93 protein-coding genes (2 of these 93 running past the window's edge) are annotated in these 115,343 nt (G+C 63.3%); 26 read left to right on the plus strand and 67 right to left on the minus strand.

The window, feature by feature from the left end:
* Window positions 1–31, minus strand: partial view of an MFS transporter gene (locus O0882_RS01405; protein WP_071076292.1) — the 5' end (the start) only. 1,298 nt of this gene lie to the left of the window's left edge; only the first 31 of its 1,329 coding nucleotides appear in the window; its start codon is at window positions 29–31; its stop codon lies beyond the left edge, outside the window.
* A 158-nt stretch (window positions 32–189) separates the two neighbouring features.
* On the opposite strand from O0882_RS01405, the gene O0882_RS01410 reads away from it, so the two are divergent.
* The gene (locus tag O0882_RS01410) at window positions 190–1,032 is read left to right on the plus strand and encodes a FadR/GntR family transcriptional regulator (protein WP_289944741.1); all 843 of its coding nucleotides are present in this window, start codon (window positions 190–192) and stop codon (window positions 1,030–1,032) included.
* A gap of 11 nt (window positions 1,033–1,043) precedes the next feature.
* Here the strand turns inward: O0882_RS01410 and O0882_RS01415 are convergent, their stop codons facing one another.
* Window positions 1,044–1,670 carry a flavin reductase family protein gene (locus tag O0882_RS01415; RefSeq protein WP_289944744.1) on the minus strand — a complete coding sequence of 209 codons (627 nt, stop codon included), beginning with the start codon at window positions 1,668–1,670 and terminating at the stop codon, window positions 1,044–1,046.
* Between the two features lie 208 nt (window positions 1,671–1,878).
* On the opposite strand from O0882_RS01415, the gene O0882_RS01420 reads away from it, so the two are divergent.
* Both O0882_RS01420 and O0882_RS01425 read left to right on the plus strand, forming a co-directional pair.
* Window positions 1,879–2,940, plus strand: a complete 1,062-nt coding sequence (locus tag O0882_RS01420) for an AI-2E family transporter (RefSeq protein WP_289944746.1) — start codon at window positions 1,879–1,881, stop codon at window positions 2,938–2,940.
* A 107-nt stretch (window positions 2,941–3,047) separates the two neighbouring features.
* Window positions 3,048–3,707: a glutathione S-transferase family protein gene (locus O0882_RS01425; protein WP_289944748.1), complete on the plus strand. Its 660-nt coding sequence runs from the start codon at window positions 3,048–3,050 to the stop codon at window positions 3,705–3,707.
* A 19-nt stretch (window positions 3,708–3,726) separates the two neighbouring features.
* Here the strand turns inward: O0882_RS01425 and O0882_RS01430 are convergent, their stop codons facing one another.
* From O0882_RS01430 to ndk, 19 genes are all read right to left on the minus strand, one after another.
* Complete coding sequence (locus O0882_RS01430; RefSeq protein ID WP_289944749.1) at window positions 3,727–4,032, minus strand: NIPSNAP family protein; 306 nt, start codon at window positions 4,030–4,032, stop codon at window positions 3,727–3,729.
* Complete coding sequence (locus O0882_RS01435) at window positions 4,029–4,955, minus strand: hypothetical protein (RefSeq protein ID WP_289944752.1); 927 nt, start codon at window positions 4,953–4,955, stop codon at window positions 4,029–4,031. Before O0882_RS01435 ends, O0882_RS01430 begins: the two co-directional genes overlap by 4 nt.
* The gene (locus O0882_RS01440) at window positions 4,952–5,461 is read right to left on the minus strand and encodes a GNAT family N-acetyltransferase (protein ID WP_289944754.1); all 510 of its coding nucleotides are present in this window, start codon (window positions 5,459–5,461) and stop codon (window positions 4,952–4,954) included. The genes O0882_RS01435 and O0882_RS01440 overlap by 4 nt, the downstream gene beginning before the upstream one ends.
* A gap of 65 nt (window positions 5,462–5,526) precedes the next feature.
* Window positions 5,527–6,072: a phosphoribosyltransferase family protein gene (locus O0882_RS01445; protein ID WP_034752020.1), complete on the minus strand. Its 546-nt coding sequence runs from the start codon at window positions 6,070–6,072 to the stop codon at window positions 5,527–5,529.
* A 66-nt stretch (window positions 6,073–6,138) separates the two neighbouring features.
* Window positions 6,139–7,452, minus strand: a complete 1,314-nt coding sequence (locus tag O0882_RS01450; RefSeq protein ID WP_034752021.1) for an adenylosuccinate synthase — start codon at window positions 7,450–7,452, stop codon at window positions 6,139–6,141.
* Between the two features lie 3 nt (window positions 7,453–7,455).
* Window positions 7,456–8,628 carry an ATP phosphoribosyltransferase regulatory subunit gene (locus O0882_RS01455; RefSeq protein ID WP_289944758.1) on the minus strand — a complete coding sequence of 391 codons (1,173 nt, stop codon included), beginning with the start codon at window positions 8,626–8,628 and terminating at the stop codon, window positions 7,456–7,458.
* Between the two features lie 271 nt (window positions 8,629–8,899).
* Entirely contained in the window at window positions 8,900–9,787 is an 888-nt protein-coding gene (hflC, locus tag O0882_RS01460) for a protease modulator HflC (protein WP_058051202.1), read from the minus strand.
* Window positions 9,787–11,079, minus strand: coding sequence for an FtsH protease activity modulator HflK (gene hflK / locus O0882_RS01465; RefSeq protein ID WP_289944764.1), 1,293 nt, complete (start codon window positions 11,077–11,079; stop codon window positions 9,787–9,789). Before hflK ends, hflC begins: the two co-directional genes overlap by 1 nt.
* Before the next feature lie 2 nt (window positions 11,080–11,081).
* Complete coding sequence (hflX, locus tag O0882_RS01470) at window positions 11,082–12,305, minus strand: GTPase HflX (protein WP_289944766.1); 1,224 nt, start codon at window positions 12,303–12,305, stop codon at window positions 11,082–11,084.
* 114 nt (window positions 12,306–12,419) lie between these two features.
* Window positions 12,420–12,656 carry an RNA chaperone Hfq gene (gene hfq / locus O0882_RS01475; protein ID WP_008450615.1) on the minus strand — a complete coding sequence of 79 codons (237 nt, stop codon included), beginning with the start codon at window positions 12,654–12,656 and terminating at the stop codon, window positions 12,420–12,422.
* A 240-nt stretch (window positions 12,657–12,896) separates the two neighbouring features.
* Window positions 12,897–14,243 carry a ribosome biogenesis GTPase Der gene (gene der / locus O0882_RS01480; RefSeq protein WP_034752028.1) on the minus strand — a complete coding sequence of 449 codons (1,347 nt, stop codon included), beginning with the start codon at window positions 14,241–14,243 and terminating at the stop codon, window positions 12,897–12,899.
* Between the two features lie 4 nt (window positions 14,244–14,247).
* Window positions 14,248–15,393 (minus strand): outer membrane protein assembly factor BamB, encoded by a 1,146-nt coding sequence (gene bamB / locus O0882_RS01485; RefSeq protein WP_289944769.1) that lies wholly within the window; start codon window positions 15,391–15,393, stop codon window positions 14,248–14,250.
* Between the two features lie 85 nt (window positions 15,394–15,478).
* The gene (locus tag O0882_RS01490) at window positions 15,479–16,147 is read right to left on the minus strand and encodes a tetratricopeptide repeat protein (protein WP_100873866.1); all 669 of its coding nucleotides are present in this window, start codon (window positions 16,145–16,147) and stop codon (window positions 15,479–15,481) included.
* A 54-nt stretch (window positions 16,148–16,201) separates the two neighbouring features.
* Window positions 16,202–17,563, minus strand: coding sequence for a histidine--tRNA ligase (gene hisS / locus O0882_RS01495; protein ID WP_071076279.1), 1,362 nt, complete (start codon window positions 17,561–17,563; stop codon window positions 16,202–16,204).
* 33 nt (window positions 17,564–17,596) lie between these two features.
* Window positions 17,597–18,865, minus strand: a complete 1,269-nt coding sequence (ispG, locus tag O0882_RS01500) for a flavodoxin-dependent (E)-4-hydroxy-3-methylbut-2-enyl-diphosphate synthase (protein WP_289944776.1) — start codon at window positions 18,863–18,865, stop codon at window positions 17,597–17,599.
* Window positions 18,866–18,903: 38 nt separating this feature from the next.
* The gene (locus O0882_RS01505) at window positions 18,904–19,824 is read right to left on the minus strand and encodes a helix-turn-helix domain-containing protein (RefSeq protein WP_354670237.1); all 921 of its coding nucleotides are present in this window, start codon (window positions 19,822–19,824) and stop codon (window positions 18,904–18,906) included.
* An 82-nt stretch (window positions 19,825–19,906) separates the two neighbouring features.
* Complete coding sequence (gene pilW / locus O0882_RS01510) at window positions 19,907–20,695, minus strand: type IV pilus biogenesis/stability protein PilW (RefSeq protein WP_354670238.1); 789 nt, start codon at window positions 20,693–20,695, stop codon at window positions 19,907–19,909.
* Window positions 20,695–21,870, minus strand: a complete 1,176-nt coding sequence (gene rlmN / locus O0882_RS01515) for a 23S rRNA (adenine(2503)-C(2))-methyltransferase RlmN (protein WP_071076956.1) — start codon at window positions 21,868–21,870, stop codon at window positions 20,695–20,697. Before rlmN ends, pilW begins: the two co-directional genes overlap by 1 nt.
* A gap of 125 nt (window positions 21,871–21,995) precedes the next feature.
* Window positions 21,996–22,412, minus strand: coding sequence for a nucleoside-diphosphate kinase (gene ndk, locus O0882_RS01520; RefSeq protein ID WP_070223377.1), 417 nt, complete (start codon window positions 22,410–22,412; stop codon window positions 21,996–21,998).
* Between the two features lie 221 nt (window positions 22,413–22,633).
* Between ndk and O0882_RS01525 the strand changes: the two genes are divergently transcribed.
* Window positions 22,634–23,320 (plus strand): Bax inhibitor-1/YccA family protein, encoded by a 687-nt coding sequence (locus O0882_RS01525; RefSeq protein WP_034752039.1) that lies wholly within the window; start codon window positions 22,634–22,636, stop codon window positions 23,318–23,320.
* Between the two features lie 165 nt (window positions 23,321–23,485).
* Here O0882_RS01525 and O0882_RS01530 read toward each other — a convergent pair whose 3' ends face one another.
* The 20 genes from O0882_RS01530 to O0882_RS01625 form a co-directional block, all read right to left on the minus strand.
* Window positions 23,486–24,331, minus strand: coding sequence for a LysR family transcriptional regulator (locus O0882_RS01530; protein ID WP_289944783.1), 846 nt, complete (start codon window positions 24,329–24,331; stop codon window positions 23,486–23,488).
* Window positions 24,332–24,359: 28 nt separating this feature from the next.
* On the minus strand, window positions 24,360–25,535 hold the full coding sequence (gene cfa / locus O0882_RS01535) for a cyclopropane fatty acyl phospholipid synthase (protein WP_289944785.1): 1,176 nt from the start codon (window positions 25,533–25,535) through the stop codon (window positions 24,360–24,362).
* A gap of 257 nt (window positions 25,536–25,792) precedes the next feature.
* Window positions 25,793–26,839: a cupin-like domain-containing protein gene (locus O0882_RS01540; protein WP_289944788.1), complete on the minus strand. Its 1,047-nt coding sequence runs from the start codon at window positions 26,837–26,839 to the stop codon at window positions 25,793–25,795.
* Between the two features lie 75 nt (window positions 26,840–26,914).
* The gene (locus tag O0882_RS01545) at window positions 26,915–28,855 is read right to left on the minus strand and encodes a glycosyl hydrolase family 18 protein (RefSeq protein WP_289944790.1); all 1,941 of its coding nucleotides are present in this window, start codon (window positions 28,853–28,855) and stop codon (window positions 26,915–26,917) included.
* Window positions 28,856–29,252: 397 nt separating this feature from the next.
* Entirely contained in the window at window positions 29,253–30,596 is a 1,344-nt protein-coding gene (rlmD, locus tag O0882_RS01550; RefSeq protein ID WP_289944792.1) for a 23S rRNA (uracil(1939)-C(5))-methyltransferase RlmD, read from the minus strand.
* A gap of 132 nt (window positions 30,597–30,728) precedes the next feature.
* Window positions 30,729–31,760, minus strand: coding sequence for an RNA polymerase sigma factor RpoS (gene rpoS / locus O0882_RS01555; protein WP_289944794.1), 1,032 nt, complete (start codon window positions 31,758–31,760; stop codon window positions 30,729–30,731).
* Window positions 31,761–31,768: 8 nt separating this feature from the next.
* On the minus strand, window positions 31,769–32,686 hold the full coding sequence (locus tag O0882_RS01560; protein ID WP_289944797.1) for a peptidoglycan DD-metalloendopeptidase family protein: 918 nt from the start codon (window positions 32,684–32,686) through the stop codon (window positions 31,769–31,771).
* Window positions 32,687–32,744: 58 nt separating this feature from the next.
* Window positions 32,745–33,635 (minus strand): protein-L-isoaspartate(D-aspartate) O-methyltransferase, encoded by an 891-nt coding sequence (locus tag O0882_RS01565; RefSeq protein ID WP_289944799.1) that lies wholly within the window; start codon window positions 33,633–33,635, stop codon window positions 32,745–32,747.
* Window positions 33,636–33,644: 9 nt separating this feature from the next.
* Window positions 33,645–34,382, minus strand: a complete 738-nt coding sequence (gene surE, locus O0882_RS01570) for a 5'/3'-nucleotidase SurE (RefSeq protein WP_099762953.1) — start codon at window positions 34,380–34,382, stop codon at window positions 33,645–33,647.
* 94 nt (window positions 34,383–34,476) lie between these two features.
* Entirely contained in the window at window positions 34,477–36,945 is a 2,469-nt protein-coding gene (locus tag O0882_RS01575) for a tetratricopeptide repeat protein (RefSeq protein WP_289944802.1), read from the minus strand.
* Between the two features lie 19 nt (window positions 36,946–36,964).
* The gene (locus O0882_RS01580; protein ID WP_100873878.1) at window positions 36,965–37,570 is read right to left on the minus strand and encodes a toll/interleukin-1 receptor domain-containing protein; all 606 of its coding nucleotides are present in this window, start codon (window positions 37,568–37,570) and stop codon (window positions 36,965–36,967) included.
* 271 nt (window positions 37,571–37,841) lie between these two features.
* A complete protein-coding gene (locus tag O0882_RS01585) occupies window positions 37,842–39,845 on the minus strand; it encodes an ATP-dependent DNA helicase (RefSeq protein ID WP_289946775.1) in 2,004 nt (667 codons plus the stop codon).
* Window positions 39,846–39,939: 94 nt separating this feature from the next.
* Window positions 39,940–40,140: a DUF465 domain-containing protein gene (locus tag O0882_RS01590; protein ID WP_010399897.1), complete on the minus strand. Its 201-nt coding sequence runs from the start codon at window positions 40,138–40,140 to the stop codon at window positions 39,940–39,942.
* A gap of 145 nt (window positions 40,141–40,285) precedes the next feature.
* Window positions 40,286–41,005, minus strand: coding sequence for a hypothetical protein (locus O0882_RS01595; protein ID WP_289944805.1), 720 nt, complete (start codon window positions 41,003–41,005; stop codon window positions 40,286–40,288).
* A 19-nt stretch (window positions 41,006–41,024) separates the two neighbouring features.
* On the minus strand, window positions 41,025–42,122 hold the full coding sequence (gene zapE, locus O0882_RS01600; protein WP_071076265.1) for a cell division protein ZapE: 1,098 nt from the start codon (window positions 42,120–42,122) through the stop codon (window positions 41,025–41,027).
* 92 nt (window positions 42,123–42,214) lie between these two features.
* Window positions 42,215–43,645, minus strand: coding sequence for a dihydrolipoyl dehydrogenase (lpdA, locus tag O0882_RS01605; RefSeq protein WP_289944808.1), 1,431 nt, complete (start codon window positions 43,643–43,645; stop codon window positions 42,215–42,217).
* The gene (locus tag O0882_RS01610; RefSeq protein ID WP_289944813.1) at window positions 43,635–44,006 is read right to left on the minus strand and encodes a PspC domain-containing protein; all 372 of its coding nucleotides are present in this window, start codon (window positions 44,004–44,006) and stop codon (window positions 43,635–43,637) included. The genes lpdA and O0882_RS01610 overlap by 11 nt, the downstream gene beginning before the upstream one ends.
* 94 nt (window positions 44,007–44,100) lie before the next feature.
* The gene (gene odhB / locus O0882_RS01615; RefSeq protein ID WP_289944815.1) at window positions 44,101–45,357 is read right to left on the minus strand and encodes a 2-oxoglutarate dehydrogenase complex dihydrolipoyllysine-residue succinyltransferase; all 1,257 of its coding nucleotides are present in this window, start codon (window positions 45,355–45,357) and stop codon (window positions 44,101–44,103) included.
* A gap of 117 nt (window positions 45,358–45,474) precedes the next feature.
* Complete coding sequence (locus tag O0882_RS01620; RefSeq protein ID WP_289944817.1) at window positions 45,475–48,327, minus strand: 2-oxoglutarate dehydrogenase E1 component; 2,853 nt, start codon at window positions 48,325–48,327, stop codon at window positions 45,475–45,477.
* A 257-nt stretch (window positions 48,328–48,584) separates the two neighbouring features.
* A complete protein-coding gene (locus tag O0882_RS01625; protein ID WP_289944819.1) occupies window positions 48,585–49,559 on the minus strand; it encodes a LysR family transcriptional regulator in 975 nt (324 codons plus the stop codon).
* 117 nt (window positions 49,560–49,676) lie between these two features.
* Here O0882_RS01625 and O0882_RS01630 point away from each other — a divergent pair, with 117 nt between their 5' ends.
* Window positions 49,677–50,132 carry a hypothetical protein gene (locus O0882_RS01630; protein WP_289944821.1) on the plus strand — a complete coding sequence of 152 codons (456 nt, stop codon included), beginning with the start codon at window positions 49,677–49,679 and terminating at the stop codon, window positions 50,130–50,132.
* An 11-nt stretch (window positions 50,133–50,143) separates the two neighbouring features.
* On the opposite strand, the gene O0882_RS01635 is transcribed toward O0882_RS01630, so the two are convergent.
* The 9 genes from O0882_RS01635 to O0882_RS01675 all read right to left on the minus strand — a co-directional run bounded on the left by O0882_RS01635 (window position 50,144) and on the right by O0882_RS01675 (window position 57,713).
* Complete coding sequence (locus O0882_RS01635; protein ID WP_289944822.1) at window positions 50,144–50,686, minus strand: NAD(P)H-dependent oxidoreductase; 543 nt, start codon at window positions 50,684–50,686, stop codon at window positions 50,144–50,146.
* A 216-nt stretch (window positions 50,687–50,902) separates the two neighbouring features.
* Entirely contained in the window at window positions 50,903–51,244 is a 342-nt protein-coding gene (locus O0882_RS01640) for a helix-turn-helix domain-containing protein (protein ID WP_289944823.1), read from the minus strand.
* A gap of 152 nt (window positions 51,245–51,396) precedes the next feature.
* Window positions 51,397–52,701, minus strand: coding sequence for a citrate synthase (gltA, locus tag O0882_RS01645; protein WP_101482189.1), 1,305 nt, complete (start codon window positions 52,699–52,701; stop codon window positions 51,397–51,399).
* A gap of 121 nt (window positions 52,702–52,822) precedes the next feature.
* Window positions 52,823–53,104: a succinate dehydrogenase assembly factor 2 gene (locus O0882_RS01650; protein WP_034752073.1), complete on the minus strand. Its 282-nt coding sequence runs from the start codon at window positions 53,102–53,104 to the stop codon at window positions 52,823–52,825.
* A 117-nt stretch (window positions 53,105–53,221) separates the two neighbouring features.
* The gene (locus tag O0882_RS01655) at window positions 53,222–53,932 is read right to left on the minus strand and encodes a succinate dehydrogenase iron-sulfur subunit (protein ID WP_034752075.1); all 711 of its coding nucleotides are present in this window, start codon (window positions 53,930–53,932) and stop codon (window positions 53,222–53,224) included.
* Between the two features lie 9 nt (window positions 53,933–53,941).
* A complete protein-coding gene (gene sdhA, locus O0882_RS01660; protein ID WP_096236929.1) occupies window positions 53,942–55,723 on the minus strand; it encodes a succinate dehydrogenase flavoprotein subunit in 1,782 nt (593 codons plus the stop codon).
* A gap of 2 nt (window positions 55,724–55,725) precedes the next feature.
* Entirely contained in the window at window positions 55,726–56,091 is a 366-nt protein-coding gene (gene sdhD / locus O0882_RS01665; RefSeq protein WP_034752078.1) for a succinate dehydrogenase, hydrophobic membrane anchor protein, read from the minus strand.
* On the minus strand, window positions 56,091–56,513 hold the full coding sequence (gene sdhC / locus O0882_RS01670) for a succinate dehydrogenase, cytochrome b556 subunit (RefSeq protein WP_289944834.1): 423 nt from the start codon (window positions 56,511–56,513) through the stop codon (window positions 56,091–56,093). Before sdhC ends, sdhD begins: the two co-directional genes overlap by 1 nt.
* A 306-nt stretch (window positions 56,514–56,819) precedes the next feature.
* On the minus strand, window positions 56,820–57,713 hold the full coding sequence (locus O0882_RS01675; protein WP_289944836.1) for a GntR family transcriptional regulator: 894 nt from the start codon (window positions 57,711–57,713) through the stop codon (window positions 56,820–56,822).
* Window positions 57,714–58,017: 304 nt separating this feature from the next.
* Between O0882_RS01675 and O0882_RS01680 the strand changes: the two genes are divergently transcribed.
* The 5 genes from O0882_RS01680 (at window position 58,018) to O0882_RS01700 (ending at window position 64,953) form a co-directional block, all read left to right on the plus strand.
* Window positions 58,018–59,007: a malate dehydrogenase gene (locus O0882_RS01680; RefSeq protein WP_034789110.1), complete on the plus strand. Its 990-nt coding sequence runs from the start codon at window positions 58,018–58,020 to the stop codon at window positions 59,005–59,007.
* A gap of 111 nt (window positions 59,008–59,118) precedes the next feature.
* Window positions 59,119–60,117: an aldolase/citrate lyase family protein gene (locus O0882_RS01685; RefSeq protein ID WP_289944837.1), complete on the plus strand. Its 999-nt coding sequence runs from the start codon at window positions 59,119–59,121 to the stop codon at window positions 60,115–60,117.
* Between the two features lie 13 nt (window positions 60,118–60,130).
* Window positions 60,131–60,676 carry a hypothetical protein gene (locus O0882_RS01690; protein WP_289944838.1) on the plus strand — a complete coding sequence of 182 codons (546 nt, stop codon included), beginning with the start codon at window positions 60,131–60,133 and terminating at the stop codon, window positions 60,674–60,676.
* A gap of 88 nt (window positions 60,677–60,764) precedes the next feature.
* On the plus strand, window positions 60,765–63,485 hold the full coding sequence (acnA, locus tag O0882_RS01695; RefSeq protein WP_289944839.1) for an aconitate hydratase AcnA: 2,721 nt from the start codon (window positions 60,765–60,767) through the stop codon (window positions 63,483–63,485).
* A 214-nt stretch (window positions 63,486–63,699) separates the two neighbouring features.
* The gene (locus O0882_RS01700; RefSeq protein WP_289944840.1) at window positions 63,700–64,953 is read left to right on the plus strand and encodes a DUF2863 family protein; all 1,254 of its coding nucleotides are present in this window, start codon (window positions 63,700–63,702) and stop codon (window positions 64,951–64,953) included.
* A gap of 71 nt (window positions 64,954–65,024) precedes the next feature.
* Here O0882_RS01700 and O0882_RS01705 read toward each other — a convergent pair whose 3' ends face one another.
* Together O0882_RS01705 and O0882_RS01710 are read right to left on the minus strand one after the other, a co-directional pair.
* Window positions 65,025–65,489 (minus strand): CYTH domain-containing protein, encoded by a 465-nt coding sequence (locus tag O0882_RS01705; RefSeq protein WP_289944843.1) that lies wholly within the window; start codon window positions 65,487–65,489, stop codon window positions 65,025–65,027.
* Between the two features lie 12 nt (window positions 65,490–65,501).
* Window positions 65,502–66,623, minus strand: coding sequence for a M14-type cytosolic carboxypeptidase (locus O0882_RS01710; protein ID WP_096236951.1), 1,122 nt, complete (start codon window positions 66,621–66,623; stop codon window positions 65,502–65,504).
* Window positions 66,624–66,924: 301 nt separating this feature from the next.
* Here O0882_RS01710 and O0882_RS01715 point away from each other — a divergent pair, with 301 nt between their 5' ends.
* Window positions 66,925–67,587: a TetR/AcrR family transcriptional regulator gene (locus O0882_RS01715; protein WP_289944844.1), complete on the plus strand. Its 663-nt coding sequence runs from the start codon at window positions 66,925–66,927 to the stop codon at window positions 67,585–67,587.
* A 96-nt stretch (window positions 67,588–67,683) separates the two neighbouring features.
* Window positions 67,684–68,055: a hypothetical protein gene (locus tag O0882_RS01720; protein WP_289944846.1), complete on the plus strand. Its 372-nt coding sequence runs from the start codon at window positions 67,684–67,686 to the stop codon at window positions 68,053–68,055.
* A 61-nt stretch (window positions 68,056–68,116) separates the two neighbouring features.
* On the opposite strand, the gene O0882_RS01725 is transcribed toward O0882_RS01720, so the two are convergent.
* Window positions 68,117–69,610: an acetyl-CoA hydrolase/transferase family protein gene (locus tag O0882_RS01725; RefSeq protein WP_289944848.1), complete on the minus strand. Its 1,494-nt coding sequence runs from the start codon at window positions 69,608–69,610 to the stop codon at window positions 68,117–68,119.
* Between the two features lie 159 nt (window positions 69,611–69,769).
* Between O0882_RS01725 and O0882_RS01730 the strand changes: the two genes are divergently transcribed.
* Window positions 69,770–70,663, plus strand: a complete 894-nt coding sequence (locus tag O0882_RS01730; RefSeq protein WP_289944850.1) for a LysR substrate-binding domain-containing protein — start codon at window positions 69,770–69,772, stop codon at window positions 70,661–70,663.
* Window positions 70,664–70,722: 59 nt separating this feature from the next.
* On the opposite strand, the gene fucP is transcribed toward O0882_RS01730, so the two are convergent.
* Window positions 70,723–72,024 carry an L-fucose:H+ symporter permease gene (gene fucP / locus O0882_RS01735; protein ID WP_071076243.1) on the minus strand — a complete coding sequence of 434 codons (1,302 nt, stop codon included), beginning with the start codon at window positions 72,022–72,024 and terminating at the stop codon, window positions 70,723–70,725.
* Window positions 72,025–72,328: 304 nt separating this feature from the next.
* Here fucP and O0882_RS01740 point away from each other — a divergent pair, with 304 nt between their 5' ends.
* Complete coding sequence (locus O0882_RS01740; RefSeq protein ID WP_080698581.1) at window positions 72,329–72,562, plus strand: DUF3563 family protein; 234 nt, start codon at window positions 72,329–72,331, stop codon at window positions 72,560–72,562.
* A 98-nt stretch (window positions 72,563–72,660) separates the two neighbouring features.
* Window positions 72,661–73,188 (plus strand): NADPH-dependent FMN reductase, encoded by a 528-nt coding sequence (locus tag O0882_RS01745; protein WP_289944852.1) that lies wholly within the window; start codon window positions 72,661–72,663, stop codon window positions 73,186–73,188.
* A gap of 58 nt (window positions 73,189–73,246) precedes the next feature.
* Here O0882_RS01745 and O0882_RS01750 read toward each other — a convergent pair whose 3' ends face one another.
* The 4 genes from O0882_RS01750 to O0882_RS01765 form a co-directional block, all read right to left on the minus strand.
* On the minus strand, window positions 73,247–74,953 hold the full coding sequence (locus tag O0882_RS01750) for a lactate permease LctP family transporter (RefSeq protein WP_289944854.1): 1,707 nt from the start codon (window positions 74,951–74,953) through the stop codon (window positions 73,247–73,249).
* Window positions 74,954–75,054: 101 nt separating this feature from the next.
* On the minus strand, window positions 75,055–76,500 hold the full coding sequence (locus O0882_RS01755) for a LutB/LldF family L-lactate oxidation iron-sulfur protein (RefSeq protein ID WP_289944855.1): 1,446 nt from the start codon (window positions 76,498–76,500) through the stop codon (window positions 75,055–75,057).
* A complete protein-coding gene (locus tag O0882_RS01760) occupies window positions 76,497–77,213 on the minus strand; it encodes an LUD domain-containing protein (protein WP_289944856.1) in 717 nt (238 codons plus the stop codon). The genes O0882_RS01755 and O0882_RS01760 overlap by 4 nt, the downstream gene beginning before the upstream one ends.
* A complete protein-coding gene (locus tag O0882_RS01765; protein WP_289944857.1) occupies window positions 77,210–78,001 on the minus strand; it encodes a (Fe-S)-binding protein in 792 nt (263 codons plus the stop codon). The genes O0882_RS01760 and O0882_RS01765 overlap by 4 nt, the downstream gene beginning before the upstream one ends.
* A gap of 154 nt (window positions 78,002–78,155) precedes the next feature.
* Here O0882_RS01765 and O0882_RS01770 point away from each other — a divergent pair, with 154 nt between their 5' ends.
* The 8 genes from O0882_RS01770 (at window position 78,156) to O0882_RS01805 (ending at window position 86,682) form a co-directional block, all read left to right on the plus strand.
* Window positions 78,156–78,854 carry an FCD domain-containing protein gene (locus tag O0882_RS01770; protein WP_289944858.1) on the plus strand — a complete coding sequence of 233 codons (699 nt, stop codon included), beginning with the start codon at window positions 78,156–78,158 and terminating at the stop codon, window positions 78,852–78,854.
* Between the two features lie 113 nt (window positions 78,855–78,967).
* Window positions 78,968–79,987, plus strand: a complete 1,020-nt coding sequence (locus tag O0882_RS01775) for a GGDEF domain-containing protein (protein WP_289944859.1) — start codon at window positions 78,968–78,970, stop codon at window positions 79,985–79,987.
* An 81-nt stretch (window positions 79,988–80,068) separates the two neighbouring features.
* Entirely contained in the window at window positions 80,069–81,088 is a 1,020-nt protein-coding gene (locus O0882_RS01780; RefSeq protein ID WP_289944860.1) for a WYL domain-containing protein, read from the plus strand.
* A gap of 63 nt (window positions 81,089–81,151) precedes the next feature.
* Window positions 81,152–81,574 carry a hypothetical protein gene (locus O0882_RS01785; protein ID WP_289944861.1) on the plus strand — a complete coding sequence of 141 codons (423 nt, stop codon included), beginning with the start codon at window positions 81,152–81,154 and terminating at the stop codon, window positions 81,572–81,574.
* Window positions 81,575–81,813: 239 nt separating this feature from the next.
* Window positions 81,814–82,605, plus strand: a complete 792-nt coding sequence (locus tag O0882_RS01790) for a TorF family putative porin (protein WP_289944862.1) — start codon at window positions 81,814–81,816, stop codon at window positions 82,603–82,605.
* A 57-nt stretch (window positions 82,606–82,662) separates the two neighbouring features.
* Window positions 82,663–84,747 (plus strand): methyl-accepting chemotaxis protein, encoded by a 2,085-nt coding sequence (locus O0882_RS01795; RefSeq protein ID WP_289944863.1) that lies wholly within the window; start codon window positions 82,663–82,665, stop codon window positions 84,745–84,747.
* A gap of 52 nt (window positions 84,748–84,799) precedes the next feature.
* Entirely contained in the window at window positions 84,800–85,492 is a 693-nt protein-coding gene (locus tag O0882_RS01800; protein WP_289944864.1) for a hypothetical protein, read from the plus strand.
* A gap of 161 nt (window positions 85,493–85,653) precedes the next feature.
* Window positions 85,654–86,682: an acyl-CoA dehydrogenase family protein gene (locus tag O0882_RS01805; protein WP_289944865.1), complete on the plus strand. Its 1,029-nt coding sequence runs from the start codon at window positions 85,654–85,656 to the stop codon at window positions 86,680–86,682.
* A 66-nt stretch (window positions 86,683–86,748) separates the two neighbouring features.
* Here O0882_RS01805 and O0882_RS01810 read toward each other — a convergent pair whose 3' ends face one another.
* Window positions 86,749–93,738: a putative Ig domain-containing protein gene (locus O0882_RS01810; protein WP_289944866.1), complete on the minus strand. Its 6,990-nt coding sequence runs from the start codon at window positions 93,736–93,738 to the stop codon at window positions 86,749–86,751.
* Window positions 93,739–94,428: 690 nt separating this feature from the next.
* Between O0882_RS01810 and O0882_RS01815 the strand changes: the two genes are divergently transcribed.
* From O0882_RS01815 to O0882_RS01825, 3 genes are read left to right on the plus strand one after another with little or no spacing between them, the layout of a single operon-like run.
* Window positions 94,429–94,932, plus strand: coding sequence for a tail fiber protein (locus tag O0882_RS01815; protein ID WP_289946777.1), 504 nt, complete (start codon window positions 94,429–94,431; stop codon window positions 94,930–94,932).
* A gap of 32 nt (window positions 94,933–94,964) precedes the next feature.
* Window positions 94,965–95,498, plus strand: a complete 534-nt coding sequence (locus O0882_RS01820; protein WP_289944868.1) for a tail fiber protein — start codon at window positions 94,965–94,967, stop codon at window positions 95,496–95,498.
* 36 nt (window positions 95,499–95,534) lie between these two features.
* Window positions 95,535–96,068 (plus strand): tail fiber protein, encoded by a 534-nt coding sequence (locus O0882_RS01825; protein WP_289944869.1) that lies wholly within the window; start codon window positions 95,535–95,537, stop codon window positions 96,066–96,068.
* Between the two features lie 78 nt (window positions 96,069–96,146).
* Here O0882_RS01825 and O0882_RS01830 read toward each other — a convergent pair whose 3' ends face one another.
* The 8 genes from O0882_RS01830 to O0882_RS01865 form a co-directional block, all read right to left on the minus strand.
* Window positions 96,147–96,437 carry a hypothetical protein gene (locus tag O0882_RS01830; RefSeq protein ID WP_289944871.1) on the minus strand — a complete coding sequence of 97 codons (291 nt, stop codon included), beginning with the start codon at window positions 96,435–96,437 and terminating at the stop codon, window positions 96,147–96,149.
* 118 nt (window positions 96,438–96,555) lie between these two features.
* Window positions 96,556–98,568, minus strand: a complete 2,013-nt coding sequence (locus tag O0882_RS01835) for a S9 family peptidase (protein ID WP_289944872.1) — start codon at window positions 98,566–98,568, stop codon at window positions 96,556–96,558.
* Window positions 98,569–98,754: 186 nt separating this feature from the next.
* Window positions 98,755–99,135, minus strand: a complete 381-nt coding sequence (locus O0882_RS01840; RefSeq protein WP_289944874.1) for a hypothetical protein — start codon at window positions 99,133–99,135, stop codon at window positions 98,755–98,757.
* Window positions 99,132–99,560, minus strand: coding sequence for a penicillin-insensitive murein endopeptidase (locus O0882_RS01845; protein WP_289944876.1), 429 nt, complete (start codon window positions 99,558–99,560; stop codon window positions 99,132–99,134). The genes O0882_RS01840 and O0882_RS01845 overlap by 4 nt, the downstream gene beginning before the upstream one ends.
* A gap of 436 nt (window positions 99,561–99,996) precedes the next feature.
* Window positions 99,997–100,680: an RNA polymerase sigma factor gene (locus tag O0882_RS01850; protein WP_289944877.1), complete on the minus strand. Its 684-nt coding sequence runs from the start codon at window positions 100,678–100,680 to the stop codon at window positions 99,997–99,999.
* Between the two features lie 150 nt (window positions 100,681–100,830).
* Window positions 100,831–113,613 carry a filamentous haemagglutinin family protein gene (locus O0882_RS01855; protein WP_289944878.1) on the minus strand — a complete coding sequence of 4,261 codons (12,783 nt, stop codon included), beginning with the start codon at window positions 113,611–113,613 and terminating at the stop codon, window positions 100,831–100,833.
* 245 nt (window positions 113,614–113,858) lie between these two features.
* Entirely contained in the window at window positions 113,859–114,857 is a 999-nt protein-coding gene (locus O0882_RS01860) for a DUF4880 domain-containing protein (protein ID WP_289944879.1), read from the minus strand.
* A gap of 123 nt (window positions 114,858–114,980) precedes the next feature.
* Window positions 114,981–115,343, minus strand: partial view of an RNA polymerase sigma factor gene (locus tag O0882_RS01865; RefSeq protein WP_289944881.1) — the 3' portion only. It continues 153 nt past the right edge of the window; 363 of the gene's 516 nt are visible here — the last part of the coding sequence; its start codon lies off the right edge, out of view; the stop codon is at window positions 114,981–114,983.

Below are 115,343 nucleotides of genomic sequence, written 5' to 3' on the forward strand. Positions count from 1 at the left end.
GCTGCCCGGGCAATGCTTGTGATACTTCCATGCTTGTCTCCTGATCGCTGGGGGATCGACCGTGCCGGGTTTTTATGGTCCACCGGAGGTGGCTGGCAACTTGTCTAAAATTTGTATGGATGTATATTATGTGTGTGTTTTGTGTGTGTCAAGCTGTATATTCCATATAATGGCAAGCAGGCAAGCCCCATGAGAACCGTTAGCGCAAGGATGCACCCGATGGACCGCACGTTCAGCTTTACCCTTCCCGCGCCGGAGCCCGCCGCAGGCAGTTTCACCACCGGCACCCTGGGTGCGCGCGTGGCGGCCCGGCTGCGCCAGCAGATCCACCACGATGGCCTGGCCGGCGGCACGCGTTTGCCATCGGAGCAAGCCATGGCCAGCCACTTCGGCGTGAGCCGCACGGTGCTGCGCGAAGCCATCGCCCTGCTGCAGGCGGACGGCATCGTCGTTACGCGCAAGGGCAGCGGCACCTTCGTGTGCGCGCAGGATGGCGCGAAGACGGGCGAACGGGGCGACGCGCTGACGGAGCAATCCGTGCAATCGCTGCTGAACCTGATCGAGGTGCGGCAAGGCCTGGAGGCTGAAATCGCCGCGCTGGCGGCCGTGCGGCGCACGCCGGGCCAGCTGGCCGATATCGAACACGCGCTGCGGCGCATCGAGGAAGCCGTGGCGGCCGGTGTCGACGGCGTGGAAGAAGACGTGCGCCTGCACCTGTGCATCGCCGAGGCGACGGGCAACCCCTATTGGCCGAAATTCGTCGCCATGTTCGCCGACCCGATCCGCTCTGCCGTCAAGGTGACGCGCGCGAATGAAGCGCGGCGCACGGACTTTTCCATCGAAGTGCGGCGCGAACACGAAAAAATCGTGCAGGCGATCGCCGCCGGCGACCCGCAGCGGGCGCGCCAGGCGGCCATGGAACACATGCAGCATGCGGCCGAACGCGTGCGCCTGGCCGACCGCGAATTCTGGCGCGGCGACGGCGGCGCATTGGCGCGTACCCTGGGGCGCGATCCCATCATGCAGAAATAGCCTGCTCCCGTTCAGGGGTAGCTTGGCCGGCGCATCTGGAACAAGCTGTCCGGACCGATTTCAAAATAATCGGCCGCTCCGCCGCCGCGCAGGATGGGGGCGGCGGCGGCCGTATCGTACACGCCGTCCTTGAGCAGATGGCGCGCGATATGCACGCCCACCACTTCCCCCAGCACCAGCCAGCTGCCGACACCGTCCCCATTCAATCCTTGCAGCTCGATGATCTGCGTGCGCCGGCATTCGAAGGATACGGGACTTTCGGCCACGCGCGGCACCTTGACGATGCGCGGGGCGGCCGGCGTCATGCCGGCCAGCGCGAATTCGTCGACCTCGGGCGGCGCCGGCGCGCAGCTGGTGTTCATCGATTCGGCCAGCGGACGCGTCGCCAGGTTCCACACGAATTCACCCGTCTGCTCGATATTGCGCAAGGTATCCTTGCGGCCGACGCTGGAAAAACCGATCAGCGGCGGCGTGTAATTGAACGCATTGAAAAAACTGTAGGGCGCCAGATTGAGCACGCCTGCGCTGCTGCGCGTGGCGATCCAGCCGATCGGACGCGGCCCCACAATGGCGTTGAAGGGATCGTGCGGCAGGCCGTGGCCCTGCGCAGGTTCATAAAAGTGAATGGGGTCAAGCACGCGCGTTCCTGAAGTCAAAAGAAATCAAAGGCAGCCGGGGATGGAATGCCTGGAACGACAGCTTACTTGAATTGCCACCACCGCGTTGCCGGTCCGCCGGCGCCAGGTGGGCTCGCCCACAGACTACCAAAGCGACAATTGTATGGCACGCGGCATGCGGCCTCGCTTATGATGAGACAACTCAACTCTTATCATTGCGCTACCGCCCATGCATACGCTCACGCTGCACCAGAAAGTATTCTTGCTCCTTCTGAGCATCGTCACCATCGGCTTCGGCACGATACTGGCGCCGTATGCGGGCGCCATCTTCTGGGGCGTCGTCCTGGCGATCCTGTTCGCGCCCGTGTACCGCTGGCTGCTGCGGAAAACCAAGGGCCGTGCCGGCCTGGCGTCGCTGCTGACCTTGCTGCTCATCATCGTCATCGTGATCCTGCCGCTGTCGCTCATTTCCGTGTCGCTGGTGAACCAGGCGGCCAGCGTCGTGGAGATGGTACGGTCGGGCGAAATCACGGTCGCCATGTTCTTCAATAAAATCATGGCGGTGCTGCCGCAATGGCTGATCAATTTACTCGACCGCTTCAACCTGACCAGCCTGGCCAGCCTGCAGGACAAGCTGGCCGAGGGCGCCACGCAGGTGAGCCAGGTGGTGGCGCTGAAAGCCATCAATGTGGGCCTGTACACCTTCGAATTCCTCACCAGCCTGTGCATCATGCTGTACCTGCTGTTTTTCCTCATGCGCGATGGCTCCTCCCTGTCGACCCGCATCAAGGACGCCGTGCCGCTGAGCCGCAAGTACAAGCAGCGCCTGTTCACCAATTTCACCACGGTGATCCGCGCCACCGTGAAGGGCAACATCCTCGTGGCGATCGCCCAGGGCGCCCTCGGCGGCCTGGCGTTCTGGTTCCTCGACGTGCCCGCCCCCCTGCTGTGGGCCGTACTGATGGCTTTCCTGTCGCTGCTGCCGGCCGTCGGCGCCGCCCTCGTCTGGGCACCCGTGGCCGTCTACTTCCTGGCCACGGGCGCCATCTGGCAAGGCGCAGGCCTGGCCGCCTTCGGCGTCTTCGTCATCGGCCTGGTCGACAACGTGCTGCGTCCCATCCTGGTCGGCAAGGACACCAAGATGCCCGACTACGTGGTGCTGCTGTCGACCGTGGGTGGCATGGCCCTGTTTGGCCTGAACGGCTTCGTCATCGGCCCCGTGGTGGCGGCCCTGTTCATCGCTTCGTGGGATCTGTTCGTCTCGGCCAGCGAGTTCCAGGCCAAAGATTGAGGCGTGGCGGCAGGCGTACGAACGGTCCGGATCGCTTGCATTGATCCTGTCATTGCACTATCGTTACAGTACGCGCGTATTGCCAGCCTTGCACAGGAGATCCCATCGTGTCGCTGATCCTCTATGGCCATCCCTTTTCATCGTACACGCAAAAGGTGCTCATCGCCCTGTACGAGAATGCCATACCTTTCGACTTCCGCTGTCTGGCGCCGGACATGCCGCAACACTTGCAGCAGTGGCTGGAGCGCTGGCCGCTGCGCAAATTTCCGCTGCTGGTGGACGGAGAACGCAACGTCGCCGAGACCAGCATCATCATCGAGTACCTGCAACTGGCCCATCCCGGCCCGCTGCGCCTGCTGCCGGACGACCCGATGCAGGCGCTGGAAGCGCGTTTTCTCGACCGCTATTTCGACCTGCACGTCATGGCGCCCATACAGCATGCCGTCGGCGCGGCCCTGAGCGGCGACGCGGCAAAGGCCCGGGAAGGCCGCGCGTTTGCCGCCGAAAAGCTGGACCTCGCCTACGCCTGGCTGGAAACCCGCCTGGCGGGCAAGACGTGGGCCGCCGGCGTAGGCTTTACCCTGGCCGACTGCGCCGCCGCCCCGTCGCTGTTCTATGCGGATTGGACGCAGCCGATTCCCGCAACGCTGCCCCTGCTGCGCGCCTACCGCGCGCGCCTGCTGGCCCGTCCATCGTTCGCCCGCGCGGTGGAAGAAGCACGCCCATACCGCCACCTCTTTCCGCTGGGCGCACCGCAGCGCGATTGACCGTGTCCAGTAACCATGTTCAGCCAAACACGGGGCGGAAAAAACTGCGCTCGTAGCTGACGATGCAGCGCGTCTCTTCGGCGTAGCGGAAGGCGGCCTGGCACTCGGAGTCCTGCATCGAGTCGCCGCGGTACTGCTCGTACAGGGCCAGGCTGGGAAACGAAAACATGGCCAGCGCGACGTTGCTGGCGCCTTCGGACGGCAAAAAATAGCCGTGATGCTGGCCGCCGAATCGTTCGACCAGCGGTATCCACAACTTGCCGTAGGCTTCGAATTCCCGCAATTTATACGGGTCGATGATGTAACGCAAATAACAGGTGATCATGCGGTTTCCTTGTGAAGGTTCAACTCCATCAGCATGCCAGATTCCCAGGAGCCGATGGCGGCCAGTGGCGAGCCAGGCAAAAAGTCCAGCGCGCAGGGATATATAAAATCTTCTTGTGCCAGGACGTTGAGCCCTGGCCAGCCGTAGAACAGCAGCTTGCCCTTGCCGATGCGTCCCAGCGCGCTGCCGTCTGGCAGCCAGCGCAAGGCGTTGCCCGTGCCGCCGCCCGCCTCCACGGGCACCTTGGCCAGACAACTGCCGTCGGCCAGCGCGTACACGGACAGATAGTGCGTGCCGCCCGCGTGGTGCAGCACGGCCAGAGACTCCCCGTCCGGTGACGGCGCGCACGACATCATGCCTGGCAGCGACAGCACCACCCTCCCGCCGCCGTCTTGCAAGGGCCAGTCCCACACACTGCAGTAATCGGGCGGCTGTACCTGCCCCTCGTCCACCGATTTGACGCCATGCTGGAGCAGCAAACGCCGCCCGCCATCGATGGCATAGACTCCCCGCAGCATCTCGCCCGGATGCTCCTGCGTGAAGAGCGTCTCGCCCGTTTGCGCCGCGCGCATCCGCAGACGACCATCCCAGCCGCCGTCGGCCAGATACTGCCCGCACGGCGACCATGCGGGACCGCAGCCTTCGCCATCCTTCTTGTTCTGTAAGTTCAGCAGCAACTGGCCCGCCTGCGCATCCACCACGGCCATCTGGCCCGTCGTGCTCTTGATGGCCAGCCGGCTGCCATCGGGCGAGAAGGCCATGCCCGACATGTGCGCGATGAATTTGCCGCGCCACAGCTTCTGCCTTCCCGCCACGTCCCACAGGACCAGGTCGCGGCCCAGCACAGCCAGGCGCGTGCCATCGGGTGAAAAGCGCACGCCGTAGCTGCAGCCCAGCTTCAGGGGCTTCTGCGTTGCCGTCATGGACGCGGCAAGCGGTACACCACGCTGTCGAGGTCGTAATGGCGTTCCATGCCCACGTATTGCATGCCCAGGCGCGTCATGACCTTGATCGAGGCGGCATTGTCCGGGTGCGCCACGGCCACCACTTCGGGCGCGCCGACGACGTCGAAGGCATGCGCGACGATGGCGGCGGCCACCTCGCTGGCATAGCCCTGCCCCCAGCCCGTGCGCGCCAGGCGCCAGCCGATTTCATGCGGTTTATTTTTGTCGCCATCGAGGTGCTGCAGGCAGGCCATACCCACCATCTCGCCGTCATCGAGGCGGATCAGCGCCCACCAGGAGTAACCCCACTCGGCCCAGCGCCCCACCAGCCGCGCAACGGCGGCGCGCGTGTCCTCTTCCGCTTCGGGCTGTCCCGCGTTCAGATACGTCATCACCTCGGGATCGGTGTTGAGCGTACGCATGCGCTCGTAGTGGTTTTCGGTAATCGGTTCCAGGCGCAGGCGCGCCGTCGTCAGTATGGTCATCGCATTTCCTTGGACGAAAAAAAAGACGATACATGATCGTCTTTTTTTTGCAAGAGTGCACGCAATTACTTGCCTGCTTCGCCCTTCTTGATCCACGCCGCCAGCTGGTGCGGACGCAGGCCGTCGTAGTCTTCGAACGGCTGATGGATCCAAGGGTTGTGCGGCAGTTCGTCGAGGAAGTAGTCAGGACGCACGACGGAGCAGCCTTTCAGCCAGATCACAGCCGATTTGACTTCGGTCACGTCAGGGAAGTTTTCCTTCAGGTGACGCGTAACCTTGTCCAGCGTGACGCCGGAATCGGCCAGGTCGTCGACCAGCAGGATGCGGCCGGCCAGCGGACCCTTGGTCATGGTCATGTACTTGGCGATATCGAGGTCGCCGCGCACGGTGCCCGCGTCTTCGCGGTAGGAACTGGTCGACAGGATGGCCAGCGGCAAATCAAAAATGCGCGAGAATACGTCGCCGGGACGCACGCCGCCGCGCGCCAGGCACAGTACCTGGTCAAATTTCCAGCCCGATTCGTAGACCTTGAGCGCCAGGCGCTCGATCAGGCGGTGATACTCTTCCCAGTTGACCCAGAGATGTTGATCGTTCGATTGTGGGGTAGTCATGATAGTGAAATCTTATTATTAGCGTGATTAAAAAAATCCGCCTTGCGGCGGATTGTGTCCAGCAGCTTACTCGAATGGGTGGCGCAGCACGATCGTTTCTTCACGATCGGGACCGGTCGAAACCATGTCCACCGGTACGCCGACCAGTTCTTCGATGCGCTTGATGTAAGCGCGCGCCGTCGCCGGCAAGGCCGCCAGCGATTTCGCGCCGACCGTGCTTTCCGTCCAGCCTGGCATTTCTTCGTACACCGGTACGCAACGTGCGGCTTCTTCAGCGCCCGATGGGAAGATGTCCGTCGCCACGCCGTCGATGGTGTAGCCGGTGCACAGTTTCAGCGTTTCGATACCGTCCAGTACGTCCAGCTTGGTCAGGCACATGCCCGTCACACCGTTGATCTGCACGGAGCGGCGCAGCAAGGCGGCGTCGAACCAGCCGCAGCGGCGGGCACGGCCCGTCACGGTGCCGAATTCATGGCCGACTTGCGCCAGGTGGTGGCCGACGCCCGCATCCGTTGGCAGTTCCGAAGGGAACGGACCGGAACCGACGCGCGTCGTGTAAGCCTTGGTGATGCCCATGATGTAGTGCAGCATGCCAGGACCGACACCCGAACCGGCGGCGGCATTGCCGGCCACGCAATTCGACGAGGTGACGAACGGATAGGTGCCGTGGTCGACGTCAAGCAGGGAACCCTGCGCGCCTTCGAACAGCAGGTTCGCGCCGGCCTTGTGCGCCTTGTACAACGCGCTCGACACGTCGGTGACCATCGGACGCAGACGCGGCACATAGGCCAGCGCGTCGTCGAGGGTCTTCTGATAGTCGACTTTCGGCGCCTTCAGATAGTTTTCCAGCACGAAGTTGTGGTAATCGAGGTTTTCCGCCAGCTTTTCAGCGAAGCGCTTCTCGTTCAGCAGGTCGGCGATACGGATCGCGCGGCGTGCCACTTTGTCTTCATAGGCCGGGCCGATGCCCTTGCCGGTGGTACCGATCTTCGCATCGCCACGCTTGGCTTCACGCGCCAGGTCGATCGCGGTGTGGTACGGCAGGATCACGGGCGCCGCGTCCGACACTTTCAGGCGCGAGGCGACTTCGACGCCCACAGCTTCGAGCTTGTCGATTTCGCGCAGCACGTCCGGCACGGAAACGACCACGCCGTTACCGATGTAGCAGGCGACGCCTGGACGCATGATGCCCGACGGGATCAGTTGCAGCGCGGTCTTGACGCCGCCGATGACCAGCGTGTGGCCTGCATTGTGGCCGCCCTGGAAGCGCACCACACCCTGGGCGTGATCGGTCAACCAATCGACGATCTTGCCTTTACCCTCATCGCCCCATTGGGTGCCGATGACAACGACGTTCTTTGCCATAATTTTCTTTGACATCACTCAACCTAAGTTTTTAAGAATCCAGCTACTACCATTATCGGCAAGTACCAGCACGCGATCGCACTCGAACTCGTCTTGTTCATTACTGTGACCCGGCATACTTTGGATCACGACCTCGCCCGCCTTGCGCAACTCGGCGATTTTTTCCTTCAATTCTGGCGCGCTGCCCCACGGCGCGCGGATCGAATGCTTCCGTTCCGCGGTCGGCAACAGGCGCGCCAGTTCGCGCAAATCGAGCGAGAAGCCGGTCGCGGGACGTGCCCGGCCGAACGCTTCGCCGACGTGGTCATAACGGCCGCCGCGCGCAACCGCGTTCGGCAAGCCAGGTACATACAGCGCAAACATCGCGCCGCTTTCATATTGGTAGCCGCGCAGGTCGGCCAGATCGATCGCCACTTCGGCGCGGCCCAGCGCCTTAGTTTCCACAGTCGCGGCCAGCGCGGCCAGCTCGGCCAGCGCCTTCAGCACGCCAGGCAGCGGCGGCAGCACTGCGCGCGCACGCGCCAGCACGTCGATGTCGCCGTACAAGTTCGGCAAGGCCAGCAGAGCATCGCGGGTGACGGCATCGTAGGATGCGGTCAGGGCGCGCAGGCCCGGCGCATCTTTCGCGCGCAGCAAGGTGTACAGCGCAGCCTCGTCGCGCACGGCAGCGGCGTCTTGCGCAATGATAGCGCGCAACAGGCCGACGTGCGACAAATCCAGGCGGACAGAGTCGAAACCGGCCAGTGCCAGCGAAGCGAGCGCCAGTTCCTGGATTTCGGCATCCGCTTCCAGGCCGGCGTGGCCATAAATTTCGGCGCCGATCTGCAGCGGTTCGCGGGTGGCGTGCAGACCCGACGGACGGGTATGCAGCACGCTGCCGGCATAGCACAGGCGGGTCACGGTGGCACGGTTCAGCAGGTGCGCGTCGATGCGCGCCACCTGCGTCGTCATGTCGGCACGCAGGCCGAGCATGCGGCCCGACAGCTGGTCGACCAGTTTAAAGGTGCGCAGGTCGGTATCCTTGCCAGCGCCGGTCATCAGCGATTCCAGATACTCGAGCAGCGGCGGCATCACCAGTTCATATCCGTACAAACGGAAATTATCCAGCATGAGGCGGCGCAGCTCTTCGATCTTGCGCGCTTCCGACGGCAGAACATCGGCAATATTTTCGGGCAAAAGCCAATTCGGCATGAGGGAGCGAGATACGGAAGAAAGTTGAAAAAATGCATCATGCGAGGCAGCGGCGAGCGCGCCAGGCAAGAGGCCGAACCTGATATTTTACGCGAAAACACGGGCCTTTAGGGACAAGTTCTCCGAATAGCTGCCACACAGCCCTAAAAACACCGCATTTTACGCCTTCCCGCAACAGCTTGGCGGGCACAAAAAAACGGGGCCGGCGTCAATGCCGGCCCCGCTGCTGCTGCCACCCGTCCTTGCGGCCAGGTGCAGTGTTGATGCTGCCTTACTTCCTGGACGGAGCGGCCGTGCCGTTACCCTTGAAGTACTTGAAGAATTCCGAACTCGGATCGACCACCATCACGTCGCCCTTGTCCTTGAACGTGGCGCGGTAGGCTTCCAGGCTACGGTAAAACTTGTAGAACTCCGGATTCCGGCCAAACGCTTCCGCATACACCTGCGATGCCTTGGCATCGCCCTCGCCGCGGATCTTCTCGGCTTCGCGATAAGCTTCGGCCAGGATCACCGTGCGCTGCTTGTCGGCGTCGGCGCGGATTTTCTCGGAGTCGGCCGAACCGGTCGAACGCAGCTCGTTGGCCACGCGCACGCGCTCGGACTTCATGCGCTCATACACCGAGTTGTTGATCTGCTCGACGTAATCGACGCGTTTCAGGCGCACGTCGACGATGCCCACGCCGATGGCTTCGGCCTCGGCCGCCACCTTGGCCTTGATCGCCTGCATCACCTTGCCGCGCTCGCCAGAGATCACTTCGCGCACCGTGCGCTTGGTGATTTCATCGTTCAGGGCGGCCTTGACGATTTGCGACATGCGGTTGCGGGCGCGGCTTTCATCGCCGCCGAAGCTGCGGAAATAGGTCTTCGGATTGACGATGCGCCACTTCACATACGCGTCAACGAGGATGTTCTTCTTCTCGGCCGTGATGAAGCGCTCCGGCTCCGGCGTATCGAGCGTCAGGATCCGCTTGTCCAGGTAGATGACGTTCTGGAACGGCGGCGGCAGCTTGAAGTACAAGCCTGGCTTGCTGATCTCGTCCTTGACTTCACCGAGGGCGAAGACGATGGCGTATTTACGCTGATCGACGACAAACACCGTCGAGGACAAGAGCATGATCGCGATAAAGCCCGCGATCAGGGCGGCAACGATACGGTTCATTAGCGGCTCTCCCGTTCACGCGAAGAGCGGCTGTCGCGACGCTGGTTGACTTCTACTGTCTGCATGGCTTCCTGTGGCATTACGGTATTGGCGGCGGGTGCGGCCGCTGCGGCGCGCGCTGCCGCGGCCGAGGCGTCCGACGCCGCCTGCTGGGCGATCAACTTGTCGAGCGGCAGATACAGCAGATTGCTGCCCGTCTTGGCGTCAACCATGACCTTGCTGGCACTGCTGAACACTTGCTGCATCGTTTCCAGGTACATGCGGTCGCGCGTGACGGCCGGCGCCTTCTGGTACTCGACCAGCACCTGCTTGAAGCGCGACGCATTACCTTCGGAGTTCTCGGTCACCATGGCACGGTAGGCCTCGGCTTCCTGCACCAGGCGGAATGCTGCGCCGCGTGCTTTCGGAATGACGTCATTGGCGTAGGCCTGACCTTCATTCTTCTGGCGCTCACGGTCCTGGCCTGCCTTGACGGCATCGTCGAAGGCGGCTTGCACCTGCTCCGGCGGCTGCACCGCCTGCATCGTCACGTTGTTGATCAACACGCCAGCCTTGTAATCTTCAAGAATCTGCTGCATCAATTTTTGCGTGTCGAAGGCCACTTTTTCACGGCCCTCATACAGCACGAAGTCCATCTTGCTGCGGCCGACCACTTCGCGGATCGCCGTCTCGGCGACCTGGCGCAAGGTGTCTTCCTGGTCACGCAGGCTGAACAGCCATTCCACCGGATCTTTCAAGGTGTACTGCACCGCGAACTGGATGTCGATGATGTTTTCATCGTCCGTCAGCATCAGCGACTCGCTGGCCTGCTTGTTGCGCAGCGACGTGCGATAACCCACTTCCACCGTGCGCACCTGCGACACGTTGACGGTTTCATCGGTCTGGAACGGATACGGCCAGCGCCAGTTGAGACCGGCCGGCGCCGTGCGCGTGTATTGGCCAAACGTCAGCACCACGCCGCTCTGGCCCTCTTGCACGATGAAGGCGCCGCTGGCGAGCCAGATGAAGACGGCGATCACGCCGACCACGCCGGCGGTGATGCCGGCGCCCTTCATGTCAGGACGCGGGCCGCTGCCGCCACCGTTGTTGCCGCCGTTGTCGGGACGGTTCTTCTGTCCGAAAAAGGCGTTCAGGCGCTGATTGAAATCGCGCCACAACTGATCGAGGTCCGGCGGACCTTCGCCGGGCTTTTTGCCTTCTTGGGCTTTCTTGCCGTCGTCCTTGCGATTGCCCCAGCGGGGATCGTTCAGGGACAACTTCAAGCCTGTTTTTTTGAGTAGGGAGACAAGCATAACTATCGTGTTCCGACTTGGGAGTGGGTGGAAATCGTATCGTCCTCGCCAGGCTCTTCGTCCTGGTCCGGGGCGGCGCCATCGTGCTGGTCGTACTGACCGTCCAACTGATCTTCCTGCGGTGCTGCGTCGTTCTGATACAGGTGTGCCGAACCAGGCGCCTTCCTGGCCATTTCGACTATCGCATCGCGCAGCAGGTCAAGCCCGCTGCCCTTCTGCGCACTGACGAAGACGCGACTGATCGTAGCATATTCGTCGCGCTCCACCGAAGGCTCCAGCCCGGCCGCGTCGATCTTGTTCCACACGAGGATTTGCGGAATGTGATCGGCGCCAATCTCTTTCAAGACCAGATTGACCTGTTCGATCTGCTCCATGCGTACCGGCGACGCGGCGTCGACGACGTGCAACAGCAAATCGGCATGGATGGTTTCTTCGAGCGTGGCGCGGAAAGCGGCCACCAGTTGATGCGGCAATTCGCGCACGAAGCCGACCGTGTCGGAGATCACCACATTGCCCACTTCCTGGCCCAGGTAAACCCGGCGCGAGGTGGTGTCGAGGGTGGCGAACAACTGGTCAGCGACATACACGCCGGCCTTGGTCACAGCATTGAACAGGGTCGACTTGCCGGCATTGGTATAGCCGACCAGGGACACCGAGAATGTGTGATTGCGGCCGCGCGCGCGGCGCTGCGTTTCGCGTTGCTTGTGCAGCTTTTCCAGGCGCGCGCGCAAGGCCTTGACACGGTCGCCGATCAGCCGGCGGTCGGTCTCGAGCTGCGTCTCGCCGGGACCGCGCAAGCCGATACCGCCCTTTTGCCGCTCAAGGTGGGTCCAGCCGCGGATCAGGCGCGTGGCCAGATGCTGCAACTGGGCCAGCTCGACTTGCAGCTTGCCCTCGTGGCTCTTGGCGCGCTGCGCGAAGATGTCGAGGATCAGGCTGGTACGGTCGAGCACCCGCACATTCAGGCGCTTTTCCAGATTGCGCTGCTGTGCCGGCGAAAGGGCATGGTTGAAGATGACGATTTCCAGGCCATCGTTGACGACGATGTCGCCAATTTCATCGGCCTTGCCGCTACCGACGAAATACGCCGAATCGGGACTGGAACGCTTGGCCGTGATGGTGGAAATCGGGTCCGCGCCAGCCGAACGCGACAACAGCATGAGTTCTTCCATGCTGGCGGCGAAGTCGCTGTGACCGAAGTCAACCCCGACTAGTACGGCGCGCATGATGGCATCAGACAAGTTGCGGCGGACGCCGACGCCGATGCAAACGCATCAGCGCCGCTGGCGCGGACGGGGGCGATGGAGGGTGAAAGGCGCTGGGCCTTCAAGCTCAACGCTTTACTCCGCTTCAGATTCAATATTGAGATTGACGGCACGGGCCGGCACCACTGTCGAGATGGCATGCTTGTACACCATCTGTGTCACCGTATTGCGCAGCAATACGACATATTGATCGAACGATTCGATATGGCCTTGCAATTTAATGCCATTGACCAGGTAGATCGAGACAGGAACATGCTCTTTGCGTAATGCATTGAGGAATGGGTCTTGTAACAGTTGCCCTTTGTTGCTCATAACAGCTCCGTTGTTTATGTTGTTGTGTAAGAATTGGAGGCGACTCGCTTGATTTCAAGTGCTCTCACACCTTTCAAAGAAAGAAAGATGCGTCATAGCTACTGTAACCTGTTTTCGCGATCGCTGTCGCGCATGGCGCATTAACACTTTATTATTTCCGTGCAAACAGCCATGAATGGTTGTCGGCGCCGCATTATCTCCGCGGCGCCTTAATATGCACTTAATCCAGCGCTGAACTCATTACTTGCTCGGCGTGCGTGCAAACGGGTTTTTACCCGTGCGCAATTCGATGCGCAGCGGCGTGCCGACCAAGGCAAACGTATCGCGGAAATGTTTTTCCAGATAGCGCTTGTACGGATCGCCGACGGCGTCGAGCGCATTGCCGTGAATCACGATCACCGGCGGGTTCATGCCGCCCTGGTGGGCGTAGCGCAGCTTCGGACGGATCGAGCCCTTGCGGCGCGGCTCCTGCTTCTCCACGGCCTCGATCAGGGCGCGCGTCAGCTTCGGCGTCGACAGGTCGCACATGGCGGCTGCATACGCGGCGTTGAGCGACTTCATCAATGGACCGATGTTGGTGCCCTTCAGCGCCGAAATGAAATGCATCTGCGCGAACGACAGGAAATCGAGCTTGCGGTCGATATCGATCTTGATCTCGTCGCGTTCGTGCGATTGCAAGCCATCCCATTTGTTCACGGCCACCACCAGCGCGCGGCCCGATTCCAGGATGAAGCCGGCGATATGCGCGTCTTGCTCGGAAATATCCTGCTGCGCGTCGAGCATCAGCACCACCACGTTGGCTTCGGAAATCGACTGCAGGGTTTTCACCACCGAGAATTTCTCGATCGCTTCAAATACCTTGCCGCGGCGGCGGATACCGGCCGTGTCGATCAGCGTGTATTGCTGGCCATCGCGCTCGAACGGAATTTCGATCGAATCGCGCGTCGTGCCCGGCATGTCGAAGGCGATCACGCGCTCTTCACCCAGCAGCGTGTTGATCAAGGTCGACTTGCCCACGTTCGGACGACCGACGAGGGCGATCTTGATGCCGCGGTCGGTCTTTTCCAGCTCTTCAGGCTCATCCGGACGCTGCGCGAACGCCAGGTCCAGCATCACTTCGACGAGGTCGTTGACGCCGTCACCGTGCGCCGACGAAATCGCATACGGATCGCCCATGCCCAATTCATAGAATTCGGACACGACGGCCGTGTAGCGCATACCTTCGCTTTTGTTGACAACCAACAAGACCGGGCGACCGCTCTTGCGCAGGAAGTCGACGATGGTCTTGTCATGCGGGGTCAGGCCTTGACGGCCGTCCACGATGAACACCACCACATCGGCCTCGGCCACGGCCTGCTTGGTCTGCAGTGCCATCTGGTGCATGATGCCTTCCTTGGCGACGGGCTCGAAACCACCCGTATCGATGACCAGGAAGGGACGTTCGCCGACACGGCCTTCGCCATAGTGACGATCGCGCGTCAACCCAGGCAAATCCGCCACCAGCGCATCGCGCGAGCGGGTCAGACGATTGAATAAAGTCGATTTCCCAACATTGGGTCGACCTACTAGTGCAATTACCGGCTTCATTGTATTACTCGACCGCGAGAGCGGTCACTGTCCCTGATTGGGTTTGAAAAATCAAATTCGAACCGGCAACAACGGGAGCCGAAACAATCGGGCTACCATCGGTGCTGACACGACCTATTAATGCGCCATCTTCCCGTGACAGGAAGTGGATATAACCTTGATAGTCACCGACGGCGACGCTGCGGCCGAAAGAGGCCGGCGTCGACAGGCGGCGGCGCGCCAGCGCCTCATTCTTCCAGGCGCTCTGGCCGCCTTCGCGGCTGAACGCCACCACGGCGCCCTGGCCGTCGGCGGCAAAGACGAAACGCTGGTCGACGGCCACGCCCACATCGGACGAGAACGGCTTGGTCCAGCGCGGCACGCCCGTGGCGGCATCGAAGCAGCCTGCCTTGCCCTGGTACGTGACGGCGCATACTTCACCCTCGAACACCACCGGCGTGCCGGCGATGTCGGAGACGCGCTCCAGTTCGGTGGCGCCGCGCGGTTCGCTGACGACGATCTCCCAGCGTACCACACCGGTGGCCGCCGTCAGTGCCAGCAGCTTGCCGCCCGGCTGGGCTACATAGACATTCGCGCCGCCCAGCACCATGCCCGGCGCATTGCGCAGGGTCAGTGCCGGCGTGGCGCGCTGCACCGTCCACTTGCGCTCGCCCGTCTTGGCATCGAAGCCGACGATGCGGTTGTCCACGCTGCGCACCACGACCACGCCCTGCCCCACGACGGGCGCCGTCAATACTTCGCTGGACGCCTGTGCCTTCCACAGCTGCTTGCCATCGGCGTCAAACGCCAGCACGACGCCCTTGGCGGCGCCCACGGCCACCACGCTGCCATCGCTGCCGGCGCTCGACGTGATGTCGCTGCCGGCCTTGACGCGCCAGGTTTCACGGCCGCTGGCCGCATCCAGGCGGGCCAGCGCGCCATCGGCATTGACCACGTACAGGCTGTTGCCGGCCAGCGCAGGCGTAAACGCGTACACGCCGGCCTTGCCGATCGAATACTTCCAGGCGTCGCGCACGGCGATGCTCGATTTTAACTCGACCAGCTTGGCCGGTTCGACTTTCGGGTCTTTCGAGGCGAACGGGTTCCAGGACGAGCAACCGGCCATCAGGGCCAACAGACTTGCAGCTACCAGCTTTTCAGTGACACGCATAAGTGTTATCCAACCTTTTTCTTGTACTTGTAAGGGCAAGGCAGGCGGCGCACAACGCCGCGCGGCCGCACCATCAGTGTTCCTGTCAGGCGGCGGCCTTGTCAGCCTTGGCCTTGTCTTCCGGCACCGTACCGCCGATCGCTTCCAGTTTGACCTGGATCAGTTGACGGCCTGGATTGTTCTTGTCCGTCGCGGCTATCGCGGCCAGGTAGGCCGTGCGCGCATCGGCCAGCTTGTTTTGCGCCACCAGGATGTCGCCCTTGCGGTCCGCCACGGCGCCGGCAAATTGCGCCACGGAAGCCGTCGCCAGCACTTTCAACGCTTCATCGTAGGCTTTTTCGTCCAGCAGGACACCGGCCAGACGCAGCTTGGCGATGGCCTTGTACTCTTCAGTGCCGTGCTCGGCTACCCATTGCAGCTGGGTCTTGGCCGTTTTCAGGTCATTCGCGTCGAACGCCACCTTGGCCGCGGCCAGGGCGCTCATCTGCGCATACGCCGTGCCGCCGAAACGCGACTGCATGTCGCCGGCCGCGCGCATCACCTTGGCCGTGTCTTTGGCGGCGATGGCGTTTTGCAATTCGTCGTACAGCTGGCCCGCTTGCGCAGCCTGCGTGCGCTGGTAGTACTGCCAGCCAGCCCAGCCGCTATAGCCTGCCAGCGCCACGATCAGGACCCAGGAGGTCAGATTGCCATTGCGCTGCCACCAGGCCTTCAGGGTTGCCAGTTGTTCTTGTTCTTCGTGATCGTATGCCATGGGTCGTCAGTTTTAATGAGTAGTTGATCGAGGGTAGTACGGTCTTACTTCAAATCAATGGTGGTGATGCACATGGCCGCCAGGACCGTGGTCGTGGCCGCAATCGTGGTCGCCGATGATCTGGTCCACCACGTAATCGACGACATCGTCGAACGGCACCGTGCTCTGCTGCGCGCCGGCATCGGCTTCGCGCATGGCTTTCACCGTGGCGACGTTATTGGCGATTTCATCGTCGCCCATGATCACGGCAAACGCCGCGCCGCTGGCATCGGCCTTTTTCATTTGCGTCTTGAAGCTGCCGCCACCGTTGCTCGCTGCGCAATGTAGCACAACGTCGAGGCCCGCATCACGAATCCGCTCGGCCAGCACGAAGGCTTGCAAGCCCGCCTGCTCGCCCTGGTGCACCAGATACACGTCGCACTGGGCCGGGGCTTCCGGCTCGGCCGCATCCTTCATCAGCAGCACCAGGCGTTCGACGCCCATGCCGAAACCGACGGCCGGCGTTGATTTGCCACCGAACATTTCCACCATGCCGTCATAGCGGCCACCGGCGCACACCGTGCCTTGCGCGCCCAGCTTGTCGCTGACCCACTCGAACACCGTGCGGTTGTAGTAATCGAGGCCGCGCACCAGGCGTGGATTGATGGTGAACGGGATATTGTTGTGGTTCAAGATCTTCTGCACGCCGTGGAAATGGGCCAGCGATTCCTCGCCCAGGTAATCGAGCAGCTTCGGCGCGCCATTGACCAGGTCCTGCATGGCAGGATTCTTGGTGTCGAGGATGCGCAGCGGATTGCTGTGCAGGCGGCGCTTGGCTTCTTCGTCGAGCAGCTCGCTGTGGCTTTCCAGGTAGGCGATCAGGTCGGCGCGGTGGCGCAGGCGCTCGTCCGCGTCGCCGATCGAGTTCAGTTCCAGGCGGATGCCTTCCAGGCCCAGGTCATCCCACAGGCGGCGCGACAGCATGATGATCTCGGCGTCGATATCCGGGCCCGTGAAGCCGATGGCTTCCACGCCGAACTGGTGGAACTGGCGGTAGCGGCCCTTTTGCGGGCGCTCGTGGCGGAACATCTGGCCCTTGTACCACAGGCGTTTCGGGCCTTCGTAGACGAGGTTGTGTTCGACCACGGCGCGCACCACGCCGGCCGTGCCTTCAGGACGCAGGGTCAGGTTGTCGCCGTTCATCGAATCGGTGAACGAGTACATTTCCTTTTCCACGATATCGGTCACGGCGCCGATGGCGCGCGCGAACAATTTCGTTTCTTCCACGATCGGCGTGCGGATCTGCTGGAAGCCATAGCTTTGCAGCACGGATTGCGCCGTATTTTCAAACAACTCCCACAGCGGGGCGTCGGCGGGCAGCACGTCATTCATGCCTTTCACGCCTGTAATTTTTTCTGCTTTTTTATTTTCGGACATAGTGTTCTTCTTTACTTTTTTATCGGATCAGGCTCAGACGGCAACCGTGTTTCCATAGTGACTCTGTACATACTTCAAGACGATGTCCTGGAATTCCTCGACGATGCGTTCGCCGCGCAGGGTGATGACTTTTTCGCCGTCCACAAACACGGGCGCGGCCGGCGACTCGCCCGTGCCGGGCAGGCTGATGCCGATGTTGGCATGCTTCGATTCGCCGGGACCGTTGACGATGCAGCCCATGACGGCCACGTTCATCGCTTCCACGCCCGGATACGATTTCTTCCACTCCGGCATCTGCTCGCGCAAATACGTCTGGATGTTGTCGGCCAGTTCCTGGAAGGTGGTCGACGTCGTGCGCCCGCAGCCCGGGCAGGCGATCACCATGGGCGCGAACTTGCGCAAGCCCATGGTTTGCAAAATTTCCTGGCCGACGATCACTTCGCGCGTGCGGTCGCCGCCCGGTTCGGGCGTGAGCGAAATGCGGATGGTGTCGCCGATGCCCTCTTGCAGCAGCACGGCCAGGGCCGCAGTGGACGCCACGATGCCCTTGCTGCCCATGCCCGCTTCCGTCAAGCCCAGGTGCAGCGGATAGTCGCAGCGCTGCGCCAGTTCGCGGTACACGGCGATCAGGTCTTGCACGCCAGAAACCTTGCACGACAAGATGATCTTGTCGCGCCCCAGGCCCAGCTCTTCGGCGCGCACGGCGTTTTCAATCGCCGACGTCACCAGCGCTTCATACATGACGGCTTGCGCCGGCCATGGGTCGGCGCGGCCCGCGTTTTCATCCATGATGCGCGCAAGTAAGGCTTGATCCAGGCTGCCCCAGTTCACACCGATGCGCACTGGCTTGTCGTACTTGCAAGCCGCTTCGATCATTTGCGCAAATTGCGTGTCGCGCTTGGCGCCCTTGCCCACGTTGCCCGGATTGATGCGGTACTTCGACAGCGCGCGCGCGCAATCGGGGTAATCGTTGAGCAGGGTATGGCCGTTATAGTGAAAATCGCCCACCAGCGGCACGTCGATGTCCATCTTGTCGAGCTGCTCGCGGATATACGGCACGGCGGCGGCCGCTTCCGGACGGTCCACCGTCAGGCGCACCAGTTCCGAACCGGCACGCGCCAGCTCCTTGATCTGGATCGCCGTGCCGATGGCGTCGGCCGTATCCGTGTTCGTCATCGACTGCACCACCACGGGGGCGTCGCCGCCCACCCAGATCTGGCGCTGGCCGTGCGCGATCAGCACCTTGCGGCTGTCGCGGCGGCCGGAAGGACCGGAGCCGATCGCTGTTTTCGAGGTAGCCATAATATTATCTTCTGAGTTTGCTTGAACGATTACTGCAATTATTTGATGCTGACACGGGAAATCGTGCCACCGGCAACGGTCGGCAACTCCAGCTTGGCACCGCGCAAGGTTGCCTGCACGGCACCCGGCTTGCCCACCACCAGGGTGGCCGGTCCCGCGATATCGAACGTTTCCGTGCTGCCTGCCTTGACCATGCGCGAAATCAGCGGCGTGCTGCCTGGACGGCGGATTTCCACCCAGGAATCTTGCTCCACCTTCAACACCAGCGTATTCGCGCCCACGGCAGCGGCGGCAGCGGGCGGCGTAACGGCGGCCGTGGCCGCTGGCGTTACTGCTGGCGTCGTTGCCGGAGCCACTGCTGGCGGCACGGCGGCGACCGGCGTCGACGCGGCGTTGGCGGCAGGCGCGCCCGTCTGCGTATCGTTGCCTGGCGGCGGCGGCACGGAAATCAGCGGCACGGACGGCGACTGCACGGGCGTCAAGTCCTGGCCCGGCTTGATCAGCGTCGTTTCCACGGGGCCCACGTCCGCATGCGCGGTTTCTTTCTCCGCGTGCGAAGACAGCAGGCTGGCCGGCACATAGCCGAGCTTATACGCGCCAAAGGCGGCGGCCACGACGACGGCCACGGCGCCGGCGATCCAGAGGGGAGTCTGGTTCGACGAGCGCTGCGTCATCGACGGGAAGCGCGATTCGGAAAACGTGGCGGAAATTTCACGCCGCACGGGCGCGACAGCCGGGTCTTGCGCCGGCGCCGGATGCACTTCGATCATGGCTACCAGCGGCGCCGCGTCGAGCTTGACCACCTTGGCGTAGGCGCGCACGAAACCGCGCACCACGGCCAGGTTCGGCAAGGCCGCCATGTCGCCCTCTTCCAGCGCGATCACCTGGCGCGTCGCCAGCTTGAGCTGGTCGGCCACCTGCTCCACCGGCCAGCCCAGCGCTTCGCGCTGTGCCTTCAACTGTGCGCCTGCCAACGCAAGATTGCCCTGGGGCTGCTGCTGAGGCGTTTCTGCCCACTCTGAATTCATTGGTATCCCTGTCTCACTCATCAAACGCCCCATTTTGATAAGCAGCATATTCGGGGGAGCCGGAATGGTGGTTGCGCAAATGCGCCCCCAGGCCAGCTTCCGCACCCGCATCCCCGAGCTTATGCTGCACCTTGATCCCGAGCCACAGCACATCGGCCGCCTGGCTCTCCATTGTCGCTACTTTACCGAGCCGCTCAAGGTAATGAGCCGCTTGCCGGTAGTCTTGCTGTTGGTAATACACGCGCACCAGACCGGCATACGTGATTGCCGCGCCAGGTGCGATGCGCTCCGCCTTGAGCCAGTAGCTGGCGGCGCGCGGGTAATCTTGCATGATCAGGCTGCACGCCGCCGCATTATGCAGCGCCAGTTCAGGCGTGCCATAGGCGACATCTTGCAATGCAGCATCAAAATACGTCAACGACTGCGCCGCTCGCCCGGTCTGGCACAGAAACAGGCCATAATTATTGCTCAACTCGGGATTGTGGGGCGCCAGGCGCAATGCGTAAAGAAAATCTTTTTCAGCAGCCACAGGTTGGCGCAGGGCAGCATAAATCAGGGCGCGCATGCCGCGTACCTGGGCGTTGTCCGGCAGCAGCTGCACCGCCTGCTCTGCCTCGGCCAACGCCACCACAAACTGGTCTTGCATATAATAGGCGCTGGCCAGCTGCAAGCGCAAGGCGGCGCGCTGCTCGACCGATGCGGCTTGCTGCTTGTCCGCGGTGGAAGCACAGCCGGCCAGCAGCACGCCCAGGCTGACAACAGCCGCGGCAAGTGCGCCAGGATAAGCCATGCTTCCCCGCATCAGGAGCGGATCTCCACGATCTTGCCGAAATTGGCACCGAATTTCTGTTGATACTCGGTCATCTTTTCCATGCGTTCCTGCACCCGCGTGCGATCCTTGACTTCGCCGGCCAGCTGGCCGCAGGCCGCATCGATATCGTCGCCGCGCGTCTTGCGCACGGTGGTGATGATGCCGCCATCCATCAGCACCTGGGCAAACGCCTTGATGCGCGGGTTTTTCGAGCGGAACAGGCCCGACTCGGGAAACGGATTGAACGGGATCAGGTTGAACTTGCAGTTCACGCCGAACTCACGGTCTTGCACCAGCGCCAGCAGTTCGTGCGCGTGCTCGTCGCTGTCGTTGACGCCATCGAGCATGCAGTATTCGAAGGTAATGAAATCGCGTGGGGCGAATTCCAGGTAGCGCTTGCAGGCCGCCATCAATTCCTTCAGCGGGTATTTCTTGTTCAGTGGAATCAAACCATCGCGCAAGGCATCGTTCGAGGCGTGCAGCGAGACGGCCAGGGCCACCGGCACTTCCTGCGACAGCTTGTCCATCATCGGTACGACGCCCGAGGTCGACAAGGTCACGCGGCGGCGCGACAAGCCGTAGGCATTATCGTCGAGCATCAATTTCAGGGCCGTGACGGTCGGTTCAAAATTCAGCAGGGGCTCGCCCATGCCCATCATCACCACGTTGGTGATCTGGCGCTCGCCTTTCGGGCCAGGCTCAATGCCCTTGGTGCGGCGCAATTCAAATTCCGCCATCCACAGCTGGCCGATGATTTCGCCAACGCTGAGGTTGCGGTTGAAGCCCTGCTTGCCCGTCGAGCAGAAGCGGCAGTTCACGGCGCAGCCGGCCTGGGTCGAGATGCACAGGGTGCCGCGGTTTTCTTCCGGAATGAACACGGTTTCCACGGCATTGCCATTGCCCACGTCGACCAGCCACTTGCGCGTGCCGTCCGTCGACGTGTGGTCGCTGATGATGGCCGGGGCGCGCACTTCGGCGCGCGTGGCCAGCTTGTCACGCAGCGACTTGGCCAGGTCCGTCATGGCGTCGAAATCGGAAGCGCCGAACTGGTGTATCCAACGTTGCAATTGTTTCGCACGAAACGGTTTCTCTCCCAACTCGGCGCAATAGGCGATGAGTTGCGCGGGATCGAGGTCCAGCAAGTTGGTGAGGGTCGTCGTATTCATGATCATGTCTATTCTAAAAATCCGTCCCCGCGCGCATCCGGAGCGAAAACTCCACAGCGCAGCGGGAACAGGGGGTGATAAGTTATTTCACAGATAACGCCAGGAAATAACGTTATCTAAGGCAATTAAGCCTTCAGTTCTGGGAAGAAGTAAGCGATTTCCACTTTAGCAGCTTCGACAGCGTCGGAACCGTGTACGGCGTTGGCGTCGATCGAATCGGCGAAATCGGCGCGGATCGTGCCTTTTTCTGCTTTCTTCGGATCGGTCGCGCCCATCAGGTCACGGTGGGCCAGAACGGCGTTTTCGCCTTCCAGGGCTTGGATCATGACGGGACCGGAAACCATGAAGTCGACCAGATCTTTGAAGAAGCCGCGTTCTTTGTGCGCTGCGTAGAAGCCTTCAGCTTGTTCGCGCGACAGTTGGGTCATGCGTGCTGCAACGATTTTCAGGCCAGCGTTTTCAAAACGGGTGTAGATTTGACCGATTACGTTTTTTGCAACTGCGTCTGGTTTGATGATCGACAGGGTGCGTTCGATTGCCATGTGTGAAAACTCCAATAAAAAGTAAGGTTTAAAACGGTAAATTGATAACTCAATCAACCTTTGATTTTACCATACTCCACCCCACATCACCCAGACAGACAGGGGGCATGCTTCCCTGCCGCTTGAGTTTAATGAAATCTTAAGCTGCTTTTTTGGCAAATTCCGGCCCTCATGCTATCCTTGGGTAAAGCAGTAATTTGAATTGACAACACGGAGGCACTATGAATCAGAACATGCAACGCACCTTTGACCTGTCGGGGGGCATGCAGCAAGTCCGCCATCAGGTCTTGCGCAACACTTACTGGCTGCTGGCACTGTCCATGATACCGACCGTGCTGGGCGCCTTCATCGGCGTGCAAATGCACTTGCCGATGCTGACCGGCGGCATGGGTTTCATCATCTTCATGGCCGTCGCATTCGGCTTCATGTACGCGATTGAGAAAACCAAGAACTCGGGCCTGGGCGTTGCCGTCCTGCTGGGCTTTACCTTCTTCATGGGCCTGATGCTCACGCCTATTCTGACGCGCACGCTCGGCTACTCGAACGGCGGCATGCTGATCATGACAGCGTTCGGCGGCACGGCCACCATCCTGGCCGTGATGGCGACGATCGCCACGGTGTCGAAGCGCGACTTCTCGGCCATGGGCAAATGGCTGTTCGCCGGCGTGATCGTGCTGATCCTGGCATCGGTGGCGAACATCTTCCTGGGCCTGTCGGCACTGTCGATCGTGATCTCCATGGTCGCCATCGCCATCTTCTCGGCCTACATCCTGTATGACGTGCAGCAAATCATCAACGGCGGCGAGACCAACTACATCTCGGCCACCCTGCGCATCTACCTGGACGTGTACAACATCTTCACCAGCCTGTTGTCGCTCTTAGGTTTCGCTGGCGGCAGCCGCGACTAAGCGCTAGCGAAAAAACGCCCAGGGCGGCGTTGCAGTGCCTCGCCGTACTAGTCGTACTGTCTTCGGCACCGCGCCTTGCCCTGAACGTTTTGTGCGCTGCGCTTATGCGCTAGGATATGAAAATAAAAGCCGACCCTCGGGTCGGCTTTTTTACGTCTGCCGTATCTACTTGCTCTTCTCCGCCACCTCGCGCAGGCAGGCGCGGGCGCGGTCCAGGGTCGGGTTGTCGCGCTGGGCCGCATACACGGCGTAGGCCGAATGCGAGAATTCGGGCACGTCGCGCACGCGGTGCAAGAGGCCCGCATCGAGGTAAGGTTGCGCGCTGCCGATGCGAAAGTAACTGGCGCCACCCACTTCCAGCAGGTACACGAGGGCCAGCGGCCCCAGCGAAATCGAGATGGGCGGGCTGCTCAGCTCCGGATACGTCGCCTGGTGGTTGGCCGCGAAGCTGGGCCCCCAGTCCACATACACATACGTATCGGCATGCATCTGCCCGTCGGCGCGCGTGGTCACCATCACCAGCTTTTCCTCGGCCAGCAATTCGCTGGCCAGGCCCGGGCGCTGCGGCGGGTTGTACAGCACGGCCAGGTCGAGCGAGCCGTCATGCACGGCGTCGAGCAGGCGCGCAGGACTGTCGACTTCCGCGCGCAAGGCGATCTCGGGGCAATCGCGGCTCATGCGTATCAGCCAGTCGCCAAGCAGCGGCTGCCACAGGCTCAGTTCGCAGCCAATGCTGACGGCGTCGTCGCGCCCCGGCGGCAAGGCCACCTGGTGGCGCGCCCGCTCCCATACCTGCACCAGCGTGGCCGCATGGCGCATGAAGCGCTCGCCGGCCGAGGTCAGGCGGGCGCCCGCCTTGTTGCGCACGAAAAGCTGGCGTCCCAACTGCTGTTCCAGCGTGCGGATGCGGGCGCTGACGGCAGTTTGCGTCACGTGCATGCGTTCGGCCGCCATAATGAAGCTGCCGCAGGAAGCCACTTCGAGGAAGGTACGCGCTTGATTGATATCCATCAATCCATGATATCAGCTGCCGCACGTCTCAACTGACACGCTCGTAGCCGCCCAGCACGCCCTGCTTCGACAAGACCCATTGCCACAGCTGCAAGTCGCGCGCGCGGAAGGCACCGGCGCAGGACAGCAAATAGTATGACCACATGCGGTGGAAGCGCTCGCCCAGCTGGGCGGAAAAACGCGGCCAGGCCTGCTCGAAATTGGCGTGCCAGGCCATCAGGGTCTTGTCGTAATCGGCGCCGAAGTTATGCAAGTCTTCAGCGACAAACAGATCGTCCATGGCGTCGCCGATCTGGCCGATCGACGGCAAGTCGCCATTCGGGAAGATGTATTTGTCGATCCACGGGTCGCACGCGGATTGCCGCTTGTTCTTGCCGATCGTGTGCAGCAGGAACAGGCCGTCGTCTTCCAGGCAGCGGTGCGCCACTTCCATGAAGGTACGGTGATTTTTATGCCCCACGTGCTCGAACATGCCGATGCTGACGATGCGGTCGAACTTTTCATCGGTGTCGCGGTAATCCTGCAGGCGGAAGTCCAGCTTGCCTCCGCCCGGCATGCCGCGCGCATACGCGACCTGCTCTTGCGAGATGGTCACGCCCACGCACTGCACCTGGTATTTTTCCGCCGCATAGCGCATGAAACTGCCCCAGCCGCAGCCGATGTCGAGCACGCGCATGCCCGGCTCCAGCCTGAGCTTGCGGCAGATCAGATCGAGCTTGGCTTCCTGCGCCTCGGCCAGGTTGGCCGCATCCTTCCAGTAGCCGCAGGTATAGGTCATGCGCGGATCGAGCATGGCCGCATAGAAGGCGTTGCCCAGGTCATAGTGTTCCTTGCCCACCATCCACGCGCGGCGTTCCGTCTGCAAGTTGAACAGGCGCGCAGTCAGCGCGTGGAAGAGCAGGCGCATCGGGCGCACGTCGTCGGCCACCCTGGCGCGCAACAGATGGCAAAAGAATTCGTCGAGCTGGCTCGCATCCCAGTCGCCATCCATGTACGCTTCGCCCAGGCCCAGGTTGCCGCTGGCGAAGGCCCGTTCCGGCACGCCCGGTTTGCGCAACTGCATGTCCCAGGCGGCGCGGCCATTCAGGTGGATGTCGGCCCTGGCCAGCAATTCGGCCGCTTCGCGGGTCAGCCGCGTGTCGAGCTGGAGTTCAGTACTACCTGCTGGTGCTTGCTGTAATTGTGTCATTTGCTGCGTGTTCATGCCCTGCCGCCTCCAGATGGTTGTCGGTGCTGGCGCGCCGGCACGTCCACTCAGAGGCCCGGCGGCGCACCAGCAATAAAATTATCTACCCCTCATCCGCATCTGGATAATGAAACATCATGGCCATTCATATCAAAATAATTGCTGCAAAATGATTTCAATAAATTATTTTATGGAAATATCTTATACAATATACCTACCGTAGAATGAAAAAAGCCGCCCGTAAGGCGGCTGTTCGCGGCAAGTAAGACCCACAATCAAAAGTCGTGATTCGGCGGATACTTGCTGTAAAAATCGTTATCCCATTTGAAGTTGGTAAACGCCACCGTCATCGATATGTCCAGCGCTTCGACAAAATGCCAGCAGCCGACGGGCAAAAACAGGATTTCGCCCGGAGCCAGCACGCATTCGCGCACCTGCACGTCGGCCATCAGCGGATAGCGCCGCAGGTCGATATCGCGCCCGTCGACGGGGGTAAAACAGTGGCGCTGGTTGTACACGCGCGCCACTTCGCAGGCGGCCATGATCCGCAGCCGCTTGCGCCCTTTTACCTGCGCCATGAAGTTGTTCGTCAAGTCGTGGTGGAACGGCGTCACGGTGCCGGCCGGACCAAACCATAAGAATCCCGTGGGGCCATCATCCTGCTTCAGGTATTCGGGCAGCTGGCCGATATCGCCCCACAGCTCGCGCAGCGCCTGCCGGTTTTGCGAATTGTTGTTCGCCGTCATATAGAAATCGTTGGTCGTGCCGCTGCTCTCGACCAGGCTGGCGTATTCGCCAAAGGCCATCTTGCGCTTGTGCGCCACGCTGTTCATTTCGTACTGGGCATCCGCTTCGCGGCCGAACTGTACTTCCACTTCGCGCTGCGCGTAGTGTTCACGAAAATAGGCCGAACTCCATTTTCGGATCGCCGGCCAGTCATCCAGCATGCCCGTGATGATCACGGGCTGATTGGTGGAATAGTATTCTTCCAGAAACGCTTGCGCCGTCAATTTGTCGCGGCGCGGTATCTCGGGCGAACGCATCTGGTTCAGCTTGCGCTGGATGTCGATCACCCAGTCGCGCTTGGCCAGCCGGTTCGACAGGCGCACGGCGCCGGCAAGATACGGGCTATGCAACGCCAGTTCGATTTCTCGGCGCGCCAGCGGCTCCGCGATGCCGGCCTGTTGCAGCACCGGCATCAGCGCCGACGGATGGCTGCCCAGCATGAGGTTTTCCGCGATCCAGCTGCGCCACTCGCGGCTCAGCTCCGGGTCTTGCTTCTGCTCCAGCTGTTTTGCTCCCAATGTCGATACGGCCGCCATTATCTGTCTCCTTTTTATATGCATCAGCGGCCGGACAGCATGCACCGTCCGGCCGCACCCTACCCTAACGACGCATTACCGTACTTTCCACACCTCCGTCGCCAGCACGCCATTCGCGTCGCCATCGAGTTCCCACGAGAACGCGCCGCGCAAGCCCTGGTCCTTCACGTACTTCACCTTGGTGCCGATGACGGTCGGGTCGTCATAGCTCCACCACTGGCCACCCGCGCCCGTGTACAGGTACAGCTGCCTGGTCACGGGATGGTAATAGCGCGTGCCGGTCTTGGCGACGAGGATTTTATAGTCCTCGATGCCCGACTCGTAGGTGCCTGGCGCCGTGCCCGTGGCCACCTGGTACAGGCCATCGCCGTTCGGTCCTGGCGCCACGCCCGTCCAGCCGCGGCCATAGAACGGGATGCCCAGCAACAGCTTGTCGCGCGGCACGCCGGCGGCAATCATGTACTGCACCGCCTTGTCACCCACGTATTCGCGCGCCATGCCCGTCGATGGATCGGCAGGGTCGGCAAACAACTGGGCATTGAAGTTGGTGCTGTTTTCCCATCCGCCGTGGAAGTCGTAGGTCATCAGGTTGATCCAATCCATATACTGCGAGTACAGGGCCGGTTCCGTGTTGTCGATCTTGTCCTTGCCGGCACCGACGGCCGCCGTCAACAGGTAGCGCTTGCCATTGGCGGCACCGAGCGCATCGAGCTGGCTGCGGAATTCCGCCATCAACAAGGTGAAGTTGCGCTTGTCGTTGGGGCTGACCGTGTTGTATGGCTGGCCGCCGCCGACCGGGTATTCCCAGTCGATGTCGATGCCATCAAAGATGTTGGCCGCCGCGCCCGCGCCACCGCGCCCGCCCTGCACCGGCAAGTTGCCCTTGATGTAGATATCGATGCAGGAACGCACCATCTGCTTGCGCAGCGCGTCCGTGGCCGAGCCGACGGAGAAATTCTTCGACCAGCTCCAGCCGCCCAGCGAGATGAACAACTTGAGGTTCGGGTGCGCCGCCTTCAGCTTTTTCAGCTGCAGGAAGTTGCCCGACAATGGAGCGTCCCACGGGATGGCCTGGCCATCGACGGTGCGCTTCGGCGTGCGGATGTAGTCGGCCTCGGCATCGCCGCCCGTACCCGCGTCCGGCGAATTCGGATTCGTCGCGCCCGGTTCCGTCTTGGTGATCATGGCGCATTCGTAGCCGCCATTTTTCGGATAGATGTTGCCGAAAGCGTAGTTGATGAAGGTCAGCTTGTCGGCCACGCCGCTGGAATGCACGTTCGCCACCTCATAGTCGCGGCCATACACGCCCCACTGTGCGAAGTACGACCCCACTTCGCGGCCCGTTGGGGTCGGCGTTGGCGTCGGGGTCGGCGTCGGGGTCGGTGTCGGTGTCGGTGTCGGTGTCGGTGTCGGCGTCGGGGTCGGTGTCGGCGTTGGCGTGGTGCTGCAGATCTCCAGGCTGGTCCATGGCTTGCCCGTGCCGGCGCCGCCGCTGCTGGTCGACGGGTTGTCGCCCTGCGTCCAGTAGTTGGCGCGGTAATTCGTGCCGCCGTAGCTGACGGTGGCGCCCGCGCTGTAAGCCGTGCCGGCCACCCATGCCAGCGCGCAGGTGCCGCCGGCAGGCGTTGGTGTCGGCGTCGGCGTGGGTGTCGGGGTTGGATTCGGTGTCGGTGTCGGTGTCGGTGTCGGTGTCGGCGTCGGGGTTGGCGTGGGAGTCGGTGTCGGTGTCGGGGTCGGCGTGGTGCCGCCGTCGCACGTGCCGCCCGCGCTCCACAGGCTAGGCGTGGAAACGGGGTTCCAGCCCGAGCCCACGTGGTCGGTCTGCGTCACCAGGGCCGTGTAATTGGCTCCCAGGTATGTGACCACCGTGCCCGCGTTATAGGTGCCACCCTCTTGCCATGGCACGCAGGCGACCACCGTGCTGGCCGCCAGCAATTGCGAGCCGCCCGGTGCGCTGGCGTCGCCACCGCCACCGCATGCCGCCAGCACGCCACCACTGGCCAGACATACCATCATGTTCCTGATTGTTTTTTTGAGTATTAAATTTTCCACGCTGTCTCCTGTTCAGGTTTGCGGAAATACCACTCTGTTTCAATAAAAAGCTACCCTGTGATTTTGTTTTTTGCAGTTGCAAGAACAGCATGCTGCTGAAAAAATAGGCGGTCAAGTGGTTTTGAAGTGGCCTCAAAGTGTGCAATACCACTTCGCGCAAAAAACGCGGCGGCCCAGGCGAACGGCGTGTTGTCCTACTGGACAATGAAAAAACGGCAGAGGGAGGATGCAAAAAGACGCTGGATCGGGAAAAGACAGACCAGTTTTATAACACGCTGCAACTGGTATTGGGGAAGCTTGCTGTGCCATTCAATACAGCGGCGGCGGGTGCCTGCCTGGCCACCCGCCGCGCTATGCAAACTTATTGAGGCAAATCAAACACTGCCATGGATTCCACGTGCGAAGTATGCGGGAACATGTTCACCACGCCCGCCTTGCTCAGCACATAGCCCGCTTCCAGCGCCAGGATGCCGGCGTCGCGCGCCAGGGTCGACGGGCTGCACGAGACGTACACTATGCGTTTCGGCAACAGGTCGGGACGCACTTGCGACAGGCCGACCAATGCCTGGCACAGGGCCATGGCGCCATCGCGCGGCGGGTCGACGAGGATGCGATCAAAACGGCCCAAGGCGATCAGGTCGTCCGTCGTGACTTCGAACAGGTTGCGCGTCGAGAACGAGGTTTTTTCCGCCAGGCCATTGGCCAGCGCGTTTTCCAGCGCCCGCTCCGTCAGGGTGGTGCTGCCTTCGATGCCCACCACTGCGCTGCCTTGCGTGGCCAGCGGCAAGGTGAAATTGCCCAGGCCACAGAACAGGTCGGCCACGCGGTCGGTCGGCTGCACTTCCAGCAAACGCAGGGCTTTCGACACCAGCACGCGGTTGATGTGGTGGTTCACCTGGGTAAAATCGACAGGCTTGAACGGCATCTTGACGCCGAATTCCGGCAGCAGGTAGTGCAACTGCTTGTCCAGCGGATAGAACGGCACGGCCGTTTCCGGCCCTTTCACCTGCAGCCACCATTGCACGCCGTACTCGTCGGCAAAGGCTTTCAATTTCGTTTCATCGTCCGCCGTCAACGGCGCCATGATGCGCAAGACCATGGCGGTGACGTCTTCACCGACTGCCAGCTCGATCTGCGGCATCTGCTCGAAGATCGACAGCGAAGCAATCAATCCACGCAGCGGCAGCAGCATGGCGGATATGTGCGGTGGCAAGATTTCGCAGCTATCCATGTCGGCAACGAAGGCCGATTTCTTTTCATGGAAGCCCACCAGCACGGCATCCTTCTTCTTGACGTGGCGCACGGACAGGCGCGCGCGGTAGCGGTAGCCCCAGGTCGGGCCATACATGGGACGCATGATGCTTTGCGGACGCACCTTGCCGATATGCCACAAGTTATCTTCCAGCACGCGCTGCTTGATCGCCACCTGCGCCGACGGCTCCAGATGCTGCATCGAGCAGCCGCCGCAGTTATCGAAATGCTTGCACTTGGGTGTCACGCGCATGGACGATTCGCGGTGCAGCACCGTCATGCGGGCCATTTCCCAGTTCTTCTTTTTCTTGTACGTCACAAAGCTGACGCGCTCGCCCGGCAATGCGCCTTCGACAAACACGACCTTGCCCGGCGAGCCGTCTTCGTTCTCAATATGGCCAACGCCACGGGCGTCCATGTCGAGCGATTTGATTTCGATGATATTTTCTTGCATAGCGATCAATAGGTAAGAGTGGGCCAGGACGCAGGGCCGCGCTGGAACTTGAAAGAATGGGGGAAAGGTCAGGCGCCGCGAGCGGGGCGTATGATAGCAGATGCGGCCCCGGAATTACCGGGAGCGGGCGTCTTACAATAACGAGTCGCGCACCACGCCGCGTGCCGCCATGGCACGTTTGAGTTTAATCAGGGCTTCCTGCTGGATCTGGCGCACGCGTTCGCGCGTCACGCCCATTTCTTCAGCCAGGGTTTCCAGCGTGGCCGGATCGTCGTTGTCCAGGCCGAAACGGCGCATGATGACCACGCGCTGCTTGTCGGGCAGCTTGGTCAGCCAGTCGCGCACCAGCACCGTCATTTCATGGTGTTCCGCGCGCGCGTCGGGGCTGTCTTCGCTGGCGCCGGGCAGCATGTCCATCAGCGACGATTGCGGATCGTTGTCGAGCGGCGCGTCGAGCGAAGTGGCGTGCTCGGACAGGGCCAGGATATCCTGCACCTCTTCCACGGGACGGCCCACCAGGTGGGCGATGTCTTCCGCGGTGGCATCCTTGCCATCGTGGTGCTGGGCTTCCAGGTGGTATTTGCCGCGCAGGATCTGGTTCAGTTCGCGCACCATGTGCACGGGCAGGCGCACCGTGCGCGCCTGGTTCATGATGGCGCGCTCGATGCTCTGGCGTATCCACCAGGTGGCATAGGTGGAAAAACGGAACCCGCGTTCAGGCTCGAACTTGTCGATGGCCCGCATCAGGCCGATATTGCCCTCCTCGATCATGTCGAGCAAGACCACGCCGCGGTTGATGTAATGCTTGGCGATCGACACGACCAGGCGCAGATTGTGCTCGATCATGGTTTGCCGGGCCTCGAAATTGCCCTGCTTGGCCAGGGTGGCGTAATGCACCTCTTGCACCGCCGTCAGCAATGGCCGCGTGCCGATCTGGTTCAGGTAGTGCTGCGTGGTATCGGTCGACAGCTCGGCCGCCAGCACCTTTTTCAGTTCATCGACACTTTCGACCAGCACGCTGACGCTGGCCACCTCGCCGCCCTCGCCCGCGTCGACGGCATCAACACCGTCGAGTTCGCCGGCATCGTCCGTCACGACTTCGTCTGCCCCGTCTTCCGGCAGTTCCGGCTCATCGTCCAGCTGATCGTGCGGCGCGTGTGTCATTGCTTTACCTAACGGTTAGGCAGGAATTTCGAAGGGTCGACAGGCTTGCCCTGCTGGCGGATTTCAAAGTGCAGCTTCACGCGGTCGGCATCGGAATCGCCCATTTCGGCGATGGCCTGGCCTTTGTTGACGTTCTGCCCTTCCTTCACCAGGATGCTGCGGTTATGCGCATAAGCCGACAACAGACTATTACTGTGCTTCACGATGACAAGATTACCATAACCACGGATTCCGCTCCCGGCATACATGACTTTTCCCGCGCCGGCCGCCACCACCTGCTGGCCCGCCTTGCCCGCGATATCGACGCCCTTGTTCTTGCCTTCGTCGAAAGTGCCGATGACCTTGCCTTCGGACGGCCACATCCAGCTGATCTTCTCGTCGCCAGGCGCCGATGCGGCAGGGGCTGCCGCGGCGGCGGCCGGTGCGGCGGCGACAGCTGCTGCCGGCGCTGGCGCAGGCTTGGCGTCGGCACTGCCGCCATCGGCGCGCAATTCGGCCAGAGTGGCGTCGGAATACGCGCGCTTCTCGCCGCGCGGGCCGGTTTTCTTCGGCACGACGGGTGCGGCCGGCTTGGTTTCCGTCACCGGCGGCATGACGATGGCCGATGTTTGCGCACCGCCCGTGTCGCCATTCGGCGGCAGCACGCGCAATACCTGGTCGACCTTGATGTCGTTCGGGTTGCTCAAGTCATTCCAGGCCACCAGGTCGCGGTAATTCTGACCGTGTTCCAGAGCGATGCGCAACAGGGTGTCACCGCGCTTGACCGTGTAATAGGCCGGGTCGCGGTCGCGCGGATCGCTGGCGGCGGCGCTGCTGCCCGATGGATGGCGCTCCACGACGGGTGCCTGGACACCCGTGGTGCCGCAACCGCTCAACAGGGCGGCCAGCGCAAGACTGCAGAGGAGTACATTGTTTTTCTTAATCATTCGTTTTCTTAATCATTCGCATGTATATTCAGGTCCTGCCTTCCAGCTGATCCGGGGATCATATGGTGCCCGGGCGCAAAGGCACGAAATGGCAGTCTTCCAGGGTCTGGCTGGTCCATTCCATTTTCCCCACCCGGGTAATGAGTTGCAAGTGTTGCAATTTAGCCCCCACCGGCGCAACCAGACGCCCGCCGGGCGCCAGCTGTTCCAGCAAGGCTTGCGGGACTTCCAGGCCGGCTGCGGCAAGGATGATCCCGTCGAAGGGCGCCGCCTGCGGCAGGCCAAGCATACCATCTCCGTACTGCAAGCGCAGATTTGACACGCGCAGCGGACGCAGATTGGCCTTCGCCAGCTCGTGCAGGGGCCGGATGCGCTCGATCGAATACACCTCTTTCGCCACCAGCGACAGCACCGTCGCCTGGTAACCGCAGCCCGTGCCGATCTCCAGCACGCGCTGCAAGTTGCCGCCCTGGCGCATCACTTCGATCATGCGCGCCACGATGTACGGCTGCGAAATGGTCTGGTGATGGCCGATGGGCAAGGAGGCGTCGATATACGCCTGCGACGCCAGCGCCTCGTCCATGAACAAATGGCGCGGCACGGCTTGCATGGCATCGAGCACCACCTGGTCCTTGACGCCCTGTTTCGCGATGCGCGCCACCATGGCCCGGCGTACGGCCTCCGACACCAGCGGATTTTGCCGCGGCGGCGACAGCACCGCTGGCTGCGCCCGCTCATTGGCGATGGCCTGGGCCCGCGACGGTGCGATGGGCGGCGTGGCAGCGTGGTACGGCGCGCCTCCCCTGGCCGCATTTTGCGCCGCATTTTGCGTCGCCGTCTGCGGCGTGGCAATGCGCGACTGCGCCAGCGACTGCCCCCCGCCCTGCCTGGCGGGCTTGCCGGCCAGCGAATCGAGGGTAAGGGGGAAGGTGCGCGGCTTGTCAGTCATAGTGAGCGGTCATGCCAGGCCTTTTGCCAGTGCATCGAGTTGGGTGGTATGGGTCAGGTCGATCTGCAGCGGCGTGATCGAGACTTGTCCATGTTCAACGGCGTAAAAGTCCGTGCCCGGCCCGCCTTCCTTGGCGGCGCCGGCGGGGCCGATCCAGAAGATTTCACGGCCACGGGGATCGAGCGCGCGGATCACGGGCTCGGCCGAATGGCGCTTGCCCAGGCGCGTGGCCGCCATGCCTTGCAATTGTTCGTATGGAATGGCGGGGATGTTCACATTCAGCAAATATGGTTTCTGCAGGGCGTCAAACTGGCGCTCGACGATTTCCCGCGCCACGCGGGCGGCCGCGTCCAGGTTGGCCCAGCCGAATTGCGACTGGGAAAAGGCAATGGCGGGAATGCCGAACAAGTAGCCCTCCGTGGCGGCCGCCACGGTGCCCGAATACAGGGTGTCGTCGCCCATGTTGGGGCCGTTGTTGATACCGGAGACCACCAGGTCGGGGCGCTCGATGAGCATGCCCGTCAGCGCCACGTGCACGCAGTCGGTGGGCGTTCCGTTGACAAAATAAAAGCCGTTGGCAGCCTTGTGCACGGACAGGGGCCGGTCCAGGGACAGCGAATTGGACGCGCCCGAACGATTGCTGTCGGGCGCCACCACGACGATTTCCGCAATGGGCGCGAGCGCGTCGGCCAGCGCCGCCAAGCCTGGCGCCAGGTAACCGTCGTCGTTACTGATAAGAATTCTCATAACGAGATTTTACCTGAAGCAATGCCAACACTGCGCGTGCCACGCGCCGAATGGCAGCATTATTTATGTCGCCGCGCTGACATGGCGCAAGGCGTCAGCGCTGCTCGATGCGCGCTTCCGATAACGCCCCTTCCAGCGCCTGCACTTCATCCTCCTGCAAGGCCAGCAAGGCATTCAGGTCGCCTTGCAATTTATACATTCTTTTCAGCTGCGCCATGCCGCGCCTGCGCAGCTTGCCCGGCACGCCCGGGCGCAGCAGACCGGACTTCAAATGTTCGGCCAGTTCGCCCGCCTGCGCATACTGTTCGCGCTCGATCATGCCTTGCAACATCGAGATCATGCTGGCCAGGGTGTCCGGCTCGGCCACGTCCTGCCCGCTGGCGCGGCCGGCCAGGATGGTTTCCTGCAAATGCCGGGCGCCGTCCAGCACGCTGTCCGCATGCCCCGTGACGGGCGCATTCAGCAACCGGTCGCTGCCGCTGAGCACCGCGTCTTCCAGCAGGCGCGCCGCCTCGCTGTCGCCCTGCTGCTGCAGGGTACCGGCCAATTGCTTCTTGCTGTGCAAGGTATCAAGGTGGTCTTCGCCCAGCAGGCGTGCATGCACTTCCAGCACCTGCTCCTGCACGCTGCGCGCCGCATCGAGTTCGCCTCGCCGCAGCAGCGCCTCGGCCAGCTTGCGCTGGCTCATCAGAGTTTCAGGATGGTCGAGCCCGTGCGTGCGCTCGCGCGCCGCCACCTGGTCTTCGTGCAGCTGGCGCGCGCCAGCCCAGTCGCCCTGCCCGGCCACGATATCGGCCAGCAAGTCGCGCGTGGCCAAGGTGGCCGCATGGTCGCTGCCCAGGCGCCGCTCCTGCACCTGCAGCACGGCAGCGAACAGGCGCCGCGCGCCTTCCAGGTCGCCTGCGCGCCCCAGCGCCTGCGCCAGGGCCAGCTTGCTGCGCAAGGTATCGCCATGCTCGGCGCCAAACAGGCGCTCGCGCGCCGCCACCACCGTGCCCAGCACTTGCTGCGCCTGCGCCAGCCGCCCCATGCGCAGCAAGGTGGCGGCGCGGCCATCCATCGCTTCCAGGGTCAGCGGATGCTCGCTGCCCAGCTGGCGCGCGTAACTTGCCAGCACAGTATCGCGCAACAGCAGCGCCGCCGCCATTTCCCCCTGCAGCAACAACGTTTGCGCCAGGCAGGCCCGGGCGGCCAGGGTGTCGGGATGCTCGCTGCCCAGCACGCGCTCGCGCACGTCGAGCACGTCTTCTTCCAGGAAGCGCGCTTCATCGAGCTTGCCCAGCTGGCGCAGCAGGCGCGCCATGCCGCTCTTGCACGCCAGGCTGTCGGGATGCTCCTCGCCCAGCAGGCGTACGCGGATCTCGACGCTCTGGCGAAATGCATCGAGCGCCTGCGCGCTGCGCCCGTCCTTGCGGTACAGCTCGCCCAGGCGGGCCAGGTCGCGCGCCAGCGGCAGGGCCACGGCGCGGCCCGGTTCCAGCAGCAAGGCCTGGCGCGCTTCGCTGATGGCGCCCAGCAAGGCGATTTCACGGCTCGATTGCCAGGGAAAGTAGCCACCCGTCATCCAGTGCAAGAAGGCTTCGAAGGTGCGCGTGAGGGAAAAACGGTCGCCACCCTGGTCGATGCGCACGGCCAGCTGTTCGCCATAGGCAAAGGTCTTCGTCTGCTGCAGCTGGACTTCGTCGAAATAGCTGTCGAGGGCAACCTGCGGCAAACCGTAGGAAGTGCGCAGCAGGCGCTCGAACATGGGCTGGAAGCCGGCGATGCCCTTGTGCGCGTCGCCGCGCCGCCACTCGGCCCGCTGTGCACCATCGCCCATTTCTATGCGCGAGGGCAAGGGGTAGACGAGCAGCGGACGCTGTTCGTCTTCATGGCTGCGGCGGTACTCGATGGCCCGGGTGACGAGCGCATCGACGCCTTCCAGGCTTTGCCGGTTCGGCGTGAAGACCACCACCAGCTTTTTCGGCAGCAAGGTGGTGCAGATGCCGGCGCTGTCCGTGCGGCCCGTGCGCGAATCGACCAGCACGTAGCGGAAATGCTGGGCCAGGGTATCGGCAAAGCAGCGGAACAGGGCCGGGCAAGTGTCGAACAGCTGATCCCAGCGCATCTGCGCCAGGCGTTCGCTGTAGCTGGCATCGAAACGCCCCGCGCGCATCAGGTACAGCGGGCTGCCTTGGTCGACGCGCACCACGTATTGCTGCCAGTCGATGGCGTCGAGCACGCGTTGCGCCAGCGCCGCATCGTCGCAGCCGGCATCTTCGCGCCCCCGGGCCTGCCCGCCGCCATTTTCCAGGCTGATGCGCTCGAGCTGCTGGCGGCACGCCTCGAAGAACTCGAGCACGCCCGGCCGTTCCTCGTGCTGCTCGAAATAATGGTGCAGGCCCGGCGCTTCCATGTCCCAGTCCAGCATCAGCACGGGCACGCTGGCGTTTTCACGGCGCGCCAGCAGGACGGCGATGTTCGACAGGGCCATGGTACGGCCGGTACCGCCCTTGTAGGAATAGAAGGTGACGACTTCGCCAGGGGCGCTCAAAGGTGGCAGGGAGAGGCGTTGGCATTCCATGACAGGACCTTTTACGTGATTAACGCGGAAAGTGGGGAGGCGGAATGGCGCGCCATTCCGGTGGAATATCGGGCAACACGAAACGGCTGCAATCGTGGCCGGGCGGGGTTGACCGCTTGAGCAAGTGGTAATGCGTGGCGATGCGCTGCACGATGCGGTCGATGTCGGGCAGGTATTGCGGATTCGACTTCAGGTCGCCGCTGGCCAGCGTATAGCCGGAGAAATCGACGTACAGCCCCGACTCCGTGATTTGTGGCGGCAAGCCGTCCGGATGGCGCGTCATGATGATGGGGATGATCAGGTGGCTGGGCAGCTCATACCAGGCGCGCCGCTCCTGTTCGATTAGTTGCATGGCAGCAAATTCACGCCGCGTATAGCCATGCGCTTCATATTTGGGCGTGTACAGCACGATCATGCAGACGCTCTGGCACATGGCGCGCGCCACGCGCAGGTCGATATCGTCGCCACCGCCCAGTTGCTCGCTGTCGATGAACAGCACTTCTTCACGGTCGAGGTGCGGTTCCAGATAGCAAGCCAGCGCCTCGATGAGATCATTCTTGAACTTGTTCATGAACGCATATTGGCCGTGTGCATAGCTCAAGAAACAGCCGTAGCGGATCTCCATGGCATCCCCCCTGTTCCCCGTGCGGCCCTGCCAATGCCGCGCCTTCATCCTGCAAGGCATGCGCTCACTGTAGACCGCCCGGTAACAGCTCAGTTTGCGCTGGCGCAAAGATTTGTCTGGCGTCCTGGACATGCGAAAAAAAGCCAGAAACTGGCGCGATCACGCCCATTGTTGGCATGACTGGCGCGCAGGAAAACACGGCGCAAAAACGCCATGATCTTGATAACAAAGGGAAATATGCCGGCGCGCAACTGGCGCCGGCAACGAAGACTTAAGCGCCCTTGGCGGGCAGGTTGCGGAAGAACTCCACCACTTCGTTTGTATCGCGCGTGCGCTTGAACGGTGGCAGGCTTTGCCAGATGCGCTTGCCATACGGCTTGGAAATGAGGCGCGGATCGCAGATCATCAGCACGCCGCGGTCGCCCTCGTCACGGATCAGGCGGCCTGCGCCCTGCTTCAGATTGATGATGGCTTCCGGCAACGAATGGTGCATGAAACCGTTCTTGCCCTGCTTTTCCATCACTTCGATGCGCGCGGCCAGCACGGGATCGTCGGGCGGCGCGAACGGCAGCTTGTCGATGATCACCAGAGAGAGAGCGTCGCCGCGCACGTCGACGCCTTCCCAGAAGCTCTGGCTGCCGATCAGCACGCCATTCCCGGCGGCGCGGAACTGATCGAGTAATTCCGTGCGGCCCTTGTCACCCTGCACGAACAGGGGGTAGTTCAAGCCCCGCTGCTTGAATTCGTCGGCCAGGCGCTCGGCCGCGCGCTTGACGGCGCGCAAGGTGGTGCACAGGAAGAAGGTGCGCCCACCCGCCGCCTCGATGATGGGCAAGGCGCAGTCGATGACGGCATCCGTGTAGCCCAGCGAGTTCGGTTGCGGCAGGTTTTGCGGCACGAACAGCAAGCCCTGCTGGCCATAGTCGAAGGGGCTCGGCCAGGTGTGCGACGGTTCGCCCGTCAAGCCCATCTGTCCCGAAAAATGCTTGAAATCGTTCTTCACGGCCAGGGTGGCGGACGTGAAAATCCAGCTGCGCGGCGTGCCTTCGCGCTGGTTGTTGAAGATCGGCGCGATCGACAATGGTGTCTTATGCAACTGCAAGGAGCTGGAAAACGCCTCCACCCAGAACACGGCTTCTTCGCCGGCCGCTACCTTGGCCTTCGGATCGAACTTCCAGCCGCTCAGCTGCTGCGCCAGCTCGACGCCGCGCACGCGGCACTGTTCCAGCGTTTCCGCCCGTTCCGCCTGGGTTTCCAGCACGGCCACCATGCCGTCGAGTTCATCCTTGAGGGTGTCCAGCGCCGGAAAGAAATCACTCGACGGGGCGATTTGCGGCAGGGACAGGCGCACGATATCCTGCGGGAAGGTCAAACGCAGGTCGCGCGCCGCCTTTTCCACCACCGTCACCGTCTTGGCCCAGTCGATGCCGCGCGCGTGCGCCAGGCCCTCGGCCAGCACGTCGCGGCACAGTTCCAGGATTTGCGAGGTCGACACCGTGTTACCAAAGAACAAAGTGGCCGTATCGGGCAACTGGTGCGCCTCATCGAAGATGATGGTATTGGCCGAAGGCAGTAATTCCGCCACGCCCGTGTCCTTCAGGGCCACGTCGGCAAAGAACAGATGGTGGTTGACCACCACCACATCGGCCTGCTGGGCTTCCTTGCGGGCCTTCATGACGAAGCAATCCTGGTAATATTGGCACTCGGCGCCCATGCAAGTGTCGCGCGTGGACGTCACCAGATTCCAGATCATGGCGTTTTCCGGCACCTTGGCCAGTTCCGCCTTGTCGCCCGAACTGGTCATCTTGATGAAGCGCGAGATTTCGCGCAAATGCCCCACGTCGTCGCGCGAGGTCATGCGCCCGTTCTGCAAGGTGCGTTCCAGGTGATAGTGGCAGACGTAGTTCGAGCGGCCCTTCAGCAGGGCGACGGAGACGGGTGCCTGCAACGCGGCGCGCACGGAGGGGATATCGCGCAGGAACAATTGGTCCTGCAAGTTCTTCGTGCCGGTAGATACGATGGTCTTGCCGCCCCACATCAGGGCCGGCACCAGGTAGGCGAAGGTTTTACCGGTGCCCGTGCCCGCCTCGGCGATCAGGGTGGTCTGGCTGTCGATGGCGTGGGCGATGGCCTTGGCCATTTCCGTTTGCGAACGGCGCGGCTTGTAGCTGCCTACGGCGGGACCGAGCGGACCACCCGCGCCGAACAGGCGCTCGATGTCGGCATCGTGCTTGCCAGGGGCCGCCTGGGGTTCGGCTGGCAGACTGGCTGGCAGATCGGCAGGCTGGCCTTCTGGGTTTACTGGCAATAAATTGTGATCGGTCAAAATATACTTAAGTGAAGGCTGGACTGGACGCTACTGGCGCCCCTCAGGCGGGAACGTCGGGCACCAACTGCATTTTCAGCAAGGTGATGTGATCCTTCAATTGCAATTTGCGCTTTTTCAGGCGGCGCAGCTGCAGCTCGTCATGGTGACCATCGAGTATCAGCAACTCGATGACGGCATCGAGGTCACGGTGCTCCACGTTGAGTTCAATCAGGCGCCGCTCTATATGCTGTGCATCGCTCATGTGTTGCGTTCCAGGCAGTGTTGGTAACAGGCGCGCGCAACGTACGCAGGCAGCCATTGACGCCGGCATCACCGGCAAGTGCATAGTTTAACCCGCCGCGCGCGTTAGGGCACGCCATTTCCGGCATGCCCCACGCACGCAGGTCTTATTTGGCAGGCGGCACAGGCCCGGCAGCTGCTGGCGTGCTGGCAGCATCCGCAGCCGCCTTGGCAGCCTTGGCCTGCGCTTCGGCCTGGCGCTCGGCCAGGCGCTGCGCCACTCTTTTCTGGCGCGCCACGGCGTCAGCCTGCTTGCGCGCATAGTCTGCCTCGCGGGCTGCGCGGCGCGGCGCTTCGGCGGCGGCGGCAGCGGCCTGCTTCGCCACCTTCGCCGCTTGCGCAGCCTCGCGCTCGGCAACGCTCTTGCCTTCCGGCTTGGGCGGCGCCGGCTCGGGCATGACCACTTTCACGGGCTTGGGCATGGCCGCAGCCCGCTGCTCGGCGTCGAGGCGCGCACTTTCCTGCGTCCTGGCCAGGTCGATATCGCGCAGGCGCACGGACTCGGCCCGCTTGAAGTAATTCGCTTCCGCGTCGACGGCGCGCAGGCGCACGAGGATCAGGCGGCGCTTTTCCTTGGCCTTGTCGAGGCAGTTATTCACGAAAAACTTGTTGTAGCACTCCAGTTCCCGCGCGGCAAACTCATTTTCCGCCGCCTCGCGCTCGCTGGCTGACTGCTTCAGCTTGGCGTCCGCTTCTTCCACCGACAAGGTGGCGGGCACCTGCGGTGCACCGACCTCATCCAACGCCGCGGCACCCTGGTGCGCGCAGCCGGACAATGCCAGGACCAGGCCCAGCGCCGCGCCCAGCTTGTATAGTGTATTTGCCATCATATGCCTTATCCCTGCCTCAAACGATCGCGTCGGCCGCGCCGCGCTGTTCTTTTTCCATGTATTCGCGCGATTGCATCTCGATGATACGCGAAACGGTACGGTGAAACTCGTTGGCCAGCATGCCGTTCGTGTACAGCTGCTCGGGCGCCACTTCGGCCGACATGATCAACTTGACCTTTTGATCATAAAACACGTCGATCAGCCAGGTAAAGCGGCGCGCTTCGGACGACTGCGCCGCCGACATGGCCGGTATGCCGGACAATATCACCGTATGGAAGCGGCTGGCGATTTCCAGGTAATCATTTTGTGAGCGGGGACCGCCGCACAGGGTGGCGAAATCGAACCAGATGATGCCGCCGGCGCGGCGCAGGCAATGGATTTCGCGGCTCTCGATGCGGATGCGCGCGTCTTCATCGGCCGTCTCGGCGATGCGCGTGTAGGCGTCGCGCAGGGCCTTGTCGGTGGCGGCGCCCAGCGGCGTGTAGTAACTTTCCACCTGTTCCAGCGCGCGGCCACGGTAATCGACGCCCGCATCGACGTTCATCACGTCGAGCTTGTCCTTCAGCAGCGCGATGGTCGGCAGCATGCGGTCGCGGTGCAAGCCGTCCGGATACAGCAGGTCCGGGTCGTAATTCGAGGTCATGATGAAGGACACGCCATTGGCGAACAGGGCCGACAGCAGGTTGTACAGGATCATCGCGTCGGCGATGTCGGAGACGTGGAATTCATCAAAACAGATCAGGCGGTATTTCTTGGCGATACGCTTGGCGACCTCGTCGAGCGGGTCGGCCACGCCTTTCAATTCATCGAGCTGCTGGTGCACGCCGCGCATGAATTCATGAAAGTGCAATCGCGTCTTGCGCACCAGGGGCACGACCGAGTAAAAACTATCCATCAGGAACGATTTGCCGCGCCCTACCCCGCCCCACATGTACACGCCTTTCGGTACGGCAGGACGGTTCAGCAGGCGCTTGAAGGTACTCGAGCGCTGCCCCTTGTAAGCCACCCACTCGTCATAGCACAGCTGCAGGCGGTCGACCGCGCGCCGCTGGGCGGCATCGGCCTTGAAATCACGCTTCTGCAACGCGTGCTGGTAAAACTCTTCAACGTTCATGGGATTCGATTCAACAGGGATTCTTGACATAGCGCAAACGGGCCGGCAAGGCAGAAACTGCTTTGCCGGCCCGCTGCGAAGTACCGTAGCGCTTAGAAGTTCAGCGTACGCTTATCGACGGCCAGTGCCGCTTCCTTGGTCGCTTCCGACAAGGATGGGTGCGCGTGGCAGATGCGCGCGATGTCTTCGGCCGAGGCCTTGAATTCCATCGCCACGACGGCTTCGGAAATCAGTTCGGACGCCATCGGGCCGACGATGTGCACGCCGAGGATTTCATCGGTGGTCGCATCGGCCAGGAATTTCACCATGCCCGAAGTGTCGCCCAGCGCGCGCGCACGGCCATTGGCCATGAACGGGAAGGTGCCGGCCTTGTAGGCGATGCCTTCGGCCTTCAGGGTTTGCTCGGTCTTGCCGACCCACGCGATTTCCGGCGAGGTGTAGATTACCCAGGGAATCGTGTTGAAGTTGGTGTGACCGTGCTGGCCGGCGATACGCTCGGCCACGGCAACGCCTTCTTCTTCCGCCTTGTGCGCCAGCATCGGGCCGCGCACCACGTCGCCCACCGCCCACACGTTCGGCAAGTTGGTCTTGCAGTCGCCGTCGACGGCGATGAAGCCGCGTTCGTCCAGCTGCAGGCCGACCTTGTCGGCACCCAGGCCATTCGTGTTCGGCGTACGGCCGATCGAGATGATCAGTTTGTCGAACACGGCTTTTTGCGCTTCGCCCTTGGCGTCCACGAATTCCACGGTGACGTCTTTCTTGCCTGGCGTGATGGCGCCGATCTTGCAACCGAGGTTGATCTTCAAGCCTTGCTTGATGAACAGCTTCGACGCTTCCTTAGCGATCTGCTCGTCGACGGCGCCCAGGAAGACCGGCAGGCCTTCCAGCACGGTGACGTCGGAACCCAGGCGGCGCCAGACACTGCCCATTTCCAGGCCGATCACGCCGGCACCGATGACGCCCAGCTTGGCTGGTACGGCGTCGATGGCCAGTGCGCCCGTGTTCGACAGGATCAGTTTCTCGTCGAATGGTGCGCCAGGCAATTCGCGTGCGTTCGAACCCGTGGCGATAACCACATGCTTGGCCGTCAGGGTTTCGTTGGCTGCGCCCGTCACGCTGATCTCATACGTGCCAGCGGCGGCGGCAGCGAAAGCGGCGCGGCCGTGGAAGAAGGCGATCTTGTTCTTCTTGAACAGGTACAGGATGCCGTCGTTGTTTTGCTTGACGACGGTGTCTTTGCGCTTGAGCATCTGGCCCAGGTTCAGCTTCAGGCCGGCGACGTCGATGCCGTGCTCGGCGAAGCTGTGGCCCGCGTGTTCGAAATGCTCGGACGATTGCAGCAGCGCTTTCGAGGGGATGCAGCCGACGTTGGTGCAGGTACCGCCAGGCGCGGCGCCGCCCTTGGCGTTCGACCACTCGTCGACGCAAGCGACGGAAAAGCCCAGCTGGGCTGCGCGGATGGCGGCGATGTAGCCGCCAGGGCCCGCACCGATGACAACTACGTCAAATTGTTTAGTACTCATGTTTTGTTATTCCAATCTCTTCGTCTGGTACGAAAATCCACAATAGAAGGTAAATCACCACGCCGAAGCCGAAGGTCAATGTAAACAGGACGAAGACCAGGCGCCAGATCCACGCTTCCATGCCGGAAGCGCGGCCCAGGCCGCCGCAGACACCACCGAGCCAGCGGTCGTTGCGCGAACGGCGCAGGCGGTTGAATTCCTGCACCAGGTCGTTCGACGGGCCGGAGGCGGAGGGGCTGTCCGATTTATCCAGGTTGATATTGCTCAGGAGCTTGGCTTTCGCTTGCGCGAATTCCGCGTCGCTCAGGGCGCCCGCCAGGTGCAACTCGTGCAGACGCTTGATTTCTTCAGAGACGTTCATGGGAATCCTCTTTTATTGAGATCAGCCAGCTGCGTCTTCTGGCAAGGGGTATCAACTACATTGCCCCGGCGGCAACGCCGGGGGACTACGGTGCTTACAGGTCCAGCAACAGGCGTGCAGGATCTTCCAGCGCTTCTTTCATCGCCACCAGGCCCAGGACGGCTTCGCGGCCGTCGATGATGCGGTGGTCGTAGGACATGGCCAGGTAGTTCATCGGACGTACCACGATCTGGCCGTTTTCGACCACGGCGCGGTCCTTGGTCGCATGCACGCCCAGGATGGCCGATTGCGGCGGGTTGATGATCGGGGTCGACAGCATGGAACCGAAGGTGCCGCCGTTCGAGATCGAGAACGTGCCGCCCGTCAGGTCGTCCAGGGTCAGCTTGCCTTCCTTGGCTTTCGCACCGAATTCACCGATTTTTTTCTCGATGTCGGCGATCGACAGCTGGTCCGCATTGCGGATGATAGGCACCACCAGGCCGCGTGGCGAACCGACAGCGATGCCGATGTCGAAGTAGCCGTGGTACAGGATGTCATTGCCATCAACGGAGGCATTGATGATCGGGTATTTTTTCAGGGCGGCGACGGCGGCCTTGACGAAGAAAGACATGAAGCCCAGCTTGACGCCGTGCTCTTTCTCGAACTTGTCCTTGTACTTGTTGCGCAGGTCGATGACCGGCTGCATGTTCACTTCATTGAACGTGGTCAGGATGGCGTTCGTCGATTGCGATTGCAGCAGGCGCTCGGCGATACGTGCGCGCAGGCGGCTCATCGGCACGCGCTCTTCCGGACGGTCGCCCAGGCTGGCGATGCTCGGCGTGGCGACTTGCTGCAGCGCTGGCTTGGCGGCGGCTGGCGCCAGTGGCGCGACAGCTGGCTTGGCGGAAGCGGCCAGGGCGTCGCCCTTGGTCACGCGGCCATCTTTGCCGGAACCGGCGACGTCGCCAGCGGACAGGCCTTTTTCGGACAGGATCTTGGCAGCGGCAGGCATGGCGACATCGCCTTTGGTCGCAGCGGCAGGTGCCGAAGCGGTCGATGCGTCTTGTGCGGCGGCAGCCAGGGCTGGTGCAGGCACGGTCGACACTTCCATCGGGCTGACCTTGGCCGAGCCGTCGGTGTCGATGATGGCGATGACTTCGCCGGCGACGACGGTGGCGCCGTCAGCCTTGATGATTTGAACGATCACGCCAGCGGCTGGCGCCGGCAGTTCCAGCACGACTTTATCGGTTTCGATATCGATCATGTTTTCGTCGCGCGCGACTGGTTCGCCGACTTTCTTGTGCCATGCCAGCAGGGTCGCTTCTGCAACCGATTCCGACAACTGGGGAACTTTAACTTCGATTTGTGCCATGTAAAACTCCGTTTATTTTGTTATTGCGGCGCCGCCCCTGCGTAGCAAGGGCGGCGCTCCGTCATGATGTATGCGAACAGGCGCCATGCGTAGACATGGCGCCCGTTATCCTGCCACTTACTTGGTCAGGATAAAACCCTTCAGCTTCGAGAATGCCGTTTCCAGCAGATCTTTTTGCTGGGCGTAGTGCTTGTCATAGTAACCGACAGCAGGCGACGCCGAAGCAGGACGGCCGGCGTAAGCCAGACGCTGACCCGATTCCAGGCCTTCGAAGATGTTGTGCTGGATCTGGAACCAGGCGCCCTGGTTTTGCGGCTCGTCCTGGGCCCATACGACTTCGACCAGGTTCGGGAACTTCTTCAGTTCAGCAGCGAACGACTTGTGCGGGAACGGATACAGCTGTTCCAGGCGCACGATGGCCGTGTCGGTCTGGCCGCGGGTCTTGCGTGCGTTGACCAGGTCGTAGTAGACCTTGCCCGAGCAGGCGACGACGCGCTTGACTTTCTTGGCATCGATTTTGTCGTCGACTTCGCCGATGACGGTCTGGAAACCACCCTTGGCCAGGTCGGTCAGCGGCGAACCGGCATCCTTGTTGCGCAACAGCGACTTCGGCGTCAGGATGACCAGCGGCTTGCGGAACTGGCGCACCATCTGGCGGCGCAGCAAATGGAAGATCTGCGCAGCCGTCGTCGGCTGCACCACTTGCATGTTGTTGTCTGCGCACAGTTGCAGGAAACGCTCAGGACGCGCGGACGAGTGCTCAGGACCCTGGCCTTCGTAACCGTGCGGCAGCATCATGACCAGGCCCGAAGCGCGGCCCCACTTCACTTCGCCGGAGCTGATGAATTGGTCGATTACCACTTGCGCGCCGTTGGCGAAGTCGCCGAACTGGGCTTCCCAGATCGTCAGCGTGTTCGGTTCAGCGGTCGAGTAGCCGTATTCGAAAGCCAGTACGGCTTCTTCGGACAGCACCGAGTCGATGACAGTGAACGGCGCCTGGTTGTCCGAGACGTTTTGCAGTGGAATGTAGGTACCGGCATCCCAGCGCTCGCGGTTCTGATCATGCAGGACGGCGTGGCGGTGCACGAAGGTGCCGCGGCCGGCATCCTGGCCCGTCAGGCGGATGGCGTAGCCGGACGAAACCAGCGATGCGTAGGCCAGGTGTTCGCCCATGCCCCAGTCCAGGTTCATTTCGCCACGACCCATGGTGCCACGGTCGCCCAGTACTTTTTCAACCAGCGAGTGGACCTTGAAGTCTTCCGGCACGGTGGTGATGCGGGTGGCCAGGCGTTTCAGTTCCGTCATCGGCACGGCGGTGTCGGCCGAGTCGGTCCATTTCTTGTTCAGGAACGGCAGCCAGTCGACAGCGTACTTGTTCTTGAAGTTCGAGATGACCGGATCGACGGTGTGCTTGCCGGCGTCCATGGCGTCGCGGAAAGCGGCCACCATCTTGTCGCCGCCATCGGCAGGGATCACGCCTTGCGCTACCAGCTTGTCCGCGTACAGCTTGCGGGTGCCTGGATGCTGGCCGATCTTCTTGTACATCAGTGGCTGCGTCAGTGCCGGCGTATCTTGCTCGTTGTGGCCAAGCTTGCGGTAGCAGATGATGTCGAGGACGATGTCCTTCTTGAATTCCATGCGGTAGTCGAGCGCGATTTGCGTCGCCAATACCACGGCTTCAGGATCATCGGCATTGATGTGCAGGACCGGTGCTTCGATCATCTTGACGACGTCCGAGCAGTACAGGGTCGAGCGTGCATCGCGCGGGTCCGAGGTGGTGAAACCGATCTGGTTGTTGATCACGATATGCACCGTGCCGCCCGTATGGTAGCCGCGGGTTTGCGCCAGATTCAGCGTTTCCATGACCACGCCCTGGCCGGCGAAAGCGGCATCGCCGTGCACCAGGATAGGCAGCACTTGCGCGCCCTGCGCATCGCCGCGGCGATCCATGCGGGCCTTGACGGAACCTTCGACCACAGGGTTGACGATTTCCAGGTGCGACGGGTTGAACGCCAGCGACAGGTGGACCGGGCCGCCTGCGGTGGAGATGTCCGACGAGAAGCCTTGATGGTACTTCACGTCGCCGGCAGGCAGGTCGTCGCCATGCTTGCCTTCGAATTCTTCGAACAGTTCCTGTGGCGCCTTGCCCAGGGTGTTCACGAGTACGTTCAGGCGGCCGCGGTGGGCCATGCCGATGACGATTTCCTGCACGCCTTTTTCGCCGGCGCGCTGGATGGTTTCATCCATCGAGGCGATGAAGGTTTCGCCGCCTTCCAGGGAGAAGCGCTTCTGGCCCACGTAACGGGTGTGCAGATAGCGTTCCAGGCCTTCAGCCGCGGTCAGGCGGTCGAGGATGTGGATTTTTTTCTCTGGGGTGAAATTCGGGGTGGAGCGGATCGATTCCAGTTTCTCTTGCAACCAGCGCTTTTCGGCCGGATCGGAGATGTACATGAATTCGGCACCGATCGAACGCGTGTAGGTGTCGCGCAGATAGTTCAGCAGATCGCGCAGGGTGGCGGTCTCGGGGCCAAAATAGGTATTGCTGATGTTGAACACGGTGTCCATGTCCGCGTCGGTGAAACCGTAGAAGCTCGGCTCGAGCTCAGGGATCATCGGACGTTCCTGGCGTTGCAGCGGATCCAGATTGGCCCAGTGCGAACCGAGGTAGCGGTAAGCGGCGATCAGTTGCGTAGCAGCAACACGTTTGCGGCCCATTTCAGCATCGAAGGAAGCGGTCACGGTGCGGATCGGACCTGCTTTTGCGCGCTCGGCGAACGAGGCGACGACGGAGGCATGCGCCACGTCAGGCTTGTTGCTGCCATCGACGGCAGGCACGTGCTGCATCGCGTCGAAGTAGGAGCGCCAGTTATCGGGTACCGAGCCTGGATTGTTCAGATACGCTTCGTACAGGTCTTCCACGTACGGAGCATTCCCACCAAACAGGTAGGAGTTGGTCGTTAATTGCTGCATATATTGCTCACCTTTCTTCGCGTTTCGCGAGGAATTAGCGGGTTAATCTAACCTTCCGCGACACGGCCTGACCGGTTAGCGGATTGCACATCAAGTTGTGGGGAAGGGCTTTTTTATTGCACCAGCATTCTGCATACCGTCATTTAGAATAGCACGCGGTATTGTAACGCAACAACGACAAGTTGAATTTTATTTGGCAAGCAAATGTAAGCTGGGTCCTTGATTTTCCCGGGCTTGCCAGCCTGTCACTGTTATGCTTACAACACATCGGCGGCCCTGCCGGCGTGCCGCTTGCGCCCGACTGGTCTGCCCGGCAACGGCGCCGCCGCGATGGCCGCCAGCCAATCGGCATCGCCGGCAAACCACTCGACCAGGAAGTCGAGCATGGTGCGCAGCAGCGGCGACATGTGCTGGCGCGAGGTGTAGATACCGTAGATGCCCATGTCCTGCGGCACGTAAGCGGGCAGCAGCTCCACCAGTTGCCCGCTGGCGATCAGCGGCGCGGCCGAATAGCGCGGCTGCATGGCGATGCCCGCCCCCGCCACCGTCGCCACCAGCAGCACCAGCGATTCATTCGCCGACAGGCGGCCGCTGACGGGGACAGTGAGCGCTTCCCCGTCGTGCGTGAACTGCCACAGGCTCTTGCCGAAATACGTATAGGTCAGGCAGTTATGCAGGGCCAGGTCTTGCGCGCGACGCGGCGTGCCGTGCGCCGCCAGATACGATGGTGCAGCGCACACCACCGAGGCGCAACTGGCCAGTTGGCGGGCGATCAGGTTCGGTTCGAGCGCGTTCGTGATGCGCAGCGCCAGGTCGATGCGCTGCTCCACCAGGTTGACGGCGCGGTTCTCCATCTGCAGGTCGACGGCGGCGCGCGGGTAGCGCCGCAGGTAAGCGGTCACTGCGCCAGCGAGCGCCGTCTGCGCCAGAGATTGCGAGCAGCTAATGCGCAGCAAACCGTGCGGCGTGTCGATCTCCCCGGGCGAGGCAACGGCCATGGCGCCGGCCACTTCCAGCATCTGTCGGCAGCGCGCCAGGGTCGCCTCGCCCGCATCCGTGAGGCTCAAACGACGCGTGGTGCGATGCAGCAGGCGCGCCCCCGCCCACTGCTCCATCTCGGCCAGGTAGCGCGTCACCATGGCACGCGACATGTCGAGCGCCTCGCTGGCGGCCACCATGCTGCCGCGCTCGGCGATGGCGACAAATACTTGTGCGGCGGTGATGCGGTCCATGCGGATACTCCCTTGATTCATCCGATCCATGCAACTAAGTATTGCAATCTACCCTATTTGTCGCATTTGGTCGAAAGGATAATATGCAGCAAGAGTATCGAATAGCGAAAGAATCCTATGCTGGCACGCGCCGCCCGCCCCTCCGGCACCCTTGACGCCTTCCGCCTGGACGTGCTGGGCTGCGCGCCGTCCACCTCGCTGTTGCTGAGCGGCATGGCGGATGCCATCCTGATCAACACCCAGTTCCTGCGCCACGATGCGGCGCAGTTAGCGCACACCATCACCGCCAGCGGCAAGCGCCTGACCACCATTTATATCAGCGCCGCCGAACCGCAAGCCTATTTCGGCCTGGGCGTATTGCAGCAAGCCTTTCCGCAAGCCCACATCCTCGCCAGCGGCGCCACCGTCGAGGCGATCCGCCGCCAGGCCGGTGCCAGGGTCGCCCACTGGGGCGGCATCCTCAAGCACAATGCGCCGCGCTGCATCGTCATGCCCCAGCCCTATGAGGGCGACAGTCTGCAACTGGAGGGCCGGCACATTGCGCTGCGCCAGCTGGAAGCGGCATTCAACTGACACAGCCCGCCTTATAGGGCCAGCAGGAAGCGCTCATACTCTTGCGCGCTGCGCGCCAGCCGCCCGGCATAACCCACCTCCTTCGGCCCGTCTTCCGCGCCATAGAAGGCAAAGAAGCGGCGGTTGTCGGCGCCGATATACGCCAGAGTGACATCGAACGGCGCCAGCAACTGCGCCAGGGTGACGTTCCACTTGCCTTGCGGCGTGAAGTCCTCCTCGCGGATCCCTGCCGTCACGGCCAGCGCCACCTTGCGGCCCTGGAAGGCGTCGCCGCCCGTGCCGTAGGCCCATCCATACGCCAGCACCTCATCGAGCCACTGCTTCATCAAGGGTGGACAGTTGAACCAGTACACGGGGAACTGCAAGACCACATTGGCGTGCGCCTCCACCAGCGCCTGTTCGCGCGCCACGTCGATCTTTCCATCCGGATAAGCCTGATGCACATCATGGATGGTGTAGCGCTCGGGATACCGCGCCAGTTCCTGCAGCCAGCGCTTGTTGGCCACCGAGGTGGCGACGGAGGGATGGAAGACGATTACGAGGGTTTTCATCATGCTGCTTTCCTGAAGTGAAATGGACGCACCGGCCCCACACTCTCAGGAAAGCAGGCAAGCCGGTACCCTGCCCCGTGGCGCGCGGTCGCGCCCCCCGGGGACAGAAACAGCATAGCCATCGCGAGTACTTTTCACAAGTACGCACATTTACTACCCATACAGTAAGAAAAGTAAGTAATATAACTGCAAGAAAGTAGCCCGCCATGCGCCTCCGGATCACACTGGCTGATGCCGTTCGCCCCACTCGCACAAGGTATGCAGCACCGGGATCAGCGATATCCCCTTGCTGGAGAGCGAATACTCTACCTTGGGTGGCACTTGCGGGTATTCCTTGCGCACGATCAGTGCATCGGCTTCCAGTTCCTTCAGGACGACGCTGAGGGTCTTGAAGGCGATGCCATCGAGATGCCGCTTGAGTTCGTTATGCCGCAGCACGGTGTTTTCCGCGAGCGCGTACAGGATCAGCATCTTGTATTTGCCGCCGATCAGCGACAAGGTGTAGCCAAATGCCGTATCGGCCAGGGCCACGCCGCTGGGGGCGCATGTTTCTTCGTTCATCGCGTTCTACTTCTTGGTTGCCAGGGCTGAGCCTCATAGCCTAGCAGCTTTGCGTTGCGTCAGCCATGCCAGGCGCACATAAAAAAAGCGAGCCATCAGGCTCGCTTTTTTGCGCCAGGCAGCAAGGCCCGGCAGGAACAATACGCCGTAACTTAGGCGCGCTTGTCCAGTGGCAGTACTTCGCGCGTGGTCGAACCGACGAACAGCTGGCGCGGACGGCCGATTTTTTGCTCTGGGTCGGCGATCATTTCGTTCCACTGGGCGATCCAGCCGATCGTACGGGCCATAGCGAAGATACCGGTGAACAGCGACACAGGGATGCCCAGCGCCGATTGCACGATGCCCGAGTAGAAGTCGACGTTCGGGTAGAGTTTGCGCGACACGAAGTAGTCGTCGTTCAGTGCAATCTTTTCCAGTTCCATCGCCAGCTTGAACAGCGGGTCATCTTGCAGACCCAGTTCTTGCAGCACTTCGTAGCAGGTTTCACGCATCAGCTTGGCGCGTGGATCGAAGTTCTTGTACACGCGGTGGCCAAAGCCCATCAGCTTGACGCCGGAGTTCTTGTCCTTGACTTGCTCGATGAAGGCAGGGATGTTCTCGACGGTGCCGATTTCTTTCAGCATGTTGAGTGCCGCTTCGTTGGCGCCGCCGTGGGCAGGGCCCCACAGGCAGGCGATACCGGCAGCGATACAGGCGAACGGGTTGGCGCCCGACGAACCGGCCAGACGGACGGTCGAGGTCGATGCGTTTTGCTCGTGGTCCGCGTGCAGGATCAGGATGCGGTCCAGGGCGCGCACCAGCACGTCGTTGACCTTGTACTCTTCGCACGGATTAGCGAACATCATGTGCATGAAGTTGGCGCTGTACGACAGGTCGTTGCGTGGGTACACGAACGGCTGGCCGACCGAGTACTTGTAGGTCATGGCGACCAGGGTTGGCATCTTGGCGATCAGGCGGATGGCCGACACTTCGCGGTGACGCGGGTCGTTGATGTCGAGCGAATCATGGTAGAACGATGCCAGCGCGCCGACGGTGCCCACCAGGACCGACATCGGATGCGCGTCGCGGCGGAAACCACGGAAGAAGAATTGCATCTGTTCGTGCACCATCGTGTGCTTGGTGACGGTGTCGACGAACTTGGCTTTCTGCGCCGCGTTCGGCAGTTCGCCGTTCAGCAACAGGTAGCACGATTCCATGAAGTCGGCGTTGACGGCCAACTGTTCGATCGGGTAACCACGGTACAGCAGCTCGCCCTTGTCGCCGTCGATGTAGGTGATCGACGAGTTGCAGGCGGCCGTCGACATAAAGCCTGGGTCGTAGGTGAACTTGCCGCTACCGGCGTACAGTTTGCGGATGTCGATGACGTCCGGGCCAACCGTGCCTTTGTAGATTGGAAATTCAAGCGATGGGCTGCCATCGGAGAACGACAGGGTAGCTTTTGTGTCAGAGATATTCATGGGCTCTTCCTTCTCGGGAGTGAGTCGAAATTAAAATCAAAAATTCTGGCTGCAATTCGCACCGCACTCGGCAGTGCTACAGCGCGCCACTCGCACCGTTTGCAATATATCGCCCAGGCGTCTAGGCAATGCGCAGTCGTTGCAGCAGTGCGCGCACATGCGGCAGATCGACTTCGCCTTCCGGCTCTTTACGGGCCAGTACCAGATCCATTAACGCATTGTCCGATAAATCCAGCAAACGCGTCAGCGCGTCAACTTCTTCATCGGTCAATTCGGTTTCATACGCATCGAGAAAACGGGTCAGGATAATGTCGTTTTCCAGCAGGCCACGGCGTGAACGCCAGCGCAGGCGGGCGCGGTTGGCCGGGTCGGCCTGATGCGAGGACAAAATTGATTCTGTCATTTGGTTTACCACCTTACGGGTGCCTTGCGGCACGGTACTGCTTTGCAGGCGCCGCCTGCAGGCAAGAGAGGATACCCTCTTCCCGCAAACGGCGCCCGGCGGACGCGATCAGACGAATCAGATCGCGCGGCGGACCATCAATTCCTTGATCTTGCCGATCGCCTTGTTCGGGTTCAAGCCTTTAGGGCAGACGTCGACGCAGTTCATGATCGAATGGCAGCGGAACAGGCGGTACGGGTCTTCCAGGTTGTCCAGACGCGCGCCGGTGGCTTCGTCGCGCGAATCGGCGATGAAGCGGTAGGCTTGCAGCAGGCCGGCCGGGCCGACGAATTTGTCCGGATTCCACCAGAACGACGGGCACGACGTGGAGCAGCATGCGCACAGGATGCACTCGTACAGGCCATCGAGTTCTTCACGCTGTTCCGGCGACTGCAGGCGCTCTTTTTCAGGCGGGATCGAATCGTTGATCAGGAAAGGCTTGATCGAATCGTACTGCTTGAAAAATTGCGTCATGTCGACGATCAGGTCGCGGATGACCGGCAAACCTGGCAACGGACGCAGCACGATAGGCTCCGACAGTTCGTTCAGGTTGGTGGTGCATGCCAGGCCGTTCTTGCCGTTGATGTTCATCGCGTCCGAACCGCACACGCCTTCGCGGCACGAGCGGCGCAGGGCCAGCGAGTCATCGACGTCCGCCTTGATGCGCTGCAGTGCGTCGAGCAGCATCTTGTCGGTGTCTTTCAGTTCGACCGTCAGGTCTTGCATGTACGGCTTGGCATCCTGGTCAGGATCGTAGCGGTAGATTTTGAATTTGAGAGTGCGTGCCATGGTATAGCCTTAGAAAGTACGTGGTTTCGGTTTGAAGGTATCAACCGTCAGCGGCTTGGTCACGACTGGCTTGTATGCCAGTCGGTTGCCTTCCGAATACCACAGAGTGTGCTTCATCCAGTTGTCGTCGTCACGTTGCGGATAGTCGTCCTGGGCGTGGGCGCCGCGCGATTCCTTGCGGGCTGCTGCCGAAACGATGGTCGCTTTCGCCGTTTCGATCAGGTTGTCCAGTTCCAGCGCTTCCACACGGGCTGTGTTGAAGACCATCGATTTATCCTTGAAGGAGACGTGCTTGCGGCGCTCGTCGAGCTTCATGATTTCTTCGACGCCCTTGTTCAGCATCTCGTCGGTACGGAACACGCCACAGTACTTCTGCATCGTTGCGCGGATGTCGTTCGCCACGCCCTGCACGGTTTCCGTGCCGGTCGAGTTTTCCAGGCGCGCCAGGCGGCCCATGGCAAATTCGGCGGCATCGGCTGGCAAAGGCTTGTTTTCCTTGGCTTTCAGGCCGCTGTTGACGATGTGGTTGCCGGCCGCGCGGCCGAAGACCACCAGGTCGAGCAGCGAGTTCGTGCCCAGGCGGTTGGCGCCGTGCACCGAAACGCAGGCGCATTCGCCGATCGCGTACAGGCCGTTGACGACTTGCGCCGAATTATCCGGACCGGTCGGGGTGACGACCTGGCCGTGGATGTTCGTTGGAATGCCGCCCATCTGGTAGTGAATCGTCGGCACGACAGGAATCGGTTCCTTGGTGGCGTCGACGTTGGCGAACTTGTGGCCGATTTCCAGAATCGACGGCAGGCGCTTGGCGATGGTGTCGGCGCCGATATGGCGCAGGTCCAGCATCACGTGGTCCTTGTTCGGACCGCAGCCGCGGCCTTCCTTGATTTCCTGGTCCATCGAACGCGAGACGAAATCGCGCGGCGCCAGATCCTTCAGGGTCGGCGCATAGCGCTCCATGAAGCGTTCGCCTTCGCTATTGATCAGGATGCCGCCTTCGCCGCGCACGCCTTCGGTGATCAAGACGCCCGCGCCGGCCACGCCGGTCGGGTGGAATTGCCAGAATTCCATGTCTTGCAGCGGCAGGCCGGCGCGTGCCGCCATGCCCATGCCGTCGCCCGTGTTGATGAAGGCATTCGTCGAGGCGGCGAAGATGCGGCCTGCGCCGCCCGTAGCCATGACCGTCGTCTTTGCTTCCAGGATCATGCATTCGCCGGTTTCCATTTCCAGCGCCACAACACCAATCACGTCGCCTTCGGCGTCACGGATCAGGTCGATTGCCATCCATTCGACGAAGAAGTGCGTACGCGCACGCACGTTGCGCTGGTACAGCGTGTGCAACAGGGCGTGACCGGTACGGTCGGCTGCCGCGCAAGCGCGCTGCACCGGCTTCTCGCCGAAGTGGGCCGTGTGGCCGCCGAAGGGACGCTGATAGATGGTGCCGTCGGGGTTGCGGTCGAATGGCATGCCGAAGTGTTCCAGTTCGTACACGACTTTCGGTGCTTCACGGCACATGAATTCGATGGCATCCTGGTCGCCCAGATAGTCGCCACCCTTGACGGTGTCGAACATGTGCCAGAACCAGTTGTCTTCGGCCATGTTGCCGAGCGACGCGCCGATACCGCCCTGCGCTGCCACGGTGTGCGAGCGGGTCGGGAACACTTTCGACAGGACTGCGACGTTCAGACCGGCTTCAGCCAGTTGCAACGACGCGCGCATGCCGGAACCGCCGGCGCCAACGATGACCGCATCAAAGCGGCGGGTAGGGATTGCAGATTTATATGCTGCCACGATTACACACTCCAGAGTATCTGTACCGTCCAGCCGGCACAAGCGATCAACCACAGCATGGTGGCAATTTGCAGGGTCAGACGGAGGCCAGCGCTTTTCACGTAGTCCATCCAGATGTCGCGTACGCCGACCCATGCGTGGTAGAACAGGGCGACGAAAGTCACCAAGCTGAACAATTTAAACCACTGCTGTGCGAACAAACCAGCCCAGCCTTCATAGCTGAAGTTGCTGCCAGTCAAGAAAGAAATCAGCAGGATGGCGACATAAGCCACCATGACGATGGCGGTGACGCGTTGCGCCAGCCAATCGCGCAAGCCGTAATGGGCACCGACGACGAGGCGTTTCGGTCCGATGTTATTGTCTGCCATTAAAATACTCCAAACAGTTTCAAAGCGACCAATGCCGTCAACACCACGCTCACGATCAGCACGGACGTCGCGGTCTTGCGTGCCGAATCTTTTTCGATGGCAACGTGCACATCCATGAACAGGTGGCGGATGCCGGCGCAGAAGTGGTGCAGGAAGGCCCAGACCAGAGCCAGGGTGATCAGCTTGACGAACCAGTGCGAGGCGATGCCCTGGAAGTAAGCGTAGGACATTTCGGAACGCAAGCTCTGTTCCAGCATGTACAGGATGCAGGGCAGCAGGGCGAACATGATGAAACCGCTGATGCGATGCAGGATCGAGACGATGGCGCCGACAGCCATGCGGTAGTTCGACAATTCGGTAACATGAATGTTACGGAATTCCGGCCGTTCTTTTTTTGGTACTTCTCTTACGGCTTCAGACATAACAAAAACCTCCCCTTGATAACTAAATATTGAAGCGAAGCCGCGATTTTCGCCGATTTTCGCAACCCACACCAATATCTATTGTTGCATATAACCAAAATGGTTTTTTACTACAAAATATCGCGCTACTTTCCGTAGTTCACGTAATTTAATTACAGAATCGCCGGCAAAGCACGGCCCGCCGGAGCGGGCCATGCTTTAGCTGCGCTTTCTGTTGTCTCCGCTGCCCGCCTTGCGGCAGGCATCTTGCAAGCGATGCACTTCAGCCTTGCTGCTTGTCCGGGCACCCGCAGGCACCCCGCCGCTTCAGCTGAGTTCATTCTGATAATGATGACGACTGGTCAGATACAAGCCGCGGCGCAGTTCGACCGGCTTGTCGCCGTAGGTAAACGACACGCGCTCGGAACTGAGCAAGGGCGTGCCGAGGTCGATATTTAACAATTGCGCGGCGCCCGCGTCGGCGCACACGGCGCGGATCTGCTCGGACGCACGGATCATGCGCGTGCCGAATTCCGTTTCGAACAGGCCGTACATGGGTCCCTTGTATTCCACCAGGCGCTCGGCCGTCAGACCCTTGAAGATCAGGCCGGGCAGCCACAGCTCCTCGACGATGGTCGGCACGCCGTCGAAATACTGCACTCGCTTGATGAAGATGACGGCGTCGCCGGACTTCAGATCCATCAGGCGCGCCACGTCGGCCGGCGCGCGCACGCGCTTGACTTCGATAAATTTACTTTCGGGATAATGCGGCACGCCTTCGTCCGGCACCAGGCGCAGGAAGCGGAAATGCGCGCGCGCCTCATGGTGGGTGGAAACGAAGGTGCCCTTGCCCTGGCGGCGCATGACGAGGTTCTCGGCCGCCAGTTCGTCGATGGCCTTGCGCACCGTGCCCTGACTGACCTTGAAGCGCCCTGCCAGCTCGACTTCACTGGGAATGAGCTCGCCCGGCTTCCACTCGCCCGATTGCAGGCTCTGCGTGATGAGCGCCTTGATCTGCTGGTACAGGGGACTGAAGGTGGGCGAAGCGCTGGCGACGAGCATTGCCGCCGTAGTGGTCGTAGTGGTATTGGTGCTGGCCACCACGGTGACGGGCGTGCTGGCCGCTGCGGCGACGGGCGTGGCCGGGGTGCCCGCGGTCGGACTGACCGCCCCGCTTGCAGCAGTGGCATTATTGGTCAGATTGGACGAGGCGGAATTCATAGTCCGACATTTCAACACAAATCACTGCCCGCGTCCAGTAAAACACTCGTAGTTATCTGTCTTATATAAGACATAAGATATGATTGACAGATACAGATCGGGAGCCTAAACTGCCTTCGATAAAACTTGTGAGCCAGCGTTTTATGTTGTCGGCCAGCCACTCTGGCCTCGTGCAGCACGAGCGTGACGGCAGCGTACACCAGCAATTCGGTGGCGCGTGCCGGTTTTGGTATCATTATAGTTTTTCCGGATAAGCGTAAGCCCAGCTTCAAGCCCGTTTTCTTTCCCACTTTGGAGATTCATCATGGCTAAAACCCCAATGCGTGTTGCAGTGACCGGCGCCGCCGGCCAGATCGGCTACGCCCTGTTGTTCCGCATCGCCAATGGCGACATGCTCGGCAAAGACCAGCCTGTCATCTTGCAACTGCTTGAAATCCCGGACGAAAAAGCCCAGAAGGCGCTCAAGGGCGTGATGATGGAAATCGACGACTGCGCCTTTCCGCTGCTGACGGAAATGACCGCCCACTCCGATCCGCTGACCGCATTCAAGGATGTCGATGTGGCCGTACTGGTTGGCGCGCGTCCACGCGGCCCAGGCATGGAACGCAAGGACCTGCTGGAAGCGAACGCCCAGATCTTCACGGTACAAGGCAAGGCGCTCGACGCCGTCGCTTCGCGCAATGTCAAAGTCCTGGTGGTCGGCAACCCTGCCAATACCAACGCTTATATCGCCATGAAATCGGCACCGTCGCTGCCGGCGAAAAACTTCACCGCCATGCTGCGCCTGGACCACAACCGCGCGCTGTCGCAAGTCGCTGCCAAGACCGGCACCGCCGTCAAGGATATCGAGAAGCTGACCGTCTGGGGCAACCACTCGCCAACCATGTACGCCGATTACCGTTTCGCCACCGTCAACGGCAAGGCCGTCAAGGACCTGATCAACGACCAGGAATGGAATGCCAACACCTTCCTGCCGACCGTCGGCAAGCGCGGCGCGGCCATCATCGAAGCGCGCGGCCTGTCGTCGGCAGCGTCGGCAGCGAACGCCGCCATCGACCACATCCATGACTGGATGCTGGGCACGGCTGGCAAGTGGACCACCATGGGCGTACCTTCCGATGGCTCGTATGGCATCCCTGAAGGCACCGTGTTCGGCTTCCCGGTCACCACCGACAACGGTGAGTACACCATCGTTCAAGGTCTGGAAATCGATGCATTCTCGCAAGAGCGCATCAACCTGACCCTGAAAGAACTGACCGAAGAGCGCGAAGGCGTGAAACACCTGCTGGCATAAATCCAGTATTGGCGGCGCGGCCTGAGCGCCGCCCGCCAAGAAGGCCGCCCCGCGAGATTCGCGGCGCGGCTGTTTTATCAAGTAGTTTTTACCTGCAGAAATGCCTTAAGCATGCACCCTTCCGAGGTTTTATTCCAAGGCAAACGCCAGCCGCTGTTGCTCGCCGCCTGCGACCACTACGCCGGCTCTGAAAAGCTGATGCGTAAATCGATTGCTTTGCAACAAGAGCTTGGGCCCCTGTTCGACATCACGTTCGACTGCGAAGACGGCGCCAGCGCCGGCAATGAAGAGTCCCACGCCCACATGATCGCCGGCCTGCTGGCCAGCGACGAGAACCAGTTCAACCGCATCGGCGTGCGCGTGCACGACGTCGACAGCCCGTTTTTCGCGCGCGACGTGGAAATCATCTGCGCCGCCGCGGCCCGCCTGGCCTACATCGCCGTGCCCAAGGTGGGCGGCGTGCAGGACGCCATGCTGGCCATCGACCTGATCAACCTGCACGCGCGCCGCGCCGGCCGCGACAACCTGCCCGTGCACGTCCTGATCGAGACGCATGGCGCACTGCGCGACGCCTACGCCATCGCCGCCCTGCCCCAGGTCGAATGCCTGTCCTTCGGCATCATGGATTTCGTTTCGGCCCATTACGGCGCCATTCCCGCCGCCGCCATGCGCACGCCGGGCCAGTTTACGCACCCGCTGGTGGTGCGCGCCAAGCTCGAAGTGGCGGCCGCCTGCCACGCGCACGGCAAGGTGCCGTCGCATAATGTGACGACGGACGTGCGCGATTCGGCCGTGGTGGCGAATGACGCCCAGCGCGCAACGGCCGAGTTCGGCTACACGCGCATGTGGAGCATCCACCCGGACCAGATCAAGCCCATCATCAAGGCCTTTACGCCGCGCCTGTCCGAAGTCAACGAGGCCAGCAACATCCTCAATGAAGCGCTGCGCGCCAACTGGGGACCGATTGCGCAAAATGGCCGCTTGCATGACCGCGCCAGCTACCGATATTATTGGACCGTTTTACAACGCGCCAAACTGGCGGGCCTGGGCCTGCCCGAGGCGGCCGCTGCATTACTCAACGCCCCCTCTTCCAGCACCACTGAAAACTGACAGGAATTACACGATGTCCCTCTCCAAATTAGCCATTGCCTGCAGCGTCGCGCTGGGCGCCATGACCCTCACGCTGGCGCCAGCCAGCTTCGCCGCCACGGCAGAGGCAAATCCCAAGGCAGTCAAGGCCAAGCCAAAGGCCAAGACCACCAAGGCCAAGGCGGCAGCCAAGGAAGCCCATCCGCTCGCCATGTCGGTCGCCGACAAGGAAGAAGCCGATGAACCGAGCACCACAGGCTCGGCCTCCACCGATTTCAATTGTGAACTTGGTAATAAAATTACCATCTACACCAATGCTACTGACGACAAACACATCGCCCTGCGCTGGAAGAAGCGCCTGCACCGTCTGAGCCGCGTTGGCACCACCACCGGCGCCAACCGCTTCGAGAACCGCTTGTACGGCCTGGTCTGGATCGGCATCCCGGCCAAAGGCATGCTGCTCGATTCCAAGCAAGGCCGCCAGTTGGCCAATGAATGCAAGGATGCGGAGCAAGCCAAGCCGGCGGCGGTGCTGGAAGCGGCGCCTTCGCTGGGCGTCTTGCCAGTCACCGGCGGCTGATGTGCGTAGCAAGGGCCTCTTCGGGGGCTCAGTCATGTTTTGTAATTTGAATCATCAATAAATAGACGATACCCAACAAGGAGAGGTCATGTCCCGCAACACTCTGAACACGCTCAAGGACTTTAATATTTCGGATAGCAAGAAGGGCAAGCTGTATTCCCTGCCGGCACTGGAAAAAAGCCTGGGCATCAATGTCTCCCGCCTGCCAGTGTCGATTCGCATCGTGCTCGAATCGGTATTGCGCAACTGCGACGGCAAAAAAGTCACCGAAGAACACGTCAAGCAATTGGCGAGCTGGGGCCCGACCGCCGAGCGCACCGACGAGATCCCGTTCGTAGTGGCGCGCGTCGTGCTGCAAGACTTCACCGGCGTGCCCCTGCTGGCCGACCTGGCTGCGATGCGCAACGTGGCCGCCAAGATGGGTATCAACGCCAAGAAGATCGAACCGCTGGTGCCGGTCGACCTGGTGGTCGACCACTCGGTGACCATCGATCACTACCGCGAAAAGAAAGCGCTGGACCTGAACATGAAACTGGAATTCTCGCGTAACAACGAGCGTTACCAGTTCATGAAATGGGGCATGCAGGCATTCGACACCTTCGGCGTCGTGCCACCAGGCTTCGGCATCGTCCACCAGGTCAACCTGGAATACCTGGCACGCGGCGTGCACCACGCAGGCAAGAAAGCCGGCGACGTGTACTACCCTGACACCCTGGTCGGCACCGACTCGCACACCACCATGATCAACGGCATCGGCGTGGTCGGCTGGGGCGTGGGTGGCATCGAGGCGGAAGCGGGCATGCTGGGCCAACCGGTCTACTTCCTGACGCCTGACGTGATCGGCGTGAACCTGACCGGCGCGCTGCGCGAAGGCTGCACCGCCACCGATCTGGTGCTGACCATCACCGAATTGCTGCGCAAAGAGAAAGTCGTCGGCAAGTTCGTCGAATTCTTCGGCGAAGGCACCGAATCGCTGACCCTGACGGACCGCGCGACGATCGCCAACATGGCACCGGAATACGGCGCGACCATGGGCTTCTTCCCGGTCGACGACGCGACCATCGATTACTTCAAGGGCACCGGCCGCAGCAAGGCTGAAATCGCCGCGTTCGAAAGCTACTTCAAGGCGCAAAACCTGTACGGCATTCCAAAAGCGGGCGACATCGACTACACCCGCGTGGTGGAACTGAACCTGGCGTCGGTCGCACCGTCGCTGGCCGGCCCGAAACGCCCGCAAGACCGTATCGAAATCGGCAACGTCAAGGCGAACTTCGCCGAACTGTTCGCCAAGCCAACCACGGAAAACGGCTTCAACAAGAATCCAGCCGACCTGAACGCCGTGTACGAAACGACGAATGGCGTGAAAGTGTCGAACGGCGACGTGCTGATCGCCGCGATCACTTCGTGCACCAACACCTCGAACCCGAGCGTGATGCTGGCTGCCGGCCTGCTGGCCAAGAAAGCCGTCGAAGCCGGCCTGAAAGTCGCTCCACACATCAAGACCTCGCTGGCTCCTGGCTCGCGCGTCGTGACCGAGTACCTGACGGCTGCCGGCCTGCTGCCGTACCTGGAAAAACTGGGCTTCGGCGTGACCGCCTACGGCTGCACCACCTGTATCGGCAATGCGGGCGACCTGACGCCTGAGCTGAACGCCGCCATCGCCACGCACGACATCGTCGCGTCGGCCGTGCTGTCGGGCAACCGCAACTTCGAAGCGCGTATTCACCCGAACATCCGCTCGAACTTCCTGGCTTCGCCACCGCTGGTCGTCGCTTACGCCATCGCCGGCAACATGACGCGCGACCTGATGACGGAACCTGTCGGCAAGGGCAAGGGCGGCAAGGACGTCTACCTGGGCGACATCTGGCCGACCTCGGCTGAAGTGTCGGCCATGATGAAGTTCGCCATGAACGCCAAGGTGTTCAAGGACAACTACGCGGACGTCAAGGGCGCGCCAGGCAAGCTGTGGGAAAAAGTCACCACCGTCTCCGGTCAAGTCTACAACTGGCCGAAATCGACCTACATCGCTGAACCACCGTTCTTCGACAATTTCTCGATGACGCCAGCGGCAGTGGCCACCGGCATCGAAGGCGCGCGCGCACTGGGCGTGTTCGGCGATTCCATCACCACCGACCACATCTCGCCAGCCGGCTCGATCCAGGAAAACGGCCCTGCAGGCAAATGGCTGAAGGAAAACGGCGTCCTGAAAGCGGACTTCAACTCCTACGGCTCGCGTCGCGGTAACCATGAAATCATGATGCGCGGCACGTTCGCCAACGTGCGCATCAAGAACCGCATGATCCCTGCGAAAGCGGACGGTTCGGCGGTCGAAGGCGGCATCACGATCCACCAGCCTTCCGGCGAAGAAATGTCGATCTACGACGCAGCGATGAAGTATGTTGCTGAAGGCACGCCAACCATGGTCTTCGGCGGCGAAGAGTACGGTACGGGCTCGTCGCGCGACTGGGCCGCCAAGGGCACCCAGCTGCTGGGCGTGAAAGCCGTGATCACCCGTTCGTTCGAGCGTATTCACCGCTCGAACCTGGTGGGCATGGGCGTGCTGCCGCTGCAATTCATCGGCGACGACAGCGTGCAAACCCTGGGCATCACCGGCAATGAAACCTTCGACCTGAAAGGCCTCGAAGGCGAAATCAAGCCACAGCAACTGGCTACCCTGGTGATCCACCGCGCCGACGGCACCAGCGTCGACGTGAAAGTGCTGCTGCGCATCGATACGCCGATCGAAGTCGATTACTACAAGCATGGCGGTATCCTGCCATTCGTATTGCGTCAACTGCTGGCCGAGTAATCAGCCCAGCTGTGAGGCAAGATAAGAGCGCCGGTTTCGACCGGCGCTTTTTTTTCGTCCTGCTGCCCCGTTTTTACTTGAATTTTCGACTATTGGCATGATCTAAGAACAGCTTACGTATTGCGTGCGGCCGAATCCTCTACAATACGGTTATAAGGGTTTATCATTGTTTGACTGATCCATTTTTTTCACTTTCCGAGACTCTTATCCCGCTATGCGTCGTCCTTCCAAAGATTCATCCCATAAACTGACTGCCGACAGCCAGCGCCTGGTCACCTTTGCCCAGGCGATCGTACAGGCAGCCAGCCGTCTCGAAGAGCGGTCCTGGGAACACAGCCTGGATACGCAGCTCCAGAAATTACTCAAAACCGGCCACCAGGACACCATCGACAACACCCTGGGCAGCCTGTTCAAGGAAGACTTGAACGCCTACGACGTGCTGATGGACTGCGTTGAAGCCGTCAGCGAATCGACCGTCATCACGCATGAAGACGTGCGTTACGACGCCCTGCTGGTCGCCGTGCCCATCCTCGCGTGGACGCGCTTTTCCATCGCTTCCGGTGCCATGGCCGGCGATGCGCACGGCGTATTGTCCGCGCATTTTGCCGCCCACCTGCTGGCCGACGGCACGAAGATGGCCATGGCGCCGACCCTGTACTCGATCGACCAGCTGCCGCGCAGCCACGTCGAGACCTATGTCAAGACGCAGAAGCTGGCACTGGCCGCGCTGAAAGGCACGGCCGTCAAGCCCTCAAGCAAAGAGGCGGAAACGGCGCCCTTCCTGGCCGACACGCGCTACCTGCTGGTGGCCGTGGTGGCCCCAAGCGGCGCCCCCCTGTTCCGCTGGCAGACGCCATCGAGCCAGCTCGACTTCATCGCCGAGCGCAGCGCCGCCCTGGAACAATGGCGCACGCAGGCGACGCCGACCATCGCCCGCCTGTTGCCCGGCTGCGGCCTGGAACTGCTGCTACCGGAAGCGTACTACGTGGCTTGCCGCGAAGCGGACAAGCTGATACGCCCCGTCTCCGTGCGCGCCGCCGTGCACTACCTGACGCACACCTTGGCCGTCGAGCCGTCGGAACTGCGCGCCGTCATCGCCGGCTTCGGCGAAGAAGCGGCCGATAGCCAGGTCGACGAGTACCGCATCGCCTTCACCCTGCGCCAGACGCCGGACGTCATCTACGGCATCGTCTGGCCCCTGTACGGCCAGGAAGACGAGGATGGCACGCCGATCGAAGGCCTGATCCAGGTCGGCATCGCCGCGCTGGACAAGCAAAAGACGCCCGTCGATGAAATCATCGAGCACCTGAACGCCGCCGGCGTGACGCAGATCAAGCGCCACGCGGAACGTTTTGTCGGCGAATACTGCGACGATTGCGGCGCACCTTTGTTTGCCGACCCGGTCGGTGAGCTGGCGCATGCGGAAATGCCCGAGGATACGCCGCAAGGCACGGAGCACTTCCACTAAATCGTACAGACGTAAAAAAGGCGGAACCGAGGTTCCGCCTTTTTGCATTGCACGCCGCGTTTATCGCCAAATCACCACTGTGAAAACGGGTGGCGGATCAGGTTTGCGTTGTAGTAGCGCGCATCGCCCGACACTTCCACGCCGATCCACTCGGGCTTCTCGAATGCCTGGTCTTCCGAAGCCAGTTCGATCTCGGCCACGATCAAACCCGCATTCGCGCCCAGAAACTCGTCGACTTCCCACACCATGCCCGCGTGCTCGATGCGGTGGCGGACCTTTTCGATCAGCGGCTGTTCGCACAGACCGTCGAGCAATTCGACGGCGTCGGCCAGCGGAATCGGATACTCCCACTCGCCGCGTGTCGCGCCCACGTTCGCGCCCTTGATGGTCAGCATCGCCTGTTCGCCCTCGATGCGCACGCGCACCACGCGCTCGCGCGCGGACGACAGATAGCCCTGGCGCAGCAGCACCGCCTGGCCCATGCCGCGCCAGGCATCGCCTGCCAGCAAAAATTTACGCTCGATCTCGACGCCCATGATCAACGCCGTTCAATCCAGCGACAGCAAGATAGGCTGCAGCATGGCTGCGCCCAGGGCCGCGCTGCGCGCGCCGTTCCAGCCCACGCTTGGGTCAGGCAAGTCGGCGTTTTCCTTGAACGGCATTTCCAGGGTCAGCGCCAGGCAGCCGAAGTGGTGGCCGATGTATTTCGACGCCAGGGTCAGCATGTCCGACTTGTACTTGCTGGCCGCGTAGCCGAACTTGTCCTGGAAGTCAGGGCTGGCCTGCTTGTAGCGCTCGATGAAAGCTTTCTGGTGCGCCGCCTGGGCCGGCGTGAAGTTTTCCAGCATTTCGTTACCGGCCACGAAGTTGTACGGCAACGCTTCATCGCCGTGGATGTCGAAGAACATGTCGACGCCCGTTTCGTGGATCTTGTTTTTCACGCACAGCACTTCCGGGCTGGACGCCAGCGAAGGCGTCATCCATTCGCGGTTCAGGTTGGCGCCAGCCGCATTCGTGCGCAGGTTGCCGCGGATGGAACCGTCCGGGTTCATGTTCGGCACGATATGGAACACGGCGCGCTGCAAGAGCTTGCGCGCGATCGGATTGGCGTCGTCGAGCAGCGAGTCGATCAAGCCTTCGACGAACCATTCGGCCATCGATTCGCCCGGATGCTGGCGCGCGATGACCCAGATTTTCTTTTCCGCCTGCGGGTTGCCGATGGTGACCATATTCATGTCGCGGCCGTCGACCGTGCTGCCCAGGTCGGATACGCGCGCCAGCGGATGCTCGGCCACTTCGCCCAGCAGGCGCAGATGGCGTTCCCACGAATACGGTTCGAAATACGCGTAGTACACGCTGTCGAGTTCCGGCGTATGCGAAATCGTCATGACCTGGCCGTCGAATGCGGTCGGCACGCGGAACCAATTTTCGCTGTCGTAGCTGGCCACGGCCTGGTAGTCTTCATAGCCGGCCGGATACGTGGCCTGGCCCGCGTTCAGGATGCGCAGCGTGCATGCCTGGTCCCGCGCGCCCTGCAGGCGGAAGTGGAACCACTGATGGATGTCGGCGTGGCTATCCTTGCGCAAGTTCAGGTCGATGGCACCCGCGCTGGTGGCGCTTACCACCTCGATGGCGCCCGAGTCGAAGTTCTGGCTGATTTTAATGGTCATGTAATGATCCCGTCCAAGTGTAAGAGTTCCGGCGTCGCCTCGTGGGCTACCGCCGTCGCGCTAAAAACGCAGTGTAAGCTATCCCGCTATTTTCCGCCCTTTGGCCCCGTTCGCAAAGCCTGGGCGGGCGATTTATGCACCAATCCGGGGCATCGATGGCAAAGCGCCAGGCAAAAGGGCAAAAAATCGGTGCTCTGTCGCATCGACCGGACAAAAAACCGAATTGTAACAATGCCAGACACATTGGCAGCCCATCGCCATCCTATAATTCTTGCTTTCATTGAGTCGCCAGGAAAGAGTCGTGGACAAGAAGTTGACCAATATTCAGGAAAGAAAGTTACGCGAGGCCCAGGCGCGCCGCGAGCACATCATCGACGTCGTCAAAGATCTCATCAAGAAGGGCGGCGCGCGCGCCGTCTCCATCCGCAAAGTGGCCGAAGCGGCCGGTTTTTCCACCACCGTCGTGTACGCCCTGTTCCGCGACAAGGCCACCCTGATCGCCCAGGCCATGGACAAGGACTTGCTGGAACTGGTGCGCGCCATGCGTGCCGCCTGTGCCAACAGCATTGACCCATGGGAACGCATCAGCCTGGTCGGCCGCGCCTACATCGAGTACGGCTTCCAGCATCCGGACGAATACTCGCTGATCTTCATGGAGCTGCGTCCGCACGCGGAAATCGACGCCGTCGAAGTGGAACACGGCAATATCGAGCAGGACCCGTACGCTTATGCCTTGCACCTGTTCGGCGAACTGGCACAGGCGGGCAAGGTGCGCCAGGACGAGCCGGCGCTGCACACGATGACGCAAATCTTTTGGCAAGCACTGCATGGCCTCGTGTCGCTGCGCATCGTCATGGATGCGGGCGACCCATGGACGCCGCACCCGGAAATGCATGCGCATATCGACGACTTGCTGGCTGTCGTCACGCAAGGTATCCGCCTGCGCTTTGCGCCGGCTGCCTGACGCTTGATCCAGCGCAAACCGTCTCGACGCCAAAAGCGGACAGTGGAGTGATGCCGCCTGCGCTGGTGCAGCGCGGCCCGCGCGAAGGAGGGCGACATGAACGAAGCCTATGCCACGGACCTGCTTGACAAACAGCAAAGCGCGAACAATGCTGTAAGGATGGAAGCGCGCCTGACAAAACTCGAAACGGATCGGGAACATGACCGGCAATGGTTCAAGACCCTGGAACAGCGTCTTGGCGAAGGCCTCGACAAGGTGCGCACGGAATTGCGCGACGAATCACAGCTGCTGCGTGCCGACCTGACGCAATTTCGCGGCGATTTGCGCGGCGACTGCCACGCCCTACGCACTGAACTGGGCGACATCCGCAAGCACATGCATACCCACTTCCTGTGGTTCATGGGCATACAGGCCACCACCACGTTTGCCCTGCTGGGCCTGGGCGCCAAGGCGCTGCATCTGTATTGAATAGTGAAAAGGCAGGCGCGGTGCCGCACCGCCCTGCCCCTATCTGCGCTGACGTGACTTATTACGCGGCCAGCATGCTCTGCGTTTCCTGGTAGCGCGTATGCCACGACAGCGCCTGCTCCAGCAGGTGCGGCGTATGGCCGCCGCGCTGGCATGCCGCGTCAAAATACGCGCGCAATTGATCGCGGTAATCGGGGTGCGTGCAGCGCTCGATGATCAGCGGCGCCCGTTCGCGCGGCGCCAGGCCACGCAAGTCTGCATAGCCCCACTCCGTGACCAGCACGTCGACGTCATGTTCCGTATGGTCCACATGCGAGACCATCGGCACCACGCTGGAAATGCGCCCGCCCTTGGCCGCCGATTTCGACACGAACATCGATACTTGCCCGTTGCGCGCGAAGTCGCCCGAGCCGCCGATGCCGTTCATCATGTGCGTGCCACACACGTGGGTGGAATTGACATTGCCGTAGATATCGAACTCGAGTGCCGTGTTCAGGGCGATGATGCCCAGGCGGCGCACGATTTCCGGATGGTTGCTGATCTCTTGCGGACGCAGCACGATCTTCGAGCGGTAATGGTCGATATTGTCCATCAGCTTTTGATGCACGGCGGCCGAGAGGGTGATCGACGAGGCCGAGGCAAACGCCAGCTGACCCGAGTCGAGCAGCTCGATGGCGCTGTCCTGCAGCACTTCCGAATACATCGTCATGTTCTGGAAGGGCGAGCCGATCAGGCCGTGCAGCACGGCGTTGGCGATGGTGCCGATACCTGCCTGCAGAGGCAGCAATTCCGGCCCCATGCGCCCGGCCGCCACTTCGCCTTCGAGGAAGGCGATCACGTGGCCGGCAATCGCCTGCGTTTCCGCGTCGGGCGGCAAGGCGTTCGACGGGCTGTCGGGGCTGTCCGTGATGACGATGGCGGCGATGCGGGCCGGATCGATGGCGATGGCCGTGCTGCCCAGGCGCTGGTCGACGCGCGTGAGGGGAATCGGCTCGCGCCCCGGCAAGGCCTGGGGCACATAGATGTCGTGCAAGCCTTCCAGCGCCAGCGGCGTGGACAGGTTGATTTCGATGATGACTTGCGTTGCCTGCTGGGCAAAGGCGGCGGAATTGCCCACCGACATGGTCGGGATGATGGCGCCGGCCGCCGTGATGGCCGTCGCTTCGATGACGGCGATGTCGACGGCGGCCAAGTTACCTGAACGCAACTGCTCGGCTGTTTCCGACAGATGCTGGTCGATGAACATGACTTCGCCCTTGTTGATCTTGCCGCGCAAGACCGGGTCGACCTGGAACGGCATGCGGCGCGCCAGCACGCCCGCCTCGGCCATCAGGCCGTCGCTGCCATTGCCCAGCGAAGCGCCCGTGATCAGGGTCAGGCTCAATGGATCTTGCAGGGCGCGCTCGGCCAGCGCGCGCGGCAGGGCCTTGGCGTCGCCGGCACGGGTGAACCCGCTCATGCCGACACGCATGCCGTTGTGGAACAATTTGGCTGCCTCATCGGCGCTCATGATTTTGCTGAGCAAGCCTGGGTGGCGGATACGGTCCTCGTACATCGTGATGCTCCTGATATTCTTAATATTCTCAAACTGGATGGCTGTCATACACCAACCCCATAAGTCGATTCAGTATAAAATCCCGCTTACATGCATGGCATGAATTAATTTCGCCAAACCCAGTCGATATTTTCATGCTTCGCCGAGGCGAGCCCCATCTTGGATATCCGTTCCCTGCGCTATTTTGTCGAAACCGTGCGCCTGTCGAGCTTTACGCAGGCGGCAGAATCGCTGCACCTGACCCAGTCGACCATCAGCAAGATGGTGCGCCAGCTGGAAGAGGAAGTGGGCGCCCAGCTGCTGGTGCGCGACGGGCGCAAGCTGACGCTCACCGACACGGGCCGCATCGTCTACCAGCACGGCCAGGAAATGCTGGCGAACATGCGCCAGCTGACCCTGGAAGTGCGCGACACCCAGGCCTTGCAGCGCGGCAGCCTGACGGTCGGCATCCCGCCCATGATCAATGTGCTGTTCACGCCCGTATTGAAGGCCTTCCGCGCGCGCCACCCGCACATCAGCCTGACCTTGCAGGAAGACACGGGCCAGCAGATCGAGCGCAAGGTGGCGGCCGGCGAGCTGGAAATCGGCATGACGGTGCTGCCGGCCGACCCGGAACTGGACCTCGTGGCCGTGGAAGTGGCCAGCTACCCGATCTGGGCCCTGGCCGAACCGGGCACGTTCCAGAAAAACCGCACGACCCTGCCCTTCAAGGCGCTGGCCGACTTGCCACTGGTGCTGCTAAAGGATGATTTCGCCCTCACGCGCAGCCTGCGCCAGCATTTCGCGCAGGCGGGCTTCATACCGACCATCGCGGCGCAGAGCGGCCAGTGGGACTGGCTGGTGGCGATGGCCTCGGCCGGCTTGGGGGTGGCCCTGCTGCCCGAGCCGTTCATCCACCGCCTGGCCGGCGAACCCCTGGAGGCGGTGCGCCTCCTCGAACCGGAAGTGGCGTGGCAGGTGGCGCATGTCTGGAGCGGGCGCTATCTGTCGCACGCGGCGCGCGCCTGGCTCGAGGTGTGCCAGGATGTGCTGGGCACGCCGTTCGGGCACTGAGGAAGTGACGCAAAAAAGGGTGGCCGAGGCCACCCTTTTGCTTGATCACGCCACCTTGCTTACCTGGCGTCGTCGTTGTACATGCTGGCGTATTTCCAGCCGAAGTACAAAATAAACGTGTAGCACAGGGCCGGCACGAGGAACGACAACTGCAGGTTGATGTGGTCGGCCAGAAAGCCCTGGATGAACGGCACGATGGCGCCGCCGACGATGGCCATGCACAGGATGCCCGAACCCTGCCCCGTTTGCGCACCCAGCTTGTTCAGGGCCATGCTGAAGATGGTCGGGAACATGATGGAGTTGAACAGGCCGACGGCGATCAATGCCCACATGGCCGTGTGACCACTGGAGAACACGGCGACGAGGATCAGCGCGATGACGATGGCGGCGTTGAAGGCCAGGGTCTTGCCCGGGCTGACATAGCGCATCACGGCAAAGCCGACGAAGCGGCCCAGCATGGCGCCACCCCAGTAATAGCTGACAAAATAGGCGGCATCGGCGTGGCTGAGGCCTGCGATATGGCTCTCGCCCAGGAAGTTGATCAGGAAGCTGCCGATGCTGACTTCACCGCCCACATACAGGAAGATGGCCAGCGCGCCCAGCACCAGGTGGCGGTGCGACCAGATCGAGACCTTGTGGCCATCCTGCGCCAGGGCGGCCGCATCGTCGGCATGCGAAATCTTCGGCAATTTTGCCAGCGCGAACAGCACGGCCAGGATCACCAGAGTGGCGGCCAGCACCAGGTACGGGCCTTGCACGGAAGCGGCTTCCTTGGCGCGGTAAGCCAGTTGCTCGGCCGCTGGCAGCAGGTCGAACTGCTGCACCGTCAGCACGGTGCCCGACAGAATCAGCATGCCGCCCAAGGCCGGTGCCACGGTGGTGCCCAGCGCATTGAACGCTTGCGTCAGGGTCAGACGGCTCGACGCCGTCTGCGGGTCGCCCAGTTCCGTCACGTAGGGATTGGCCGCCACCTGCAGCACGGTGATACCGGCCGCCAGGATGAAGAAGGACAAGAGGAACAGCGCATAGCTGCCGGTGGATGCGGGGTAGAACATGGCGCAGCCGGCGGCGGCGATCAGCAAGCCGGCGACGACGCCGCGCTGGTAGCCGATTTTCTTGATCAGCATGCCGGCTGGCAGCGAGACGATGGCGTAGGCGCCAAAGAAGCAGAACTGCACCAGCATCGCCTGGACATAGGTCAGGGTGTAGATCGAGCGCAGATGGGGAATCAGCACATCATTTAGCGAGGTCAGCAGTCCCCACATGAAAAACAGCACCGTGACAATGATCAGGGCGCCTGTATTGTTTTGCGTGCCGGCCTGCGCGCGCGGTGCGCCCAGTCCCTGCTTTACGTGTTCCATACTTTCTCCATTGTTCTATCCAAGATTGTCGTGCCCTGCCCTGGCCCATCGCTTGCGTGGGCACCGCCAGGCAGCGGCAGCGTTCGTGTTTGAAAGCAACATCTTCGCAAGGCCGAGCGCGTAGTAAAACTACCTTGCTGCGGCCGCATTATGCCCGAAAGGCCCCGGATTGCGCAGGTTTCCCATCAATTATTCGATAATTGAATAGCTGACATTCGAAATCAAAAGTAGCCTTATAACTTGAAATCGCTATACTTATATTGCAGTGCAGCACAACGCGGCACGCCACTCAAAGGAGTCTGCCATGTCTACCGCATTTACTTACCACACCACGCAAAACAGCAATATCGTCGCCACCCTGGTGCATGCCGCCAAACGCGTCGGCGCCTGGCTGAACCAAAGCAGCGACCGCCGCGAACGCGCTTATGAAGAAGCCTACCTGGCCGAATCGACCGACCGATACGACCTGGAATACCGCATGCGCGAACTGGCCCGTGCCAACCCGCAGCCAAGCTGGATGAGCGGCCTGAGCCGTTAAGAGTAGCGCAATACCCAGCTACTCATCGGCTGTTGCAATATCCATAGCGCCATCCTGCTCGCCTTGCGCTTGAGCACAGGATGGGCTATACAGGCGCAATGAAAACGCCCATTACCATCCTCGCCATCGCCGGCAGCCTGCGTGCCGCTTCCCTGAACACCGCCCTGCTGCACGCCATCGCCCGGCTTGCCCCAGCGGAATATGCCATCCGCATCTATCCGGGACTGGGAGAGTTACCCCTGTTCAATCCCGACCTCGACGCCGACAGCCTGCCGGCCGTGACGGGCCTGCGCGACGCCATCCTGGCGGCCGACGTGCTGCTGCTGGCCAGCCCCGAATACGCGCATGGCGTGAGCGGCCCCATGAAGAATGCGCTGGATTGGATGGTGGGAAATGAATCATTCATCGACAAGCCGCTGGTGCTGCTGAACGCCTCGCCACGCGCCACGCATGCGCAGGCGGCCCTGCGCGAAACGGTGCGCACCATGTCGGCGCGCCTGATCGACGAGGCCTGCATCAGCCTGCCTTTACTGGGGTCGGGTCTCGATGCCGACGGCATCGCTGTGGACCTGGCATTGCGCCGGGCCATCCTGGATATGCTGCAGTGCATCAGGTCATTTTCATGACCCTCTGCACGTTTCGCTATCAGTTCATCTAGTTTTACTACGTACTTCTACGGACCGCTCAGTGCGGGATCATGCCGGTGAAAACGTAGGCCTGCAGCATGGTGATGATGCCGATGATCACGGCAAACAACAGGCTGTGCTTCAAGGTAAAGCGGAACAGGTCCGATTCCTTGCCCACCAGGCCCGTTGCGGCGCAGGCGACGGCGATCGATTGGGGCGAAATCATCTTCGCCGTCACGCCGCCCGTCGTATTGGCCGCCACCAGCAAGGTGTCGGACACCCCGATCTGGTGTGCCGTGGTGTTTTGCAAGGAGCAGAACAAGGCGTTCGAGGACGTGTCGGAACCCGTCAGGAAGACGCCCAGCCAGCCGAGGAACGGCGAGAAGAACGGGAAGGCGGCGCCACTGCCGGCCAGCAGCAGGGCCAGGGTGGACGACATGCCCGAGTAATTGGCAACGAAGGCAAACGCCAGCACCAGGCCGATCGACAGCACGGGACGGCGCAATTCCACCACGGTTTCCATGAAGGCCTTGATGCCATCGCGCGGCTTCATGCGCAGCATCAGCATCGACAGCACGGCCGTCAGCAAAATCGCCGTACCCACGGCCGACAGCAGGTCCAGCTTGAACACGGCGTCATACGCCTTCGGCACGGTCACGATGGGCATGGTCTTGATCACCAGCTGGTCCAGGTACGGCACGTGGATCTTGATGACCAGGCTCGATAGCGCCCCGCCGGCGGCAAACAGGGCCTTGAAGCCGGGCAGGCTCCACACGGTGACGATGGCCGTCAACAGGCCGAACGGCGCCCAGGCGCGCATGGTCTGCGCCATCGTATAGGGCGAGGCGGCGCGGTTACCGCTGCCGCGCACGTCCGCATTACCTGCGCCGCCGCCAAAACCGGACAGCGCGGCCGTGCCGCCGCCGATGGCATGGGCCACTTTCGCATTCTTCGGTTGCCACACTTTCAGGAACAAGGTCAGCGACACCAGGCTGACGAGGGCCGAGGTGATGTCCGGCAGTTCAGGGCCGATATGGTTGGACGTGAAGTACTGGGTGACGGCAAAGCTCAAGCCCGTCACCAGCGCGGCCGGCCATACTTCGCGCACGCCGCGGAAACCATCCATCATGAACACCAGCCAGAACGGCACCAGCAGCGACAGCAGCGGCAACTGGCGGCCCGCCATGGCGCCGATCAGGAACGGGTCGATGCCTGTCACCTGGCCCGCCACGATGATGGGGATGCCCATGGCGCCAAAGGCCACAGGTGCCGTGTTGGCGATCAGGCACAGGCCCGCCGCGTACAGCGGGTTGAAGCCCAGGCCCACCAGCAGCGCCGAGGTGATGGCCACGGGCGCGCCGAAACCGGCCGCCCCCTCCAGGAAGGCGCCAAAGGCAAAGCCGATCAGCAGCACCTGCAGGCGCTGGTCGTCCGTGACCGACAGCACGGAGGCGCGGATGATGTCGATCTGCCCCGTCTTGACGACGATTTTATACAGGAAGACGGCCGTGACGATGATCCAGGCGATCGGCCACAAGCCGTAGGCGAAGCCATAGCCGGCCGCCGCCAGCGCCTGCGGCACGGGCATGCCGTAGGCGAAAATCGCCACGGCCAGCGCCAGCGCCAGCGTGACGGCGGCCGCCACGTGGCCCTTGATGCGCAACGCCGCCAGGGCGATGAAGAAAAAGATGATGGGAACGGCTGCCGCCAGTGACGACAGCCACAAGCTGCCGAGCGGGGTGTAAAGTTGGGTCCAGGTTTGCATGTCGGGTCTCCTCCGGTGGATGCGGGTTGAGTGAAAAAACGGCTTTTGATGTAATTGTGTGTAGCGTGTTTTTTGCGGTGCTTCGGTGCTGCCGGGCCGGGCTATTCTTCCTGCCCCCGTGCATTGAGCAGGTCGGCCAGGCTGCGCGGCGCCGGCGTCAACGGCTTGCGGTGCTGCGTCCAGCCCAGTTGCGCGCGCGGCGTCAGCATCCGCAGCCGCGTGGCGGCCCAGCGGAACAAACGGTAGCTGGCGGGGCGCGCAAAGGCGCCGCTCCAGAAACGCCAGATCAGGCTTTCGCCGCGACTGAACTTGGCGCCCTGGCCGCGCAACGGATGCGTCACTTCCTCATGCGGATTGCGGTTCGCCTCCGTGCGCAGGCGCACCAGCAACTGTGGAATCGGGATGCGCACGGGGCACACCTCGCCGCAGGCGCCGCACAGGCTTGACGCCGTGGCCAGATCGGCCGTCGCGTCCAGCCCCAGCAAGTGGGGCGAGATGATCTTGCCAATCGGCCCCGGATACGTGGTGCCATAGGCGTGGCCGCCGATGCGCGTGTAGACGGGACAGTGGTTCATGCAGGCGCCGCAGCGTATGCATTGCAGGGTGGCGCGCAGCTGCTCGTCCGCGTAGGCCTGGCTGCGGCCGTTATCGAGCAAGACCAGGTGCACTTCGCGCGGCCCATCCTGTTCACCTTCGCGGCGCGGGCCGGAAATCAGGTTGAAATAGGTGGTGATGGCTTGCCCCGTCGCCGAGCGCGTCAAAAGACTCGCCAGCGGCACGATATGTTCCAGCTTGGCCACCACCTTTTCCATGCCCATGATGGCGATGTGCACCTCCGGCACGGACGTGGTCAGGCGGCCATTGCCCTCGTTTTCCACCAGCCACAGGGTGCCCGTGTCGGCCGCCGCGAAGTTCACGCCCGACAGGCCGATGTCCGCTTCGACGAAGGCCTGGCGCAGGGCGCGCCGCCCTGTCTGAATCAGACTGTCGACGTCTTCCGTGTAGGGCGCGTCGGGAATGTGCTCGGCAAACAGGCCGGCGATGTCCGCGCGGGTCTTGTGAATGGCCGGCATGACGATGTGCGACGGCTTTTCGCCGGCCAGTTGCACGATGTACTCGCCCATGTCCGACTCCAGGCACGTCATGCCGCGCGCTTCGAGGTAGTGATTGAGCTCGATTTCCTCGCTGGCCATCGACTTGCCCTTGATGAAGCGCGTCGCCTGGTTGCGCTGCGCGATGGCGTGGATGATGGCGTTGGCCTGCTCGCCATCCTCGGCCCAGTGCACCTGCACGCCGGCCGCCGTCAGCTTGTCTTCCAGCTGCACCAGCAGGTCGGGCAGGCGCGCCAGCGCGTGCTGGCGCACGGCTTCGCCGATGTCGCGCAGGCGTTCCAGCTCGTCGCCGTCGGGGAACTGGGCGCTGCGCTTGTCCTGCAAAAAATCCATGGCGCCGCGAAAGCTCTGGCGCAGCTTCGGATCGTCCAGCGCGGCGCGGGCACGCGCGTGGAAGTCTGCCGGTTTGACGAATTGCAAGGGCTTGGCGTTCATGGCTGGCCTCCTTCATGGGCTGACAGATCATCGATGATCAGCACCCACAGCCAGCGCGGGCCGTGTGCGCCATAGGCCAGCGTTTGCTGGATATCGGAGGTTTTCGAGGGACCCGACACCAGCACCAGGTTCGCTGGCATGCCGTCCGCCCAGCGCTCGGCGCGCGCCGCCGCATGCAAGTCCGCGTGCAGCGTGCTGGTATAGACAAGGCAAACGTGCAGCGGTGGCGCCAGCGATACCGTGCGCGGCGTGGCCGCGTCGGGGGCGATGACCAGGGTGCCCGTGGCGGCGATGCCGGAACGCGCGACGGTGAACCCCGCGTCGACAGTGTCGAACAACTCACCCTTCCACTGCGCCAGTGGACGATCAAAGGACAGCGTTTCCACGCCAGCGGGCAAGGCGGCGCGCAAGGCCTGCCCTTCCACGCTGGCGCTATCGAGCAGCAGGCGGCGCACGCCGTGCGCACCGAGGCGCTGCGCCAGCAGGGCGGGCCAGGCATCGCTACTCACGCAATCGACTTCCGCATGCGAGGCGCGCAGGGCCGCCTGCATGGCGTCGATCTGCTGGCGCGGCGACTGCGGCGCTTGCGCGCGGCGGGCCTGGTAATGGCTGTCGATGGCCGTATCGATGGCCTCCACCGCTGCGGGCGCGGAAGGCGCGGCGGCGCGCAGGCGTCCCAGCATGCGTTCGCGGGCAGTCAATGCCGTACTCATGCCGCACCTCCCGTGCGGCGCCACAAGAAGCTGGCCAGGTGCTCGACGGGCAGCGGCGCGCCCTGGTGCTGCGCGGCATGGCCGATGTTGAGCAGGCAGCCGCAGTCGGCCGAGACGAGCCGGTCGCAGCCCGTGGCGCAGGCCGAGGCGATCTTGTCGCTGACCATGGCGCCGGAAATGTCCGGGTGTTTCAATGAAAACGTGCCGCCAAAGCCGCAGCATTCCGATTCGCGCTGGTGCTCGATACGCGTCACGCCGGGCAAGGCGTCGACCAGCGCCACGCCATGCAGGCGCGTGCCCATTTCGCGGCGCGCGCCGCACGAGGTATGCAGCACCACGTTTTCCTCCGCCTGCCCGGGGTCGGCCAGGCCGGCCAGGTCGAGTTTCAGCACGCAGACGAGAAATTCGCTCAGTTCATATACGCGTTCGGCCAGTTCCAGCGCCTTGGGACCGGCCACGGGGTCATCCTGGAACAGCTGCGGCCAGTGGTGGCGCATCATGCCGGCACAGGAGCCTGATGGCACGATCACGGGCCACGGTTGCGCAAACAGGTCGAGCTGGGCGCGCGCCACGGCACGCGCCTGCTCCGGGTTGCCGCTGCTGTAGGCAGGCTGGCCGCAGCAGCTCTGGCCGCGCGGGTAATGTACCAGCAAGCCTTCCCGCTCCAGCAGGCGCACCGCGTCAAGCCCCGCCTGCGGCACGAACAGGTCGACCAGGCAGGTGGCGAACAGGTACACCTGGAGCGGTGCGGGTGGGTAGTGGCGTGGCTGGCGCGGGTCTGGCTGCATGACTGTGTCTCCCCGGCGCTCTGTGTGTTGCTGCGGCGCCGCTGTGTGTTGTTAAGAATGACTGCTTCACGCATAATTCCAGCTTCTTCGAGCCACTTCAAATTGCTCGGACCACTTGAAAACAACAAACGAGACAACAGCGATGGCGACAGGCATGCAAACGCGGGGCAGGGTCGAAACGGTGATGCGCAGGCTGGAGACGGCCCTGCTGGACGGCAGCTTGCCGGCGGGCGCACAGCTTCCGGCCGAGCGCCTGCTGGCGCTGCAATATGGGGTCTCGCGCAATACCGTGCGCGAAGCGGTGCAGCGGCTGGCGGCGCGGGGGCTGGTGCGCAGCCGGCGCGGTGCTGGTGTCTTTGTGACGGATCAATTGCGCACCGGCATGGCTTCGCCGTGGAGCCAGCTGGTGGCCGACCACCCCGCCCTGCGCGACGACATCCTGGAATTTCGCCGCGTGCTGGAAGGGGCGACGGCCTATTTCGCGGCGCAGCGGGCCAGCATGGACGAGCGCACGCAGATCATGGCGCTGCTGGCCGAGCTGGAACAGGCGCGCGCCAGCGACGACAAGCACGCCGAAGCGCAGGCCGATGCACGGCTGCACGAAGTCATCGCGCAGGCATCGCACAACACCATGTTTTTACACTTGCACACCAGCATCATCGGCATGCTGCGCGAACATATCACCCTCAATGGCACGGGCTTGCGCCAGCAGGACGACGCCACCTCGCTGCAACTGCTGTCGCAGCACCGCACCCTGTGCGAGGCCATCTGCGCCAGCCAGCCCGAAGAAGCGCGCACGGCCATGCAAAGCCACATCGATTTCGTGCGCACGCGCGTCACCAACGACGAATAGGGCTACTGGTAGGACCAATCTGAACGGCAGCACATCGGAAGATGTCTACGCGTCATGCCTTGTCGCAGGGCCGGGCCAAAATGAGCTCCCGATACGCCATCCGACAGGTTTTCATGCCTTTGCACCATGCCACTGACGCTATCCGCAGGCCGGCGCCGCATTCCTTGCTGGCCCTGCATGCCGGCGCCAGCGCCGTCTTTGCCGCCGCGCTGTTGCCGCCGGCCGGCTGGCCGCTGGCCCTGGCCAGCTGCCTGCTCATCCTGGCCATGCTGGCGCGGACCCTGCGCGCACCAGCCGCACAGCCGGGCCGCACCGCCTCCGGCAACGCGCTGCTGGCGCTGGACCTGCTCGTCTTCCTGCTCTGCTATGCGCTGCGCGAAAGCGATGCCGACTGGCACGCGACGGCCTTTTGCACCCTGCTCGCCGCGCCGTATGCCGGCATCACGCGGCGCATGTCGGGCGGCGCCGGCCTGGCCATCGTGGCCAGCCTGGCCTGGCTGGGCTTGCAGGATGAGATCCAGGCCAGCAACGCGGCGACCTTGCTGGTTTTCAATCTGGCCGGCATCTGTGCCTGCCATAGCCAGCAGCGCCAGCACCGCGAGCACTTGCTGCAGCATGCCGTCCTCGCCGAGCAGGCCGTGCGCGACCACCTGACCGGCTGCTACAACCGCCGCTACCTCGATGAGCACTTGCTGGGCGCCGAACTTGCCCGCTCAAAACGCCATGGCCTGTGCCTGACGGCCATCCTGTGCGATCTCGACCATTTCAAGCGCATCAACGACGCCCACGGCCATGCCGCTGGCGATGACGTGCTGCGCACCTTTGCCGCCCTGCTCGGCAACGCCACGCGCCATGGCATCGACAGCGTGGTACGTCACGGCGGCGAGGAGTTCCTGCTGATCCTGCCGGAAACGGACCTGGCTGGCGGCGTGCGCCTGGCCGAACGCTTGCGCGCCAGCCTGCTGCAGCACATCGGGACGACGGCCAGTTTCGGCGTGGCCTGCATCGCGTTTGCCCCTGACAGCCAGGCGTGCGGCCCGGCCGCCCTGGTCGCCGCTGCCGACAGCCTGCTGTACCAGGCCAAGCACGCGGGGCGCAATTGCGTCAGGGCAGCCATGCTGGACGTCCTGTAATTGCCATCGAATCAATGTTACCATTCGTTAACTTATGTACTTATCAGTACACATCCTGCCACTGAAGAGAACGGAATCACCATGCCCGAACACGCGCCCCGCCCTTCCACCATCATGCGCCAATGGCAAATGCTGCGCCTGATACCGCAGGCGCCCCGCACCATCACCGTCGCCGAATTGCACGACAAGCTCAAGGCCATCGACTTTGCCATCGGCGTGCGCACGATCCAGCGCGATTTGCTAGACCTGGCCACGATTTTCCCGCTGACCAATCCCGCCGACAGCAGGCCGTTTGGCTGGTGCTGGATGGAAAATGCGGCGCGCATGGACATGCCGGGTCTGTCGACGCCTGCCGCGCTGACCCTGGCCCTGATGGAACAGCACCTGCGCCATGCGTTGCCGCCGTCTACCCTCGACAGCATGCAGCCGTATTTCAGCGCTGCACGCCAGACCCTGAACGCGGCCAGCGAGCGGGCCAGCGCGTCCGCCTGGCTGGGCAAGATACGCGTCATCGCCCCCATGCAGCGGCTGCTGGCGCCCGACATCGACGAAGCTTGCCAGCGCACCGTGTATGAAGCGCTGATGCAGAACCGCCAGCTCAAGCTGAGCTACAAGAAACGCGACAACGACAAGCTCGTCAACTATGACGCCGTCCATCCGCTGGCCATCGTGCAGCGCGGCCAGTTGCTCTACCTGGTATGCCTGTTCGCCGACTACAACGACGTGCGCACGCTGGTCCTGCACCGCGTGCAGCAGGCGGAAATGCTTTATCTGTCCGCGCGCGTGCAGCCAGACTTCGACATCGATGCCTATATTGCTTCGGGCGCCATGGGCATCCGCGAGGGCGAACCGCTGCTGCTGGAAGCCGTGTTTGCCCGTCGCAGCGGCGAGCACCTGTACGAGACGCCACTGAGCGCGGACCAGCAATTGCAGGAACGCGCCGATGGCTCGCTGCACCTGACCGCCACCGTGCCCAGCACGCGCGAACTGCAATGGTGGTTGCTGGGCCTGGGCGATGGCGTGGAAGTGCTGGCGCCTGCCGCCCTGCGCGAACAGATGAAAAGCACCATCGCCAGCATGGCCAGCCGCTACGCCGCCTGACGACCGGCCCCGGCGGCGGCAAAAACTGCTACCATCGCGCGCCGCCACTTACTTCACCCTCGCATGACCGTCCTCGCCCACACCCATCCGCTGGTACGCCAGCTGGAAAACGACTTGCTGCCCCTGTTCCGCGCCGCCCTGCCGCCACTCGCGGCCGCCGCGCCGCAGGTACTCGCCTCCGTGTTCGCCTTTTCCAGCGGTACGGCCAGCGCTTTCGAGGATTATCATTTCGGCATTTCCTGCCTGCTCGCGGACGTGTCCGAAGTGCCCGAGGATGCCCCGGAAGAAATCGCCTTGCTGGTCAGCGTCACGGGACTCGACGCGAGCGCCCGGCTGAGCGCACAGGTCGTCTGGGGCCAGCCATCGGGCCTGGTGGAAGCGCAGACCGAGCTACTGGATGGCGACCTGCCTGCCCTGCATGCGGCCCTGCCGGGCTTGCTGGCCAGCTTGCAACAGGCAGCCAGCCGTGGCGCACCCGCAATATGACAGGCGCATGAAAAAGTTCCAGGAAACAACAACTTACGATTTCTGCAGCGCAACTTTATTGACTTCCACTAGCCCTAGCCCCTATCCTTTCAGTTACGTTTGGTGAGAATGTGTGCATGTTCCTGCGAACATGCAGACGGCGTCGCCTTGCTTGCGCAAAGTCCATTCCGCATTTTTATTGCAACCATCAGGGCAACGTGCCTGGACGGCCGCTGCCAGCAAATACGGAGCCGACTGCCATGCCATCGAACCACCATTTTCCTGGAACATCCTTGCTGGGCTGTATCTTCCTGCTCGCCGCCCTGCCCGTGCAGGCGCAGACCACGGACAGCACTGCCGCCACCTTCAGCGCCAATGCCAGCCTCACCTCGCAATACATTTCGCGCGGCTTTCGCCAGACCTGGGGTAAGCCGGCCCTGCAGGCGGGTGCCGACTACGCGCACCCCAGTGGCTGGTCGCTGGGGACGTGGGTGTCCACCGTCAGCGATCGCTATATCCAGGATGCCACCGTCGAATGGGACCTGTACGGCGGCTACGGCGGCACGGTGGGCGAACTGGGCTACAGTGTGCTGGCGTATTATTACAAGTATCCGGGCGCCGTCTACCGTGCCACAGGCATCAAGTACGACTATGGCGAACTGTCGCTGGGCCTGAGCTACAAGATGCTGTACGCCAGGTACAACCATACCGTCACGCGGGACTTTTTCGGCATCACGCATGCGCGCGGCACGGGCTACCTGGACATGGGCGCGAATGTCGACCTGGGCAATGCCTGGACCTTGAATCTGCACGCCGGCAATGGCCGGGTAGCGGGCAGCGGTAATGCCATCTGGAACTGGCGCGACGCCAAGGTCGGCGTCACCAGGGCCTTCGACGGCGGCTGGAGCCTGAGTGGCGCCGTGACGCGCGCCTGGGGCGCCACCGACGCCTACGATCATTACACGCTGGGCATCCCGAATGCGGCGGGCCAGTTCGACACCTCGAACCCCGCCGCGACGACCTTCGTGCTAGCCCTCAGCAAGACTTTCTAGGCGCGCTACCCGCGACGCCCGAGACACCGATACCCCTCCCCATCAAGGAACAGCATCATGCAACTCTCACTGAACAGCAAAATCTGCGTCGCCGCCACCGCGCTCGCCATCCTCAGCCTGGGCGTCACGGCGGCGGTGATCGGCTACAAGAGCAGCGCCAGCGCCGAGGCAGCCGCACTGGAACTGGCGCGTACGTCGGCACGCGAAGTGGCGGGCGCCCTGCAGGCGCGCATCGCCAGCAACCTGGCCAGCGTTTCCAGCCTGGCTGGCGCCATGCGCGGCACCAAAAGCGCGAACCTGCCCCTGCAGCGCGAGCAGATCAATGAACTGACCAAGTCCACCCTGAGCAGTTCGGAAGACTTGCTGGGTGCGGCCGTGACGTGGGAACCGAACGCGCTCGACGGCAAGGATGCGGAATTTGCCAACCAGAAACCGAACTACGACGCCAGCGGCCGCTTCATGCCCTACTGGACACGTGGCGCCAGCGGCAAGCTGCAAGTCGAACCCATCGTCTTCGACCCGAAGCCGGGCGCCAATGACTGGTATGACGTGCCCAAGCGCACTGGCAAAGCCTTCTTTACGGAACCGTATATCTACCCCGTCGATGGCAAGGATGTGCTGATGGCCTCGCTGGTGGCGCCCATCATGATCGATGGCGGCTTCAAGGGCACGGCCAGCGCCGACTTCATGCTCACGCGCCTGGCGAAAATCCTGGCCGGCCTGAAAGTGATCGAGGGCGGCAAGCTGGCCCTGATTTCGAACGGCGGCCTGTACGCCAGCCACCCCGCACCTGAACGGCTGGGCAAGAAGGCCGACGACGTGCCGGCTGCCGGCCTGGAAAAGGTGCGCCAGGGCCAGCCGTATGAATACGAGGATGGCCAGGGCTACATCCATTTGCTGCAGCCGCTGCAGATCCATCCCGATATCGCGCCATGGAGCGTGGAACTGAACTTCCCGAAAAGCGTGGCCACCGCTTCGGCACGCGACCTGATGACCTACACCCTGATTGTCGCCCTGCTGTGCGCGGCGGCCACGGCCGGCATTTTGATCCTCGTCGTCAACCAGCTGACGCGACCGCTGCGCACCCTGGGCCGCACCATGACGGACCTGTCCAGCGGCGACGCCGACCTGCGCGTGAAGCTGGAAGTCAAGGGTACCGACGAGCTGGCCGTGATCGGCAAGGGTTTCAACGCCTTCGTGGAAAAGATCCACGCCGTGCTGCTGCAAGTGCAAGCCAGCGCCGACAATGTGGCGCGTGCCAGCGCGGAAATTGCGCAAGGCAATAACGACCTGTCGGCGCGCACGGAACAGCAAGCCAGTTCGCTGGAAGAGACGGCCGCCTCGGTGGAAGAGCTGACGGGCACGGTGAAGGAAAACGCCGACCATGCACGCCAGGCGAATCAACTGGCCGCTTCCGCATCGAGCGTGGCGCAAAAGAGCGGCGAAGTGGTCGGCAAAGTCATAGAAACCATGACCTCGATCAATGACTCGTCGAACAAGATAGTCGACATCATCAGCGTCATCGATGGCATCGCCTTCCAGACCAATATCCTGGCCCTGAACGCAGCTGTGGAAGCGGCGCGTGCGGGTGAACAGGGACGCGGCTTCGCCGTCGTCGCCACGGAAGTGCGCAACCTGGCGCAACGCTCGGCGGCGGCGGCCAAGGAAATCAAGCTGCTGATCGACGATTCCGTGGGCAAGGTGGCCGCCGGCAGCAAACTCGTCGATGAAGCGGGCGCCACCATGGAGCAGGTGGTCGACAGCGTGCGCAAGGTTACCGCCATCATGGCCGACATCAGCGTCGCCACCACCGAGCAAAGCGATGGCATCGCCCAGGTCAACCAGGCGCTGGCGCAGATGGATGGCGTGACGCAACAGAACGCGGCCCTGGTCGAGGAAGCGGCGGCCGCCGCCGAAAGCTTGCAAGACCAGGCCAGCCATCTGGCCCAGGTGGTCAGCGTGTTCAAGCTGGGCGAGCAGCAACAAGCGGCGGTGTCGGCAGTGAAGACAGTGGCAGCGCCGCGCACGCCGCCAGCCGTCAAGGCGCCGCCGCCAGGCAAGCGCCTCGCGTCGATCAAGCCGGCGCCCGCGGAAAGAACGCCAGCCAAGACGCCGGCCGGTGATGACTGGGAAGAGTTTTAAGCCTGCCGGCAGCGAGTTGCTCTTGATTTAAATCAAATCACGAATACATTCGGTGAGAATTGCCCCCCATCCATCCTTTTATACTGTTGCCGCGCTTACGGCACGCATGCTTGCCGGAATAAAAGGATGGGGCATGAAAAAAATAGTGGCAGTATTATTGACATCAAGCACCGCTCTGCTGGCTGGTTGCGGCGGTGGTGGCGGCAGCGGTGATGCAGGCAATTCCAATGCTGGATCGGTGCTGGCTTCCTATGTTGGTACCTGGCAAGCGCCATGCGACGGCCATGAGCGCGAGATCATGGTTGTCGCAGCCAAAGCCGATGGCAGCGGCGCGATGGAACTCACCTCCACCACCGAAACCTATCTCAAGACCGGCTGCGGCGGCACCTTGCTGGGAACGGAAACCATGACCGCGAAGATCAGCGCGACACCGGATGGCGTGGTCGACGTTCTGGTCAAACTGACGGAAAATGGTGCCGCGAGCAACGTGCGCATCGACAAGCTGAACCTGTCCATTCCCGCCTATGCCTTCAACGTCACGGGGCCTGGCGTGCAATACGTGAAGAAAGATGGCAAACAGCAATGGTGCATCGAATATGAAGGCGGCTCCAGCTGTCTGCTCGACGAAGGCATGCGCCCGGCGCAAACCATCAAAGGTGGCATCGTCTTGCGCGACAACAACCTCTACACCTTCTCGCATAACGGCACCAGTTATGTGCCCGACATGCTGTATGTAAAAAAATAAGCGCGTCAGCTGCTGCAGGGCCACTCGGCCCTGCAGCTTGCCGCAGCGGCGCCATCGCGCCCACCGCTGCATAGACTTGAGGCCGTTAGCGAGTGTATGTGCAGAATCGAACATACATTGCGAAAACAGAAAGCTATGCTGTTGAAAAACAGGAGCTTGCCATGTTGCCTAACGCCTTTCCCCTGCCGTCCAACACTGCGCTGGCCGCCCTGCTGCAGCCACAGGACCGCGCTTTCCACCCGATCGACGGCTTGCGGCGTTTGCGCGACGCGGGGCTGGACCAACTGCCCCTGCCCGGCCGCGGCGCCACCCTGCAGCGCTGGCAAATGCTGGCCGCCATCGCCGCCATCGACCTTTCCCTGCTCAAGCTGTACGAGGGCCATACCGATGCGCTGGCCATCCTGGCGGAAATCGACGGTCCCGGCGTACCAGCCGGCAGCAGCTGGGGCGTATGGTGCGCGGAAATGCCGGGCGCGCGCGTGCAATTGCGGCAGGCGGCCGATGGCCGCTATGTGCTCGATGGCCGCAAGGCGTGGTGCTCCGGGGCGACGGGACTCAGCCATGCCTTGATCAGCTGCTGGAATGAGGACGGCCAGGCTTGCCTGGCCTCCGTGGCGCTGTCGCAGCCGGGCGTGCACGTCACGGATGAAGGCTGGCAAGCCGTCGGCATGCTCGCCTGCGCCAGCGTCGACGTGACTTTTTCCGGCGCGCGGGCCTTTCCCGTGGGCGCTCCGGGGGCCTACCTGGAGCGCCCCGGCTTCTGGCATGGCGGCGCCGGCATCGCGGCCGCCTGGTATGGCGCGGCCTGCGCCGTCGCCAGCCACCTGCATGCGCGCGCGCAGCACGCCGCGCCCGATCCCGTGCGCCTGGCGCAACTGGGGCAGATCGACTGCGCGCTGCGCGCCGCCGGCGCCCTGCTGCGCGAAGGCGCCGCCGAGATCGACAGGCATCCGCAAAGCGATGCCATGGCCCTGGCGCTGCGCCTGCGCCTGACGGTGGAAGACGCCGCCACCCAGGTCCTGCACCTGGCCACGCGTGCGCTGGGCGCCGGCCCCCTGTGCCGCGATGCCCGCTTCGCGCGCCTGGTGGCCGACCTGCCCGTCTTCCTGCGCCAGAGCCATGCCGAACGCGACCAGGCCGTGCTGGGCGGCATCGTTGCCGGCGCCGAAGAACATCCCTGGGCGCTGTGACAAAAAAAATCGCCGGACCGGATGGACTCCGGGCCGGCGATCAGGGCTAGCCTGAAGGCTGACTGATTACTTGAGCGGCATGGCGATGCCGAACATCACCGACTGGGTACGCCCGCTATCGATATTCAGATTGCTGTTGTAGTCCAGCGTGATGGTCATGCCGTTCGACAGCAGCAGCTTCACGCCCAGTCCCGCCGTCCAGTTGCCCGTCTGTTGCGGCAAGGTGCGGATCACGTACACGGGGCCATCGGCAGCCAGGTCCGCATATGCCAGGCGCGCATCATCGGCGCCCTGGAACTGGTGGCGGTACTCGAGGCGCGCACGCGGGAACCACGTACCCAGTCCACCCACGTACATGCCCTCGGCCCGCACGCCCAGCGCGCCTACGCGCGAACGCACGGTTTGCCTGAAGTAGCTCAAGGCATTGATGCCTGCCGCCTTCTCCGTGTACGGATCGAGCTTGGCCGACATCAGTTCCACGCGGCCATATGGCGACCACATCCAGGTTTCCTGGCGCATCTCGATACCGCCGACGACCGCACCGAACACTTGCTTGCCGTCGCGTTCGCCCGTGGCAAAACCGCTGCCATCGGTCAGGTAGCGCGAAGCGTCGTATTGCAAGGTGCCATAGCCGAGCACGCCGTCGAGGAAGACGCCCTTGCTTGGACGCAGGCTGCCATACACGGCCACCACGGCGCTATCGGCCGTGCTCCGGCTGCCGTTCTGGCCCACATCGCTGCGGTCATGGCTGAAACCGGCGCCCACGCCCAGGGTCGCCAGGTCACTGAGGCGGTAATCGCCGCCCACGCTGACACCATTGGTGCGGAAACGGAAGCCCGTATCGCGGCCATTCACATAATGCTGGCCGAAATCGACCGCACCACCAAGCCACAGCGACAACGCCTGCTTCTGCGTGTCCGGCTTCTGCGGCATGTCCGGCAAGCCATTCGTGGCCTGACTGACATCCGCACCGGCCTGTTGGCGGTCGCTGCTGAAACCAGTGTCAGGCTGGCGCAGGGCCACCTTGCGCATGTAAGGCTTGACTGCCGTGCCGAACACGCGGTCCGCTTCCTGCTCCTGCCAGCGCGCCAGCGCCGCCGTCGGATTGCCGCTGTCGCTCGGCGGCGTCAGGCTCAGGCCAAAGCTCGAGCGTCCCCAGCCGTCGCCATGCAGGCTTTCCAGGCGCTGCGTGAAGTTCGACAGCTGCGCGCTGGCGAAACGCCGCGCCGCATCGGCTTGCGCAGCCTGCAGGCCGATCACTTCCGGATCGACCGAGGGATCGCGGCGCGCCGTCACGGTCACGTTGACCACGCCCGGCTTCGAGGTGGCAAAGGCATTGCTCAGGGTGTAGCTGACGACAGCCGCGCCGGCAAACTTGCCCGACGCCGCAAAGCTCAGCTGGTACGACGGCTTGCCGGCCGTGCCCACATCGCGCACGACCGCCTTGCCCGCCTCCGCCGGCGCCACGCTCAGCACATTGGCCGCCGTAAACGGACCGCCCGTGGCGCCCGACGTCAGGTCGACCGTCACCGTCAGGCCAGCCACCACCGTGGCGCTCTGGCTGACAACTTGCGGCATCGGATTGACGCTGATCGTCGACGTCACTGGCGCCGAGGTGCCGAACACGTTCGACACGGTGTAGCCGATGCTGATGTCGCCGCTGGTGTTGATACCTGGCGTGTAGATGATATCCATGCCACTGACCGTTGCCGTGCCGCTGGCTGGCTGCGTGGTGATGGCCACTGCCGTGAATGGACCGCCGGTGGCACCCTGCGTCACCTGCAGGGTCACCGGCGTGCCGGCCAATACCGTCACCGTCTTCGGGACGGGCACGGGCACCGGCTGCGGCGCCACCGTCAGGCTGACCGTGGCCGGCGCAGAAATGCCACCCGGACCCGTGACGGTGTAGCTGAAGGCGTCAGGGCCAAAGTAGTTGGTATTCGGCACATACGTCACCTTGAAACTCGCGCCTGCGGCACGCGCCATGCGCGCCAATGCCCCCGTCGACACCACCGTGACGCGCCCATGCTGCGGCGGCGTGACGATGGTGACGTCGGTGATCGGGCTGCCATCGGTAGAAGCGATGGTCAGGCTCACGTCCTGGTTGGCCGAGGTGGTCGCCGTTTCATTGGCCACCGGTGGTGGCGCCTGGTTCACCTGCAAGGTCAATGCTTGCTGCACCGTGAACAGGTGCGCATCTGCCGCACGTATCGTGAAAACGAAACTGCCGAACGCGGTAGGTGTACCGCTCAGCACGCCGCTGGCGGCGTTGAGCACCAAGCCGGCAGGCAAGGCGCCGCTGCTCACCGAATACGCGTATGGCGCGACGCCACCGGTGGCCGTGAACTGCTGGCTGTAGGCATCGCCGGCGCGTATCGGCGCCAGACTGCCCGGGGTCAGGTTCATGGTCGGTGCCGCCACGCTCACGGTATAGCTGTTGGTCGCGCTGAACGGCGCGCCCGTTCCCGTGCTGCTGTCGCTGGCGCGCACACTGAAGGTGAAGCTGCCCGCCACATTCGTCGTACCGGACAGCACACCGGTGGCCGTATTCAGGCTCAGGCCGGCAGGCAGGCTGCCGCTGCTGACACTATAAGTATACGGTGCCGTGCCGCCCGCTGCCGTCAGCGTTGCAGTGTAAGCCGCTTCCGCCGTCGGATTGGGCAAGGTGGCAGGCGTCAGGCTGACCGTGGCCGAGGACACGACCAGGGTATAGCTTTGCGTGCCGGTAAATGCATGCGCATCGGCCGCCTGCACCGTCAAGGTGAAGCTGCCGCCCGCCGTCGGCGTGCCGCTCAGCAAACCACTGCTGCTCAGGCTGAGACCGGCCGGCAGGCTGCCGCTCGATACCGTATAGGCATACGGAGCGACGCCGCCGCTGGCCGTCAGTTGCTGGCTGTACGCGGTGGCCACGCTTGCCGCTGGCAAGGTGGCCGGCGTCACCGTGATCGTCGGCGCGCCGACGCTCACGGTATAGCTGTTGGTCGCGCTGAACGGCGCGCCCGTTCCCGTGCTGCTGTCGCTGGCGCGCAGGCTGAAGGTGAAGCTGCCCGCCACATTCGTCGTACCGGACAGCACACCGGTGGCCGTATTCAGGCTCAGGCCGGCAGGCAGGCTGCCGCTGCTGACACTATAAGTATACGGTGCCGTGCCGCCCGCTGCCGTCAGCGTTGCAGTGTAAGCCGCTTCCGCCGTCGGATTGGGCAAGGTGGCAGGCGTCAGGCTGACCGTGGCCGAGGACACGGCCAGGGTATAGCTCTGCGTGCCGGTAAATGCATGCGCATCGGCCGCTTGTACGCTCAGTGTGAAGCTGCCGCCCGCCGTCGGCGTGCCGCTCAGCAAACCGCTGCTGCTCAGGGTCAGGCCGGCCGGCAGGCTGCCGCTCGATACCGTATAGGCATACGGAGCGACGCCGCCGCTGGCCGTCAGTTGCTGGCTGTATGCGGTGGCCACGCTTGCCGCTGGCAAGGTGTTAGGCGTCACCGTGATCGTCGGCGCGCCGACGCTCACGGTATAGCTGTTGGTCGCGCTGAACGGCGCGCCCGTTCCCGTGCTGCTGTCGCTGGCGCGCAGGCTGAAGGTGAAGCTGCCTGCCACATTCGTCGTACCGGACAGCACACCGGTGGCCGTATTCAGGCTCAGGCCGGCAGGCAGGCTGCCGCTGCTGACACTATAAGTATACGGTGCCGTGCCGCCCGCTGCCGTCAGCGTTGCAGTGTAAGCCGCTTCCGCCGTCGGATTGGGCAAGGTGGCAGGCGTCAGGCTGACCGTGGCCGAGGAAACGGCCAGGGTATAGCTTTGCGTGCCGGTAAATGCATGCGCATCGGCCGCTTGTACGCTCAGTGTGAAGCTGCCGCCCGCCGTCGGCGTGCCGCTCAGCAAACCACTGCTGCTCAGGGTCAGGCCGGCCGGCAGGCTGCCGCTCGATACCGTATAGGCATACGGAGCGACGCCGCCGCTGGCCGTCAGTTGCTGGCTGTATGCGGTGGCCACGCTTGCCGCTGGCAAGGTGTTAGGCGTCACCGTGATCGTCGGCGCGCCGACGCTCACGGTATAGCTGTTGGTCGCGCTGAACGGCGCGCCCGTTCCCGTGCTGCTGTCGCTGGCGCGCAGGCTGAAGGTGAAGCTGCCTGCCACATTCGTCGTACCGGACAGCACACCGGTGGCCGTATTCAGGCTCAGGCCGGCAGGCAGGCTGCCGCCGCTGACACTATAAGTATACGGTGCCGTGCCGCCCGCTGCCGTCAGCGTTGCAGTGTAAGCCGCTTCCGCCGTCGGATTGGGCAAGGTGGCAGGCGTCAGGCTGACCGTAGGCGTGCCCACGGTAATGCTCACGGCAACCGCCGCCGACGTGCCGCCGCCATTGCTGGCCGTGTAGGTGAAGCTGTCTGGCCCGGAATACCCTGCCGTCGGCGTATAAGTGATGCTGGTGCCGCTGGCCGTCACCGTGCCATGCGCGGCGGCGGAAGCCACCGCCACCGACGTCGCCGCGCCGCCGCTCAGGCTCAGGGTGATCGGATTGGGACCACTGCCGTAGGCCACCGTGGCGCTGACGGCACTGGCGATGGGAGGGGCGATCGCCACCGTGACGGAGTGAGCGCGCGACCCCGTGTAAGGAGCACCCGTGCCCGTGCTGCTGTCGGTGGCCGTGACGGTAAAGTTGAAGGGTCCCGCCGCCGTCGGCGTGCCGGACAAGGTGCCGTCCGGCGCCAGGCTCAGGCCCGTCGGCACGCTGCCAGCGGTGATGGCATAGCTGTAGGTGGCCGTGCCGCCGCTGGCGGTGATGTTCTGGCTGTAGGCGACGCCAGCCGTGATGGCCGGCATGACCGTCGGCATGATGCTGATCGTTGGCGCATTGACCGTCATCGCGTAGGCGCGTGCACCGGAATACGGACCGCTGCCCGTCGAACTGTCCGTGGCGCGCACGGTGAAGTTGAAGCTGCCGCCGGCCGTCGGCGTGCCCGACAGCAAACCGGTGGCGGCATTCAAGGTCAGGCCGGCCGGCAAGGTGCCGGAGCTGATCGCGTACCCGTACGGCGCGAAGCCGTTCGAGGCGCTCACGCTCTGGCTGTAGGCCGCGCCCACGGTGGCTGCCGGCACGGTGCTAGGCGCAATCGTGATGGTGGGGCCGGCAACCGTGATCGTCACGGTGGCTGCAGTCGAAGTGCCGATGCCATTGGTCGCGGTGTAGGTAAAGGTGTCCGGCCCGCCGTAGCCGGCCGTCGGCGTGTAGGTGATGCTGGTGCCGATGGCCGTCGCCGTGCCATGGCTGGCGGCAGACGCCACCGCCACCGACGTCGCCGCACCGCCACTCAGGTTCAGGGGGATCGCAGTCGGGCCGCTGCCGAAGGCCACCGTGGCGCTGGCGGCGCCGGCAACGGGCGCACCCGCCGCCACCGTGACGGAATAGGCGCGCGAACCCGTGTAGGGGCCGCTGTTGGTGCTGCTGTCGGTGGCCGTGACGGTAAAGTTGAAGGGTCCCGCCGCCGTCGGCGTGCCGGACAAGGTGCCATCCGGCGCCAGGCTCAGGCCCGTCGGCACGCTGCCAGCGGTGATGGCATAGCTGTAGGTGGCCGTGCCGCCGCTGGCGGTGATGTTCTGGCTGTAGGCGACGCCAGCCGTGATGGCCGGCATGACCGTCGGCATGATGCTGATCGTTGGCGCATTGACCGTCATCGCGTAGGCGCGTGCACCGGAATACGGACCGCTGCCCGTCGAACTGTCCGTGGCGCGCACGGTGAAGTTGAAGCTGCCGCCGGCCGTCGGCGTGCCCGACAGCAAACCGGTGGCGGCATTCAAGGTCAGGCCGGCCGGCAAGGTGCCGGAGCTGATCGCGTACCCGTACGGCGCGAAGCCGTTCGAGGCGCTCACGCTCTGGCTGTAGGCCGCGCCCACGGTGGCTGCCGGCACGGTGCTAGGCGTAATCGTGATGGTGGGGCCGGCAACCGTGATCGTCACGGTGGCTGCAGTCGAAGTGCCGATGCCGTTGGTGGCCGTGTAAGTGAAACTGTCCGGCCCGCCGTAGCCGGCCGTCGGCGTGTAGGTGATGCTGGTGCCGATGGCCGTCGCCGTGCCATGGCTGGCGGCAGACGCCACCGCCACCGACGTCGCCGCACCGCCACTCAGGTTCAGGGGGATCGCAGTCGGGCCGCTGCCGAAGGCCACCGTGGCGCTGGCGGCGCCGGCAACGGGCGCACCCGCCGCCACCGTGACGGAATAGGCGCGCGAACCCGTGTAGGGGCCGCTGTTGGCGCTGCTGTCGGTGGCCGTGACGGTAAAGTTGAAGGGTCCCGCCGCCGTCGGCGTGCCGGACAAGGTGCCGTTCGCCGCCAGGCTCAGGCCCGTCGGCACGCTGCCAGCGGTGATGACATAGCTGTAGGTGGCCGTGCCGCCGCTGGCGGTGATGTTCTGGCTGTAGGCGACGCCAGCCGTGATGGCCGGCATGACCGTCGGCATGATGCTGATCGTTGGCGCATTGACCGTCATCGCGTAGGCGCGTGCACCGGAATACGGACCGCTGCCCGTCGAACTGTCCGTGGCGCGCACGGTGAAGTTGAAGCTGCCGCCGGCCGTCGGCGTGCCCGACAGCAAACCGGTGGCGGCATTCAAGGTCAGGCCGGCCGGCAAGGTGCCGGAGCTGATCGCGTACCCGTACGGCGCGAAGCCGTTCGAGGCGCTCACACTCTGGCTGTAGGCCGCGCCCACGGTGGCTGCCGGCACGGTGCTAGGCGTAATCGTGATGGTGGGGCCGGCAACCGTGATCGTCACGGTGGCTGCAGTCGAAGTGCCGCTGCCATTGGTCGCGGTGTAGGTAAAGGTGTCCAGCCCGCCGTAGCCGGCCGTCGGCGTATAGGTGATGCTGGTGCCGCTGGCCGTCGCCGTGCCATGTGCGGCGGCGGAAGCCACCGCCACCGACGTCGCCGTAGCCCCGCTCAGGCTCAGGGTGATCGGATTGGCACTGCTGCCGTAGGCCACCGTGGCGCTGACGGCGCCGGCAACTGGGGTAATGGGCAGTATCGTGACATTGAAAACAAGGGCTTTCCGACTTCCGTCCTCCACTATAAAAGTATCCGTAGTGGCACTGAGGTTTGTATTCCTGTAGCGCACGATATTCGTCGATACCATATCACCTTCCAACTGGCCGAATGTCGGCGGCGTCAAGACCACCCCCGTCAAGCCGAATGCATCGCAAGCCGAAACCCAAAAATCCTCACTGTCGACGTAACCTCCTGCCGAGACCGTGAGGCTGACCGGAGAACAGGGACTCGCAGGAACAGCAGCCGCAGACTGTGAAAACAATGACAACAGCATCAATAACAAGGTTGCCGTCATGTGCTTCAACCTCGACGACAGGGAAATGGCACGCTGCGCGCCAGCGCTGAGGAAATCAAGGCGGCTAACAGGTGGGGATGCCCATCCAAATTTTCTGAAATTTAGAAACATCATCGTCCTTCAATACATTGTTTGGGGGGGAGAATGCTGGCCTGATCCGACGCCTTAATGAACACGGTTGATGCCGATTTCAGTCACTGCTGCAGGGGGGAAAATGCTTCCCCTTTTTATTGACGCTTGCTTTGCATCAACGTATGCTACTACGAGTAGCAAATAAAGCAACTAAAAAGTGTTGCCAAAAAGAGATATTTTAATGTAAACCAATTACTATCAATAAAAGTATTAATCTATATTCCATTTAACAACAGTTATGGGGAGATAAATGCGATGTCTGACGTCTTTGTAGGTCAAATCATGATGGCTGGTTTTGGCTTCACACCAAGGAAGTTCGCAGCTTGTAGTGGCCAAATCATGCTCATCCAGCAAAATGCCGCCCTGTTTTCCCTGCTGGGCACCCAGTACGGCGGCAACGGGCAAACGACCTTTGCCTTGCCCGACTTGCGCAGCCGCACGCCTTTCGGTTCAGGAGTCTCTGTCGACGGGGGCTGGCAACCAGCCCCACTCGTCCAGGGCACGCCGGACGGTTCGGAAACTGTCACCTTGCTAGGCACCCAGCTGCCAATGCACAACCATGCGGCCAGCGCGCTGACGCCGCCGGGTTCGTCCAAGAGTCCCGCTGGCGCACTGTATGCCAGCAGTGGGAGCGAATCGATTTATGTCGCCGCATCAGGACCGCAGGTGGCGCTGGCGCAGCAGACGCTGGGCAGCGTTGGCGGCAATGGTCCGCACAACAATATGCAGCCCTTCCGCGTCATCAATTTCAACATTGCCTTGTATGGTGTTTTCCCCTCGCGTAACTAAACCGCATCCCACCTTGTTAACGGAGAACATCCATGTCCCAATGTTATGTAGGTGAAATTCGCCAGTTTGCCTTTCCACGCATACCCACCGGGTGGTTTGCCTGCGACGGCAGCCTCAAACCTATTGCTGAATATGAGGTGTTGTTCATGCTGATCGGCACCACCTATGGTGGCGATGGTCAGGTCACCTTTGGCGTGCCGGATTTACGCGGCCAGTTGCCCTTGCACCAGGGACAGGGAGCAGGTTTAACGCCGCGCATCATCGGCAGCACCGGTGGCAGCGAGCAGGTCACCTTGACAACAGATCAGATTCCCCAGCACACGCACACCTATTTCGCCACCAACGCCACCGCCAACGCCGCAACACCGGGGCCGACGCTGGCGCTGGGCGCCGCCACCAACAGCGACAATATGTACGCGACCAGTGCGACGGGGGCCCTGCCGACGGTGCTGTCGGGCGTCGCCTGCGGCCTCGCTGGCGCCAACCTCCCCCATGAAAACCGCATGCCGACGCTGGCCGTGTCATTTTGCATCGCATGGCAGGGCGTCTTCCCTTCGCAGCAGTAACGACGACAGTCCACCCGACTTCACAGGAGAAAAATCGTGACATCACCATTCCTTGGCGAGATTCAGATCTTCGGTTTCAACTATCCACCGGCAGGCTGGGCACTGTGCAACGGCGCCACCTTGTCGCCGACCCAGAACACCGCCCTGTACGCACTGATCGGCACCACCTATGGCGGCAATGGCAGCACCACCTTCCAGCTCCCCAACCTGGTCGGCCGCGCCGCGTGCAGCCAGGGTACGGGACCCGGCCTGTCGCAATATGACATCGGCGAGTTCGTTGGCGCCGCAGGCGTGACGCTGACGGCGCAGGAAATGCCGGCGCACCGGCATGTCATGACGGTCAACCGTCAGCCGACGGCTACTCTGCAAAGCAATATCCCTGTAGCAGACGCACTGCTGCTGGCACCGGGCAAGACGACGGCCATGACGCTCAGCATCACTCCCGACACCAGGCTGGCACCCAACGTCGTCGGCTTGACCGGTGGCAACCAGGCGCACGAAAACCGCCAGCCCTTGCTGGCGCTGAACTACTGCATCGCATTGCAGGGAGAGTTCCCACGGTTTGATTGAGGCAAGCAGGATGGAGAAACAAGGCACGCGCACAGCCTGCCTTGTTTCCAGGCGCATCAGGACACGCGGGGCAAGAGCTTAGTTGAACACGGCCTGGTACAGGAAGCCGTGATTGTCGCGCGCCACCGGCACCAGGAAAATTCCCACTTCGCCGAAAGCGTCATGCTGCAGCTGGAAAATTTTCTGGTTGAAGACGATGGCGGAAGAATTGCGGAAAAGCAGGCTGAACGGTGGGCGCAACATTCCCTGCAAGGTCGACGCCGGCAACGGACGCGCCTCCACCAGGATGAACGGCGCGTTGCCGTCGCCCACCGAGATAAACGTGTCATTCAGGCGCGGGGCAAAATGCTCGAGGGTCAGTATATCCATGGTGCGTTTCCGTTCAGATATTGGCAGGACAGTGACTTATTCTAAATGAATCATTGTTGCATTGAAACTCTTTTAATGCGGGAGCCGCAAGCAGGCGGCTCCCGCCAGCTTGCAGTGCTTAGCGCATCGCCTCCAGCAAACCGGGCGCAAACTCGGCGCCGTGCTTGACCTGCGCGGTGGACGCCTTCAGGGTCGCGCCGATCGGCTCGGCGCGGCCAGCCAGGCATTGCCCCAGGAAGTTTTCCATCACCGCATTGAAGGCGATGTTGTTCACAGGGCGGGCAAAGCCATGGCCTTCGTCGGGGAACAGCACATACGTGACGGGGATATTCTTCGCCGCCATGGCTGCCACGATCTGGTCCGATTCCGCCACGTTGACGCGCGGGTCGTTCGCGCCCTGGCCAATCAGCAGCGGCCGCTGGATATTCTGCGCAAAATTCAGCGGCGAGCGCTCTTTCAGCAGCGCGCGGCCTTCTTCCGTGCTCGGGTCGCCCATGCGCTTGTAGAACTGCTGCTTGCCCGCTTCCCAGTACGGCGGAATCGTTTGCAACAGGGTGAACAGGTTCGACGGGCCGACGATATCGACGCCGCAGGCGAACGTGGTGGGCGTGAATGCCATGCCGGCCAGGGTGGCGTAGCCGCCATACGAGCCGCCCATGATGGCCACCTTGTCGGCGCTGGTCACGCCGCTCTTCACGGCCCATTGCACCGCGTCGAGCAAGTCGTCATGCATCTTGCGGCCCCACTGCAGGTCGCCGGCCGAAATGAATTGCTTGCCGAAGCCCGTCGAACCCCGGTAATTCACCGACAGCACAGCATAGCCGCGGTTGGCCAGCCACTGGTGGTAGCCGTTGTAGCCATAGGTATCACGCGCCCATGGCCCGCCGTGCACCAGCAGCACCATCGGCACCGCCTGCGATGGCACGCCGCCGGCGCTCGCCTTCGATGCCTGCGGCAATGTCAGATAAGACACCAGGGTCAGGCCGTCGCGTGCCTTGATTTCCTGTGGGTACATGGGCACCAGCGGCGCGCCCTCCAGCTCCGGCCGCGTCACGTACAGCTGCGTCAGCTTCTTGGTCTTGCGCTCATACAGCCAGCTCGATGCCGGCGCCGTGACGGCGTCGACGCCCACCAGCCACTTGTCGTCGGCTTCCGTGCGCGACGTCACGTTGAACTGTCCCTTGGCATGCTTCTTCAGGAAGGCCAGGTCGGCCTTCAGGTCGTCCGTCAGCGGCAGGTATTCCTGCTGCAGATAGTCGACGGAATAGGCTTGCACCTTGCCCGTGCGCGTGTCGTACAGGGCGTCAGAAATATCGGCGCGCGGATCCTGCGCCACCAGCGTGGTCTTGCCGCTGGCGACATCCTGCGCCAGCAGCGCCGAGGTATTGCGGCCGCGCGAGTCGGTCCAGTACAAGGTCTTGCCATCGACCGTAAACGCCAGCGGCGCCGTGGTCTGCGAGTCTTCCAGGCCCACCTCGGCCAGCGGTGCGCTCTCGACCTTGCCATCCGTCATGCGGAAATACTGCATGCCGCCATCGGCGCGCGCCTTGCTGGCGATGCGCAGCCTGAGCTGCTCGTCGGCCAGGTAGCCGCCATAGCCATCATTCTGCTGCACCAGGGTCAGCTTGCCGCTGGCCAGCTCCAGGCTGTACACGTCATGCCAGCGCGCATCGCGGTTATTGATGCCCACCAGGATGCGGTCCTTGACCTTGCTGCTGATCTGGACGATCCGCACGCGGGTCTTCTCGAACGGCGTGTAATTGATCTGCTTGCCGCTCACGACATTCACGCCATACAGCAGGAAGTTTTCATCACCGCCCTTGTCCTGGATGAACAGCAGGGTTGTCGAATCGGGCGACCAGAAGCTGCTGCGGATGGGCCGCACCTTCTCTTGCGTCAGCGGACGCGCCTGCGCCAGGTCGCTGGCCGGCGCCACCCACACATTGAGCACGCCATCGCGCGGCGCGATCCACGACAGCCACTTGCCATCCGGGCTGATGCGCCCGCCGGACTTGCTGGGATTGCCAAAGATCTTCGCCCGCTCGATCAGCGGCGGGTGATCGACAGGGGCTTGGGCGTGCGCCGGCAGCGCGGCGGCAAACAACAGGGCAGGCAGGGCATAGCGAATCATGGACACCTCATGGTTGTTGGATGAAGAGAAACATCACACATACACGTGCCAGCAAATCATAGGCGAAAGCCGTGTTGCCAGGTTGATGACAGTGACAGGGGACGAAAATCGGGGGATGGAAGGGCGAAAACGGGTGATGGCAGGTCCGTCAAGTCACTGACACGAGCGCGGCCATGGGGGAAGTACTTAGCAAACGCCGCCAGCCTCGCTCGTGCCTGTACGCAGGTCAAGCCCAAGCAGGCAGGTGTAGCCGTTTTCCCTGCTGTAGACGCACAGAAGATGCCCTCGGCGCCGCTCGCGGTCTTCAGGATCGCCGCTGCAGGCATGCTCGCGCCGCACGTCAGGCCCGATGCCATTGAACAAATCCCGGGCACTCTGCCCTTTGAACCTGAATGACACATGGCGGTCGTTCGGTGTGGGCGGCAGCATCTCGGCAAGGCTGCCGCCGTATACCTGATAGCGGCCGCTGAGTACCTTGGCGGCAGCCGTTTCCACGCTACTTTCGGCGGACTGTGCCAACGAAATCAGGGTGCACGCACCCAAAATTCCTGCTCTGTGAAAATTCACGCATACCTCCTGATCTCGACGTGAAAGTGATCGTCATGGCGTATCGCCGAGCGCACTCTTCCACCTCCAATCGCCTTCTGCACTTCCGTGTCATTAAAGTAAATGGTGCGGACCATCATGTGCCGCGCAAATAGTCGAATCAGCCGGGTTGTTGCCTCACGATCATAGGCAGCATCAAAACGCGTCAACCACGCCTCCTGCCCTGTCAGCTTGTCCTTCCGGACCGGCCGAATATCCATTTCAAGCCCCTTCTGGTGCGTGACGTGGCCATCATATTCGGCGCCACCAGCGACACTGATATTGCCGATACAAAACTTGCGCTCGTCAATGGCTTGCCACTCACGCTCAATGCACAGAATAAGAGTCATCAGCTTGGGGTGGGCATACTGGGCCTGATGGCCAGTGCCTGCCGCCCACATTTCCATAAACGTAATAACCCGCCCCCTCAGGCGCCTGGGGCAACATAAAGTAACCGCGCTTATCTTTCGGTTGAAGCTCCAGCATGATGGTCTTCACCAAGCGACGATACGCATCGAAATGCCGAGGGTATGCGAGAGTATGTGAGGGTATGATTAATAGCATCGCTGACGACGCTACGCCCATACATGCACACTACAAGATGTGAGCAGACAAAGCGATTATTGATGGCGTCCTCGTTCAATGACTTGGGATAAATCAATTCTGTCTCAATAATAGAGTGCAGGATCGATTCCGCATGCCTCCTGTGAGTCGACTCGGGGCGAGCACAGTGGTACTGACGATGCATTTAGAAAGCCGCCTTGTCTGTTTAATAATTACCTTTGACGGACTCTGATAATTAGGGATTACCTTCCTCGGCGCCATGAATACCGTGCCCGCTTGTCAGTGCCGGATACAGCGTCGTTCCTGCGCCATCGCAGTGGGCTCCGCGGCGAGCACCTTGGCCTGCCAGCGGCGCGAGAAACCTCGCCGGGACTGGCTGATGCCCCCGATCGCATTCTGCCCGGTTTCCCGGGCACAGTGGTCCAGGGCCTGGCGCAGCATCGTATCGACGCTGGTCAGGGAGACCTGATATTCGTCCGCGACTTCCTGGCGCGTCCTTTCGTCGATCCTCAGGGCAAGCAGAACAGAACGGTGCCGGTACGGCATGCGCTGCATCGCGCGCTCGACCGCGGCCAAATCGGAGCGGGCCAAGGCAATCAGGTCCGGACCGGGGGCCGGGTCAGTCAGATGCTCGATTGCAGCGTCATCGTCGTACTGCGCAGAGCGCTTGCCGCGCAGCTGGTCCATCGCGACGTTGCAAGCCACCCGGTAGACATAGGCGTTCGGGTTTTGCACCAACACGGGGACGCTCATGCCCGCCAATCTTAGCCAGGCGTCGTGCAGGCAGTCGCTGGCCAGGTCGGGACAACCGAGATTGCGCAACAATTGGCGGTGCAGGCGGGCGTAGTTCGCCGCCAGAAAATCGCCCAGCACGATGCCGTGGCCGTGCTCGCTGAATGGCTCTGCTGCGAACTCATCGGCAATATGGGACGCCTTCAGGCCATCCAGGGTACTCAGATTCATGACGGGTGTGCCTCGGTATTCGGCTGCAAGAATGGGGGAAACGGGATCACAGGCACTGCGGGTGCATGGCCTTCCCCTGCCTGTTCCCTGCACGGGCAGGAAACAGGCGAGGAAACAGGTGGATAACATCGCTGCATGCCACCCACCTGCCTAGCGGTCCTGCTGCAACTCGCGCCGTTGCTCGGGGCTCAAGCGTGCCAGCTGCCTGGCGTCAAAGTCGCGGCCGACGCCAACGAACTGCACCGGACTGGCAGCGTCGTAGGGAAGGCCGCGCGACGACTGCAGCCCGCCCCGGGGTGGCGGTGGCGCCTCACCCTCGCCCCCCATCGGCTCGTTGCCGAAGCCGATCAAGCGCACCGTGAAAATCGACGGCAGGTTCTGACGCGCCGTGCTGCGCTCGCGCTGCAGGACGTCCTGCGCGGCGGCCGTTGCCTGCGACGCCGCCGCACTGGCATTGCTCAATGCGCCGACATTCACCGCCGCAATGGTCGGCATGCCCATAGCCTCCCCCTTGACGGCGATGTTGGCCGCGTTGAGCACCTGCAGCGCCGCCAGGTTGACATTGCCCGACACACGGATACCCGCTTCGCCCGCGTCGATGGTGCCCAGTGGCGCGATCAGGTCGATGTCGCCGGCCGGCACTTCCGGAATCGGTGCCAGCGTGGCAATACCGGCACCGGTGCTCGGCACGTTGGACGACAGCGTGACGTTGCCCCACTGGTCGTACACACGCTTGGGCGGCGTGTAGACCACCGTGGTCTTCGAGCCGCGCCCCGCGTTGATGTCGCCTTCGCCCGACCAGCCCAGGATGGCGCCGCCGAAGGTGGTCATGACCCGGCTCTGGCCCAGCAGGATGCTGCCCAGCGAATAGATCGCGATGTCGCCCGCGCCCTGGGTCAGCACGCCCGAGTCGGGCGGCGGCGCCTCGCCCTCGATGCCGTAGACCTGGCGGCCGCCCGGCGTCATGAGCTCGATGTCGCCACCGAACAGCGTGCGTACGAAGCCGCTGCGCGGCGTGGCGCCGACCGTGCCGCGGAACATCGTGATGTCGCCGCTGTAGTTGATCGGTGTTCCATCCGCAGCCACCTTGGGGAACAGCGCCGCGATGGCATTGCGCCCGCGCAGGTAGCTGCCGAAGCGCGCGCCCTCGGCGTCGTTGTACTCGCGCCCGCCGGCCTTGAGTTCGGCGAAGTACACCTGGCGCGCAAAGATGCGTTGCTGCGTCGCCGGCAGCGCGTCGAAGAAGGCTTGCGCCTCGCCGGACGTACCGGTGAAGCCCAGGCCGTGGACCGGGTCGGCCAGCCAGGTGGCCAGTTCGGCCTCGTAGGTCTTGACGACCTTGCCCGGCTGCTCGGCCAGCGGCAGGCCTGCCTGGGCGCGCTTGCCTTCGCCGAGGTAACGCGCCAGGAAGCCCTTGTAGTCGGGGCCGTTCGCGCCTACGCCGGCCAGCATCGAGATGCTCGCGCCGGGCCGGCTGTCGCCCGGCACCACCGGGCCCAGGCTGGTTACGCCAGCACGGTCTTCCATCTGGATGTGGCGCCCTGCGGTAATCTCCAGCGTGCCGGGGCCGGCCACGTTAAAACTGCTGTAGACGATGTCGCGACCGGCCGACACTACCGACACGTCGGTCGGGGCGCTGTGCGCGAACAGGTTGCCCGAGCTGTCATAGCGCGCGCCCGAGCCCGCGTCAATGCGCAGGGCCTGGCCGATGGGCGTGCCGCTGCCGACGATGTCGCGCCCGGCCATCATCCACACCGGCTGCCCGGCCTCGTAATAAGTCTGGCCAGCGCGTGTCGGGTCGTTGGACGCAAAGACGTTGATGCGCCCCGTGGCCACGCCCACCAGGTCGCCGCGCAGGGCATAGAAGCGCACCGGTTCGCTGCCGTGTTCGCCGCCTGCCGACACGGTGTTGGCACCCAGCGCGAACAATGGCCTGCCATCTTCGATGAGGTTGCCGGCCTGGGCGAGATTGCTCACAACGGTGCCGTTCGCCAGCGTGCCCCGGAAAGCCGGATGGAAGGGCGTGGCCATGGCACTCTCGGCAGCGCCCGAGGGGCTCACTGTGTAGCCGCCGCCATGGATCGAATCGCTGGCAAGGAACTCCAGCAAGCTGTTGGCCGATGGCGCGAGCACCAGCGCGCCGGTCGCCTCTGTCGTTCTGTCCGTGGCCATGCTGCCGTAGTAGAGGCTGCCGCTGGCCGCGACCGCGCTCAGGATCGACGGGTAGACGTTCGCCATGTCGGTCGGGAGCGCGCCAAGGTTGGCCATCTGCGGCGTCAGGTCGCCGCCGGCCGAGAACAGGCGGATGGCGGTGTTCGGCGTCCACAGCGTGAACCAGCTGTCGCCGCTGCCCTTGGCCGCGTCTACCATGAAGGGGGTACGGTTCTGTATCACGGCGCGGCCCGCATCGTTGGCGTCCGTCACGACCAGGTCGCCGCGCGTGTTCAGCTGGTAGCTGGCATCGCCCGGCACCAGCAGCATGCCGCCCTGCGCCACCGCGCGCCCGGCCGAGAACGGATCTATCGCCCGGGGGTCGCGTTCGGACAGCTGGCCGGTGTACTGCGCATAGCGCAGCGACTGGGTGCCCATCGCGCCGGCTTGCATCTGCACGTCGCCGCGCAGGTTGACGACGGCGCCGTTGAGCACCGCGTTGGTATGGATGTCGTCCAAGGGATCGAGCGCCAGGGGGTTCAGTGCGCCGCCGACGCGCAGGCTCAGATCGCCCCCGCCGGTGAGCGCCAGGCTGCCATCGGCCAGCACGCGGCCGGTGCCGCCCACGGCCAGCACCAGGGCGTCGCTGCGCAGGTTGTCCGTGCCGGTGCGCACGGCCTTACCCCGCCTGGACACAAGGCCCGCGTCGCCGCCCACGTCCACGCGCAGGTCGCCGCCGCCCAAGGTGCCGTAGCCGGTGAAACCCAGCAGCGTGTCGGTCGTGCCGCGCGTGACATAGCTGCCAAAGTTGATCCACCAGGCCGCAGCCTGATCGTCCCCCCCGCCGAGCGTGCTGCCGCTGCCCTGGCGCCACAGCCAGTTGGCGGTGTCGTTGGTCGTCACGCCCTTGTCGGCCGGGTTGGGGCGGCCGACGCCGGTCGAGGTGATGGCCTGCGCCGCCTCGCCGGTCAGGTTGCCGCCGGCCTGCAGCGTGAGGTTGCCGCCGCCGGCCGGGTACCAGGCGCGCGCCAGGCTCTCGGCCCCGCCATCGACGAACTTCTCGTAGCCCTTGTTCTTGTCGCTCAGCACCGTGCCGCTGCTGCCCACCACGCGCGGCAAGTTGTACGGGTCGCCGGCCCGCGTGGCCTGCGACGAGGCGCCGGCCGTATAGACGCCATAGAGCGAGTGCATGCCCAGGTTGCCGGCCGCGCGCAGGTCAAGGTCGGCCGCGCCGGTGCGCAGCACGCTGAAGCGGGTGCTGCCGGGCAGATACTCATAATACACATTCACGGGCAGTGCCACACAATAGCTGACACGTGCCGCACACAGCGCTGCGGCAGTCTTGTATGTACCGTTGGTCGATTTGGCGGCAACCGCATCGAGTATCGGCGTATCCGCAAACGCGGGATTCTTTACCGCATTGGCCCCACTCTGCGACCATTTGAAAGCGTAGACCGGCGTGCAATAGGCCCCGTTCGCCGCGCACAGCGCCGCAGCGCTCTGGTACTTGCCGCCCATGAGTTGGCGGGCGACTTCGTCGGTGATTTCTACGCCTGCCTTCAACCCCAGATCGGCAGCCGCGAGCGATGTCCATGCGAACGCGCCTTTGAACGGCAGCGCCTTGGCGAACAGACCGTAGTGGGTGTCGGCCATGCGCAGCACACCCGCTGCGGGGTTCTGCTGCAGCGTGCGCGGGTCGGCCGCACCGAGGTCGGCGCCGCCCGCCAGTTGCAGCGACCACGACTGCGAGCCTTCCGGCAGCATCGCGGCCACGCCCCACAGCCGGCCCGCGCCGCCAGGACGAAGCTCGACCGACTTGGCGTCGCCCGGCAGCTTGATGTTGGTCGAAGAAGGCAGCAGCGCGCCCACGGGCAAGGCCGTGTCGCCATGCATCAGGTACTTCGCGCGTACGGCCGGCAGCGTGACGCCCTTGGGCCAGACCAGCGCGTCCAGCGTGGTGGCGCCCGGCAAGCGCGTGCCGGCGTCCAGGCGCGTGCCTTGAGGCAGCGTCACGGTTTCGCCGGCGATGCTGCCGGCCGCGTGAATGATCTGGCCCGAGGCATCGCGCACGTTGGCAGCGAGCACGGTCCCGGCGGGCAGCAGCATCTCAGCCGTCAATTCGCTGGACACGGGGATCAGCGTGCCGGCGGCAAAGTCACTCGACTGTATCGGCAGGTCAAAATTGAGCGCGTTGCCGCCTTCGAACGCCGTGCCATCGGCCAGCACGATGCCGGCACGCGGGATCACCGTGTCGGCGCCGAAGAAATTTTTTCCCGAAAGCAACAACCAGCCTTTGTCGTCCTGCGTGGCGGGTGGCGGCGCGAAGCCGTCGTTGATGCTGCCATAGATATCGAGGTTGCCGGCCGCGCGGATGCGCAAGGTGCCGACTTCGCCCGAGCCATAGACGCCGGTCTTTTGCGTGTGCGGGTTGACGCTGGCGTAGCGGTAGCCCGACAGGTCCAGGTCGCCCGACACCACGATGTCGCCACCCGGGTTGGTCAGCGCATTGCTTGTGATCTCGATGCCGGGACGCAGATGGAAGGCGTCGGCATAGGCCGGGTTGCGCAGGCCGGCAAGCTTGCCGGTCATGAGGCTGGCGCGCGCCAGTGCGGCATCGATGAAATCGTTGTTGTGGTCGTGCTTGTCCTTCAGCCAGGTCTGGGTGATCTCCTGGTAGGGTCGTCCGCTGGCGGCCGGTGAGCTGACCAGCGGGGCGTCGTCGTAGCGTTGCATGGCGTTGACCGCGATGGAGCGGGCGCCGCGGATGTCGAGCGCACCGCGCGCGTCGATGGCGATGTCGCCGTAGACCGCCGCATCGGCTGCCCCGTTGATGCCCGGCAAGCCGTTGGCGCCGATGCGCGGCGCCGAGAGTTCGAGCGTGCCGCGTGCGCGGCCGTCGTTCTGCCCCCGCTGCGTGCCCAGGGTCGCGGCTGTGCCATGGCGCAGATCGACGCGTGCGCCGTCGGCCAGCGTCAGCACGCCGCCCTGCGTGCTCAGGTCGACGATCGCGCGGTTGGGCGAATCGATGATCTTGCCGTAGCTATCCACGCGCAGCAGCGTGCCGTGCGCATCGAGCAAGGCCGAGCCCGCCACCGTCAGGGCGTTCTTTGCCGCGAGGGAGATGCGGCCCACGCGCTCGCCGCTGGCGTCGACGGTGCCGTTGACCGTCAGGCTGCCGTTGTCGACCGACACATTGACCTCGCCGGCCTTCAGGCCGTCGCCGATGGTAAGGTCGCCCTGCTTGAGCTGGAAGGTGCGCGTGCCGGACACGCCGCCTTCGTTGAGCCGCTGGTTGAGGGAGGCGAACTGGCTGTCGAGCGCTGCGCCATCACCGAGATGCTGTGCGCGAACTTCCACGCCGCCAGCCAGATACGGCACCAGCGTGCCACCCGCATCGTAGCGCCCCGTGCTGCCGCCACGGATCGCACCCTGCAGGTCGACCACGCCGGCCTGGTCGCCCAGCGCCAGCGCCAGCGCCTTGAGCGTGCCGGCACGGTTGTTCCGCGCCGACAGGTCGATCACCGAGCCCGCAGCCTGGTGCACATTGCCGGCCAGGCTTTCGAGCGTGACGTCACCGCCCCAGCTGTACTTGGACACGTCGTTGAAATCGATCTTGCGGCCGGCCAGGTCGAGCTGCGCGCGCCCGGTCAGCGTGAGGTCCTTGTCGGCGCTGATCACGAGCTTGCCGCTGGGCAACGCCAGCGTGGTGTCGACGATCACGTCACGGCCTGCAAGGCGCAGTTCCGCGCCGAGTGCGGCATCGGCGACCGGTGTGCTCGCCGGCACCGAAGCGCTCAAGCGCAGATCGCCGCCCGCGGTGATGCGGTTGACCGAGCCCGCCGCGCCTGTCAGCAACGGCGCGTCGATGCTGAGGTTGCCGCCGCTGTAGGCATAAGCCTTGCCGGCTTCATACGCGCCTTGCGACTGGTAGACCGACAGGCTGCCCTTCTGGTTGGCCGTGACGCGCTCACTGGCGGCGAGCCGCACGTCGGCAAAGCCCAGCGCCAGACGCGCGTCATCGCTGGCGCCCTCGGCTTGCGTGCCTGGGCCATAGCCGAATTCGATGGTCCCGGCCTCGATGGCCAGCGTACCGCTGCCGGTGCCGGCGCCGCCCGTGACTGCGGCGCCGGGCGCCACGGTCGATCCGGTCCAGATCAGGTGGCCGGTGCGGATGGTCGCCACATCGCCGGCCGCGCCCGCGCCGTAGATGGCGGGCGTGCCCAGCACCAGGCGCGCGAGCGTGGATTTGCCGGTGGCCGGGTCGATGGTGTCGAGCGAGGCGCTGCCGAAGAAGCGCAGGCCGCCGCTGGCGTTGAGTTGCAACGTCTCGAGCGCCGGGGCGCCGTACCGTGTGTCGCCGCGCAGCAGCCGGTCGAGCACGCTCTGGTTCAACACCAGGCCGGAAGGCAGCGTGTTGCGCGCGGCCGCGTCGGACAGCGCCGCGCTGTCGCCGACGTTGATGCCCTGCACCGCCAGCGTGAGGTTGCGCGTGCCGTAGCGCACCGAGTCGTCGAGCACGAAACGGTCGGGCGTGGACAGCGCGATGGTGCCTTCGGAATACAGCTCGGCCTGGCCCGCACAGGGCGCGACGGTACATGTGCCGATCTGCAGGCTGCGGTTCCCTGCCAAGTCCACGCTCGGCAGACCCGGCAGCATGCTGAGCACGCCGTTGGACACGGCCACCAGATTGCCGGCCGTACCCGCGTAGAAAAATCCATCGGCCGAGTCATAGGCCGCGCGGCCCTTGCCCAGCGTGCGGATCGCCGCGCCCTGCTCGATCACGAGATGGCTCGCGTTATCGGTGTTGGTGGCATCGGCCAGCAGGAACACCTCGGGTGCCGACAGCACCGCCCCCTGGCGCAGCGTGAGGCTGTTCGTGCCCGTGCCGAACATCACGATGCGTCCGCCCGGGCCGTAGGTCACGTACTGCAGACCGCCGAGCATGAGCCGCGAGGCCCCCATCGCATTGAGCGCGTCAGCGTTCAGCGTCACGCCCTCGAAACCGGCGCTGGCCTTCGCACCGCCGCGCACGACCTCGATCTGGCTTTCAGGCCCCCCCGATCCAGCAAAAACAGCCACCGTGCCGCCGTAGCCGCCCTTGGCCGCGTCGAAGCGGCCGATGCCGTCGAAGCGGAAGGCATCGACACCGGCGCCGGTGTTCGACGTGAGGGCCAGCAGCAGCGTGCGCGCGTCCGCCGGTGCCATCGCGCGCGGCACGCCGAGGCGCGCGGCATCGCTGACGATGAACTGGTTGAACGAAGTCTCGTTGTACTGCGAGTAGCTGCGCAGCACCTCGGCCGGTGTGAGGATCGCCTGGCGGAACAACGTATCGCCGATGGCGGTATGGGCGATGCCGAGCCGCGCGGCGGCCGACCACGAGCCGTTGCGCATCGCGCTGCCGGGCTGCGCCGCGCCCTGGCCGGCGCTACCGTTGAGCTCGACGCGGAAGGCGCCGGGCAACAGGGCATAGGTGGAAGGCATCAGCGTGTAGGTGCCTGCGGACAGGCCCGGCACGCCGGCACCCAGCGTGATCTGCTGGCCGATCAGCGGGTCGACCGCGCCACGTTCGCCGCCCACCGGGGCGACCGGGGCCTGCACGCCGGGCACGATGGCATACACCTGATTGCCCGCGAGACCGGGCAGGCTGAAGCTGCCATCGGCCGCAGTGCGCACCAGCGGGTGATAGCGCGCATCGGTCGAGCCGCCGCGGCCACCGATGAAGCCAAAGCCCTTGAGTTCGCCGCCCCCCGAGAGGTCCAGCACCGCGCCTTCCTGCACATGAAGACGCGCACCGCCCAGTGTGAGGCCGACCGTCAGCGTCTGGCCGTACGAGCCGGCGCCGCCCACGCCGATCAACTCGACTTTCGTGCCGTCGTAGAGGTAGTTCAGGCCGTCAACCGTGCCGCCATACGGCATCAACAGGCCGTTGCCACTGACCGAGGTCAGGCTCCCAGGCAGGAAGTCGACCCGCGTGGTGTTTGCGTCGCCGATGCGCAGGCTGCCCAGCGGCACGCGCAGCACGCCGCCCTGCTCGATGGTCGCGGCGCCGAGCGCCAGGCCGCCGAAGGCCGCATAGGGCACCGCCGGCGCGGCTTGACCATTGCCTTCGATGCGCAGCACGCGATCCGGTGCATAAGTGCCGTCGTGCAGCACACCCGCCTGGATCGAGGCCGAGACGCCGATGGCCGGGTAGATTTGCGCAGCCCGCAGCGTGAGGTCGCCCGGGGTGGCCAGGCTGGTCGTCGGCATGCCGTTGCTCAAGGCCGGCACGTCGGACAGAAAGCGCAAGTCGCCGTCGCTCTGCAGCGTGGTCTGGCCGAAGCCGCGCCGCTCCACCCTGATGCTGGCCGGGTTCTCCGGCGTGTCGCTGTCGGACGATATCGGTATATCGCCGTTGACACCAGACACTCGAACCGACGAGCGCACGTCGACGAGGCCGGCATGCACCGCCAGATGCGCCTCGGAGGGCAGCCAGTCGCCGGTGCCGCTGACGCCGAAGCGGCCCCGGGTCACGTCCAACGCTACGCTCTGCGTGACGCCGGCCAGCCGCACGTAGGGCGCTTCCAGCGTAATGTGCGCGTCGTTGCGCGCGTTGTTGGCCAGCATCAGCGCGCCGTAAGCCGACAGGCTCTGGCCCAGCCGCAGGCTGACGTTGTCTTCCAGGCTGATACCGCCCGCGCTGAGCAGCGCGAGGTTATCGAAACCGCCCCGTGTGACGGTGTCGACGCCGAGCCGGCCGTGGCCATAGACCAGCGCCGCATCGGTCGCGCCGGGGGCCAGTCCGGCCGGCAGGTCCGACGGCCCCTGCAACCCGCCGATCACCAGGTCGCGGTAGTTGCGCACCGCGTTCTCGGCCAGCGTGTACTGCGCCGGCCCCGAACTCGTGCGCACTTCGGGCGATTCCAGCGCGACTTGCAGCGTGCCGCCGGCCGCACCCGCGCCGCCCGAGCGGGCCCGCAGTTCGCCGTCAAGGTAGAGGCCGTTGTTCGAGGCCAGCGTGATGCGCCCGCCGCGGCTCGCGACCGCGACCGGGCCGGCAGCGCCCATGTCGAACACGGCGGCGGTGCCCGATGCATCGAGCATGGCGCCGTCGCGTACGACGATGAAGCCGTTGGCGGCCGTGGCCGAACCGTCGCTTTCCTTGATCTCGCCGCCGATCACAATGCTGCCACCGTCGCGCACGATGCCGTAGCGCCGACCCTGCGCATCGAGCGCGGTCGCGGGCGTGGCGGACACGTCGATCACCGCCTGCTCGCCGAGCCAGATCGAGCGGCTGTGCGCCCCATCCACGGCGTACTCCTGCTCCATGCGCGTGAGGTCGAGGTTCTTCAGCGAAATGCTGCCGCCGTGCGCCTGCAGCCGGCCTTGCAGCGTGAGCTGGCCGACGCTGCGCACGTCGATGGCCTGGCCGGGGTCGACCGTGATCTGCGCCCCCTGTCCGATGACCGCAGCCACCGTCGGCAGTTCGGCCGCCAGGGTCTGCGCCGTGCCCGCCTGCAGGCTCAGGCTCGCGCCCGCGCGCTGCGTGAGCACGCCCTTGACGGCATCCTCGGCGTAGAGCGGCGGCGTCCAGGCTTGCAGCACTTTGCCCGCGTCAAAAGTGGTCGCGACATTCCTCGCGTCGGGCGTGACGCGCAGCACCGGCATCGTCACCTCGACCTGCGTGCCGTCGGCCACCGTGACGCCACGGTCGCCGATGAGTGCGTAGCGGCTGAAGCCCTTGTCGAAGAAGTTGCCGGCCAGCACCAGCGTGCCAGCATCGGCCGCAGCCACCGATCCGTCGTTGACGCGTACCTGCCCGGCCTGCAGGCTCAGCGTGCCGCCACCCGAGGTGCCCCAGCCGCGCAGCGCGCCATCGATCGCCAGCACGCCCTCGCCACCGCCGGTCTGCGCATTCGCCTGCAGCCGGACGTCGCCGCCCTTGCCGCCGCGCTGCGAGGTGCCGTTGGCCAGCAAGGCCGCACCCGAGGAGACGTCGATGACGCTCCCCTGGGCCAGCAGCACGTCGCCGCTGCTGCGGATCGACACGCTGCCGCCGTTGCGCCACGCCATGTTGCCGGTATCGCTAGCATCGCCCGACAGGTTGCTCCACAGGCCGCGCGTGTCCAGTGCCACGCCCTGGGCCACCGCCACGCCCGCGCGCACGCCTTCGGGCGTGGTGATCTGCGTGGTGTCATCGAGGTAGTTGGTGCTGGCCTGCGCGAGCGTGTCGCCCAGGCGGATGCTGCCGCCGTGCGCCGTGAGGGCCGCGTTCACCCCGACCTTCGGGCCGTAGAGCGCGATGTCGCCGCCATTGCCCAGCGTCAGCGCCGAGTCCACCGTGATCGCGTTCGCGGCCGCAATGCGCACCGCGCCCAGTGAGAAGCCGTTGAGCAACGTGGTGTCGAGGATCAACGTGTCCTGGCGCGCGGTGGGCAACGCCGCCGTGAGGTCGAGCCCGGCAGCGATGCGTTCGGCCGTGTCGCTCAGCACCACGTCCTTCACGCCCGCGGTGTCGAGCCGGCGGTGCATCAGGCCGGTGTTCTTGTCGTAGAGGGCACCATAACTGCCGACCACCAGCTGCCCGCCGCGCGCCACCGCCACCTGCGACTGGTCATACCCGTCGAGTCCGGCCTGCGCCGCCTGCGTCTGGCCGCTTCCCTGGAAGGTGTCGCCCGCGATGTCTCCCTCGATCACCGCACTCTTCGTCCCGATCACCAGCAGGCCGGCATCGCGGCCCACCGTGTAACCGTTTTCCAGCCGGCGCTGTTGTCCGATCAGCGGGTTGTAGTAATAGCCGGTCGCCTTCTCGCCCCAGCGTTCGTGCTTGTCCTCGTAGCCTTTGTAGACGCCCGTGTAGCGCTGGTCACCGGGCGCCTTGTTCACGTCATACAGCCGCCCATCAGTCCCCTTGAGCCACGTCTGATTGATAAAACCGCTCTGCACATTGACAGTGCCTCCCGACAGGTTGATGCTGGAGCCGGCCTGCGTGACCACATCGTTGCCGCCGAAGCTCAGCGTGCCGCCCTGCGCCATCCATTCGCCCACAGTGTGCCCCGCCGTACCCAGATACCCGCCGACTTCCAGCAGGCCGCCCGCGGTGTACCAGCGGTCGGTGGCATAGCCGTTCGTGCCCTTGGGTACGAACACCAGGCTGCGGCGGTCGATCCACACGTCGTTGCTGTTGAGGGTCTTGCCATCCCGGTTGAGCGGCGCATCGCGCTGTTCGTTGCCCTGGATGTTGACCTTGACGTTGTTCGATTCCATGGCCAGGTTCACGCCCACGGCGCCGGAGACGTCGATCCGGGCGCGCTCACGCACCAGGCTGCGCTGGGCTGCATGGATGTCGATCTGACCGCCGGTGGCCAAGGTCAGGGAGTCGCCCTGGAAGTCGACCGTGCCGCCACTGGCGATCTCGATGCGCGACTGGTCGCGGCGGTCGGTGATGGCCACGATATTCTCGGCAGTCGTGATGGCCGGTCCCCGCAGGCCATCGCGCTGGCTGTCCAGGGCAGTGCTCTTGCCGTCGTCCTCGATCACCACGGCGGTAGTGGCCCCCTGGCCGAAGGCGACCTTGCCGTCCGCGCCGATGGCGTTGAGGTGCACGGTGCCGCGCGTGTTGACGCTGGTGCTGGCGAGTACGACGCCATTTTGCCGCACCTCACGCCCCAGCATCGTCACGTCGCCCTCGCGCGCCTGGATCAGGCCGGTGTTGCTGACCTTGCCCGCCAGGCTGTCGCTGCTGAACTGTGGGGTGATCTCGTTGCCGCGCGTGGTCGACGCCTGGTTGCCGTCGGTGCCGACGCCCTTCCTGATGACGAAGCTGTCGCCGGCCGCGAGCGCGGTCTGGCCTTTCTGCGTGGCGATGTCGCCCGCGTTGTGCACCTCTTTGCCGAGCAGCAGGACATAGCCGCCGCCTTCGGTGGAAGTCTTCGGGGCCAGCGTGGCGATCCGCGCGCCGGCCTGGACCTCTACCCTGCCCTCGGAGTTGGTGAAGCTGGGTTCGCTGGCGTTGGCCGTGTAGATGCCGCTGGTCTTGAACTGACCGTCGCCGATCCCGGCGGCGGCGGCGATGAGATTGCGCGTGTTGACCTGACTGCCGCCATGGAAGACGATGCCGTTACGGTTGACGATGAGCACCGTGCCATCGGCCTTGATCTGGCCCTGGATTTGCGAGGGGCGTGCCTGCGGATCGTTGACGCGGTTGAGAACGGCCCAATCCTTCTGCTGCCTGAACTCGACCGTCGTGTTGCGCCCGACATTGAAGGTCTCCCAGTTCAGGATGGCCTTGTCGCCGGTCTGCTGGATGGCGATGTTGCTGCGACCGTCAACCTGGCTAAGCTCCGGGGCATTCGCGTTGTGCCAGCCCGCCGTCAGCGAATTGGCGTCGATTTTCAGGCCGCCCGCGCTCATGCCATCGGGGACGGATGCCCCATGCGCGGCCGCCAGGCGAGCGGCGGCCTGGGCCGACTGCTGCGCCGCGATGCCGCGCGCGGCCAGGTTCAGATTGCTGATCGAGCGCTGCAGTTGCTCATTGGCCTTCTGCTGCTGTCCGAGCGGGTTCGTCAGGCTGGATGCGGGCTGGCCGCCGGGCAGCCTGCCCGTTTGCGACGCCGTGTCCCGGAGCGCGCCCTTGTCGGCAAACCATGCCGGACTGAACGTGCGCTGCGCATGGGCCGGCAGCGTCACCGTGCCTGCGACCAGTGTCAGCGCGATGGCCCGCGCCAACGGTGCCAGCGTGAATACCCGATCCTGTTTGCGTATCGTTTGATTTTCCTTGCCACTGCGCCCGCGTGTGTTCATGTAAGTTTCCGCCTGGTCATTGAGTCGATGCCGTTCGGCTGCCCGTCTCGCGCCGGCCAGCCACATTCATGAAGGCTTTCCGCAGCGCAGCCGCCTAGCGTCTGCAACAGAAAATGCCCCTATGTATGGGTGACGAACAGCACCACGCAAATACCGCAAACTTTTTTAAAACTTTTTTCGCAGCCCCCAACATGCCCTGTGCAAGGTCGCACGGCCCCGCCATACCAGGCGATGAAGAAAGGCGTTCAGCTCAAGAGCAATAATCCCGCCGGCAGCGGCCGGGCGTGCAGCTGAAACGATTCCTGCAACTGCCACAGCGCCAGATCCAGCGAAGCCGTGGAAAAGCGCCCGCTGACCGGTTTGTTGCGCACGGCATCGTTCATCAGCACCACGCGACCGGAGCGGTAACGATTGATTTCGTCGAGCACCTCGGCCAGAGGGGCCTGGTTAAACACCAGCATCCCTTGACGCCAGGCCGACACTGTTTTCGGGTCGATGCTGGCGATGTCGCCCAGCGAACTGGTGCCGTAAACCATTTGCTGGCGGGCATGGAGCTGACGCGCGCCTGCAGGATGCTCCACGCGGACGGTGCCTTCGATACAGGTGACACAGACCTTGCCATTCAGATGACGCACTTCGACCCGGCCGGATTCGAGCAGGCTGCGGCCAACGCCGGCCACCACCGCAAAAGCCCTGCCGCCTTTCAAATCGATGGCGGCCTCGCCCGTGATCAGATCCAGGCCGACCAATTGGCCGCCATCGGTCTGCCGGCGAACGCTGGTTCGCGTGTTCAGCATGACATCGACACCGGTGGACAGCGCCAGCGTGCGCCGCTCCCCGGTGGCGGTGCGCTCATCCGCATTCCACTCCTCCGGCGCCGGCCACAAATCCAGCGGCGGATGAACCACGGCCACGCCAGCGACCGCCGCCGCACTGATGGCAGCACCGAGGAAGGCCCGCCGTCCACCCGGCACCAGGCGAGGACGGCACGCGCCCAGCGTCGCGGCTTCCGGCTTAACGCGCAACAACTCGCGGGCAGGAGCCTCAATCGCATCCCAGCGACGCTTCACGTCATTGTATGCGGCTTGATGCAAGGGACTCGCTTTGACCCAGCGCCTGAACTGCTGCGCATCCACTTCGCGCGCGTCGCCCGAGGTGAGCAGGCGCAACCAGTCCCACGCCTGGGCTTCCAGCCCGGAGGGCGAAGTGGCGTGACTGCTGTTCTTGGCGGGTGGCGTCTTCATCGTGTCATATCCAGCGGCCAGGCGCGGCCGTAAAGCAGGAAACCGGCAGGCTGCCGCGTGTTGCGTACATATATTTTTTGCTCTCTCATACTGGATGACGAATGGCGTCCCGGAAAACCCGCATTATTTATTCTCCGCCGCCAGATACGCATCAAGGCGTTCATGCACGCGCTTCAATTCGTACTCGACCGTCCGCAGCGACACGCCCAGCCGTTGTGCGGCCTCTTTTTGCGTCACGCCTTCCGCATGCACGAGCAGCGCGATGGCCCGACGGCGCTCGGGCATCCGATCAAGAAGCTGGAACAAGCCATCGAGGTCCGAGCGTATCTCGGCGGTCCGGGCCGGCCCGGGCGCCGGATCCACCATTTCCTCCAGCAATGCATCGATATTATCGCCTGACAGCAGGCGGCTGTGCCGGCGCTGGACATCCACCGCAATGTTGATCGCCATGCGGGACAGGTAGGCCCCCGGGTTCTGGATCGGCCC

Origin of the sequence: Janthinobacterium sp. SUN073 (assembly GCF_030397665.1) — a bacterium.
Taxonomy (GTDB): domain Bacteria; phylum Pseudomonadota; class Gammaproteobacteria; order Burkholderiales; family Burkholderiaceae_D; genus Janthinobacterium.

What these genes read in the sequence shown, in the direction of transcription:
- O0882_RS01760 (WP_289944856.1), bottom strand. Translation starts at nt 77,213, where the DNA reads ATGAGTACGGCATTGACTGCCCGCGAACGCATGCTGGGACGCCTGCGC.
- cfa (WP_289944785.1), bottom strand. Translation starts at nt 25,535, where the DNA reads ATGAACACGCAGCAAATGACACAATTACAGCAAGCACCAGCAGGTAGT.
- O0882_RS01575 (WP_289944802.1), bottom strand. Translation starts at nt 36,945, where the DNA reads ATGGAATGCCAACGCCTCTCCCTGCCACCTTTGAGCGCCCCTGGCGAA.
- O0882_RS01540 (WP_289944788.1), bottom strand. Translation starts at nt 26,839, where the DNA reads ATGGCGGCCGTATCGACATTGGGAGCAAAACAGCTGGAGCAGAAGCAA.
- O0882_RS01785 (WP_289944861.1), top strand. Translation starts at nt 81,152, where the DNA reads ATGACCGTCCTCGCCCACACCCATCCGCTGGTACGCCAGCTGGAAAAC.
- O0882_RS01765 (WP_289944857.1), bottom strand. Translation starts at nt 78,001, where the DNA reads ATGCAGCCAGACCCGCGCCAGCCACGCCACTACCCACCCGCACCGCTC.
- O0882_RS01805 (WP_289944865.1), top strand. Translation starts at nt 85,654, where the DNA reads ATGTTGCCTAACGCCTTTCCCCTGCCGTCCAACACTGCGCTGGCCGCC.
- O0882_RS01410 (WP_289944741.1), top strand. Translation starts at nt 190, where the DNA reads ATGAGAACCGTTAGCGCAAGGATGCACCCGATGGACCGCACGTTCAGC.
- hflC (WP_058051202.1), bottom strand. Translation starts at nt 9,787, where the DNA reads ATGAACCGTATCGTTGCCGCCCTGATCGCGGGCTTTATCGCGATCATG.
- O0882_RS01775 (WP_289944859.1), top strand. Translation starts at nt 78,968, where the DNA reads ATGCCTTTGCACCATGCCACTGACGCTATCCGCAGGCCGGCGCCGCAT.
- O0882_RS01780 (WP_289944860.1), top strand. Translation starts at nt 80,069, where the DNA reads ATGCCCGAACACGCGCCCCGCCCTTCCACCATCATGCGCCAATGGCAA.
- der (WP_034752028.1), bottom strand. Translation starts at nt 14,243, where the DNA reads ATGAAGCCGGTAATTGCACTAGTAGGTCGACCCAATGTTGGGAAATCG.
- O0882_RS01545 (WP_289944790.1), bottom strand. Translation starts at nt 28,855, where the DNA reads ATGATGGTATGTCTGGCCAGTGGTGGCGTGCTGGCGGCATGCGGTGGC.
- O0882_RS01795 (WP_289944863.1), top strand. Translation starts at nt 82,663, where the DNA reads ATGCAACTCTCACTGAACAGCAAAATCTGCGTCGCCGCCACCGCGCTC.
- hflX (WP_289944766.1), bottom strand. Translation starts at nt 12,305, where the DNA reads ATGCGCGCCGTACTAGTCGGGGTTGACTTCGGTCACAGCGACTTCGCC.
- ndk (WP_070223377.1), bottom strand. Translation starts at nt 22,412, where the DNA reads ATGGCAATCGAACGCACCCTGTCGATCATCAAACCAGACGCAGTTGCA.
- rlmD (WP_289944792.1), bottom strand. Translation starts at nt 30,596, where the DNA reads ATGCAAGAAAATATCATCGAAATCAAATCGCTCGACATGGACGCCCGT.
- O0882_RS01745 (WP_289944852.1), top strand. Translation starts at nt 72,661, where the DNA reads ATGAAAACGCCCATTACCATCCTCGCCATCGCCGGCAGCCTGCGTGCC.
- hisS (WP_071076279.1), bottom strand. Translation starts at nt 17,563, where the DNA reads ATGTCCGAAAATAAAAAAGCAGAAAAAATTACAGGCGTGAAAGGCATG.
- O0882_RS01590 (WP_010399897.1), bottom strand. Translation starts at nt 40,140, where the DNA reads ATGAGCGATGCACAGCATATAGAGCGGCGCCTGATTGAACTCAACGTG.
- O0882_RS01835 (WP_289944872.1), bottom strand. Translation starts at nt 98,568, where the DNA reads ATGATTCGCTATGCCCTGCCTGCCCTGTTGTTTGCCGCCGCGCTGCCG.
- O0882_RS01635 (WP_289944822.1), bottom strand. Translation starts at nt 50,686, where the DNA reads ATGATGAAAACCCTCGTAATCGTCTTCCATCCCTCCGTCGCCACCTCG.
- O0882_RS01435 (WP_289944752.1), bottom strand. Translation starts at nt 4,955, where the DNA reads ATGACGGCAACGCAGAAGCCCCTGAAGCTGGGCTGCAGCTACGGCGTG.
- O0882_RS01770 (WP_289944858.1), top strand. Translation starts at nt 78,156, where the DNA reads ATGCAAACGCGGGGCAGGGTCGAAACGGTGATGCGCAGGCTGGAGACG.
- rpoS (WP_289944794.1), bottom strand. Translation starts at nt 31,760, where the DNA reads ATGACACACGCGCCGCACGATCAGCTGGACGATGAGCCGGAACTGCCG.
- O0882_RS01430 (WP_289944749.1), bottom strand. Translation starts at nt 4,032, where the DNA reads ATGATCACCTGTTATTTGCGTTACATCATCGACCCGTATAAATTGCGG.
- sdhD (WP_034752078.1), bottom strand. Translation starts at nt 56,091, where the DNA reads ATGGCAGACAATAACATCGGACCGAAACGCCTCGTCGTCGGTGCCCAT.
- O0882_RS01820 (WP_289944868.1), top strand. Translation starts at nt 94,965, where the DNA reads ATGTCCCAATGTTATGTAGGTGAAATTCGCCAGTTTGCCTTTCCACGC.
- O0882_RS01830 (WP_289944871.1), bottom strand. Translation starts at nt 96,437, where the DNA reads ATGGATATACTGACCCTCGAGCATTTTGCCCCGCGCCTGAATGACACG.
- O0882_RS01755 (WP_289944855.1), bottom strand. Translation starts at nt 76,500, where the DNA reads ATGAACGCCAAGCCCTTGCAATTCGTCAAACCGGCAGACTTCCACGCG.
- O0882_RS01625 (WP_289944819.1), bottom strand. Translation starts at nt 49,559, where the DNA reads ATGGACCGCATCACCGCCGCACAAGTATTTGTCGCCATCGCCGAGCGC.
- hfq (WP_008450615.1), bottom strand. Translation starts at nt 12,656, where the DNA reads ATGAGCAACAAAGGGCAACTGTTACAAGACCCATTCCTCAATGCATTA.
- O0882_RS01525 (WP_034752039.1), top strand. Translation starts at nt 22,634, where the DNA reads ATGAATCAGAACATGCAACGCACCTTTGACCTGTCGGGGGGCATGCAG.
- O0882_RS01610 (WP_289944813.1), bottom strand. Translation starts at nt 44,006, where the DNA reads ATGAACGTCTCTGAAGAAATCAAGCGTCTGCACGAGTTGCACCTGGCG.
- O0882_RS01650 (WP_034752073.1), bottom strand. Translation starts at nt 53,104, where the DNA reads ATGACAGAATCAATTTTGTCCTCGCATCAGGCCGACCCGGCCAACCGC.
- O0882_RS01850 (WP_289944877.1), bottom strand. Translation starts at nt 100,680, where the DNA reads ATGAATCTGAGTACCCTGGATGGCCTGAAGGCGTCCCATATTGCCGAT.
- O0882_RS01680 (WP_034789110.1), top strand. Translation starts at nt 58,018, where the DNA reads ATGGCTAAAACCCCAATGCGTGTTGCAGTGACCGGCGCCGCCGGCCAG.
- ispG (WP_289944776.1), bottom strand. Translation starts at nt 18,865, where the DNA reads ATGGCTACCTCGAAAACAGCGATCGGCTCCGGTCCTTCCGGCCGCCGC.
- O0882_RS01815 (WP_289946777.1), top strand. Translation starts at nt 94,429, where the DNA reads ATGGCTGGTTTTGGCTTCACACCAAGGAAGTTCGCAGCTTGTAGTGGC.
- rlmN (WP_071076956.1), bottom strand. Translation starts at nt 21,870, where the DNA reads ATGAATACGACGACCCTCACCAACTTGCTGGACCTCGATCCCGCGCAA.
- O0882_RS01860 (WP_289944879.1), bottom strand. Translation starts at nt 114,857, where the DNA reads ATGAAGACGCCACCCGCCAAGAACAGCAGTCACGCCACTTCGCCCTCC.
- O0882_RS01740 (WP_080698581.1), top strand. Translation starts at nt 72,329, where the DNA reads ATGTCTACCGCATTTACTTACCACACCACGCAAAACAGCAATATCGTC.
- O0882_RS01750 (WP_289944854.1), bottom strand. Translation starts at nt 74,953, where the DNA reads ATGCAAACCTGGACCCAACTTTACACCCCGCTCGGCAGCTTGTGGCTG.
- O0882_RS01565 (WP_289944799.1), bottom strand. Translation starts at nt 33,635, where the DNA reads ATGACTGACAAGCCGCGCACCTTCCCCCTTACCCTCGATTCGCTGGCC.
- O0882_RS01620 (WP_289944817.1), bottom strand. Translation starts at nt 48,327, where the DNA reads ATGCAGCAATTAACGACCAACTCCTACCTGTTTGGTGGGAATGCTCCG.
- O0882_RS01720 (WP_289944846.1), top strand. Translation starts at nt 67,684, where the DNA reads ATGAACGAAGCCTATGCCACGGACCTGCTTGACAAACAGCAAAGCGCG.
- O0882_RS01790 (WP_289944862.1), top strand. Translation starts at nt 81,814, where the DNA reads ATGCCATCGAACCACCATTTTCCTGGAACATCCTTGCTGGGCTGTATC.
- O0882_RS01690 (WP_289944838.1), top strand. Translation starts at nt 60,131, where the DNA reads ATGTCCCTCTCCAAATTAGCCATTGCCTGCAGCGTCGCGCTGGGCGCC.
- lpdA (WP_289944808.1), bottom strand. Translation starts at nt 43,645, where the DNA reads ATGAGTACTAAACAATTTGACGTAGTTGTCATCGGTGCGGGCCCTGGC.
- O0882_RS01420 (WP_289944746.1), top strand. Translation starts at nt 1,879, where the DNA reads ATGCATACGCTCACGCTGCACCAGAAAGTATTCTTGCTCCTTCTGAGC.
- O0882_RS01595 (WP_289944805.1), bottom strand. Translation starts at nt 41,005, where the DNA reads ATGGCAAATACACTATACAAGCTGGGCGCGGCGCTGGGCCTGGTCCTG.
- O0882_RS01710 (WP_096236951.1), bottom strand. Translation starts at nt 66,623, where the DNA reads ATGACCATTAAAATCAGCCAGAACTTCGACTCGGGCGCCATCGAGGTG.
- O0882_RS01580 (WP_100873878.1), bottom strand. Translation starts at nt 37,570, where the DNA reads ATGGAGATCCGCTACGGCTGTTTCTTGAGCTATGCACACGGCCAATAT.
- O0882_RS01700 (WP_289944840.1), top strand. Translation starts at nt 63,700, where the DNA reads ATGCGTCGTCCTTCCAAAGATTCATCCCATAAACTGACTGCCGACAGC.
- O0882_RS01845 (WP_289944876.1), bottom strand. Translation starts at nt 99,560, where the DNA reads ATGGAAATGTGGGCGGCAGGCACTGGCCATCAGGCCCAGTATGCCCAC.
- pilW (WP_354670238.1), bottom strand. Translation starts at nt 20,695, where the DNA reads ATGCGGGGAAGCATGGCTTATCCTGGCGCACTTGCCGCGGCTGTTGTC.
- O0882_RS01445 (WP_034752020.1), bottom strand. Translation starts at nt 6,072, where the DNA reads ATGACTACCCCACAATCGAACGATCAACATCTCTGGGTCAACTGGGAA.
- O0882_RS01855 (WP_289944878.1), bottom strand. Translation starts at nt 113,613, where the DNA reads ATGAACACACGCGGGCGCAGTGGCAAGGAAAATCAAACGATACGCAAA.
- O0882_RS01450 (WP_034752021.1), bottom strand. Translation starts at nt 7,452, where the DNA reads ATGTCAAAGAAAATTATGGCAAAGAACGTCGTTGTCATCGGCACCCAA.
- zapE (WP_071076265.1), bottom strand. Translation starts at nt 42,122, where the DNA reads ATGAACGTTGAAGAGTTTTACCAGCACGCGTTGCAGAAGCGTGATTTC.
- fucP (WP_071076243.1), bottom strand. Translation starts at nt 72,024, where the DNA reads ATGGAACACGTAAAGCAGGGACTGGGCGCACCGCGCGCGCAGGCCGGC.
- O0882_RS01640 (WP_289944823.1), bottom strand. Translation starts at nt 51,244, where the DNA reads ATGAACGAAGAAACATGCGCCCCCAGCGGCGTGGCCCTGGCCGATACG.
- O0882_RS01560 (WP_289944797.1), bottom strand. Translation starts at nt 32,686, where the DNA reads ATGATTAAGAAAAACAATGTACTCCTCTGCAGTCTTGCGCTGGCCGCC.
- odhB (WP_289944815.1), bottom strand. Translation starts at nt 45,357, where the DNA reads ATGGCACAAATCGAAGTTAAAGTTCCCCAGTTGTCGGAATCGGTTGCA.
- sdhC (WP_289944834.1), bottom strand. Translation starts at nt 56,513, where the DNA reads ATGTCTGAAGCCGTAAGAGAAGTACCAAAAAAAGAACGGCCGGAATTC.
- O0882_RS01705 (WP_289944843.1), bottom strand. Translation starts at nt 65,489, where the DNA reads ATGGGCGTCGAGATCGAGCGTAAATTTTTGCTGGCAGGCGATGCCTGG.
- surE (WP_099762953.1), bottom strand. Translation starts at nt 34,382, where the DNA reads ATGAGAATTCTTATCAGTAACGACGACGGTTACCTGGCGCCAGGCTTG.
- O0882_RS01675 (WP_289944836.1), bottom strand. Translation starts at nt 57,713, where the DNA reads ATGAATTCCGCCTCGTCCAATCTGACCAATAATGCCACTGCTGCAAGC.
- O0882_RS01725 (WP_289944848.1), bottom strand. Translation starts at nt 69,610, where the DNA reads ATGTACGAGGACCGTATCCGCCACCCAGGCTTGCTCAGCAAAATCATG.
- O0882_RS01490 (WP_100873866.1), bottom strand. Translation starts at nt 16,147, where the DNA reads ATGGCATACGATCACGAAGAACAAGAACAACTGGCAACCCTGAAGGCC.
- gltA (WP_101482189.1), bottom strand. Translation starts at nt 52,701, where the DNA reads ATGAATATCTCTGACACAAAAGCTACCCTGTCGTTCTCCGATGGCAGC.
- O0882_RS01440 (WP_289944754.1), bottom strand. Translation starts at nt 5,461, where the DNA reads ATGACCATACTGACGACGGCGCGCCTGCGCCTGGAACCGATTACCGAA.
- O0882_RS01685 (WP_289944837.1), top strand. Translation starts at nt 59,119, where the DNA reads ATGCACCCTTCCGAGGTTTTATTCCAAGGCAAACGCCAGCCGCTGTTG.
- bamB (WP_289944769.1), bottom strand. Translation starts at nt 15,393, where the DNA reads ATGCGTGTCACTGAAAAGCTGGTAGCTGCAAGTCTGTTGGCCCTGATG.
- O0882_RS01455 (WP_289944758.1), bottom strand. Translation starts at nt 8,628, where the DNA reads ATGCCGAATTGGCTTTTGCCCGAAAATATTGCCGATGTTCTGCCGTCG.
- hflK (WP_289944764.1), bottom strand. Translation starts at nt 11,079, where the DNA reads ATGCTTGTCTCCCTACTCAAAAAAACAGGCTTGAAGTTGTCCCTGAAC.
- O0882_RS01630 (WP_289944821.1), top strand. Translation starts at nt 49,677, where the DNA reads ATGCTGGCACGCGCCGCCCGCCCCTCCGGCACCCTTGACGCCTTCCGC.
- O0882_RS01655 (WP_034752075.1), bottom strand. Translation starts at nt 53,932, where the DNA reads ATGGCACGCACTCTCAAATTCAAAATCTACCGCTACGATCCTGACCAG.
- acnA (WP_289944839.1), top strand. Translation starts at nt 60,765, where the DNA reads ATGTCCCGCAACACTCTGAACACGCTCAAGGACTTTAATATTTCGGAT.
- O0882_RS01530 (WP_289944783.1), bottom strand. Translation starts at nt 24,331, where the DNA reads ATGGATATCAATCAAGCGCGTACCTTCCTCGAAGTGGCTTCCTGCGGC.